The sequence below is a fragment of the Kitasatospora sp. NPDC023120 genome (assembly GCF_055560835.1).
This window is the reverse complement of record NZ_JBVHHY010000018.1, coordinates 1-111329: the sequence shown is the minus strand read 5'-3', so window position 1 is coordinate 111329 and position 111329 is coordinate 1. Positions and strand designations below refer to the sequence as shown.

The 111329-nt window shown below is 72.0% G+C and carries 107 protein-coding genes and 3 pseudogenes (1 of these 110 running past the window's edge); 52 read left to right on the top strand and 58 right to left on the bottom strand.

Translation table 11 applies throughout. From position 1 onward, the window contains the following. Nucleotides 1-57: the 5' end (the start) of a hypothetical protein gene (locus ACZ3TI_RS25790; protein ID WP_465730050.1), read on the bottom strand. Its footprint begins 99 nt before the window's first position; only the first 57 of its 156 coding nucleotides appear in the window; it begins with the start codon at nt 55-57; its stop codon lies beyond the left edge, outside the window. Between ACZ3TI_RS25790 and ACZ3TI_RS25785 the strand changes: the two genes are divergently transcribed. After that, a complete protein-coding gene (locus ACZ3TI_RS25785) occupies nt 56-412 on the top strand; it encodes a DUF6879 family protein (protein WP_465730048.1) in 357 nt (118 codons plus the stop codon). The two genes, ACZ3TI_RS25790 and ACZ3TI_RS25785, sit on opposite strands and share 2 nt — an antisense overlap. Nucleotides 413-444: 32 nt before the next feature. On the opposite strand, the pseudogene ACZ3TI_RS25780 reads toward ACZ3TI_RS25785, so the two are convergent. Continuing rightward, nucleotides 445-818, bottom strand: a pseudogene (locus tag ACZ3TI_RS25780) (protein kinase family protein); the annotation flags it as partial. A gap of 585 nt (nt 819-1403) precedes the next feature. Here ACZ3TI_RS25780 and ACZ3TI_RS25775 point away from each other — a divergent pair. From ACZ3TI_RS25775 to metG, 3 genes are all read left to right on the top strand, one after another. Next, entirely contained in the window at nt 1404-2249 is an 846-nt protein-coding gene (locus ACZ3TI_RS25775) for a helix-turn-helix domain-containing protein (protein WP_465730046.1), read from the top strand. Further along, the gene (locus ACZ3TI_RS25770) at nt 2246-2446 is read left to right on the top strand and encodes a DUF397 domain-containing protein (RefSeq protein WP_465730044.1); all 201 of its coding nucleotides are present in this window, start codon (nt 2246-2248) and stop codon (nt 2444-2446) included. Before ACZ3TI_RS25775 ends, ACZ3TI_RS25770 begins: the two co-directional genes overlap by 4 nt. A gap of 159 nt (nt 2447-2605) precedes the next feature. Next, a complete protein-coding gene (gene metG / locus ACZ3TI_RS25765) occupies nt 2606-4339 on the top strand; it encodes a methionine--tRNA ligase (RefSeq protein WP_465730042.1) in 1734 nt (577 codons plus the stop codon). 65 nt (nt 4340-4404) lie between these two features. On the opposite strand, the pseudogene cutA reads toward metG, so the two are convergent. The 5 genes and pseudogenes from cutA to ACZ3TI_RS25740 form a co-directional block, all read right to left on the bottom strand. Then, nucleotides 4405-4704: pseudogene (gene cutA / locus ACZ3TI_RS25760) on the bottom strand (divalent-cation tolerance protein CutA); the annotation flags it as partial. Between the two features lie 77 nt (nt 4705-4781). Continuing rightward, nucleotides 4782-5675 (bottom strand): class I SAM-dependent methyltransferase, encoded by an 894-nt coding sequence (locus ACZ3TI_RS25755; RefSeq protein ID WP_465730040.1) that lies wholly within the window; start codon nt 5673-5675, stop codon nt 4782-4784. A 190-nt stretch (nt 5676-5865) separates the two neighbouring features. Further along, complete coding sequence (locus ACZ3TI_RS25750) at nt 5866-6837, bottom strand: hypothetical protein (RefSeq protein WP_465730038.1); 972 nt, start codon at nt 6835-6837, stop codon at nt 5866-5868. 129 nt (nt 6838-6966) lie between these two features. Then, nucleotides 6967-7536, bottom strand: a complete 570-nt coding sequence (locus ACZ3TI_RS25745; protein ID WP_465730036.1) for a GNAT family N-acetyltransferase — start codon at nt 7534-7536, stop codon at nt 6967-6969. Between the two features lie 23 nt (nt 7537-7559). After that, nucleotides 7560-8459 (bottom strand): NAD(P)-dependent oxidoreductase, encoded by a 900-nt coding sequence (locus ACZ3TI_RS25740; protein WP_465730034.1) that lies wholly within the window; start codon nt 8457-8459, stop codon nt 7560-7562. 106 nt (nt 8460-8565) lie between these two features. Between ACZ3TI_RS25740 and ACZ3TI_RS25735 the strand changes: the two genes are divergently transcribed. After that, complete coding sequence (locus ACZ3TI_RS25735) at nt 8566-8913, top strand: winged helix-turn-helix transcriptional regulator (protein WP_465730032.1); 348 nt, start codon at nt 8566-8568, stop codon at nt 8911-8913. A gap of 23 nt (nt 8914-8936) precedes the next feature. Here ACZ3TI_RS25735 and ACZ3TI_RS25730 read toward each other — a convergent pair. Together ACZ3TI_RS25730 and ACZ3TI_RS25725 are read right to left on the bottom strand one after the other, a co-directional pair. Then, nucleotides 8937-9128, bottom strand: a pseudogene (locus ACZ3TI_RS25730) (DUF350 domain-containing protein); the annotation flags it as partial. Nucleotides 9129-9163: 35 nt separating this feature from the next. Beyond that, nucleotides 9164-9652, bottom strand: coding sequence for an LURP-one-related/scramblase family protein (locus tag ACZ3TI_RS25725; RefSeq protein ID WP_465730030.1), 489 nt, complete (start codon nt 9650-9652; stop codon nt 9164-9166). Between the two features lie 130 nt (nt 9653-9782). Between ACZ3TI_RS25725 and ACZ3TI_RS25720 the strand changes: the two genes are divergently transcribed. The 14 genes from ACZ3TI_RS25720 (at nt 9783) to ACZ3TI_RS25655 (ending at nt 20966) form a co-directional block, all read left to right on the top strand. Then, entirely contained in the window at nt 9783-10319 is a 537-nt protein-coding gene (locus ACZ3TI_RS25720; RefSeq protein ID WP_465730028.1) for a GNAT family N-acetyltransferase, read from the top strand. Nucleotides 10320-10367: 48 nt separating this feature from the next. Next, entirely contained in the window at nt 10368-10499 is a 132-nt protein-coding gene (locus tag ACZ3TI_RS25715) for a hypothetical protein (protein ID WP_465730217.1), read from the top strand. A 33-nt stretch (nt 10500-10532) separates the two neighbouring features. Continuing rightward, nucleotides 10533-12071: a recombinase family protein gene (locus tag ACZ3TI_RS25710; RefSeq protein ID WP_465730026.1), complete on the top strand. Its 1539-nt coding sequence runs from the start codon at nt 10533-10535 to the stop codon at nt 12069-12071. Nucleotides 12072-12987: 916 nt separating this feature from the next. Further along, nucleotides 12988-13365, top strand: coding sequence for a hypothetical protein (locus tag ACZ3TI_RS25705; RefSeq protein WP_465730024.1), 378 nt, complete (start codon nt 12988-12990; stop codon nt 13363-13365). 212 nt (nt 13366-13577) lie between these two features. Then, nucleotides 13578-14339 (top strand): hypothetical protein, encoded by a 762-nt coding sequence (locus tag ACZ3TI_RS25700; RefSeq protein ID WP_465730022.1) that lies wholly within the window; start codon nt 13578-13580, stop codon nt 14337-14339. A gap of 1089 nt (nt 14340-15428) precedes the next feature. Further along, a complete protein-coding gene (locus ACZ3TI_RS25695; protein WP_465730020.1) occupies nt 15429-15686 on the top strand; it encodes an FDXHR family putative zinc-binding protein in 258 nt (85 codons plus the stop codon). A 194-nt stretch (nt 15687-15880) separates the two neighbouring features. Beyond that, entirely contained in the window at nt 15881-16102 is a 222-nt protein-coding gene (locus ACZ3TI_RS25690; RefSeq protein WP_465730018.1) for a hypothetical protein, read from the top strand. Continuing rightward, entirely contained in the window at nt 16086-16607 is a 522-nt protein-coding gene (locus tag ACZ3TI_RS25685; RefSeq protein ID WP_465730016.1) for a DUF6879 family protein, read from the top strand. Before ACZ3TI_RS25690 ends, ACZ3TI_RS25685 begins: the two co-directional genes overlap by 17 nt. Then, nucleotides 16597-17436: a helix-turn-helix domain-containing protein gene (locus tag ACZ3TI_RS25680; RefSeq protein WP_465730014.1), complete on the top strand. Its 840-nt coding sequence runs from the start codon at nt 16597-16599 to the stop codon at nt 17434-17436. Before ACZ3TI_RS25685 ends, ACZ3TI_RS25680 begins: the two co-directional genes overlap by 11 nt. A gap of 89 nt (nt 17437-17525) precedes the next feature. Beyond that, nucleotides 17526-17882: a hypothetical protein gene (locus ACZ3TI_RS25675; protein ID WP_465730012.1), complete on the top strand. Its 357-nt coding sequence runs from the start codon at nt 17526-17528 to the stop codon at nt 17880-17882. Then, a complete protein-coding gene (locus ACZ3TI_RS25670) occupies nt 17879-18040 on the top strand; it encodes a hypothetical protein (protein WP_465730010.1) in 162 nt (53 codons plus the stop codon). The genes ACZ3TI_RS25675 and ACZ3TI_RS25670 overlap by 4 nt, the downstream gene beginning before the upstream one ends. A gap of 202 nt (nt 18041-18242) precedes the next feature. After that, entirely contained in the window at nt 18243-18476 is a 234-nt protein-coding gene (locus ACZ3TI_RS25665) for a DUF397 domain-containing protein (protein ID WP_465730008.1), read from the top strand. A 78-nt stretch (nt 18477-18554) separates the two neighbouring features. Continuing rightward, nucleotides 18555-19004, top strand: coding sequence for a hypothetical protein (locus ACZ3TI_RS25660; RefSeq protein WP_465730006.1), 450 nt, complete (start codon nt 18555-18557; stop codon nt 19002-19004). Nucleotides 19005-19151: 147 nt separating this feature from the next. Beyond that, complete coding sequence (locus tag ACZ3TI_RS25655) at nt 19152-20966, top strand: NHL domain-containing thioredoxin family protein (protein WP_465730004.1); 1815 nt, start codon at nt 19152-19154, stop codon at nt 20964-20966. Between the two features lie 82 nt (nt 20967-21048). Here the strand turns inward: ACZ3TI_RS25655 and ACZ3TI_RS25650 are convergent, their stop codons facing one another. Together ACZ3TI_RS25650 and ACZ3TI_RS25645 are read right to left on the bottom strand one after the other, a co-directional pair. Next, the gene (locus ACZ3TI_RS25650) at nt 21049-22356 is read right to left on the bottom strand and encodes a M18 family aminopeptidase (RefSeq protein WP_465730002.1); all 1308 of its coding nucleotides are present in this window, start codon (nt 22354-22356) and stop codon (nt 21049-21051) included. A gap of 262 nt (nt 22357-22618) precedes the next feature. Continuing rightward, nucleotides 22619-24448: an acyl-CoA dehydrogenase gene (locus ACZ3TI_RS25645; RefSeq protein WP_465730000.1), complete on the bottom strand. Its 1830-nt coding sequence runs from the start codon at nt 24446-24448 to the stop codon at nt 22619-22621. Nucleotides 24449-24661: 213 nt separating this feature from the next. Here ACZ3TI_RS25645 and ACZ3TI_RS25640 point away from each other — a divergent pair, with 213 nt between their 5' ends. Next, the gene (locus tag ACZ3TI_RS25640; RefSeq protein ID WP_373313668.1) at nt 24662-25165 is read left to right on the top strand and encodes an SseB family protein; all 504 of its coding nucleotides are present in this window, start codon (nt 24662-24664) and stop codon (nt 25163-25165) included. 133 nt (nt 25166-25298) lie between these two features. Beyond that, nucleotides 25299-26258 carry a pirin family protein gene (locus ACZ3TI_RS25635; RefSeq protein ID WP_465729997.1) on the top strand — a complete coding sequence of 320 codons (960 nt, stop codon included), beginning with the start codon at nt 25299-25301 and terminating at the stop codon, nt 26256-26258. 75 nt (nt 26259-26333) lie between these two features. Here ACZ3TI_RS25635 and ACZ3TI_RS25630 read toward each other — a convergent pair whose 3' ends face one another. The 4 genes from ACZ3TI_RS25630 to ACZ3TI_RS25615 all read right to left on the bottom strand — a co-directional run bounded on the left by ACZ3TI_RS25630 (nt 26334) and on the right by ACZ3TI_RS25615 (nt 29969). Then, nucleotides 26334-27155 (bottom strand): protein phosphatase 2C domain-containing protein, encoded by an 822-nt coding sequence (locus tag ACZ3TI_RS25630; protein ID WP_465729995.1) that lies wholly within the window; start codon nt 27153-27155, stop codon nt 26334-26336. Between the two features lie 542 nt (nt 27156-27697). After that, nucleotides 27698-29005: an amidase family protein gene (locus tag ACZ3TI_RS25625; RefSeq protein ID WP_465729993.1), complete on the bottom strand. Its 1308-nt coding sequence runs from the start codon at nt 29003-29005 to the stop codon at nt 27698-27700. A gap of 21 nt (nt 29006-29026) precedes the next feature. After that, the gene (locus tag ACZ3TI_RS25620; RefSeq protein ID WP_465729991.1) at nt 29027-29257 is read right to left on the bottom strand and encodes a hypothetical protein; all 231 of its coding nucleotides are present in this window, start codon (nt 29255-29257) and stop codon (nt 29027-29029) included. A 73-nt stretch (nt 29258-29330) separates the two neighbouring features. Continuing rightward, nucleotides 29331-29969: an ATP-binding protein gene (locus tag ACZ3TI_RS25615; RefSeq protein WP_465729989.1), complete on the bottom strand. Its 639-nt coding sequence runs from the start codon at nt 29967-29969 to the stop codon at nt 29331-29333. A 230-nt stretch (nt 29970-30199) separates the two neighbouring features. Between ACZ3TI_RS25615 and ACZ3TI_RS25610 the strand changes: the two genes are divergently transcribed. From ACZ3TI_RS25610 to ACZ3TI_RS25560, 11 genes are all read left to right on the top strand, one after another. Continuing rightward, on the top strand, nt 30200-31027 hold the full coding sequence (locus tag ACZ3TI_RS25610) for a hypothetical protein (protein ID WP_465729987.1): 828 nt from the start codon (nt 30200-30202) through the stop codon (nt 31025-31027). A 204-nt stretch (nt 31028-31231) separates the two neighbouring features. Then, nucleotides 31232-31996, top strand: a complete 765-nt coding sequence (locus ACZ3TI_RS25605) for a YcnI family copper-binding membrane protein (protein ID WP_465729985.1) — start codon at nt 31232-31234, stop codon at nt 31994-31996. Nucleotides 31997-32071: 75 nt separating this feature from the next. Further along, on the top strand, nt 32072-32740 hold the full coding sequence (locus ACZ3TI_RS25600; protein ID WP_465729983.1) for an SCO family protein: 669 nt from the start codon (nt 32072-32074) through the stop codon (nt 32738-32740). After that, nucleotides 32737-33243, top strand: coding sequence for a copper chaperone PCu(A)C (locus ACZ3TI_RS25595; protein ID WP_465729981.1), 507 nt, complete (start codon nt 32737-32739; stop codon nt 33241-33243). Before ACZ3TI_RS25600 ends, ACZ3TI_RS25595 begins: the two co-directional genes overlap by 4 nt. 13 nt (nt 33244-33256) lie before the next feature. After that, entirely contained in the window at nt 33257-35272 is a 2016-nt protein-coding gene (locus ACZ3TI_RS25590; RefSeq protein ID WP_465729979.1) for a copper resistance CopC/CopD family protein, read from the top strand. A 29-nt stretch (nt 35273-35301) separates the two neighbouring features. Beyond that, nucleotides 35302-36603, top strand: a complete 1302-nt coding sequence (gene efeB / locus ACZ3TI_RS25585; protein ID WP_465730205.1) for an iron uptake transporter deferrochelatase/peroxidase subunit — start codon at nt 35302-35304, stop codon at nt 36601-36603. A 185-nt stretch (nt 36604-36788) separates the two neighbouring features. After that, nucleotides 36789-37724 carry a prephenate dehydratase gene (gene pheA, locus ACZ3TI_RS25580; protein ID WP_465729977.1) on the top strand — a complete coding sequence of 312 codons (936 nt, stop codon included), beginning with the start codon at nt 36789-36791 and terminating at the stop codon, nt 37722-37724. A 508-nt stretch (nt 37725-38232) separates the two neighbouring features. Next, a complete protein-coding gene (gene serS, locus ACZ3TI_RS25575; RefSeq protein WP_465729975.1) occupies nt 38233-39507 on the top strand; it encodes a serine--tRNA ligase in 1275 nt (424 codons plus the stop codon). 87 nt (nt 39508-39594) lie between these two features. After that, a complete protein-coding gene (locus tag ACZ3TI_RS25570; protein WP_465729973.1) occupies nt 39595-40452 on the top strand; it encodes an HAD family hydrolase in 858 nt (285 codons plus the stop codon). 182 nt (nt 40453-40634) lie between these two features. Continuing rightward, nucleotides 40635-41366, top strand: a complete 732-nt coding sequence (locus ACZ3TI_RS25565; protein ID WP_465729971.1) for a FadR/GntR family transcriptional regulator — start codon at nt 40635-40637, stop codon at nt 41364-41366. Between the two features lie 64 nt (nt 41367-41430). Beyond that, entirely contained in the window at nt 41431-42669 is a 1239-nt protein-coding gene (locus ACZ3TI_RS25560; protein WP_465729969.1) for a CynX/NimT family MFS transporter, read from the top strand. 127 nt (nt 42670-42796) lie between these two features. Here ACZ3TI_RS25560 and ACZ3TI_RS25555 read toward each other — a convergent pair whose 3' ends face one another. The 6 genes from ACZ3TI_RS25555 to ACZ3TI_RS25530 all read right to left on the bottom strand — a co-directional run bounded on the left by ACZ3TI_RS25555 (nt 42797) and on the right by ACZ3TI_RS25530 (nt 48258). Continuing rightward, nucleotides 42797-43513, bottom strand: a complete 717-nt coding sequence (locus ACZ3TI_RS25555) for an ABC transporter permease (RefSeq protein WP_465729966.1) — start codon at nt 43511-43513, stop codon at nt 42797-42799. A 115-nt stretch (nt 43514-43628) separates the two neighbouring features. Further along, the gene (locus ACZ3TI_RS25550) at nt 43629-44546 is read right to left on the bottom strand and encodes an ABC transporter ATP-binding protein (RefSeq protein ID WP_465729964.1); all 918 of its coding nucleotides are present in this window, start codon (nt 44544-44546) and stop codon (nt 43629-43631) included. An 11-nt stretch (nt 44547-44557) separates the two neighbouring features. Further along, nucleotides 44558-45457, bottom strand: coding sequence for an ABC transporter permease (locus ACZ3TI_RS25545; RefSeq protein ID WP_465729962.1), 900 nt, complete (start codon nt 45455-45457; stop codon nt 44558-44560). After that, a complete protein-coding gene (locus ACZ3TI_RS25540) occupies nt 45441-46469 on the bottom strand; it encodes an ABC transporter ATP-binding protein (protein WP_465729960.1) in 1029 nt (342 codons plus the stop codon). The genes ACZ3TI_RS25545 and ACZ3TI_RS25540 overlap by 17 nt, the downstream gene beginning before the upstream one ends. Before the next feature lie 133 nt (nt 46470-46602). Beyond that, nucleotides 46603-47235, bottom strand: a complete 633-nt coding sequence (locus ACZ3TI_RS25535) for a hypothetical protein (RefSeq protein WP_465729958.1) — start codon at nt 47233-47235, stop codon at nt 46603-46605. Nucleotides 47236-47370: 135 nt separating this feature from the next. Then, a complete protein-coding gene (locus ACZ3TI_RS25530) occupies nt 47371-48258 on the bottom strand; it encodes an LLM class flavin-dependent oxidoreductase (protein WP_465729956.1) in 888 nt (295 codons plus the stop codon). Between the two features lie 86 nt (nt 48259-48344). On the opposite strand from ACZ3TI_RS25530, the gene ACZ3TI_RS25525 reads away from it, so the two are divergent. Beyond that, nucleotides 48345-48656 carry a hypothetical protein gene (locus ACZ3TI_RS25525; protein WP_465729954.1) on the top strand — a complete coding sequence of 104 codons (312 nt, stop codon included), beginning with the start codon at nt 48345-48347 and terminating at the stop codon, nt 48654-48656. Nucleotides 48657-48694: 38 nt separating this feature from the next. After that, nucleotides 48695-49966 (top strand): hypothetical protein, encoded by a 1272-nt coding sequence (locus ACZ3TI_RS25520; RefSeq protein ID WP_465729952.1) that lies wholly within the window; start codon nt 48695-48697, stop codon nt 49964-49966. Between the two features lie 287 nt (nt 49967-50253). Here ACZ3TI_RS25520 and ACZ3TI_RS25515 read toward each other — a convergent pair whose 3' ends face one another. Further along, nucleotides 50254-51177 carry a serine/threonine-protein kinase gene (locus ACZ3TI_RS25515; protein ID WP_465729950.1) on the bottom strand — a complete coding sequence of 308 codons (924 nt, stop codon included), beginning with the start codon at nt 51175-51177 and terminating at the stop codon, nt 50254-50256. 88 nt (nt 51178-51265) lie between these two features. Here ACZ3TI_RS25515 and ACZ3TI_RS25510 point away from each other — a divergent pair, with 88 nt between their 5' ends. The 4 genes from ACZ3TI_RS25510 (at nt 51266) to ACZ3TI_RS25495 (ending at nt 56284) form a co-directional block, all read left to right on the top strand. Then, nucleotides 51266-51811, top strand: a complete 546-nt coding sequence (locus tag ACZ3TI_RS25510) for an RNA polymerase sigma factor (RefSeq protein ID WP_465729948.1) — start codon at nt 51266-51268, stop codon at nt 51809-51811. Further along, entirely contained in the window at nt 51808-52587 is a 780-nt protein-coding gene (locus ACZ3TI_RS25505; protein WP_465729946.1) for a hypothetical protein, read from the top strand. The genes ACZ3TI_RS25510 and ACZ3TI_RS25505 overlap by 4 nt, the downstream gene beginning before the upstream one ends. A gap of 94 nt (nt 52588-52681) precedes the next feature. Further along, entirely contained in the window at nt 52682-53344 is a 663-nt protein-coding gene (locus ACZ3TI_RS25500) for a hypothetical protein (RefSeq protein ID WP_465729944.1), read from the top strand. A gap of 276 nt (nt 53345-53620) precedes the next feature. Further along, on the top strand, nt 53621-56284 hold the full coding sequence (locus ACZ3TI_RS25495) for a protease pro-enzyme activation domain-containing protein (protein ID WP_465729942.1): 2664 nt from the start codon (nt 53621-53623) through the stop codon (nt 56282-56284). A gap of 103 nt (nt 56285-56387) precedes the next feature. Here ACZ3TI_RS25495 and ACZ3TI_RS25490 read toward each other — a convergent pair whose 3' ends face one another. Continuing rightward, nucleotides 56388-56576, bottom strand: a complete 189-nt coding sequence (locus tag ACZ3TI_RS25490) for a hypothetical protein (protein WP_465729940.1) — start codon at nt 56574-56576, stop codon at nt 56388-56390. Between the two features lie 177 nt (nt 56577-56753). Between ACZ3TI_RS25490 and ACZ3TI_RS25485 the strand changes: the two genes are divergently transcribed. Further along, entirely contained in the window at nt 56754-57599 is an 846-nt protein-coding gene (locus ACZ3TI_RS25485) for an HAD family hydrolase (protein ID WP_465729938.1), read from the top strand. 14 nt (nt 57600-57613) lie between these two features. On the opposite strand, the gene ACZ3TI_RS25480 is transcribed toward ACZ3TI_RS25485, so the two are convergent. From ACZ3TI_RS25480 to sigJ, 8 genes are all read right to left on the bottom strand, one after another. Next, on the bottom strand, nt 57614-58027 hold the full coding sequence (locus tag ACZ3TI_RS25480) for a YegP family protein (RefSeq protein ID WP_465729936.1): 414 nt from the start codon (nt 58025-58027) through the stop codon (nt 57614-57616). A 178-nt stretch (nt 58028-58205) separates the two neighbouring features. Next, complete coding sequence (locus ACZ3TI_RS25475) at nt 58206-60005, bottom strand: sensor histidine kinase (protein WP_465730203.1); 1800 nt, start codon at nt 60003-60005, stop codon at nt 58206-58208. A 123-nt stretch (nt 60006-60128) separates the two neighbouring features. Further along, nucleotides 60129-63614, bottom strand: coding sequence for a thiol reductant ABC exporter subunit CydD (cydD, locus tag ACZ3TI_RS25470; RefSeq protein WP_465729934.1), 3486 nt, complete (start codon nt 63612-63614; stop codon nt 60129-60131). Between the two features lie 4 nt (nt 63615-63618). Continuing rightward, a complete protein-coding gene (cydB, locus tag ACZ3TI_RS25465) occupies nt 63619-64665 on the bottom strand; it encodes a cytochrome d ubiquinol oxidase subunit II (RefSeq protein WP_465729932.1) in 1047 nt (348 codons plus the stop codon). 42 nt (nt 64666-64707) lie between these two features. Next, nucleotides 64708-66252 (bottom strand): cytochrome ubiquinol oxidase subunit I, encoded by a 1545-nt coding sequence (locus ACZ3TI_RS25460; RefSeq protein ID WP_465729930.1) that lies wholly within the window; start codon nt 66250-66252, stop codon nt 64708-64710. 539 nt (nt 66253-66791) lie between these two features. Continuing rightward, a complete protein-coding gene (locus ACZ3TI_RS25455; protein WP_465729928.1) occupies nt 66792-68363 on the bottom strand; it encodes a sensor histidine kinase in 1572 nt (523 codons plus the stop codon). A gap of 15 nt (nt 68364-68378) precedes the next feature. Next, nucleotides 68379-69206 carry a response regulator transcription factor gene (locus ACZ3TI_RS25450; RefSeq protein ID WP_465729926.1) on the bottom strand — a complete coding sequence of 276 codons (828 nt, stop codon included), beginning with the start codon at nt 69204-69206 and terminating at the stop codon, nt 68379-68381. 219 nt (nt 69207-69425) lie between these two features. Next, nucleotides 69426-70340: an RNA polymerase sigma factor SigJ gene (gene sigJ, locus ACZ3TI_RS25445; RefSeq protein WP_465729924.1), complete on the bottom strand. Its 915-nt coding sequence runs from the start codon at nt 70338-70340 to the stop codon at nt 69426-69428. Between the two features lie 210 nt (nt 70341-70550). On the opposite strand from sigJ, the gene ACZ3TI_RS25440 reads away from it, so the two are divergent. Then, nucleotides 70551-71606: an LUD domain-containing protein gene (locus tag ACZ3TI_RS25440; protein ID WP_465729922.1), complete on the top strand. Its 1056-nt coding sequence runs from the start codon at nt 70551-70553 to the stop codon at nt 71604-71606. A gap of 153 nt (nt 71607-71759) precedes the next feature. Here the strand turns inward: ACZ3TI_RS25440 and aspS are convergent, their stop codons facing one another. Next, the gene (gene aspS / locus ACZ3TI_RS25435) at nt 71760-73067 is read right to left on the bottom strand and encodes an aspartate--tRNA(Asn) ligase (RefSeq protein WP_465729920.1); all 1308 of its coding nucleotides are present in this window, start codon (nt 73065-73067) and stop codon (nt 71760-71762) included. A 128-nt stretch (nt 73068-73195) separates the two neighbouring features. Continuing rightward, nucleotides 73196-73903, bottom strand: a complete 708-nt coding sequence (locus ACZ3TI_RS25430; RefSeq protein ID WP_465729917.1) for a TetR/AcrR family transcriptional regulator — start codon at nt 73901-73903, stop codon at nt 73196-73198. A gap of 115 nt (nt 73904-74018) precedes the next feature. On the opposite strand from ACZ3TI_RS25430, the gene ACZ3TI_RS25425 reads away from it, so the two are divergent. Further along, nucleotides 74019-74690, top strand: coding sequence for a DUF4386 domain-containing protein (locus ACZ3TI_RS25425; protein ID WP_465729915.1), 672 nt, complete (start codon nt 74019-74021; stop codon nt 74688-74690). 278 nt (nt 74691-74968) lie between these two features. On the opposite strand, the gene ACZ3TI_RS25420 is transcribed toward ACZ3TI_RS25425, so the two are convergent. The 6 genes from ACZ3TI_RS25420 to ACZ3TI_RS25395 all read right to left on the bottom strand — a co-directional run bounded on the left by ACZ3TI_RS25420 (nt 74969) and on the right by ACZ3TI_RS25395 (nt 80222). Next, the gene (locus ACZ3TI_RS25420) at nt 74969-75502 is read right to left on the bottom strand and encodes a hypothetical protein (protein WP_465729913.1); all 534 of its coding nucleotides are present in this window, start codon (nt 75500-75502) and stop codon (nt 74969-74971) included. Between the two features lie 56 nt (nt 75503-75558). Further along, entirely contained in the window at nt 75559-77175 is a 1617-nt protein-coding gene (locus ACZ3TI_RS25415; protein WP_465729911.1) for a hypothetical protein, read from the bottom strand. 49 nt (nt 77176-77224) lie between these two features. Next, nucleotides 77225-77581, bottom strand: coding sequence for a hypothetical protein (locus ACZ3TI_RS25410; protein WP_465729909.1), 357 nt, complete (start codon nt 77579-77581; stop codon nt 77225-77227). 165 nt (nt 77582-77746) lie between these two features. Further along, nucleotides 77747-78142: a hypothetical protein gene (locus ACZ3TI_RS25405; protein WP_465729907.1), complete on the bottom strand. Its 396-nt coding sequence runs from the start codon at nt 78140-78142 to the stop codon at nt 77747-77749. A gap of 280 nt (nt 78143-78422) precedes the next feature. Further along, a complete protein-coding gene (locus ACZ3TI_RS25400; RefSeq protein ID WP_465729905.1) occupies nt 78423-79493 on the bottom strand; it encodes a serine hydrolase domain-containing protein in 1071 nt (356 codons plus the stop codon). Between the two features lie 57 nt (nt 79494-79550). Next, nucleotides 79551-80222 (bottom strand): DUF4097 family beta strand repeat-containing protein, encoded by a 672-nt coding sequence (locus ACZ3TI_RS25395; RefSeq protein ID WP_465729903.1) that lies wholly within the window; start codon nt 80220-80222, stop codon nt 79551-79553. A gap of 243 nt (nt 80223-80465) precedes the next feature. On the opposite strand from ACZ3TI_RS25395, the gene ACZ3TI_RS25390 reads away from it, so the two are divergent. Further along, complete coding sequence (locus ACZ3TI_RS25390) at nt 80466-81200, top strand: GbsR/MarR family transcriptional regulator (RefSeq protein WP_465729901.1); 735 nt, start codon at nt 80466-80468, stop codon at nt 81198-81200. A gap of 221 nt (nt 81201-81421) precedes the next feature. Here the strand turns inward: ACZ3TI_RS25390 and ACZ3TI_RS25385 are convergent, their stop codons facing one another. The 5 genes from ACZ3TI_RS25385 to hisC form a co-directional block, all read right to left on the bottom strand. Beyond that, the gene (locus ACZ3TI_RS25385; protein WP_465729899.1) at nt 81422-82030 is read right to left on the bottom strand and encodes a hypothetical protein; all 609 of its coding nucleotides are present in this window, start codon (nt 82028-82030) and stop codon (nt 81422-81424) included. An 11-nt stretch (nt 82031-82041) separates the two neighbouring features. After that, the gene (locus tag ACZ3TI_RS25380; protein ID WP_465729897.1) at nt 82042-83256 is read right to left on the bottom strand and encodes an ABC transporter permease; all 1215 of its coding nucleotides are present in this window, start codon (nt 83254-83256) and stop codon (nt 82042-82044) included. After that, nucleotides 83253-84056 (bottom strand): ABC transporter ATP-binding protein, encoded by an 804-nt coding sequence (locus ACZ3TI_RS25375; protein ID WP_465729895.1) that lies wholly within the window; start codon nt 84054-84056, stop codon nt 83253-83255. Before ACZ3TI_RS25375 ends, ACZ3TI_RS25380 begins: the two co-directional genes overlap by 4 nt. A 2-nt stretch (nt 84057-84058) precedes the next feature. After that, nucleotides 84059-85495, bottom strand: coding sequence for an efflux RND transporter periplasmic adaptor subunit (locus ACZ3TI_RS25370; protein WP_465729893.1), 1437 nt, complete (start codon nt 85493-85495; stop codon nt 84059-84061). A 300-nt stretch (nt 85496-85795) separates the two neighbouring features. Further along, nucleotides 85796-86875, bottom strand: a complete 1080-nt coding sequence (gene hisC, locus ACZ3TI_RS25365) for a histidinol-phosphate transaminase (RefSeq protein ID WP_465729891.1) — start codon at nt 86873-86875, stop codon at nt 85796-85798. 345 nt (nt 86876-87220) lie between these two features. Between hisC and ACZ3TI_RS25360 the strand changes: the two genes are divergently transcribed. The 4 genes from ACZ3TI_RS25360 (at nt 87221) to ACZ3TI_RS25345 (ending at nt 91957) form a co-directional block, all read left to right on the top strand. Then, a complete protein-coding gene (locus tag ACZ3TI_RS25360; RefSeq protein WP_465729889.1) occupies nt 87221-88378 on the top strand; it encodes a LacI family DNA-binding transcriptional regulator in 1158 nt (385 codons plus the stop codon). Between the two features lie 698 nt (nt 88379-89076). Then, the gene (locus ACZ3TI_RS25355; protein WP_465730201.1) at nt 89077-90024 is read left to right on the top strand and encodes a metallophosphoesterase; all 948 of its coding nucleotides are present in this window, start codon (nt 89077-89079) and stop codon (nt 90022-90024) included. 228 nt (nt 90025-90252) lie between these two features. Next, entirely contained in the window at nt 90253-91137 is an 885-nt protein-coding gene (locus ACZ3TI_RS25350; protein WP_465729887.1) for a hypothetical protein, read from the top strand. Nucleotides 91138-91300: 163 nt separating this feature from the next. After that, nucleotides 91301-91957, top strand: a complete 657-nt coding sequence (locus ACZ3TI_RS25345) for a hypothetical protein (protein ID WP_465729885.1) — start codon at nt 91301-91303, stop codon at nt 91955-91957. 49 nt (nt 91958-92006) lie between these two features. Here ACZ3TI_RS25345 and ACZ3TI_RS25340 read toward each other — a convergent pair whose 3' ends face one another. Next, nucleotides 92007-92492: a hypothetical protein gene (locus tag ACZ3TI_RS25340; protein WP_465729883.1), complete on the bottom strand. Its 486-nt coding sequence runs from the start codon at nt 92490-92492 to the stop codon at nt 92007-92009. A gap of 263 nt (nt 92493-92755) precedes the next feature. Here ACZ3TI_RS25340 and ACZ3TI_RS25335 point away from each other — a divergent pair, with 263 nt between their 5' ends. Then, nucleotides 92756-93331 (top strand): hypothetical protein, encoded by a 576-nt coding sequence (locus ACZ3TI_RS25335; RefSeq protein WP_465729881.1) that lies wholly within the window; start codon nt 92756-92758, stop codon nt 93329-93331. Here ACZ3TI_RS25335 and ACZ3TI_RS25330 read toward each other — a convergent pair. Continuing rightward, the gene (locus tag ACZ3TI_RS25330; RefSeq protein ID WP_465729879.1) at nt 93294-94244 is read right to left on the bottom strand and encodes a LysR family transcriptional regulator; all 951 of its coding nucleotides are present in this window, start codon (nt 94242-94244) and stop codon (nt 93294-93296) included. The genes ACZ3TI_RS25335 and ACZ3TI_RS25330 overlap by 38 nt on opposite strands. Before the next feature lie 131 nt (nt 94245-94375). On the opposite strand from ACZ3TI_RS25330, the gene ACZ3TI_RS25325 reads away from it, so the two are divergent. After that, nucleotides 94376-94762 (top strand): VOC family protein, encoded by a 387-nt coding sequence (locus ACZ3TI_RS25325; protein ID WP_465729877.1) that lies wholly within the window; start codon nt 94376-94378, stop codon nt 94760-94762. Between the two features lie 175 nt (nt 94763-94937). On the opposite strand, the gene ACZ3TI_RS25320 is transcribed toward ACZ3TI_RS25325, so the two are convergent. Then, nucleotides 94938-95699: a DUF2637 domain-containing protein gene (locus ACZ3TI_RS25320; RefSeq protein ID WP_465729875.1), complete on the bottom strand. Its 762-nt coding sequence runs from the start codon at nt 95697-95699 to the stop codon at nt 94938-94940. Between the two features lie 82 nt (nt 95700-95781). After that, nucleotides 95782-96039 (bottom strand): hypothetical protein, encoded by a 258-nt coding sequence (locus ACZ3TI_RS25315; protein WP_465729873.1) that lies wholly within the window; start codon nt 96037-96039, stop codon nt 95782-95784. Between the two features lie 240 nt (nt 96040-96279). Between ACZ3TI_RS25315 and ACZ3TI_RS25310 the strand changes: the two genes are divergently transcribed. Beyond that, nucleotides 96280-97725, top strand: coding sequence for a Mu transposase domain-containing protein (locus ACZ3TI_RS25310; protein ID WP_465729871.1), 1446 nt, complete (start codon nt 96280-96282; stop codon nt 97723-97725). 15 nt (nt 97726-97740) lie between these two features. On the opposite strand, the gene ACZ3TI_RS25305 is transcribed toward ACZ3TI_RS25310, so the two are convergent. From ACZ3TI_RS25305 to ACZ3TI_RS25290, 4 genes are all read right to left on the bottom strand, one after another. After that, nucleotides 97741-97878, bottom strand: a complete 138-nt coding sequence (locus tag ACZ3TI_RS25305) for a hypothetical protein (RefSeq protein WP_465729869.1) — start codon at nt 97876-97878, stop codon at nt 97741-97743. 279 nt (nt 97879-98157) lie between these two features. Further along, nucleotides 98158-99807 carry an ice-binding family protein gene (locus ACZ3TI_RS25300; protein WP_465730199.1) on the bottom strand — a complete coding sequence of 550 codons (1650 nt, stop codon included), beginning with the start codon at nt 99805-99807 and terminating at the stop codon, nt 98158-98160. A gap of 733 nt (nt 99808-100540) precedes the next feature. After that, on the bottom strand, nt 100541-100693 hold the full coding sequence (locus ACZ3TI_RS25295; protein ID WP_465729867.1) for a thiamine biosynthesis protein ThiC: 153 nt from the start codon (nt 100691-100693) through the stop codon (nt 100541-100543). Nucleotides 100694-100704: 11 nt separating this feature from the next. Then, nucleotides 100705-101715: an ArsR/SmtB family transcription factor gene (locus ACZ3TI_RS25290; RefSeq protein WP_465729865.1), complete on the bottom strand. Its 1011-nt coding sequence runs from the start codon at nt 101713-101715 to the stop codon at nt 100705-100707. A gap of 102 nt (nt 101716-101817) precedes the next feature. Here ACZ3TI_RS25290 and ACZ3TI_RS25285 point away from each other — a divergent pair, with 102 nt between their 5' ends. Then, complete coding sequence (locus ACZ3TI_RS25285; RefSeq protein WP_465729863.1) at nt 101818-103110, top strand: MFS transporter; 1293 nt, start codon at nt 101818-101820, stop codon at nt 103108-103110. A gap of 70 nt (nt 103111-103180) precedes the next feature. Here the strand turns inward: ACZ3TI_RS25285 and thiC are convergent, their stop codons facing one another. The 3 genes from thiC to tenA all read right to left on the bottom strand — a co-directional run bounded on the left by thiC (nt 103181) and on the right by tenA (nt 106399). Continuing rightward, nucleotides 103181-104989: a phosphomethylpyrimidine synthase ThiC gene (gene thiC / locus ACZ3TI_RS25280; RefSeq protein WP_465729861.1), complete on the bottom strand. Its 1809-nt coding sequence runs from the start codon at nt 104987-104989 to the stop codon at nt 103181-103183. A 326-nt stretch (nt 104990-105315) separates the two neighbouring features. After that, nucleotides 105316-105516 (bottom strand): DUF5326 family protein, encoded by a 201-nt coding sequence (locus tag ACZ3TI_RS25275; RefSeq protein ID WP_465729859.1) that lies wholly within the window; start codon nt 105514-105516, stop codon nt 105316-105318. 214 nt (nt 105517-105730) lie between these two features. Then, nucleotides 105731-106399: a thiaminase II gene (gene tenA, locus ACZ3TI_RS25270; protein WP_465729857.1), complete on the bottom strand. Its 669-nt coding sequence runs from the start codon at nt 106397-106399 to the stop codon at nt 105731-105733. A gap of 170 nt (nt 106400-106569) precedes the next feature. On the opposite strand from tenA, the gene ACZ3TI_RS25265 reads away from it, so the two are divergent. Then, nucleotides 106570-106950: a phage holin family protein gene (locus tag ACZ3TI_RS25265; protein ID WP_465729855.1), complete on the top strand. Its 381-nt coding sequence runs from the start codon at nt 106570-106572 to the stop codon at nt 106948-106950. Nucleotides 106951-107037: 87 nt separating this feature from the next. Here ACZ3TI_RS25265 and ACZ3TI_RS25260 read toward each other — a convergent pair whose 3' ends face one another. After that, entirely contained in the window at nt 107038-107430 is a 393-nt protein-coding gene (locus ACZ3TI_RS25260) for an SsgA family sporulation/cell division regulator (protein ID WP_465730197.1), read from the bottom strand. Between the two features lie 163 nt (nt 107431-107593). Here ACZ3TI_RS25260 and ACZ3TI_RS25255 point away from each other — a divergent pair, with 163 nt between their 5' ends. Further along, nucleotides 107594-108136: an NUDIX domain-containing protein gene (locus tag ACZ3TI_RS25255; RefSeq protein WP_465729853.1), complete on the top strand. Its 543-nt coding sequence runs from the start codon at nt 107594-107596 to the stop codon at nt 108134-108136. On the opposite strand, the gene ACZ3TI_RS25250 is transcribed toward ACZ3TI_RS25255, so the two are convergent. Continuing rightward, complete coding sequence (locus ACZ3TI_RS25250) at nt 108137-109837, bottom strand: globin domain-containing protein (protein WP_465729851.1); 1701 nt, start codon at nt 109835-109837, stop codon at nt 108137-108139. Nucleotides 109838-110069: 232 nt separating this feature from the next. After that, nucleotides 110070-111329, bottom strand: a 1260-nt coding sequence (locus ACZ3TI_RS25245) for a dihydrolipoamide acetyltransferase family protein (RefSeq protein WP_465729849.1), incomplete at its 5' end; no start/stop codon positions are given.

Sequence of the window (111329 nt, the reverse complement as noted above, 5' to 3'; positions counted from 1 at the left end):
GAGCCGGAACTCGGAGGCAAGGGCGTCCCTTGCGGGACGGAACGACGGAACGCACATGACCGTCTCCAGCCCTGAGTTGAGTGGAATACACCTGCGAGAGAAGAGGGTTCATATCCTTCACTCTCCCGTTTCGGACTACCTTCGCTTCGAGCTCGGATGGGGTTACGTCGGCAACGTCCGCGCAGGCGAGGATATCCGCATTCTCGACTTGGCCGACCAGGACGTTCCCGACCTCCCCGATCACGACTTCTGGCTGATGGACGACTCAATCGTCTATCGCATGGACGACAACGACCATGCCGAGTTCCTGGGGGCCGAGCGCCTGCCTGACGAGGCTCTGGCGCAGTATCGCGCCTATCGGGATACGGCCGTGGCGCACGCGATGCCTTACACCGAATACTGGAAAGCTTGACGCAGGACGCCAGAGACCTAGGGAAAGCCCTCCAGCGCCTCGGCCGGCCGGGCGCCGAGCGCGCGCACCGAGGTTTCCGGCAGCGGACCGTGGTCCCGGACCGCCTGGGCCGGCGGGCTGCCGAGGACGTACGCGGTGGCGAGCCAGGGCAGCGGTCCGTCCGGGTCCGCGTCGGTCACGGGTGCGGTGTAGGCGCCGTCGACGGCGCGGGCGGCGGCCACCTCGCGGGCGAAGCGGACGCGGAACCCGCGGTCATGGGCGAGTTCGGGCCGGACCACCTTGACCGCACCGTCCGCCCGCCCGCCGAGCGGGCGAGGAACACCTGGCCCATGCCGCCGGCACCGAGCCGGGCGATCAGCCGGTACGGCCCTATGCCGTCCGGGTCGGTGCTGTGCAACGGCTCCATCTGTTCCCGCCGGCTGGTCTCCCGGCGGACGCGCCGGTCGGCATTGCCGGTGATCGTGCGGCAGCGGAATGCCGCAGCGCGGGGGCGGGGCTGGCCGGGCGGAGCGCGACCGCTATTTCCGGTCGCCGGTGACGGAATGGCCGGTCGCGATGCCGCGCTTCGCCGGTCGGGGTTCACGGGGTTGGAGGGTGACCAGCCAGACCAACCAGCCGACGAAAAGGACGGCGAGGAGGAGTACGGACAATGCGGCGACGAGGAGCGCATTCACCGGGATACGGAAATGCGACGGGAAGGACGGGGAAGGCGGAGAGGCGGGGGAAGGGGCATGGCTGTCTCCGGTCGGTGATGTCGGGGCGCCGTGACCATGCATCTGGTGTGTAATTACGGCTGATTGACGACTGTTTAGGCGACAACAAGTCAGCGAGTGACACGGACGACCATAGGGTCAGGGTGCCAGAGTTGCTACCGAGCGGGAGAACGTTCACTCCATCGTGGGGTATCCCCCATTTCAGTAGCTAGCGCCCGGTATGCGCGGCACACTTCACCGGAAGCATCGACCGAAACCGCGATCCGGAGAAGAGAGTCATGCCACCCCGCTTGTCGCCGACCGTGCGCCAGCAGCGCCTCGGGATCGAGTTGCGCAGGATGCGCGAACGCGTGGGCGTGACGCCCAAGACCCTGGCCGCCACCATCGGCACCGACCTGCCCAAGATCTCCCAGATGGAGAACGGGAAGTCGGGCATCAGCGCGGAGCGGCTGCGGATCTGGGCGCGCACCTGCGGCTGCGAGGACGGACCGTACCTCGACGCGCTGCTTTCGATGACGCAGGACCGGCGCAAGTACTGGTGGGACAGCTACCGGGGCCGGCTGCCGAACCCGATCATCGACATCGCGGAGATGGAGCACCACGCCACGTCGCTGTCCATCCTGAACAGCACCTTCATCCCCGGCCTGCTGCAGACACCGGCGTACGCCACCGCGGTGTTCGAGCGCCTCCCCCCGCAGTACCAGCAGGAGGCGGAGGCCCGGAAGGCATTCCGGATTCAGCGCCAGCAGATCCTCGGCGGCCCGAAGCCGTACCGAGCATTCCTGCACGAGTCCGCGCTGCGCATGCAGTTCGGTGGTCCGGAAGTGCTGCGGGAGCAGTTGGGGAACCTGCTGGAGAATTCCGAGCGGCCCGGGGTGGAGATCCGGGTGATCCCGTTCAGCGTCCCCACCTACACGGGTTCCGGGGAGAGCCTCTACCTCGCCCGCGGGCCCGTCCCGGACCTCGACACCGTCCAGATCGACCTCTCCCACGGGCCGACGTTCGTGCACTCCGAAGAGGAATTGGACTCCTACCGCCGGATCAAGGAGAGGACCGCGGCGATCTCGCTCGGGCCGGACGAGTCCCGGGACTTCATCCGGACCTTACGGAAAGACTTCTCATGAGCAGATGGCGCAAGTCGTCGGCCAGCGGCGAGAGCGCCGACTGCGTCGAGGTCAGGGCGGCGGGCGGTCTCGTGGAGATCCGCGAGTCGGACCAGCCCGAGGTGGTCGTGCGGACCACGCCGCGCAAGTGGGCCGCCTTCGTCCGCGGGGTGAAGGCCGGGGAGTTCGACCGGTACGGCAAACCCACCCGGGCGTGACGGCAAGCCCACCCGGGCGTGACGGCAAGCCCACCCGGGCGTAACGGCGGCTGCCGCGGTCCCCGGCGGCGGTAGGCTTGGCAGCCCACAGTGGACCCCTGCGCCTGGCACAGCACTCCGGGTGGGGTGCGCGTGCGGGAGAAATCGGAGCATCCGAGGATGGCTCGGCACCTGATCACCAGCGCCCTTCCGTACATCAACGGGATCAAGCACCTGGGCAACATGGTCGGGTCCATGCTCCCGGCGGACGTCTACTCCCGCTACCTGCGGCAGCGCGGCCATGAGGTCCTGTACATCTGCGCCACCGACGAGCACGGCACCCCCGCCGAACTGGCCGCCCAGGAAGCCGGGCTGCCGGTCGCCGAGTTCTGCGCCCGGGCGCACGACGCGCAGAAGGCGGTGTACGACGGCTTCGCGCTCTCCTTCGACCACTTCGGCCGCAGCTCCTCGCCGCAGAACCGGGAGATCACCCAGGAGATCGCCCGCGAGCTGCAGCGCAACGGCTTCATCGAGGAGCGCGCGATCCGCCAGGTGTACTCCAACGCCGACGGCCGCTTCCTGCCGGACCGCTACATCGTCGGCACCTGCCCGCACTGCAGCTACGACAAGGCGCGCGGCGACCAGTGCGAGAACTGCACCCGGGTGCTGGACCCGACCGACCTGCTGGAGCCGCGCTCCGCGATCAGCGGCAGCTCCGACCTGGAGGTCCGGGAGACCAGGCACCTGTTCCTGCTCCAGTCGAAGCTGACCGAGGAGGTCGAGGACTGGATCGCCGCCCACGGCGACTCCTGGCCGGTGCTGGCCTCCTCGATCGCCCGCAAGTGGCTGACCGAGGGCCTGCAGGACCGCTCGATCACCCGCGACCTGGAGTGGGGCGTCCCGGTGCCGGCCGACGTCTGGCCCGAACTGGCCGCCGAGGGCAAGGTGTTCTACGTCTGGTTCGACGCCCCGATCGAGTACATCGGCGCCACCAAGGAATGGGCGGACGCGGCCCCGGCCGGGCAGCTGCGGGACTGGAAGTCCTGGTGGTACGAGGCCGACGCGACCGTCCGCTACACCGAGTTCATGGCCAAGGACAACGTCCCGTTCCACACCGTGATGTTCCCGGCGACGATCCTCGGCTCGCGCCGCCCATGGAAGAAGGTCGACTACGTCAAGGCCTTCAACTGGCTGACGTACTACGGCGGGAAGTTCTCCACCAGCCAGAAGCGCGGCATCTTCACCGACGTCGCGCTGGAGCTGCTGCCCGCCGACTACTGGCGCTACTTCCTGATGGCGCACGCGCCCGAGTCGGACGACTCCAGCTTCACCTGGGACCTCTTCGCCTCGGTGGTCAACAAGGACCTCGCCGACACCCTCGGCAACTTCGTCAACCGGGTGCTGTCCTTCAGCCGCAAGCGCTTCGGCGACGACGTCCCCGGCGGCCACCCGGCGGGCGAGGCCGAGCAGCGCCTCGGCGAGCAGGTCGCCGGGCTGCTCGCCGAGTACGAGGCCCAGCTGGACGCGCTCAACTTCCGCAAGGCCGCCCAGGCCCTGCGCGCGCTGTGGAGCGCGGGCAACGCGTACCTCGACGAGAAGGCGCCCTGGCTGCAGGTGAAGACCGACCCGGACGCGGCGGCGCTGACCCTGCGCACGGCGATGAACCTGATCCACCTGTACGCGGTGGTCTCCGAGCCGTTCATCCCGACCGCGGCGGCGGCGATGCGCGGAGCCTTCGCCCTGCCCGAGGACTCCCCGGCGGCCACCCGCAGCTGGGTGGACCCGCAGCAGGCCCGGGCACTGGACCTGGTCCCGGCCGGCACGGCGTTCACGGTGCCGCCGGTCCTGTTCGCCAAGATCACCGACGATGACCTGGCAGCCTGGACCGCCCGCTTCGGCGGCTCGGAGGGCTGAGCCGGCCGACCTGGCCGAACCGGGAGCGGCACCCTAGCGGGTGCCGTCTCCCCGGCCACCCAGTCCAGGTAGCCGGGGCTGCCGGCCACCACCGGTACGGCGATCACCTCGGGCGTCTCGTAGGAGTGCCGCTCGGCGACGAACGCGCCCAGCCGGTCGGCGAGTTCGGCCCGGGTCTTGAGGTCGATCCGCCACTCCTCGGCGTCCTGCACCTCGCCCTCCCACCAGTACACCGACCGTACGGGGTACACCTGGGCGCAGGCCGCCAGCCGCTCCCGCACCACGGCGGACGCCAGGGTCCGGGCCTGTTCCTCGCTCTCGTGGGTGGTGGTCACCACGACGAAGCGCTGCTCGCTCGCTGTCATGCGCCGACGCTACCCCGCCACCGCCACCGCCACCCCGAGCCCGGCCCCGGCCCCTGCCCCGGCCCCGGCCCCGGTGCTCAGGCCTTGCGGGCCGTGTGGACGGTCATCGCGGAGAGGTAGAAGGCGTCCGGGCGGTGCAGGATGCCGGTGGGCGCGTCCCGGTCGAGGAGGGCTTCGAGGGTGGTGCGGTCCTCCGGGAGGAGGGTGTCGGCGAGCTGGTCGTGCAGGCGGGTGAGCTGGGTGTGCAGGTACTCGCGGGTGGGGCGGTCGAGCGGGGCCGGGCGGTCGACCAGGAAGGTTCGGGTGCCGCTCGGGGTCAGCCCGGCGCGCTCCAGCATGGCCGGCCAGTCCTCGATCTCCTCGGTGCTGCCCGGCAGTTCGGCCCGCATGGTGCTGAAGCCGTCCTCGTGGGCGGCGTCCAGCCGGGCCTGGAAGCCGGGCCGGCCGAGGCCGAAGTCGCGGGGCAGGTAGCGCGCGGCCAGTCCGCGTTCGGCGACGGCGAGCAGACCGCCCGGGCGCAGCACCCCGGCGAGCGAGGTGAGGGCGGCCTGCTGGTCGCCCAGGTGGTGGATCGCGTTGCCGGACCAGATCAGGTCGGCCTCGCCGAGCTTGTCGAACTCGGCGGGCAGGTCGGCCTGTCGGGTGCCGAGCCAGCCGCCGGAGCGGGTCCGGGCGCGTTCCAGCAGGGCGGCCGACTGGTCGACGGCGACCACCTCGGCCGCCGGGAAGGCGTCCGCCAGCAGTCCGGCGATCACCCCGGGGCCGCTGCCGACGTCGAGGACCCTCCGTACGGCGGCGTCCGCCGTCCCGTCCGTCCCGTCGCCGTACAGGCCGGAGAGCCACTGCGCGGCCTCGGTGACCGCGCCGGCGCGCAGGTCGGCCTCGTGCTCCAGGTGCGCGGCGAGCGCGTCCCAGTCGAAGTCGGCGGCGGGAACATGCCCGTGACCGTGATGGTGGTGGTGCGAGCCCATGTCGTGTTTCTCCGTTCGTGGTCGGCGAAAGCTTTCCCCGCTCACGCGGGTACCGCGGCGCCGGACGCGCGGTGTGCCGCGCCCGCCCGTCCGAGATCCTCCACCGCCAGGCTGCGACCGCCCCCGGTCCGACGGCAAGCTTTGTTGCCACCTCAGCAAAACGGCCCGCTCACGCGCCGAGGAGGCCCGCTCACGCGCCGGTCCGCCGCCAGTACGAGCGGGCGGCCACCGCCAGCGCGACCCCGTACCCGGCGAACGAGCACATCCCGACCCAGGAGATCTCCAGCGTCTGCTCGGCCGTGGCGAACGCGCCCAACCGGATCTGCGTCACCCCGGCCGTGCACAGCACCAGGTAGCCGATCCCGAACAGCCCGTACGGCGCCAGCGTGGCCGTGCCGATCAGCGCCGGGGTGAGCGGCAGCCAGCGCGGGACGCGGCGGCCGCGCAGCGGCAGGGTCCAGCGCGGGAAGACCTGCCCCCAGGGCCGGACCAGCCCCCACAGCAGGAACACCCCGACCGCCGCGAGCAGCACCGTGCCGTCCAGACCCCAGCGTTCCAGGGCGAGCCAGAGCCCGGAGGAGCCGTTGCGCACGTAGTCGGCGTACATCTGGTCCCCGCTGATCCCGGCGAAGCTGCCGCCGAGCGCCCAGGTCATCTTCATCACCACATACGGCACGAAGGCCAGGGTCCCTGCCCAGGCGGCGAGTTGGACGGTGGCAGGAGCTGCCGAGGGGGCCGGCGCAGGGCCCGCCGGGGCAGCCGTCTCCGCCCTGTCCGCGACCGGCCTCCGGGCCCGGGCGGCACCGGCCAGCAGCACCGCACCGACCGCCGAGAGCGCACGGTGCACCGCATCGGGGACGCTGTCCACCCGCTGCCCGAACAGCAGCGTCACCACGTCCATCAGCAGGCCCCAGGCCGCCACCGCGGTCAGTCCGCACAACAGCCACAACACCCGCCCGAGCACCACCGACGCGCCCGGCCGCACCGACGCCCACCCGGCGCCGGCCGCCGCCAGCCCCACCCCGGCGACCACCCACCCCAGCCAGGAGGTGCCGAGCAGCGCCGTCCCGCTCAGCGCGTACCCCAGCCCTGACCCGGCGTAGCCGACACCCCACCCGGCCACTGCCCGACCGTCCCGCAACCACCCGTGCTTCTTCTCCATGGCCCCAGGCTCGCCCCCGCCCCCGGGCCCCGGCCTCCGCCCCCACGACGATCCGACTCCCCCGCCCGAGGGATCCGGAGGCCCGCCCTGACCGGCCACCGGGGGCAGGCGGGCGGGCCGGGGCGGGGACTATCCCCTCGGGGCGGCGAAGCAGTGGACGGTGACGGTGCGGCCGGAGGGCCAGTGCTGGTCGGCGCTGCCGAGGTGGGTCCAGCCGAGGCGGCGGTAGAGGGCGAGGGCCGCGGTGTCGGTGGCCAGGACGTCGAGGACGGGGTGCAGGCCGAGCGCCCGCGCGTGCGCCACGGCGCAGGTGAGGAGGCGGGCGCCGATGCGCCGCCCGCGCGCCCCGGGGGCGACGTAGAGGCGGCCGATCACCGCGGTGAGTTCCGGGCGCCCGCCGGTGCGGTGGCTCCACCGGGCGGGGGCGAGGTCGTCCGAGGTGCTACGGGCGATGCCGACGTGCCCGGCGAGCCGGCCGTCCGACTCGGCGATCCAGGCGGCGAGCAGGCCGTCCGGGGTGAGCCAGGCGGCGGGGCGGTCGGGCCAGTCGGCGGGATAGCCGTCGGCGCTGTGGACGTCGCCCAGCATCCGGACGCAGTCGGCGAGGTCGTCACCGCGGCGCGGTCTGACCAGCACTCCCACCAGGGCCTGCCGAGATCCGGACGCGACGACGTTGGCGCGTTCTTCGAGGTCTGCCATGCCGGTACGTTACCGGCCGGCCCTCACCGTCGCAGCAGGTCGACCACCCCGGTCAGGTCCTCCTCGCCGCTGCCGATCTCCAGTCGACGCTCCATCAGCCGGAAGTAGGGCTCCAGCAGTTCGGCGCTCACCCCCTGCTCCTCGGCGGTGCGCAGCAGCGTGCCCTTGCCGGCCACCTGCATCGCCAGGTTGGACACCACGCCCTTGGTGTAGTCGCCGCTCTCCAACTGCTCCGCGGTGCCGGCGATGGTCCGGGTCATCGCGGTGACGTAGTCGGCGAGCAGTGGCGCGAGGTCGCCCGGCGCGACGGCCTCGCCGCGGACCAGCGCGAAGGCGTGCGCGACCCCGGCGAGCATGCCGTACATCGCGCTGAGCAGCGCCACGTCGTGCAGGGCCGCGTACCCGGCGTCCTCGCCGACGTACCGGGTGCCGGCCGGCGCGGCGAGGGCCGCCCGGTGCTCCTCGAACAGCTCGGTGGAGCCGCTGTAGAAGACGTACGGGCCGGCGGCCGGGACGCCGATCATCGTCGGGACGGCCATGATCCCGCCGTCCAGGTAGCGGGCGCCGCGCGCTTCGGCCCAGGCGGCGCGGGCGCGGGCCTGCGCGGGGGTGCTGGTGACCAGGTTGACCAGGTCCTTGCCGGCCAGGTCGACGTCGGCGAGCGCCTCGTCCACGGAGTTGTCGTCCAGCAGGCAGACGACGACCAGGCGGTTCGCCGCGATGGCTTCGGCGGCGGTCGGGGCGACGGCGGCACCGCGGACGGCGAGCGCGTCGGCACGGGCGGCGGTGCGGTTCCAGACGGTCAGCGGGTGCCCGGCGGTGAGCCAGGCCTCGGCCAGCGCGGTGCCCATGGCACCGAGGCCGAGCAGGGTGAGCGGGGTGGGCGGGTTCTCGGCTGCGTTCTCAACGGGGTTGTGTGTCACGGGAACCAGCCTCCGCGCCGGCCCCGGAAACGATCAAGTACGCACTTCGGAGTGGGTGGTTACCCTGGGGTCAGTATCCAGGTCGGAGGGGCCGGAAGGGGTGGGCATGGCGACCGTGCCGAGGCCGGGGGCGTACGTCTGCGGGATCGACGCCGCGATGGACGTGATCGGCGGCAAGTGGAAGGTGCTGATCCTCTGGGCACTGGACCACCACGGGAGCCGCCGCTTCGGCGAACTACGCCGTCTGGTGCCGGGGATCACCGAGAAGGTGCTGGCCGCGCACCTGCGCGAGCTGGAGACGGACGGCATCGTGCACCGGGAGGCGTACGACGAGGTGCCGCCCCGGGTCGAGTACACGCTGACCGCGGCGGAGCGGCGCCTCAACGCGGCGCTGGAGCCGCTGGGCGCGTGGGGCCGCGAGCACGTCCTGGACGCCGCGCCCCACCCGGCGTGACGCCCGCTCGAACCGGACAGGCGCTACGCGATCGCGGCCGAGACCACCGCCGCCACCGCGATGTTGCAGCTGGCCGAGACCCACACCGCCGGGTGCGGCTCCGGCTCGACCAGGATCGCGCCGAGCTTGCCGGGCGTCAGCAGGTCCACCAGGCCGACGCCGAGGAGCAGCAGCACCACCCCGAGGACACCGTAGGCCGCTGCCGCGCCGAGCCCTGTTGGCCCCTACTCAGCCCTGCCCCTGCCCCTGCTCAGTCCTCCTCCTGCGCCAGGTGGTCGACGCAGGCCGCGACGGCCAGGAGCAGGCCGGTGTCCGCGCCGTCGGCGATCTCCACCCCGTAGGTGTCCCGGATCCGGAACCACTTGCGGCTGATCCGCGCCAGCTCGTCGCCGTGGTCGTTCTCGATCCGGTAGTCCTTGTCGATCAGGTTGCCGTGGATCTTCAGCTCGCCGCCGGAGGCCAGGTCCACCAGGTACTTGTCGCGGAACGGGGTGAACAGCTTCTCCCGGACGGTCGCGATCACCTCGCCGTCGGCGTCCTCGATCTTCATCGCGTCGCGGACGGTGAGCATCTTCTCCTTCACCACCGCGACCACCCGGTCGTCCGCGTCCCGCAGTTCGAAGGTGTGCCGCAGCCGCAGCACCTTGCCGTCCACCAGGTAGGCCTTGTAGCCCCGGTCGTCCTCGATCCAGTAGTCGTCGCCGATCGCGAACAGCTTCTCCCTGACCAGATACCGCACCGCGGGACCTCCTCCGTGTTGACGTCGACCCCCATTCGAACCCGGCCCCCCGCCCGCCGAAAAGCACCGCCACGAAGCACCCGCGGAAAAGCCCGTCGCACGGCCGCGTCCGGTGGCGTTCAATACCACCATGCGCCCCGACCCCACCGCCGCCCCGCTGCGCAGCGAACGCCTCGATCTGCTGCCGCTCGCCCCCGGACACGCCGAGGAGCTGGCGGCCGCGCTCGCCGACCCGGCCCTGCACGCCTTCACCGGCGGCCGCCCGGCCACCCCGGAGGAGATGAGCGCCCGCTGCGCCCGGCTCGCCGCGGGCTCCCCCGACCCGGCCGAGCACTGGGGCAACTGGGTGCTGCGGCTGCGCGCCGACGGCGCCCTGACCGGCTACGTGCAGGCCACCGTCCGCGCCGACGAGACCGAGCTCGCCTGGGTGGTCGGCACCCCCTGGCAGCGCCGCGGCCTGGCCGTCGAGGCCGGCCGCGCCCTGCTCGCCCACCTGACCGCCGCCGGCGTCACCACGGCCGTCGCCCACATCCACCCGGACCACCGCGCCTCCGCCCGGGTCGCCACCGCCCTCGGCCTGCGCCCGACCGCCCGCACCCGGGACGGCGAGACCCGCTGGCAGGCCGACCCCGTCGAACCGAGCGCCGCCCGCCGTCCGCAGCCCTGAACCCGGTGCCCCGGAATGCGGGCGCCGGGCGTGCGGTTTCATTGGGGCATGGCATCTCGTGCACGCGTACGCGCCCCCGAGCTGGTCGGGGCAGGCGGTTGGCTGAACACCGGCGGCAAGGAGCTCACCCTTGCCGACTTCCGGGGCAAGATCACCATCCTGGACTTCTGGATGTCCTGAACCATTGAGGTAACTCCAGATAGGGTGTATCGCGTGCACCACCACACCATCGCTGACCTGTACCTTCGCCTGTCCCTGGACAGGGACGGCAAGACGGCGATCGACCGCCAGGAAGCCGACTGCCGCGCATGGGCGGAGCGCAACGGGCTGACCGTCCGCAAGGTCCACATCGACCGAGGGCGCAGCGGGTACAAGGACGTCAGCCGCAAGGGCTTCGATGCCGCACTCACCGCCGTCACGTCCGGCGTGGTCGGTGTCCTGGTCGTTTGGAAGCTGGATCGCCTTTCTCGCAAGGGAATCGGCGAAGTCGGCTCCGCACTCGACGCCATCGGGCGCGTTGGTGGCCGTCTCGTCTCCGTGATGGATGGTCTCGACACGGCCAACGACAGCGCTCGGGTCACGATTGCCCTGCTCGCTGAGCTTGCCCGATCGGAGTCGCGCAACATCGGTACCCGCGTGAGCAACGCAAAGCGGTACCTGCGCCAGAAGGGCCAGTGGATCGGCGGTCAGCCGCCCTACGGGCTCGCCGTGGACCCGGAGACCAAGAAGCTGGTGCACGACGCGGACACCGCCGTCTATGCCCGGATGATCGCGGACGAGGCGCTGAGCGGCAAGGCGCTGGTGCACATCGCCCGCTTTCTGAACGAGCACGAGATCGAATCCCCGCGTGGCGGTAAGTGGAGTTCTTCCAGCGTCATGCAGTTGCTCCGCGCCCCGGCGTTCGCTGGCCTCATGCCTCAGACGGAGTACACGGAGGCAGCGGACGGAACGCGGAAGTACGGCAGCCGAGTCGTGCCCTATCGGGACCCCGAGACGCTGGACACGATCAGCATCGGCGAGGGCATCATCACTCCCGGCGAGCGGGAGCTGATCATCCGGCAGCTGGAGTCCCGAACGTTCCCGCATGCGGGCAAGCGCCACGGCCACAAGCAGGGCACGGCGCTTCTCACTGGTCTTGCCCGCTGCGCCCTGTGCGAGTCGCCGATGAGTCAGTCGGGGACTTCCTACGTCTGTGCCAACAAACGCATGGGTCGGGGATGTTCGGGTGTCACAGCGCGAGTCGAGAGCCTTGACCGCCACGTGACCGATGCGTTCCTCAGCCGTCTTCCGGCGCTGGAACCGGGAGACCCGCTGTTGTCCGCCATCGCAGCCCGGTGGGTTCAGCGGCAGGACCCCGAGGTATTTGCGAAGCGGGACGCGATAGAAGCGGAGATCAGCGAAGAGAGCGCCCGTCTGGCCGACCTCGAAGACGCTCGCTACGTGCGCGGCGAATTCTCGGGGGCCAACGCGATCGAGCGGTACAACCGTCTCGCTGGCCGCTTGCGCGGCCGGATCGACGGCCTGCACGCCAACTTGGCTGCAATGCCGACCCCGGCAGTCGACATCTCCCCGCTGTTGGACGGTGAGCTTCTGCGGGAAGCGTGGGAGGGGGACGTCGTCGCAGGCCAGCGCGACCGGCTGAGGCTCGCCATTGACCGCGTGACCGTCAGCCGGGGCGAACGAGGCAAGCGCTTTGCGGGCCATGATCGATGCGTCATCGCATGGGCCGACATAACGCCTGAGGACGCATAGCCGCCCCATGGTGGCCACTCACAACCCCGTCCGGCCTTCCTGGCTGGGCGGGGTTCTTCGCGCCCCCCACCAGGCGGCGCAGGGCCGCTGACAGCGCCCCCAGCCGTCCGGATCGCCTCAACCCGGACTCAGCCACCCGGGCCCGCTGCAAGCCTGCACCCACCTCTTGTGCAGTCCCTCCGAGCCGGCGAGGGGGCGCGGTCCTTGGCGCGCTTGAGCGTCCAAGCCATGACGCTGTGGGCTCCCCACAACAGCCCGAACGCTCAGCGTGCGGCTCCAGCTCAGCGAGCCTGGCGCTCAGCCAGCGTCGGGCGCGTGCCGAACCTACACAGCGCATGAGCCGCAAACACCCAGGTAAAACCGCATTCGTTACGTTTCTTAGAGGGGTTGTTACGTATTGAGAACCACAGTAAGTACTTCTCATCTGCCTCTATAAGGGAACTACGGGAACCGTAACGACTCCACGCAGATTCGTAACACGCCCAGAGGGGCCCTCGCCGGGCCGCACGGACGAGGCATTAACCACTCCGGGTAAACATAGGTGAGACAGGGCAGTGTTAACGGCCCGCCGTAACTCCCCCTGGAGACCGGCTGACGTTAACCCTCCCCGGTCAATACATGTGTCGGGAATCCCATCCCGAGCACCAGGCCGGACAGGCGCTGAGTTAGCCCAGCGAACCAACGGTCCGGGAGCGTAGCCGATGCGCCCCAACAATTGATCAACTGAATAGTAAGCCCCGGCATGGCGACACGCAGTCGTCTTGCCGGACCCTCGCCGACAGGGTTTCCTCTCTCTGTCGGTAGGCCCCGTGTTGCGGGTGCTGCTTTCCCAACGGTCAGGTCGGAGACCGCTGGATGTGCAGCGCCCGTGATGCGGGGCCATTTTTTGTACCCAAATCCGACTAGGAGCCGACTAATGGACCGACGGTCTGAAATCGCCAAGCACATCAACAACGCTCGCGCCGAGGTTGACACGGAGGATTCCACCAGTGCGCTGAAGCGAGGAAACGAGCCCCAGCAGCCGGCTGCCGACCTTCCCGCAATGCGGCAGCAGATCGGCGCAAAGTTCTCGATTCCCGAGGCACTGCGCGACCGGCTGAATGGATCGAACGTCGAGGAAATCACGGCGGACGCCCAGAAGATTGCAGGGCACCTTCGCCCAAACCTCCAGACCATGCCCAACGCATTTGTGAAGGGTGGCGGTGCCGCCGAGTACGACCCCGGCAACGGCGAGATAGACCCCATGCGGCTGGCGGCGGCCATTCTCAAGCGCCGGTACGGCGGACATAACTGAAGGGCTGAGCATGAGCGAGGCACCCAACGGAACGCCGCTGAACCCGAATCTAACGGTCCGCATTTTCAACCCGCAGGGCGGCGCTCAGAGTAACCCCGGCTTCGGGTGGCATTACGGACCGACAGAACAGCCCCCGAGCCTCACCGACGACGAATCCACTACGCGCTGACCTTCAGAGCGCAGTAGTACTCCCACCGACAGGAGCCAACAAAATGACTGACTCGACTTCCGACGCCCGCGCAAAGCGCCTCTCCTGGCTGTACGACCAGGCATCCCGCTCTGTCCCGAGCTACACCTACACCTGCACGCCGGAGAGCGTTAAGGGGGCGCTTGCGCGCCTTGACGAGATGCTGGACAAGCGCGCTGACGCAGATGATGCTGTGGCCCTCGCTGAGAACGAGATTGCCACTGCCGAGGCCAAGGACCAGCGGGCCGTAAAGGTCGCCCTGGCGGAGGGAAAGCCGCTCCCCAAGCCAACCAGCCGGGGCCCGCTGGAGACCCGGCTTGCGGACGCTCAGCGGGTCCAGATGGCGGCTTACGAGCTCACTGCTGAGGCCGCTGCCGCTGTCCGTGCTGCGGCCATCTCTGTTCGCGCTGAGTGGCGTTCCGACGTGACCGGCCTGGCTGAGGAGAAGCGTGTTGCCGCTCTGACCGCAGCAACGCAACTGGCTTGCCTTCTCGACGAATTGGCGACTCTGGCGGACACCGTGGAGGAGCTTGACGCCGACCTTGGAAACCCTTGGACCGGCAACGAGCGGCAGTGGCGGAACATGGCCCCGCGCGGGGGTATCAACTGGCGGATGGATCGTGACGCCCTGGACCGCATTGTCACTGACCGGCTGGAATACAGCGGGACCTATTACGGCGGACTTCCCGGCCGCCTGGACCCGAATGCCGATCCTGAAACTGTTTTCGACCCGGCGGCCGGCCCGTCCTCTCCGGTGAATGACATGGAGCCCTGGAACAACCGATGAGCGATTCGCTGACCGACCGCGAGATTGCCCTGCGGGCACTCAGCGGCGTTGCCCGGGACAACGAAACCGGATGCCTGATCTCCTCGAAGCTGGATCGGAAAGGACGGGCTACTGTCCGATACCAGGCTCACGGCCACACAAAGCGGGAGCTTGCGCACCGTGCAATCTATCGGGTCCTTTACCGGCCGCTGACTGCCGATGAGGAACTGCGGCGGACGTGCCATGACACCAGGTGCGTAGAGCCCGCGCACTTCTCGCTAGCTTCCGTGTAGCGCTGGCATGTTGACGGGGGCCTGGTCGATGGACTGGGCCCCCTCACCGTTCCAAAATTCAGAACAGAACTGAAAAAGGAGAGAGTGTCATGATTATTCTCAACACATGGAGCGCGCTTAGTGCTTACCATTGGCCACGCCTGCAATCGGTGCGACAAGCCCCTCACGGGTTCCAGTCATAAGAAGTATTGCAACAGCGCTTGCCGACAGGCCGCATACCGGGATTCGAGGAAACCTCGAAAGCGCGAGGTCACGTCTTCGTGCGTGCGCTGCGGGGATAAGAATCCCGAGCTCCGGAATCAGCACGGCGCGTACTGCGAGGAATGCATAGACGCCAAAGCTGAGCAGAACTCGGAGATGGAAGACGCACGCTGGGATGCGCAATGCAAGCTGATCGGCTGCGAAAGCAATGCCGGTTGGGATGGCAGAGGGCGGGCCCGTTCGTATTGCTCGGATGCCCACAAGGTGAAAGCGTATCGACTTCGCCAAAAGGCCGTGTCGGCTGCCGCGTAGTAAGCCCATAACCCTGGGGTATGACCCCCTCCCCGGGGCTTGGGTACCGCAGCGTCTTAGCAGGAATCGGCCTATGTACGGGTCTGGGACTTTCGGGCAAAGCTGCCTTCTCCATGAAATTCCCAGTCAGGTCCCATCCTGCTGCCTAGAAACAGCGGGCGCATCGCGCGGGTGCACATATGGGTGCACGTAGGCGCGCGCACGCGAGGGAGACCGACCGGCAGAACACCCTCAAATCGCTGCCACGGCGGACCGTGGGCAGCTTTTCGGGCGGGGGCCAGGCAGATGGGGCCAGCCCCACGATTTGAAGCCCTCAAATTTCAGTTTCGCAATCCGACGAAAGGCACCCTTGAAGATCCTCCACCCGCCATGCGGCCGGGAGTGGTCCGGCCTCCGTGCCGAACACTGCCCGGCCTGTCACGAGACCTTCGCCAGCACCCGCGCCGGTGACGCGCACCGCACCGGCCCACACAACGCACGCAGCTGCCTCCCACCGGCCACAGCCGGACTCCGGCAGGACGAGCGGGGCATTTGGCACCGAGCCCCCTATCGGGACCGCTGAGCGGCCCCTTGCCCTTGCCTGGCCCTTCGAGGGCCGGGCGGGGGCCCTCTTTGCGTTGTGGTGGTCCAGCTTGCCAGTGGAGATCGTTTATTCGTGGACAGGAATATTTCCGCGTCTCCATGGACCGGACCGCTTAACGTGCGTAGCGTCGATCGAGACCGGCCCAACCAGGGCCACGCACAAGGGGGTTCACCATGGCGGACAAGCCGGGGCTCACTCGACTCACGGGCACAGGTAACGGCAGTGGTTCGGGGGAGTGCGGCCAGAACGACTGCCCCAACGTCTATGCCACGGACCGAGGGTCGTTCGTGGTGCAGGGGGACGTGTTCGACGGCTTCACCCCGCCGGAAGGTGAGGGACTGGTTGAAATCCCTGAGAGCGTGCTGCGGGAGGCCATCCGTGTTCTTGGATGGTGAGGAGTGGCAAGCCAAATTCCGCGATTTCCGTTCGGAGGCATGGCGGCTTGAGACCCTGCCCGAGTACCGAATGCCGCAAGAAGCCGAGGAATTTCAGCGGTTCCTTTCTGGCGAGCGGTTCGCTGGCCCATTTGAGGACTACTGGACGGGGCTGATTCGCGGACACCGGGAGAGCGGCAGGACGCTCGGGCGAGTTCATATCGTTTCCCGCCCTTTGTCCGACTACCTGCGGTTCGAATTTCAGCGCTACTACGCGCACAGCGCCCGAGCAGGCGAAGACATTCGCATTCTCGATGTAACGGGCCGAGAGAATCCGCTCGACGGGGTTCAGGACTATTGGTTCTTTGACCGAGAGACCGTGGTTCTGATGAACTATGAGTTGGACGGGCGGCAGATCAGTCGAGAGGTCTACGAGGGCGACCCCGCGCCGTTCATCGAATACCAGCGAATTGCAGTCGCCGAATCGGTTCCGTTCTTGGAGTACGTGAGCGGGCTTGACATTTGAGCCAGAGGATCTAGGTCAGAGTAAGACGGACCTGGCAGAGACATTGCGAACATTGCGGAGGCGGGCCGGTCTAAGTGGTGACCGGCTCGCTCAGCGCTGTGGCATGTCGCAATCGAAGATTAGCAAGATCGAGACCGGCAAGGTAACGCCCTCGCTGGTGGACGTTGAGCGCATCCTGCGGGCGCTGGACGCGCCGTCGTCGCTGGTGGCCGAGATCGCAGCCCTGGCGAGGATCGCAAATACCGAATGGCAAGATGCCCGGAACCTTCGCCGAAAGGGACTGGACAAGAAACAGGCCGAGCTGGCAGACCTTGAGAAGTCGTCACGTGAGTTCAGATTCTTTCTACTCTCGATGATCACGGGTCTTCTCTCGACTCCCGACTACATTAAGGCCACGCTGGCTCACATTCCCGGCGATCATAGCAAAGCCATTGCCAGGAAGCTGGATCGACAGGCAGTTCTCTACGACGAATCGAAGATGTTCACGTTCATCCTGACGGAACAGGCTGCGAGGTGGCCAATCCTTCGGCCGGCTGCCATGGCCATTCAGATTGATCACCTTGTGTCGCTAAGTCACCTGCCAAGTGTCAGGCTCGGCGTGATTCCGATAGGCGAGTACCTTCCCAGCTGTCCACTGAACACTTTCACGGTTTATGACGACAGGATGGCTACAGTGGAGGTTTCGACTGGAGCCATGGTCTTCCGGGATTCGCGAGATGTGCAGAGCTACCTAGATGAGTTCGCCGGTTACGAGCGCTGTGCACTATTTGATGATGATGCAAGAGATAGGCTGTCCGAGTGGTCGGCGATCTGCCGTAGAGATCTTTAGTCGCAGACGGGAATATCGTTGATTCCCCTGCTGGAATTCCCATAGCCTGGCTGCAATTCGGAATAGTCGATCAGGCGAGGTGGGCGCGCATGACGGAGGTTGAGCGGGAGACGGACCGGCTCCGGCACTTCCGCGCGGAGGCGGAGGAAGCGGCGGAGGCTCTGGAGACGGCCATCAAGGTTGCGGGCCTGCCGCCGCTGATCAGCCTCTCGCCGGTCTACGCGGCCAGCGGCCTGCCCGACGGCGCTCACGTCCACATCGGCGGCTGTAGCGCCCACACGGCCCGCGCGCTGGCCGACGCGCTCACGGAATACGCCCGCCTGACCGGCCGACTCCTTGGCGGCGATTCCCGGCAGTTCATGGCCCGCGTGCTCACCGAATCCGGCGTGCAGCCGGCGCTGCCAAGCGATGGACTCTACGTCGTACGTAGAGAGTTGACCGCATGAGCACCCGCGCGCTGGCCGAGCCGGCCGAGGCTCCGGAGGAGCGTCCCCTATTGCCCCCGGACGACCACACCGACCAGCCGCTGACGCCGGGCGAGTATCGGCGCCGGGCGGCCCTGCTGGCCCGAGTGAGGGATGCCAACCGCCGGTATCGGCGCTGAGGCCCCTGTCACTCCGGTGGACTCGTGGCAAGCCAGCAGTGCGCCCGTGGCGACCTACTCCCATCTGGTTGCCCCTGTTGGCGTAGAGCGGCCCGTACGGGCCTCCACAGACCCCCGTCTCGGCCGTCAGCGACTCCGGCCGGTGCGGGTGCATCACCGCGCGGGGACGGCTTCCCCGCTGGATCGAACAGGAGGCACCACCGTGAGCGACCTGTACGAGATCGAGATCCCGCCGGAGCTGACCGCCTACAAGGCGTGCGGCGGTAACCAGCAGTCGGAGCACGAGACGTGCCCGACGCTGAAGGAGGTGCCCGGCGTGGCGGGCGGTCTGTGGGTCATGGGCGACACCAAGCGCCCCGGCCTGGAGTTGAGGTTCAGCACGGCCGAGTTGGAGAACGCGGGCATCGACCCGGCCCGCTTCGACACGGCTGTCTGACGCACACAGCAGACAGGCGGACCCTCGTTCTCATTGCAGCTGAGAGCGAGGGCCCGCCCCTGACCAGGGTAGGCACGCATGGATCACTGGGTAAGGCCCGGACTGCACTGGCACGGCTACACATGGACGGGCAGCAAGCGCCCCGACGACAAGGAGCGGCGGCCCCCCGAGGCGCAGAACGGCATGCGGCCGGTGTGGACAAGTCCCGTTCCACCGCTTGAAGTTATGCACTGGCTTGCCAAATCGGCGGAACAGATCAAGGTCACGACCGACGACCCGATCGAAGTGCTGGAGTGGTTGGGCAAGCAGCTCGCCGACGCTCCCGCGCTGGAGACCGACCTTGACCCGGCCGTCCGGCTGGACCACGCCCGGACCTTTCTCGACACCTTCCCGCATGACGTGATCTGGACCTACTGGACCCCGGGCAAGCAGCTCCGATCCGTGGCCGCTGTGTCGTGTCCCCGGACCTTCAGCGCCACCAGCGAGACGCCCCCGCCGTGCCCCTTGCAGCGGCGCCGACCTCCCTGAGACCGGCCCCCGTTCGTGCGTCGCCCCCGTGGCGCATGGACGGGACTCCGCTTGTGCCGCACATCCGGCGGCAATCACCCGCTGCCGCCCTGCCACAACGGCCAGACGCCCGGAATGCGGACACCCGAGGTGGGGTTTGATTGGGGCATGGCTTCTCGTGCACGTGTCCGCGCCCCTGAACTGGTCGGCGCCGGTGGATGGCTCAACACCGGCGGCAAGAATCTGACCCTTGCCGACCTCCGAGGTCGCATTTTGGTACTAGACTTCTGGACCTTCTGCTGCATCAACTGTCTGCACGTCCTGGACGAGCTGCGGGAGCTGGAGGAGAAGCACCGCGACACCGTGGTGATCGTCGGCGTGCACTCGCCGAAGTTCGTCCACGAGGCCGACCACCAGGCCGTGGTGGACGCGGTCGCCCGCTACGAGGTGCACCACCCGGTGCTGGACGACCCGGCGCTGGCCACCTGGAAGCAGTACGCCGTCCGGGCCTGGCCGACGCTGGTGGTGATCGACCCGGAGGGCTACGTGGTCGCCCAGCACGCCGGTGAGGGCCACGCCCACGCGATCGCCCGGCTGGTCGAGGAGCTGGAGGCCCAGCACGCCGCGAAGGGCACGCTGCGCCGCGGCGACGGCCCGTACGTGGCGCCGGAGCCGACCGCCGGGGACCTCAAGTTCCCCGGCAAGGCCGTCCGGCTGCCGAACGGCAACTTCCTGGTCGCCGACTCCGGCCACCACTCGCTGGTCGAACTGGCCGAGGACGGCGACACGGTGGTGCGCCGGATCGGCGACGGGCAGCGCGGCCTGGTGGACGGCACCAGCCCCCGGTTCAGCGAGCCGCAGGGCCTCGCGCTGCTCCCCGAGGGCTCGGCGTACGACGTGGTCGTCGCCGACACCGTCAACCACGCCCTGCGCGGCCTGCGGCTGGCCGACGGCAGCGTGACCACGCTGGCCGGCACCGGCCGCCAGTGGTGGCAGGGCTCGGCCACCGAGGGCCCGGCCCGCGAGGTGGACCTCTCCTCGCCGTGGGACGTCGCCTGGTTCGACGGCCGGGTGTGGATCGCGATGGCGGGCGTGCACCAGCTGTGGGCGTACGACCCGGCGGCCGGCACGGTCGGCGTCGCGGCCGGCACCACCAACGAGGGCCTGGTGGACGGGCCCGCCGCCGAGGCCTGGTTCGCCCAGCCGTCCGGCCTCGCGGTCTCCGCGGACGGCGAGCGGCTCTGGGTCGCCGACTCCGAGACCTCGGCGCTGCGTTGGGTTTCACGTGAAACAGGGACGGTCGAAACCGCCGTCGGCACCGGCCTGTTCGACTTCGGCCACCGCGACGGCGCGGCCGACCAGGCGCTGCTCCAGCACGCGCTGGGCGTCACCGTGCTGCCGGACGGCTCGGTGGCCGTCAGCGACACCTACAACCACGCGCTGCGCCGCTACGACCCGGCGACCGGCGAGGTCAGCACGCTGGCCACCGACCTGCGCGAGCCCTCCGGCGCGGTGCTGGTGGACGGCGACATCGTGGTGGTCGAGTCGGCCCGGCACCGGCTGACCAGGCTGCGGCTGCCGGAGGAGGCGGTGCGGGTCGAGTCGGTGGCGCACCGCACCCAGCGCGCGGCCACCGAGGTCGCGCCGGGCGCCTTCCGGCTGGACGTGGTCTTCTCCGCGCCGAGCGGCCAGAAGCTGGACGAGCGCTACGGCCCGTCCACCCGGCTGCTGGTCAGCGCGACCCCGCCCGAGCTGCTGGTCTCCGGCGCGGGCGCGGACAGCGACCTCTCCCGCGAGCTGGTGCTCTCCGACGGGATCGCCGAGGGCGTGCTGCACGTCTCCGCGATGGCGGCCTCCTGCGACGACGACCCGGAGATCGAGTACCCGGCCTGCCACGTGCACCAGCAGGACTGGGGCGTCCCGGTGAAGCTGGTCGCCGACGGCGCCCGCCGCCTCCCGCTGGTCCTGGCCGGCATGGAGTAGCCCTCGCGGCAGCCCTTCCGATGCGACGGGGCCCGGCGGACGACCGATCGTGTCCGCCGGGCCCCGTCGTGTCGGAGCTTGATCAGCCCTCCAGGAACGCCTTGATCGCGCTCGCCAGCAGGTACGGGTCCTCCGCGCCGCACAGCTCGCGCGCCGAGTGCATGGACAGCGCCGCGATGCCGCAGTCCACCGTCCTGATGCCCAGTCGCGCCGCCGTGATCGGGCCGATCGTCGTACCGCAGGGCATCGCGTTGTTGGAGACGAAGGTCTGCCACGGCACGCCCGCCTTCTCGCAGGCGGCCGCGAACACGGCCCGGCCGAGGCCGTCCGTCGCGTAGCGGTTGTTGACGTTGACCTTGAGGATCGGGCCGCCGTTCGGCACCGGGCGGTGGCCGGGCTCGTGCCGCTCGGTGTAGTTGGGGTGGACGGCGTGGCCCATGTCCGAGGAGAGGCAGACGGTGCCGGCGAGCGCCCGTGCACGGTCCTCCGGGTTGCCGCCGCGCGCGTGGATCGTGCGGTCCAGGACGTTGCCGAGCAGCGGGCTCTGCGCACCGGTGTCGGACTCGCTGCCGGTCTCCTCGTGGTCGAAGGCGGCCAGCACCGGGATGTACGGCAGCTCGGCGGCACCCTCGGCCGAGGCGACGGCGGCGAGCGCGGCGGTGGCCGCGTGCACCGAGAGCAGGTTGTCCAGGCGCGGGCCGGCCAGCAGCTCGCGGTCCCGGCCCAGGTAGGAGGCGGGCTGGACGTCGTGCGTCATGAGGTCCCAGCCGACCACGTCGGCGGCGTCCAGGCCGGCCCGCTCGGCGACGTAGGAGATCAGCCCGCCCTCGTCGACCGGGCCGAGGCCCCAGATCGGGGTGAGGTGGCGCTGCTTGTCGAGCTTCATGCCGTCGTTGACCTGGCGGTCCAGGTGGATGGCGAGCTGCGGCACGCGCAGCAGCGGCTCGTCCAGCTGGACCAGCCGGGCGGTGCCGTCCTTGAGCGCGAGTCTGCCGGAGATGCCGAGGTCCCGGTCCAGCCAAGTATTCAGCGGGACACCGCCGTAGATCTCCACCGCGACCTGCCGCCAGCCGGCCGAGCCGGTGTCCGGCAGCGGCTTGACCCGCAGGTTGGGCGAGTCGGTGTGGGTGCCGACGATCCGGAACGGGGTCTCGGGGCCCGCGCCCTCCGGCAGGTACCAGGCGATCAGCGCGCCGCCCCGGATCAGGTACCGCCCGCCGGCGGCGCCGTCCCAGGCGTCCGTCTCGGCGACCTGCCGGAAGCCCGCCTTCTCCAGCCGCTCCGCGGCGCTCGCGACCGCGTGGTACGGGGACGGCGAGGTACCGAGGAACGCGATCAGGTCGTCGCTGTGCGTCCGGTCGAAGAAAGCCTGGCGGGCGGCGGTCGACATACTGCTCCTGGGTCGAGGGAGGGCCGAAGCCGGATGGGGAGTCGGCTTCGCACCTTGAGCATATGCCCGTACACGGACAGGGCATTCGGAACCTCTCGCCCCGGACACGGCCGTGGACCGGCCGCGACAGACGGAGGAAACACCGAAGGGCCCGGTGGCAGCCGGGCCCTTCGGTGTGAGGGTTTCGTCAGGCAGTCAAAGAGGTGTCACGCGCAGCGCGCCCCAGGAAGGGTGGCGGTGGGTGACGGGCGGGCGGGAGGGCCTAGAAGGCCTCCTCCGCCAGCTCCATGATCTCGTTGTCGATGCCCTCGGCGATCACGCGCTGCGGCGTGACGGTCGGGAGGATGTTCTTGGCGAAGAAGCGGGCCGCCGCGACCTTGCCCTGGTAGAAGGGGACGTCCTTCTCCGAGGCGCCGGCCTCGAGCTTGGCCAGGGCCACCGCGGCCTGACGCAGCAGCAGCCAGCCGACCACGACGTCGCCGGAGACCATCAGCAGGCGGGTGGTGTTGAGACCCACCTTGTACATGTTCTTGACGTCCTGCTCGACCGAGGTCAGGTCGGCGATCAGCTTGCCGACGATGGCCTCGAGGTCGCCCGCGGCCTTGGCGAGCAGGTCGCGCTCGGCGGCCAGGGCGTCGCCGCCGGCGGCGGAGCCGATGAACTTCTGGATCTGCTCGTTCAGCGCGGTGAGCGCCTGGCCGCCGTCCTTGACGATCTTGCGGAAGAAGAAGTCCTGGCCCTGGATGGCGGTGGTGCCCTCGTACAGGGTGTCGATCTTGGCGTCGCGGATGTACTGCTCGATCGGGTACTCCTGCAGGTAGCCGGAGCCACCGAAGGTCTGCAGGGACTGGGCGAGCTGCTCGTAGGACTTCTCCGAGCCGTAGCCCTTGACGATCGGCAGGAGCAGGTCGTTCAGGCGCTCGGCGGCCTCGTCGTGCTCGCCGCGCAGCTTGGCGGCCATCATGTCGTCCTGGGTGGACGCGGTGAACAGGACCAGCGCGCGCATGCCCTCGGCGTAGGCCTTCTGGGTCAGCAGCGAGCGGCGCACGTCCGGGTGGTGGGTGATGGTGACGCGCGGGGCGGTCTTGTCCAGGAACTGCGAGATGTCGGCGCCCTGCACGCGCTCCTTGGCGTACTCCAGGGCGTTCAGGTAGCCGGTGGAGAGGGTGGCGATGGCCTTCGTGCCGACCATCATGCGGGCGAACTCGATGATCTTGAACATCTGGCGGATGCCGTCGACCTTCTCGCCGAGCAGCCAGCCCTTGGCCGGGTGCTTGGCGCCGAAGGTCATCTCGCAGGTGTTCGAGGCCTTGAGGCCCATCTTGTGCTCGACGTTGGTGGCGTAGACGCCGTTGCGCTCGCCGAGCTCGCCGGTCTCCCAGTCGAAGTCGAACTTCGGGACGATGAAGAGGCCCAGGCCCTTGGTGCCCGGCTTACCGCCCTCGGGGCGGGCCAGCACCATGTGGATGATGTTCTCGGACATGTCGTGCTCGCCCGAGGTGATGAAGCGCTTCACACCCTCGATGTGCCAGGAGCCGTCCTCCTGCTGGATCGCCTTGGTGCGGCCGGCGCCCACGTCGGAGCCCGCGTCGGGCTCGGTGAGGACCATGGTGGAGCCCCACAGGCGGTCGGTCATCCGCTTGGCGACCTCGAGCTGCGCCTCGGTGCCCTCCTCGGCGATGACGCCGGCGAAGGCCGGGCCGGAGGAGTACATCCAGATGGCGGGGTTCGAGCCCAGGATCTGCTCGGCGAAGGCCCAGATCAGCGAGTTCGGGGTGACCTGGCCGCCGATCGACTCCGGGATGCCCAGACGCCACCACTCGGCATCCATGAAGGTCTGGTAGCTCTTCTTGAAGGAGGCCGGGATCGGCGCGGTGTTGGTCTCCGGGTCGAAGACCGGCGGGTTGCGGTCGGTGTCGGCGAAGGAGGCGGCAAGGTCGTTCTCGGCCAGACGCGCGATCTCGCTGAGGATGTTCTTCGCGGTCTCGACGTCCATGTCCGCGAACGGTCCGGTGCCGTAGACCTGCTCGCGACCGAACACCTCGAAGAGGTTGAACTCCACGTCCCGCAGGTTGGACTTGTAGTGACCCATGGCCGTTTTCTCCGGTTCGTCGCTTCCGGGAGACCGCCGCGTTCGGGCGTCCCGTACCCACCAGTAGGCATCATGATGCTACCCAGCGGTAACTTGGGCAAGCCCTCGACCGGGAATCCGCTATGAACGTGGTCACGTCCCACAGTCCGGGCCACCACTCCTTGTCAGGATCGATGCCAGCGCGGGCGGGTGCGCTCCCGCTAGCCTGTCCGTGTGTACGGATATGACCAGAACGCATACCCGGGCGACCCCTACCAGCAGCAGGCGGGACCGCAGCCGGGCATGAACGGCATGCCCGGACCCGACGCCTACGGCGCGCAGTCGCAGGCGAACCAGCAGTCGCTCTATCCCGAGCCCTCCCCGCCCTCGCTGGCGGACGCCGTGCGCGCCTTCACCACCGGCTCGATGGCGGTCGAGGACTTCCAGGCCATCTTCATCACCTCGAAGGTGCACTGCCCGCGCGGCGAGCGCCCCGGCTTCCTGGCGCTGCACAACACCCCGACGCCGGTGATCCCGATGTTCAGCTCGCTGAAGGAGCTGCGCCGCTACGCCGGCAAGGACTCCAAGCACTTCACCGTCACCGGCGCCGAGGTCCTGGACCTGCTGCCGACCGGCTACGGCTTCGCGCTGGACATGGAGGGCGAGCACCGGATGGTGTTCGACGCCAAGGCGGTCGAGCAGATGGTCGACTTCACCATGCGCCGCATGTACGGCTGACGACCGACCCACCGGGGAGGGAGGAGCGCCGCTCCTCCGTCACCATATAGTTCAATTTTCAACTTGCCTGTTGTTGAGAATTGAACTATCCTCGTGGACGTAGGCCGAAGAACCCCCCTCGAAGGAGGCCGACATGCCCGCCGTGACCGTCGACAACCCGCTGACCCTCCCGCGCGTCACCACGCCGGACGCCGCCGTCACGAGCGCCCGCCCGGTCCTCACCGTGGTCACCGCCCCCGAGGGCTACGAGGGCGAGGGCTTCCCCGTCCGCCGCGCCTTCGCCAAGATCGACACCAAGCACCTCGACCCGTTCATCATGATGGACCAGATGGGCGAGGTGGACTACGCGGCCGGCGAGCCCAAGGGGACCCCCTGGCACCCGCACCGCGGCTTCGAGACCGTCACCTACATCATCGACGGAACGTTCGTCCACCAGGACTCGCACGGCGGCGGTGGCGTCATCACCGACGGCGACACCCAGTGGATGACGGCCGGCTCGGGCCTGCTGCACATCGAGACCCCGCCGGAGTCGCTGGTGATGTCCGGCGGCCTCTTCCACGGCCTCCAGCTGTGGGTGAACCTGCCCGCCTCGGACAAGATGATCGCCCCGAAGTACCAGGACATCCGCGGCGGCAGCGTCAAGCTCCTCAGCACCGAGGACGGCGGCGCCCTGCTGCGGGTGATCGCCGGCGAGATCGACGGCCACCAGGGTCCCGGTGCCACCCACACCCCGATCACCATGATCCACGCGTCGATCAACCCGGGCGCCCAGGTCACCCTGCCCTGGCGCCCCGACTTCAACGCCCTCGCGTACGGTCTGGCGGGCAAGGGCTCGGCCGGCCAGGAGCGCCGCCCGTTCGGCATGGGCCAGGCGGTCCTGTTCGGCGACGGCGACTCGATCACCATCCGCGCCGACGAGAACCAGGACTCCCGCAGCACCAACTTCGAAATCGTGCTGCTCGGCGGACTGCCGATCCGCGAGCCGGTCGCCTGGTACGGGCCGTTCGTGATGAACAGCCACCGCGAGCTCCAGCAGGCCATGGAGGACTTCCAGGCCGGCCGCCTGGGCACCGTCCCGGCCTCCGGCAAGTAGGTCCGGACCCCGACAGCGGCGGGGGCGGCCGGCAGGTCCCGCCTGCCGACCGCCCCCGCCGCCGTACGCCCGCCGCTACAGCAGCGCGTACACCGCCGAGGCGTCGTCGTGCGCCTTGCCGCGCGGCCAGCGCTCGCAGGCGGCGTCCGTCCGCTCAACCGCGCGGACCTGGGCGATCAGCTCGCCCGGGCCCGACTCGGCGAGCAGCCGCAGCACGTCGCCCCAACTACCCAGCCCGAAGCGCTCGGTGAAGCGCGAGGCGCCGTCGGTGAGGGCGGCCAGCGCGTGCAGCCGGTCGAGCCGGACGAAGCCGGTCTCGGCGTGCTCGGCCGCGCGCGGGCTGGCGGCCGCGATCCACGGGCCGTTGCCCCGGTTGCGGGCGGCACGGACGGCCAGCGCGTACTCCAGGTGCAGCGCCGCCCGCTCGGCCGAGCCGGGGACGGTCGACCAGACCTGGCGGCGCAGCCCCTCGCCGCCGGGGAAGCGCTGGTTGTCCCCGATCACCTTCGGCGGGCCGTCCTTGAACTCCAGCACCAGCAGCGAGTCGCCGAGCACCAGGTACTCCAGCGCCTCGCCGTGCCGCCGGGCGGCGACCACCATCGCGGCGGGCGTGTTGGGATGGGCCAGGTCGCACCGGCCGCCGTGCAGCGCGGCCGTCTCCACGATGGCGTCGGCCAGGCACTCGGCGATCGAGCGGTCCGCCCGGTCGGTGAGCCGGGCGAGCAGGTGCACGCCCAGTCTGCGCACGTACCAGGCCGTTCCGTGCCGGCACCCGGAGTCCAGGCCGGCCGGCGAACTCGCGCCGTCCAGCAGGACCAGCGCCTCCGGCGAGGCCGCCACGAAGTCCTCGCTCTCCCGGTCGGGCCGTCGTGCTTCCCCTGCGAGCTGTAGCTGCATCCCGACAGTGTGGCCGCCGCCCCGGGCCCGCGCCCAGACCCCTGCGCCGGTGTGGCGCGGGCCGGGGCCCGGCGCCCGGTGGCAGCCGGGGCGATTCGGCCATACCGTCGGACAGTGACCGGACAATTCGGCCAATCGGGGCGGGCCAGGTTTGGGATCACCTTCGGGTGTCCGGACGGCCCGCGACTGACGAGGAGCGGAAGATGTTCTGGCAGTTCATCGTGGTGGTGGCCGCCTCGATCGGCTTTCCGATCGCCGCGCTGTTCTACATGATCGGCGGACCGCGTTTCCCCGACGAGCAGCGCGACCGGTCCTGAGCCCGCGGTCACCCCTTCCAGGCGGGATCGCGGCCGAGCAGCGCCAGGACGCGCTCGAACCGGCCCGTACCGTCACCGGGCGGGCAGGCCCGGGCGGAATGCGCTGCCCGGCGCCCGGGCCTGCGGGGTGTCCGGGACCGCCTCGGTCACCGCGACCAGGACAGCCGCGGCCGGCCGCCTCCGGCTGCGCCTGCTGCGCGCCGAGGCCATCGACCGGGCACTCGCCTAACGTTCCGTCGACTCCCGCTCCAGCACGGCGGCTTGGGCCAGCAGCCGTTCGTCGCCGCCCTCCGCGCCGACCACCTGGAGGCCCAGCGGCAGCCCGTCCTGGGTCCGCCCGGCCGGCAAGCTCAGGGCCGGGCGCCCGAGGAAGCTCCACGGCAGCGACATCACCGCGTCCCCGGTGCTGTGCAGGCCCTCCGGCGCACCGCCGGTCGCCGAAGGCGCCAGCCACAGGTCCACCCCGGCCGCCGCGCCCGCCTCGGCCACCCGCTCGCGCAGCCGCTCCCGGAACCGCAGCGCGGCCGACCGGTCCTCGGGGGCGATGCCCTGGCCGACCCGGATGCTCGCCACCGTCTCCGGCCGGTAGAGGCCGCCGAACCGGGCGAACCAGTCGGCGTGGCTGCGGGCCAGCTCGAAGCGGTTGACGGTCTGCAACTGTCGTCTGACCTCGGCGAAGTCGGGGAACAGCTCGACCCGGCGCACCGTCAGCCCGGCCCTCGCCAGCCGCTCCAGCTGCTCCTCGTAGGCGCGCAGCGCGGCCGGCCCGGCATGCCGCAGGTACGTCCCGTCCGGCACGCCGAGCACGGGCGCGGGGGCCTGCGGCACCGGACGCCAGTCGTCGCAGAGCAGCGGGGCCGCCAGCGCGGCGCCCGCCAGGTCGGCGGTGAACACCCCGAGGGTGTCGAAGCTCGGCGCGTTCGGGATCACGCCGTCGAACGGGATCCGCCCGTACGTAGGCCGGAAGCCCACCACCCCGCAGTACGCGGCCGGGCGGACCACCGAGCCGACCGTCTGGGTGCCGACCGACAGCGACACCAGCCCCGCCGCGACCGCCGCCGCCGAACCGCTGCTGGAGCCGCCCGGGGTGTGCCCCGGGTGGTGCGGATTGCGGGTCGGGCCCGGGGCGCTCGCGGCGAACTCGGCGGTCACCGTCTTGCCCGCGACCAGCGCCCCCGCCGCGCGCAGCCGGTCCACCACCGCGGCCTGCGGCCCGGCCAGCACCCCGGGCGGCAGCGCCGACCCGCCGTGCGTGGGCAGCCCGTCCACGTGCACGATGTCCTTGACCCCGACCATCACCCCGTACAGCGGCGGCCGCCCGTCCGGCTCCGGGTACCGCGCGGCCGACTCCCGTGCCGCCGCCCGCAGCCGGTCGTGCCGACCGGGCTCCGGCACGAACGCGTGGATCAGCGGGTCCACCCGCTCGACCAGCGCGCAGAAGCGGTCCACGTGCTCGGGCAGCCCCGGCTCCCCGGCCCGCAGTCCGGCGGCCTCGCGGGTCAACGACCGCGGCCGGAGGAGAGGTTCATCCATGCCGAGCACCGTAGCCCGGGCTTACGGGTGCTCGGCCGCCAGGTACGGCGCCTCGCGCAGGAAGTACGCCCCGCAGGTGTGGCAGCACAGTTCCGGGGTCTTCCCCCAGTCCACCGCCGACCGCACCGGCGACTGCGGATCGAGCTCCCGCCCGCACATCGCCACGTTCGCCTCCCCCCGGACCACGTGCCACAGCCGCACCCCCTCGGCCGCGCCGCCGGCGCCGTACTCGGCTCGCATCTGGTGCATCATGCCCCCCATCGTCCGACCCGCCCCCACCCCCGGCAACCGGAGCGGATCCCGGGCGGAGAGGCCCCACTCCGCCTCAGGACGCGGCGCGCAGGAGGGCGCCGTCCTGCCACTTGAGGATCTTGTCGAAGCTCACGATCGCCCCGCGCAGGGGGTGGTTGCGGAGCTGGACGTGGTCGGTGAGGGCGTGGATGAGGAAGAGGCCGCGGCCGGATTCGGCGGTGAGGTCGGGAAGGGTGTCGAGGTCGACCGGGCGGAGGGTGGGTGCCGTGGGGCGACAGGGGAGGACGTGGGTGTCGTACGGGTGGTCGTCGCGGCGGGGGCGGTGGGCGGTGAGGACGCGGGCCGGGACGGTGGCGCGGCCGCGGCGGGAGCGGCGGGGCCCCCGGCCGGCCGGTGCCTGACGGGTCGGGGTGGCGGCGGCCGGGCGCCGGACCGGCGGGGCGGTGGGGGCGGGCAGGCCCGGGCCGGAGTCGGTGACCTCGATCCGCAGCCGGTCGCCGCTGATCGACGCGGACACCTGGAAGCCGTCGTCGGGCCGCCCGGTGGCGCCGTGCTCGACGGCGTTGGCGCAGGCCTCGCTCAGGGCGACGCCGAGGTCGTCGGCGATCTGCGGGTCGACGCCCGCGGTCGCCATGGCGCCGAGCAGGATGCGCCGGGCCAGCGGGACGCTGGCCGGGTCGCGCTTGAGGTGCAGAGTCCACCAGATGTCCACGGGAGGTCCCTCCTGGCTGCGGCTCCACATACAACTAGGTATCTCCGGGCGATTCGGCGGTGAACCGTGCCCGGGGGCCGCTACCGCCCGTTCGGCGGATGGACTGGGGGACGGGGTCTGTGCCGGGCGGCGCGCACCCGGTGGTGCACGCCGCCGCCGAAAGGGGCATTCGTAGGGATTTCCCACCCTGCCCGTGTCGGCCGCGTACGCAATGAGAGGATGGCCCGGCCATGACTGCCCTCACCGCCGCCCCGATCCCGGGCGCCCCAGGACCGGCCCAGCCGGTGCGGGCCGCCGCCTGGGACCTGCGGCTTGCCCGGGCCGTCCCGTTCGCGCTGGTCTGCACGCTGATAGCGGCCGCCGGGCACGCGCTGGCCGGTGGCGGGACGGTGGCGCCGACCGCGCTGGCGGCGGGATTCCTCGCGGTGCTGGCGCTCGCGGCGGCCGGCGGTGGACGGGAGCGTTCGCTGGCGGGCATCGCCGGGGCACTGGGCGCCGGGCAGCTCGGACTGCACTGCCTCTTCCACAGCTTCAACGGCCACGGCCCGGGTGCCATGGCCGGCATGCACCACGGCGGCTCCGGTCCGCTGACCCTGCCGCAGGTGGCCGGTCGGCTGATCTGCAACGAGGCCCGCCCGGGCACGCTGATCGGCCTGCCCGGCCACCCGTCCGCGGAGCAGCTGGTCTCCTCGGCGGGCCTGGACCCGAACGCGTACGCCGTCGCGCCCTGGTGGCAGGGCGGCGTGTTCGGGATGACGCCGTCGATGCTGGCCGGGCACCTGGCCGCCGCGCTGGTGGCGGGCTGGTGGCTGCGGCGCGGCGAGGCGGCGCTGTGGCGGCTGCTGCGGGTGGCCGCGTCGGCGGCCCGGGAGCACTGGGCGGCGCCGCTGCGGTCGGCGTTCGCGCTGGTGGCGGCGGTGCTGCGCGGTCTGTTCGGCGTGGCCGGCCCGGTCCGCCGGTTCGGTGCCAGGGGCGGGGAGAGTCCGCTCCCGGCGGGTGCGGTGCTGCGGCACAGCGTGGTGCGGCGCGGGCCGCCGCGCGGGGCCTTCGCGTACTGATCCGCGTCCCCTGACGGCCTGCGGGCCGTACCCGGGCGCGGGTGTGCGCACCGTCCGGGCCGTTCCCCGACCACCGGGTCCGGCTCCGAGGCCCTGCCCCCACACGTCCCCACGCGCGGCACCACCGAGGCACCACCGAGGCGCGGCTCGAATCCCGCTGCCCGGTCCCGGCCTGCCGCCGACTCCGATCGGAGACCCCTCATCATGCGTTCCCTTCCCGCCCGCCGTCTCGCCGCCGTCGCCCTGACCGCCGCCGCCTCCGTGGTGGCGCTGGCCGGCCCCGCCTTCGCGCACGTCACCGTGAACCCGGGTGCGGCCCCGCAGGGCGGTTACACGGCCGTCGACTTCCGGGTGCCGAACGAGAGCGACGCCGCGAGCACGGTGAAGCTGGAGGTCAACCTCCCGCTGGACCACCCGCTGGCCTCGGTCCGGACCCTGCCGCTGCCGGGCTGGACCGCCACCGTCGAGAAGTCGAAGCTGGACAAGCCGATCAAGGTGCACGGCAACGACGTCAACGAGGCCGTCTCCAAGATCACCTGGACCGCCGACGCCGGCACCAAGATCGCCCCCGGCCAGTTCCAGGAGTTCCGGGTCTCGCTCGGCCCGCTGCCGACCGACGCGGACAGCCTGGTCTTCAAGGCGCTGCAGACCTACGACAACGGCGACGTCGTCCGCTGGATCGACGAGTCCAAGGAGGGCCAGCCCGAGCCGGCCAAGCCCGCGCCCGTCCTGAAGCTCACCAAGGCCGAGGGCGGCGACGGACACGGCGACAGCCACGGCGTCTCCGCCTCCCCGGCCGCCGACGCCCACGGGGACAGCTCGGACCACGCCGCCTCCTCCGACGGCGGCAGCAAGGCGAGCGACTCCACCGCCCGCACCCTCGGCGTGGTCGGCATCGTGGTCGGCGTGATCGGCACCGCCGTCGGCGTGCTCGGCCTGCGCCGCAAGAACACCGGCTCCGCCTCCTGACCCCAGCGCCGGCGGTCCGTACCCGAGCCACGGGTACGGACCGCCGGCGGTCCACCGCGCACGATCGGATCCCGCATGTCCCGCACCGCCCGCACCACCCGCCTGGCCGGCGCGGCCGCCCTCGCGCTGGCCGCCGCCCTGACGCTGTCCGCCTGCGGCTCCTCCGGCGGGGGCTCCACCGCCGCGAAGGTCACCCAGCAGAAGGAGAACACCCCGTACCAGGGCACCAAGCTGGCCAAGAACTTCGAGAAGCCGGACCTCCAGCTGACCGACACCTCCGGGCAGCCGTACGACCTGCGGCAGCAGACCAACGGCAAGGCCACCCTGCTGTTCTTCGGCTACACCAGCTGCCCGGACGTCTGCCCGACCACCATGGGCGACATCGGCGTCGCGATGAAGGCGCTCTCCCCGGAGGACCGGCAGAAGATCAACGTCGTCTTCGTCTCCACCGACCCGCAGCGCGACACCCCCAAGGTGCTGCGCACCTGGCTGGACTCGATGGGCAGCGACTTCATAGGCCTCACCGGCGACCTGGCCAAGGTGAAGACCGCCGCCAAGTCGCTCGGCATCATGATCGAGGACCCGGTGGTCAACGCGGACGGCACGGTCACCTCCACCCACGGCGCGCAGGTGCTGGCCTTCCTCCCCTCGGACGACAAGGCACACGTGCTCTACATGAGCGGCACCGAGGAGAAGACCTACGAGCACGACCTCCCGTTGCTCGCCAAGGGGGTCGCGGCGTGACCGGGACCGGGACCGTGACCGGGACCCGCTTCCGCCGTACCGCCCTGCTCGGAGCCGTCGTCGCGACCGCGCTGGGCGGCGGCGCCATCCTGGCCGCCTGCGGGGCGGACGGCCAGGACGGCGCCGCCGGCGGGCCGGCCAGGCTCAGCGTCGCCGACTCCTACATCCCGCTGCCCCCGGCCGGCGGCATGGCGGCCGGCTACCTGACCGTCCGCAACGACGGCGGGCAGGACCAGCTGGTCAAGGTCACCAGCCCGGGCGCCGAGTCGGTCACCATGCACCGCTCGACCCCGTCGAGCATGGAGCAGGTCGACGCCCTGGACGTGCCCGCGCACGGCGCGCTGCAGTTCGCGCGCGGCGGCACCCACCTGATGATCATGGGCTGGCAGAAGGCCCCCGCCCTCGGGGACGAGCTGGAGCTGGACCTCACCTTCGCCAAGTCCGGCACCATTGCGGTCAAGGTGCCGGTCAAGGAGCTCACCTACCGCCCCGGCCAGAGTTAAGGGGACCGCCACCATGCAGTCGGCCGGCCTGGAGAAGGCCTCGCACCGCCGGATCGCCGGGGTGCTCGGAGTGCTCGGCGCGCTGCTCGCGCTGATGCTCGCGGGCGCCGGACCGGCCTCCGCCCACGCCACCCTGGATTCCACCGACCCGCGGCAGAACTCGGTGGTCGCCACCGCCCCGCAGGCGGTGACGCTGACCTTCAGCGAGTCCGTCTCGCTCTCCCCGGACTCCGTCCGGGTGCTCGACCCGGCCGGCAAGGCCGTCGACACCGGCGACCCGGGGCACGCCGACGGCAAGGGCAACACCGCCAGGGTCGGGCTGAAGGGCGGACTCGCCAACGGCACCTACACCGTCGCCTGGCGGGCCGTCTCGGACGACTCCCACCCGGTCGGCGGGGCGTTCACCTTCTCCATCGGCGCGCCCTCGGACACCTCGGTGTCGGCCACCGCACTGCAGGGCGCCAAGGCCGACGGCCTGGTCGCCGCCCTCTACGGCACCGGGCGCACCGTCGCGTACGCGGCGTTCGCGCTGCTGGCCGGCGTCGCCGCCTTCGTACTGATCTGCTGGCCGGCCGGAACCGCCCGGCGCCCGGTGCAGCGGCTGCTGATGACCGGCTGGACGGCGCTGCTGGTCTCGACCGTCGCGGTGCTGATGCTGCGCGGCCCGTACGAGCGCGGCTCGGGGGTCGGGCAGGCCTTCGACCTGTCGCTGGTGCGCGCCACGCTGGACGAGCGGATCGGCACCGCGCTGGCCGCGCGGCTGCTGCTGCTCGCGGCGGGCGGGGTGTTCCTGTCGCTGCTGGTCGGGCAGCTGGGGCAGCCGCCCCGGCCGCTCCCGGCGAAGCCCGCCGGGGACGGCGGCGACGGCGACGGCGCCGAGGGTGAGGACGCCGAGGCCGCCGAGCTGCGCGCGCTGGAGCAGCGGGCCGCCGAGCGGCCGCAGCGGGACGCCCGGCTCGGCCTCGGCGTGGCCGGGCTGGTGCTGGCGGTCGCCCTCGCGGCGACCTGGGTCGGCGCCGACCACGCCTCGGTGGGCATCCAGGTCTGGCTGGCGCTGCCGCTCGGCATCCTGCACCTGATCGCGATGGCGCTCTGGCTGGGCGGGCTGGCCGCGCTGCTGGTCGGGCTGCGCGAGGGCGTCGGCGCCGAGGTGGTGGACCGCTTCTCCAGGATCGCCTTCGGCTCGGTGGCCGTGCTGGCCGCGACCGGGGTCTACCAGTCCTGGCGGGGCCTGGGCAGCTGGGGCGCGCTCACCGGCACCGAGTACGGGCGACTGCTGCTGGTGAAGAGCGGCTGCGTGGTCGTGATGCTCGGCGTCGCCTGGATCTCCCGCTCCTGGCTGGCCCGGCTGCGTTCCGCCCCGGCCGAGGCGGCGGAGGTCGAGCGGGCCGAGGTGCCGGAGCCGGTCGGCGTCGCGGCGCACAGCGAGGACCCGGTCCGCCAGGCCCAGCTGGCCCGGCAGCGGGCCGCCCGGGAGAGCGCCGGACGCGAGCGCGGGCTCACCCCGACCCGGGCCGGACTGCGCCGCTCGGTGCTGGTCGAGGTGCTGGTCGCGGTGGCGGTGCTGGTGGTCACCACGATGCTCACCAACTCCCCGCCCGGGCGGGTGGCGAGCGAGGTCACGGCCGGGACGGCCGCGCCGGCCGCCGGCGGGGCCGCGGTGGCGCCGCAGACCGAGCCGGGCCGCACCGTCGAGCTCAAGCTTCCGTACGACACCAAGGGCCGGACGCCGAACGCCAAGGGCACCGCGACCGTCACCCTCAACCCGGCCCGGACCGGTCCGAACGAGGTGAAGCTCGCGCTGGACGGCACGGACGGACAGCCGGTGGACGTCCCCGAGGTGCAGCTCGCCTTCACCCTGCCGGACCGCGACCTCGGCCCGCTGCCGGTCGCGCTCACCGCGGCGGGCACCGGCCGCTGGAGCGGCACCGCGCAGCTGCCGCTGGCGGGCAACTGGGTGGTGTCGGTGCAGGTCCGCTCCTCCGACATCGACCAGACCACGCCGACCCAGCAGTTCAAGATCGGCTGACGGCGGTGGACGACGTGACGACGGACGACATGAGGACGACGGACGGTAGGACGACGGACGGTAGGACGACGGACGCGGTCGTGCCGGAGGAGCGCTCCGGGGGCTTCACCCGGCGGGCGCTGCTGGGCACCGCTGGCGCCGGGCTGCTGGTCGGCGCCGGGGCGGGTGTCGCCGGGGCGGTCGCCCTGGACCGCACCGGCGGTGCGGCGGCCGACGCGGGCGGCGCGCTCGGCACCGCCCGGGTGCCGTTCCGCGGCGAGCACCAGGCCGGGATCCTCGAACCGCAGCAGGCGCGGGTCCAGCTGGCCGCCTTCGACCTGGCCAAAGGCATCGGCCGGGACGGGCTGCGCGCCCTGCTGCAGCGCTGGACGAAGGCGGCCGAGCGGCTGACCGCCGGGGAGCCGGCCGAGGAGTTCGACAACCAGGTCGCGCTGGACGCCGGGCCCTGCTCGCTCACCCTCACCGTCGGCTTCGGCGCCGCGCTCTTCGACAGGGCCGGGCTCGCCGACCGCCGCCCGCCCGGGCTCGAACCGCTGCCCGCCTTCCCCGGCGACGCGCTCGACCCGGCCCGCGGCGACGGCGACCTGTTCGTCCAGGTCGGCGCCGACGACGCGCTGGTGGCGGTGCACGCCCTGCGGGTGCTGCAGCGGCTGGCCACCGGCACGGCGGCGCTGCGCTGGCAGTCGGCCGGCTTCGCCCGTACCCCCGGAGCCGCCGCGCGGCCGGTGACCGGCCGCAACCTGATGGGTCAGATCGACGGCACCAACAACCCCAAGCCGGGCGAGGAGGGCTTCGCCGCCAAGGTGTTCTGCGCCGCCGGCGGCGACCAGCCGGCCTGGCTGGCCGGCGGCTCGTACCTGGTGTTCCGGCGGATCCGGATGCTGCTGGACCACTGGGAGGCGCTCCCGGTGGACCGGCAGGAGCGGGTGGTCGGACGGCGCAAGGCGGACGGCGCCCCGCTCGGCGCGCCCGCCGGGGCCGGCGAGCACACCCCGGTCGACCTCTCCGCGCAGGGCCCGGACGGCGCACTGGCGATCCCCGCCGACGCGCACATCCGGGTCGCCGCCCCGGCCGCCAACGGCGGGGCGGCCATGCTGCGGCGCGGCTTCTCGTACCACGACGGGCTGCTGCCGGACGGCTCGCCGGACGCCGGACTGCTCTTCCTCGCCTTCCAGGCCGACCCGCGCCAGGGCTTCACCCCGGTGCAGCGCAAGCTCTCCCGGGGCGACGGGCTCTCCCGCTTCCTGCGGCACGAGGCGAGCGGCGTGTACGCGCTGCCGCCGAGCGCCCCGGCCGGCGGCTACCTCGGGCAGCAGCTGCTGGAGGGGTAGCCGCCGGCGGCCGAAAGCTCGGCAGGGGGACGCTCGGCGGAGGCGTTCGACAACGGCGTCCAGCAGGGCGGTTCCGGCAGGTGGAAAGCTTTCCTGCCGGGAGCGCGGAATCGTTAGGGTGACTGCTCGGCACCATCCCGTCCACACCGTCCGTTCCAGGCAGCACCGAGTCCCACGGAGGCGTCATGTCGGCCACCCGCTACACCTACCTCGGCCCGGCCGGCACCTTCACCGAGGCGGCGCTGCACACCCTGCCCGAGGCGGCGACCCGGGAGCTGGTGCCGCTGTCCTCGGTGGCGCTCGCGCTGGACGCGGTGCGCAGCGGGGAGGCGGCCGGGGCGTTCGTGCCGATCGAGAACTCGGTGGAGGGCGCGGTCACCGCGACCAACGACGAACTGGCCTCCGGCACCCCGCTGATGATCTACCGCGAGGTGCTGCTGCCGATCGCCTTCGCCCTGCTGGTGCGGCCCGGCACCGAGCTGTCCGAGGTCAAGACGGTGACCAGCCACCCGGTGGCCCAGCCGCAGGTGCGCCGCTGGCTGGCCGCCAACCTGCCGGACGCGACCTGGGAGTCGGCGGCCTCCAACGCGGACGGCGCCCGGCTGGTCGCCGAGGGCCGCTACGACGGGGCGTTCGCGGGCGAGTTCGCGGCACCGATCTACGGGCTGGACCCGCTGGTCAAGGACATCGCGGACGCCAAGAGCGCGGCGACCCGGTTCGTCCTGGTGGGCCGCCCGGGCCGGATCTCCTCGCCGACCGGCGCGGACAAGACCTCGATGGTGGTCTGGCTGCCGGACGACCACCCGGGCGCGCTGCTGGAGCTGCTGCAGGAGTTCGCCGTGCGCGGGATCAACCTGATGCGGATCGAGTCCCGGCCGACCGGCGAAGGCCTGGGCAACTACTGCTTCCTGATCGACTGCGAGGGCCACCTGTCCGAGCGCCGGGTGGGCGAGGCGATGATGGGGCTCAAGCGGATCTGCCCGCAGGTGCGCTACCTCGGCTCCTATCCGCGCGCCGACAAGCAGGAGTCCACCCACCGGCGCCCGGGGACCTCGGACGAGGATTTCACCTCGGCGGCGGACTGGCTCTCCCGCGCGCTCGACGGGCGCGGGGACATCTGAGCGACATCTGCCGTCTTTCTGACCTTTTCCGACCGTTTTGGACCGGGCCGATCGAACGGGGGCGGGCGACCGCACCCGTCGTCCACAGGGGCGCCCGGAGCCGGGATCCGCTGTCCACAGGCATCCCCGCTGTCCACAGCCGGGAGTTATCCACAGGCCTGGGGATGAGTCGACAAACCGGTATAGCCATTGCCCAGAACTGGTCGGATCATCGGTTTGCGTCGCAGAGATGACTAATCGGACCAGAGTCACCCGGTTGCCAGCAAATCACCCGTCCGAGTGCTTCAATCCCTCACTCGAGAAGGTCGAATGAGGTTTGAAACATCAATTCCCTGGTTCGGTCGCACGGAGGGTGATCTTCCCCTTCGATCCACAGCCCCGGCCTCAGGCCTGTGGATAACCCGCCGCGGGAGAGTTCCCCACAGAAGTTATCCACAGGATCGGGGCAGTTATCCCCAGGGGAAAACCGGTACCGGTGGAGGAACGACCGCCCGGTACGCTTGGGCCTGTGATTGACCTTCGCCTGCTCCGTGAGGACCCTGACCGAGTGCGCGCCTCGCAGCGCGTCCGTGGCGAGGACGTCGACCTGGTCGACGCCCTCCTCTCCGCCGACGAGCGGCGCCGGTCCTCGGGCAGCCGCTTCGACGAACTGCGCAACGAGCAGCGGGTGCTCGGCAAGCAGGTCGCCCAGGCCAAGGGCGACGAGAAGGCCGCCCTGCTGCAGCGCACCAAGGAACTGGCCGCCGAGGTCAAGGCCGCGGACGCCGAGCAGAGCGCCGCCAAGGAGGAGGCCGACCGCCTGCTCCGCTCGCTGGCGAACCTCATCGACCCGGCCGCCCCGGTCGGCGGCGAGGAGGACTTCGTCACCCTCGAGGAGATCGGCACCCCGCGCGACTTCGCCGCCGAGGGCTTCGAGCCCCGCGACCACGTCGAGCTCGGCCAGATCCTCGGCGCGATCGACACCGAGCGCGGCGCCAAGGTCGCCGGTGCCCGCTCCTACTACCTGACCGGCGTCGGCGCGCTGCTGGAGCTCGCCCTGGTCAACATGGCGATCGCCCAGGCCACCGCGGCCGGTTTCACCCCGATGATCACCCCGACCCTGGTCCGCCCGGCCGCCATGGACGGCACCGGTTTCCTCGGTCAGGCCGCCGAGAACGTGTACCACCTCGCCGAGGACGACCGGTACCTCGTCGGCACCAGCGAGGTCCCGCTCGCGGCGTACCACATGGACGAGATCCTCGACGCCGACAAGCTGCCGATGCGCTACGCCGGCTACTCGTCCTGCTTCCGCCGCGAGGCCGGCACCTACGGCAAGGACACCCGCGGCATCATCCGCGTCCACCAGTTCGAGAAGGTGGAGATGTTCGTCTTCACCACCCCCGAGGACGCGGAGAACGAGCACCGCCGCCTGCTCCAGTGGGAGAAGGACTTCCTCAACGCGCTGGAGCTGCCGTACCGGGTCATCGACGTCGCCTCCGGCGACCTCGGCGCCTCGGCCGCACGCAAGTTCGACATCGAGGCGTGGATCCCCACCCAGGGCAAGTACCGCGAGGTCACCTCGACCTCCAACACCACCGAGTACCAGGCCCGCCGACTGTCGATCCGGATGCGCGAGGAGGGCAAGACCCGCCCGCTCGCCACCCTGAACGGCACCCTGGTCGCCGTCCCGCGCACCATCGTGGCGATCCTCGAGAACCACCAGCAGGCCGACGGCTCGGTCGTCGTCCCCGAGGCGCTGCGGCCGTTCCTCGGCGGGCGGAGCGTCCTCCCGCCGGTCAAGTAGCACCGGTTCGTCGTCGCTTCGACCTCGTACCGCCTGCACGACCCGTACGACCCGCACCACCCGCAACTCCCGGGAGACGTCCGGCCCATGAGCACCACCAGCCCCAGCCCCGTCTCCCCGGAAAGCAACCGGGTCGGTGGCGACCTGCCCTACCGGCTGGTCGCCACCGACCTCGACGGCACCCTGCTCACCAGCGAGGAGACCGTCTCCGAGCGCACCCGCGCCGCCCTGGCCACGGCCACCGGCGCGGGCGCGGTGCACATCATCGTCACCGGCCGCTCGGCCGTCTGGGCCCGCCCGGTCTTCGACGAGATCGGCTACACCGGGATAGCCGTCTGCGGTCAGGGCGCCCAGGTCTACGACGCCGGCGCGCACAAGCTGCTCACCTCGCTCACCCTGGACCGCCGGCTCGCCGCACTCGCCGTCGAGAAGATCGAGGCCGAGACCGGTCCGCTGGCCGTCGCCGCCAACCAGGACGGCCTCGACGGCCAGGTGCTGGCCGGCCCCGGCTACGAACTGCTGATCGGCTCCGACCTGCCCGTCGTCCGGGTCGACCGCGGGGAGCTCCTCGGCTCGCCCGTCAGCAAGCTCTACATCCAGCACCACGCGCTGACCGACGACGCCCTCGCCGAAGCCGCCCGCCGCGCCGCCGGCGACCTGGTCGGCGTCGTGATGGCCGGCCCCGGCGTGGTCGAACTGCTCCCGCTGGGCCTGTCCAAGGCCACCGGGCTCGCCGTCGCCGCCCGCCGCCTGGGCCTGCGCGCCGCCGACACCATCGCCTTCGGCGACATGCCCAACGACGTCCCGATGTTCGGCTGGGCCGCCCACGGCGTCGCCATGGCCAACGCCCACGAGGAACTCCTCGCCGTCGCCGACGCCGTCACCGCCGGCAACGACGAGGACGGCGTCGCGCTCGTGCTGGAGCAGCTCTACCCGCCCCGCTGACCGGGCCTCGGCGGCCCGGGGTGGGGGCGCGGGGCCACGCTCGAGCCGACGATGCGGGCCATTCACCGTGGTCGGGTGTTCACGTACTGTTTTTCGAGCCAGTTGTAGGATGACCGGGCAAGGGTTGTAGGATGACCTACGACTGGTGATGGCGCGTGCGGGGTGGCAGAGGGAGGTCCGGAATGAGCGGCGACGGCAGCAACCTGCAGGCGGCCGGGCGGCGATCCCTGGTGGACACCGCGATCGACCAGCTGCGGGAGCAGTTGGCCGGTGGGGTGTGGCCCGTGGGGTCGCGCATCCCCACCGAGCACGAGCTGGCCGAGCGGCTGCAGGTCGGGCGGAACACCGTGCGGGAGGCGATCCGGGTGCTGGTGCACGCCGGAATGCTGGTCTCCCGGCAGGGCGAGGGGACGTTCGTCCGCTCCACCAGCGACCCGGCCGCCGTGCTGCGCGGCGTCCAGCGCTCCGGCATCCGGGACGTCCTGGAGGTCCGCGCCGCGCTGGAGACCGAGGGCGCCCGGCTGGCCGCGCTGCGGCACACCCCCGAGGACGTCCGGCGGATGCGGGCCGCGCTGGCCCGTGAGGCCGAGGTGTTCGCGGCGCACCCCGAGCGGGCGAGCCGCGAGGCCACCGTCGAGCACGACCTGGAGTTCCACACCGCCGTCGTCGAGGCTGCGCACAACCCCGCGCTGACCGAGGTGTACCGCTACTTCGGCGCCTCCGTGCGCGAGTCGATGACGTCCGCCTTCGGCGACCACGACATGCCCGAGGCGGTCGTGGCCACCCACGAGGCGCTGGTCGACGCGATCGAGAGCGGTGACCCGGACCGGGCCGAGGCGGCGTGTCGTGCGCTGCTCGCCGGCCCGACCGCGGCCGTCGAGCAGCTGCTCGCGGCCATCGCGGCCCGGAAGTAGGACGGCGCGAGCCTCCGCCTTCCCGCCCGCATCCACGCACATTCAGGAAAGAAACAGCACACCCATGGCCGTCACCCGTGCCCAGCAGCCGGTTGTCACCACTTCTGCCCCGCTCCCCGTCCGCGCCCGGCTGGCCCATCCGCTCCTGCTGCTGACCGGCATCGTGCTGGTCGCGCTGAACATGCGCGCCTGCCTGGCCGCGGTCTCCCCGATGGTCGGCGAGATCCAGCGGACCTTCGGCCTCTCCGCGACCGCGAGCGGCCTGATCACCACCGTGCCGGTGCTGTTCCAGGGCGTCGGCGCCCCGCTCACCCCCCGGCTGACCCGCCGGTTCGGCGCCGAGCGGGTCGTCCTGGGCGCGGTGCTGGTGCTGGGCGCGGGCGTGCTGCTGCGGGTGCTGCCCTCGGTGGCGGCGCTGTACGGGGGCTGCGTGGTGATCGGCGTGGCCATCGCGGTGCTGAACGTGTCGATGCCGGGCCTGGTCAAGCGGGAGTTCCCGGACCGCGCGGCGACCATGACCGGCGTCTACTCGACCACCATGCTGGTCGGCGCGACCCTCGCCGCCGGTACCTCCGTCCCGCTGGAGCACGCGCTCGGCGGCGGCTGGCAGGCCTCGCTCGGCGCCTGGTCGCTGCTCGCGCTGGTCGCGGCGGCGGCCTGGCTGCCGCAGGTGCTGCGCAACCGTCAGCAGCGGGGCGCGTCGGCCGCGGCGGCGGTGCCGGGCAAGCCGATCGAGGGCATCTGGAAGTCCCCGCTGGCCTGGCAGATCAGCCTCTTCATGGGCGTCTCGTCGCTGCTGGTGTACACCCTGGTGGCCTGGATGCCGACGATCCTGGCTGACCACGGCATGGACCGCGGGCGGGCCGGCCTGGTCTTCGCCTTCTCCAACCTGGTGCAGGTGGCCGGCGCCTTCCTGGTGCCGCTGATGGCCGGTCGGATGACCAGCCAGCGCGCGCTGGCGGTGACCATGGCCGCCCTCAACGGGCTCGGCATCGCGATGCTGCTGGTCGCGCCGGTCTCCGCCGCGTGGGCCTCGGCGGCCGTCCTCGGCGTGGCCCAGGGCGGTTCGCTCGGCCTGGGTCTGGCGTTCATCGTGCTGCGCACCGGCAGTGCGGCCGGCGCCGCCCAGCTGGGCGGGATGTCGCAGGCGATCGGCTACCTGGTCGCGGCGGCCGGCCCGGTCGGCGCCGGTGCGCTGCACCAGCTGACCGGCGGCTGGGAGACCACCCTGGCGCTGATGCTGGTGCTGGTCCTGGTGGTCGGCGTGGCCGGCTGGGGCGCGGGCCGCAACCGGACGCTCTGAGGCTCTTCGGAGCCGGAACCGCAACGGCGCCCCGGACCACCCGACGGTGGACCGGGGCGCCGTTCGGTTCACCGCCGTTGCGTTCGCCGCCGTTGCGTTCGCTGCCGCACGTTCGCCGCCCTACGGCTCACTCCTCGCCGGCCAGGGTCAGCCCGGCGAGCTTCACCGAGGCCAGCACCGTCGCCCCGACGGTGACCCCCAGCAGCAGCGGGACGGCCGCCCCGAGGGAGACGTCGGCGCCGATCGCGGTGTCCCCGGCGACCGCCTCGGCCACGGCCCGGCCCCACTGCTGGACGCTCAGGGTGCGGGCGCCCTCGACGAAGTTGCCGACCACCGACTCCCAGATCAGGGCGTACCCGAGGCCCGCCACCACCGCGTGCCGGGTGGCCACGCCGAGCAGCAGGAACAGCGCGCTGTACGCGGCCCCGGCGACCAGCACCGCCACCGTGTAGCCGAGCACCACGCCGTCCCGGGTGCCGTACAGCAGCAGCCCGGACAGCAGGGTCGGGACGACCGAGAACAGCCAGGTGACGCCGATCGCGACGGCCAGCTTGGTGGTGATGATCCGCCACCGCGGGAGCGGCTTGGCGAGCAGGTAGACGATCGAGCCGTCGTCGATCTCGGTGGCGATGACCCCGGTGCCGACTACTAGGCCGAGGATCGGGACGAGGGTGCCGAGGCCGAGCTGGCCGAGGATCTTGACGGTCAGGCCGTGCGCGTCGGCGGTCGACCCGCTCGCGATGGCGGAGACGACCAGCAGCAGGGCGGGGACCACCAGCAGCGCGAGGCCGCGACGGCGGCCCAGCAGCCCGCGCAGGGTCAGCCTGGCGACGGTGGGGTTCATGGTCGGACGGCCCCTTCCTGGGCAGCTTCCTGGGCAACTTCGTGGGCGACGGCGGTCACGGCGACGGTCGCGGTCACAGTCACGGCGACGGTCGCGGTCACGGTCGCGGTCGCGGTCACGCGGAGACCAGGTACGAGAAGACGCTCTCCAGCGACTCGTCGGCCGGGGAGACGGTGTACAGCCGGATGCCGGCCTCCCGGGCGACCCTGGGCAGCAGGGTGGTGAAGCCCTGGAAGTCGACCGCCTCGATCCGCAGCGCCCGTTCCCGCCCGTCCACCTCGATGCCGGTGGTGGAGCCGTCGGCGATCAGCGCGGCGGCGAGCCGGCGGTCGTCGCTGGAGCGGACCAGGTAGCGGTGCGGGCGGTCGGTCATCAGCCGCCGGATCCTGCGGAAGTCGCCCGAGGCGGCGTGCCGTCCTGCCACCACGACCTCGATGTGCCGGGCCAGTTGCTCGACCTCCTCCAGGATGTGGGAGGAGAACAGCACCGTGCGGCCGTCCGCGCCGAAGCGGCGCAGCAGGTCCATCAGCTGGAGCCGCTGACGCGGGTCCATGCCGTTGAAGGGCTCGTCCAGCAGCAGCACGGCCGGGTCGTGGACCAGCGCGGAGGCCATCTTGACCCGCTGCTTCATGCCCTTGGAGTACGTCCCGGTGCGCCGGTCCTTGGCGTAGGCCATCTCCACCAGGTCCAGGGCCCGGCGGGCTGCGGCGCCCGGCTGGGGCAGGCCGTGCAGTTCGGCGTTGGCGAGGACGAACTCCCAGCCGGTCAGGTAGTCGTACATCGACTCCCGCTCGGGGACCAGGCCGATCTGCCGGTACACCTGCTGGTTGCGCCAGATCGGCACGCCGTCCAGGGTGACCGAGCCGCCCGAGGGGGCGAGGAACCCGCTCATCATGTGGATGAGGGTGGACTTGCCCGCGCCGTTGGGCCCGAGCAGACCGGTGATGCCGGGGCCGACGGCCATGGTGATGTCGTTGACCGCGACCACGTTCCCGAACCAGCGGGAGACCTTGTCGATGCTGATGGTGGCCATGCCGCCCTCTCTCAAACCTTCTTGTAGCGGCTCAGCAGCAGCCGGTACGAGCCGGCCACCAGGGCCACGGCCACGAGTGCGAACACCGCGATGCCGAGCCCGCCCGGGGCGTGTCGGCGGTCGAGGCCGGTGCCGAGGTCGAACACCTCGTTGACCAGGGACTCCACCAGGTCGGTGGGCGAGATCAGCGAGGTCCACTGCACGCGGTCGGAGCCGGTCGTGCTCGGGTTGCCGATGCCGACCGCGACGGCTGCCACCGCGGCGCTGATCGCCAGGTAGCCCATGATGGCGGCCACCCCGAAGCCGCGGCGCGGGGTGGTGGCCGCGATCACCAGCGCCACCGAGGTCGGCACCAGGGCGTACAGGACGGCTGCGGCGAGGCCGTACAGGAAGTGCCCGGTGTTGTACGAGAAGTCCATCCCGCCGAGCAGCGCGCCCAGGTACAGCACCAGCAACGGTGCCGCCATCAGCAGCAGTTGGGCGCAGACCATGGCGGCGAACTTGGCCCGCACGTAGTCGGTGCGGGTGATCGGGCGGGAGAAGTAGAGCGACACGGTCTGGTAGCGCAGGTCCCGGGAGAGCAGCACCGGCGCCTGGGCGGCGAGGAAGACCGAGACCACCAGGCCGAGGTTGGCGAGGTAGCCCGCGTACTCGACCGGCAGCTCCTCGCGCTTCAGGGTGATCGCGATCGCCACGAAGACCACGGCGGGCACGGTCACCACGCCCAGCACCAGCATCGGCAGCACCTTGGACCTGCCGGAGCGGCCGAGGCCGTAGGCGGCGCGCAGGCTCTGGGTGAAGAGCGAGCGGGTCGCGTAGCCGCGGCCGAGCCGGGGGCCCTGGTAGCCGCGGTAGCCGATGTCGTGGATGACGCCGGTATCGGCGGACCTGGTGTCAGGAGGCAGCGACATGGTCCGAACCTCCCTTGCTGCTCTGGTCGTTGTGGCCCTCCGAGGAGGGCCGGCCCGGGCTCCCCTCCTCGGTGAAGAGTTCGGCGACCCGGTGCCGGCGCTGCTCCAACCTGACCAGGCCGAGGCCCAGTTCGGCGACGGTGTCGCGGATGGTGTCGTACGTCGACTCGTCCGCGAGCCGGACCAGCAGCAGGTGCGAACCCTCGGGCTGGGCGTCGACGCCGGCCGCGGCGAGGCGCTCGCGGACGGCCGCACCCGGTTCGGAGCCGTGGCGCTCCGGGACGCGGCCGCGCTCCTCCGGGAAGTCGGTCACCTCGACCGCGAGGACGGCCGTCGCCTCGGTGAAGGAGGCGGTGGAGGAGGAGCGCAGCAGCTTGCCGCCGTCGATGACGACCAGGTGGTCGCAGGTGCGCTCCAGCTCGCCGAGCAGGTGGGTGGTGACCAGCACCGAGATGCCGAACTCGGTGTGCACGCGGCGGATCAGGCCCAGCATCTCGTCCCGGCCGGCCGGGTCGAGGCCGTTGGTGGGCTCGTCCAGCAGCACCAGCTTCGGGTCGTGCACCAGTGCCTGGGCGAGCTTGACCCGCTGCTTCATGCCGGTCGAGTACCCGCCCATCGGCCGGTACCGCTCCTCGTACAGGCCGACGTGCCGCAGGGTGTCCGCGGTGCGCTCACGGGCGGCGGTGGCGGGCAGGCCCGCCATCCGGGCCATGTGCACGACGAACTCGGTGGCGGAGACGTCCGGCGGCAGGCAGTCGTGCTCGGGCATGTAGCCGACCCGCTCACGGATCCGGGAGCCCTGGGTGGCGATGTCCAGGCCGAGGACCTCGCCCCGGCCGGAGGTCGCCGGGGCGAGCCCGAGCAGGATCTTGATCAGTGTGGACTTGCCCGCCCCGTTGGACCCGACCAGCCCGACCACCCCCGGCTGCACCTCGACGGTGAGCTGGTCGAGGGCGGTGACCCGGGGGAACCTCTTGGTGAGGCCGTCCGTCTTGATGACAGCTGTGGACACGCCGACAAACGTAACCGTCTTCTCCGGTAAGGACCATGAGCTGGAATGACGATGCCGTCTGCTGCTGCGGTATGACGCCGGGACCGCTCCCCCCTAGGGGTTGTGGGCAGCCCGGCGCCCTTCGTTCCGCGGCTCAGGAGTGCGCGCGCTCCCACAGCTCGGTGACCTTGCCGGAGGCGTCGATCGCCACCTTGTAGTCGCCGGCCGAGCAGGGGTACGAGCCCTTCTCGCTGTACGGGGTCGCGAGGCACTCGTTGATGTGCTTCACCAGGTCGGCCAGGTTGACGTCCTTCGGCGCGGCCAGCACCGAGCTGAGGTGGCCCTTGGCGGTCGGCGCGAAGGCGGCGGTCTTGTCGGCGCCCACCGGCTCGAAGCCGACGTCGTTGACGCCGCAGACGTCCTTGGTGTCCTTGTACACCAGGTTCGTGGCGGTGGTGCCCTTCCCCGGGTAGATCCACTTCTGGCCGGCCGGCAGCGGCTCGTGGGTGCAGAAGCCCTCGGGCTCTCCGGAGGCGCCCGGGGTGCCCGTCGGCGCGGGCTTCGCGGAGCCGCCCGGGACGACCGGCCTGCTGCTGCCGCCCGGGACGGCGGTGGCCGGAGCCGTGGCGGTCGGGACGGCGGTCGGGACGGCGGTCGGGGCGGCGGTCGCGGTGTTCGACCCGCTTCCGGCGCCCTGGTCCGACGAGTTGTCCGGGCCGCAGGCCGCGAGACCGAACGCGGCGGCGGCGACCAGAGCGGTGGCGAGCAGTCTCCTGGAAGCGGGCATGTCTGCAGGCATGACGAAGGAACCCCCGTTGTGACGCATGATCAGGTGAAAGGTGCGGCGGACAGACTAGCGCCTCGCCCCGACGTCACCGAGAGGGCCGGAGCGCCCGGCGGGCGGGCACTCCGGCGTCGAGCGTCAACCCAGCTGGGCCAGGCCCTCGGTGGCGATCCGCTCGAAGACGGCGAGGTCGTTCTCGAAGATCGAGTCCGGCACCGGCCAGTGGATCACCAGCTCGGTGATGCCCAGCTCCCGGTACTTCCCGGCCCAGTCGACGAAGGCGTCCACCGACTCCAGCGGCTTCTCCGCCGTCGAGCCCTGGAGCAGCACCTTCTCCAGCGTGGCGACGTCCCGGCCCTGCGCCTCGCAGGCCGCCGTCAGCTTCTCGATCTGCTTCGCGATCACCTCGGGCGCCTGCTCCACCGGCACGTCCGCCGGGCCGCGCGGGTCCCCGTACGTCACCCAGCCCTGCCCGTACTCGGCCGCCAGCTTCAGCCCGCGCGGGCCGGTCGCGGCGACGTAGAACGGCACCCGCGGGGTCTGCACGCAGCCGGGGATGTTCCGGGCCTCGACCGCGGAGTAGTAGGTGCCCTCGCGGGTGGTGGCCTCGGTGGTCAGCAGCTCGTCCAGCAGCGGCAGGAACTCGCCGAACCGGGACGCCCGCTCCTTGGGCGACCACGCCTCCTGCCCCATCGCCGTCGCGTCGAAGCCCGTACCGCCGGCCCCGATGCCCAGCGTGAGCCGCCCGCCGGACACGTCGTCCAGCGTGATCAGCTCCTTCGCGAGCGTCACCGGGTGACGGAAGTTCGGCGAGGTGACGAGCGTGCCGAGCCGGATCCGCTCGGTGGCCGTCGCGGCGGCGGTCAGCGTGGGGACCGCCCCGAACCAGGGCTCGTCCCGGAACGATCGCCACGACAGGTGGTCGTAGGTGTACGCGGCGTGGAACCCGAGTTCCTCGGCCCGCCGCCAGATCTTCTGCCCCTCGCCCCACCGGTGGATGGGAAGGATCACTGTGCTCAGTCGCATGGCATCGACCCTACGCGTCCGCTCCGGTGGGTGAGGTTTTGAGCAACCCGCGATGACGACACCCGCGCTCCCGCTAACGTGGCGCCATGGGTGCACAGGGCAAGGCCGAGCTTGAGGCCATGATCGATGAAGCCACGGTCGACGCCTACGGCGAGGACGAGGAGCTGACGGGCCTGTTCACCATGATCGAGGAGCACCTCGCGGTGCCGTTCAGCACGACGGTCCTCGGAGTAGAGGTGACCGTGCGCCGCATCGACCTCACGTTGGACGGCCGGATCGTCGCAGTGTGCTCCCGCGGCCCCGTCCGACAGCAGATCGGGATCCTGGAGCTGCCGATGCCGACACCTGCCCCGGACGGCGCCGAGTGGGTCGAGGCCTACCGCCACTGGGCCGGCTGACACCAAGCAGCTCACACACCACTTCGGCACTGGCTTGTATGGAAGGGCAGGACGTGGCGATCGCCATGCAGGACGCGAATCGTGGCATCGATGAGCGCTCGCTCAGCGATCTCATCGAACGCAGCGCCGAGTTGAAGGGGGAGCTGGTCGCCTTCGCGCAGGGCGCACGCTTCGACCGGTGGTTGACTCCCCTCCTGCTGGAGGCGGCAGGCCCTGAGCGGCGGCTGGACGAGGGCGAGGCGATCCGGATCATTGACAACTTCATCCTGCGGTACCGCCTGCCGGATGATTCGACCGTAGTGGACCGGTTCGTCGCCGGGCGGCGGGACCTGACCGAAGTCGACCGGGAGATGCTGCTCGGCTGGCGTGACCCGGTCGAGGGCATCTTCGAGATCCGGCGCAAGGACGGGGACGCCGTCGTCCTGCTGAACCTGATCGACGACCTGGAGTACCGCACGTACTCGAACGTCGGGCGGGCGGCCTTCCGCGGAGTGTCCAAGGGAGAATTCCTGCACACCTGCCTGGTGCCCGTCCATTCGGCCGACGGCGCGTGGCTGATCTCAGGCGCGATGTCGCACTACCCGAAGTCCAGCGCCACCGAGATCGCCCGGGCCGCACTCCAACTGGCCACTAGCCACCCCGAACTGGTCTTCCGCAACCCAGAGAAGATCGAGCAGGGATGGGAGTCGATGAGGGAAGACCGGGCCGCGTTTGTCGCGTTCTGCGGCGGCGACGAACTGGTCCTTCCCCCTGCCGAAGCCGAGGAGCGGCTCAACGCCTACTACCGGCACCGGCAGGAGGCCGCCGTGGCCGAGCATCCCGACCGAGCCCGGGGCAGGCGGCTCCCCGGCCTGGCCTTCCCGGCCTTCGAACTACCGCGAGGACTCGCGGAATCGGACACAGTCGGCATCGTCTACGACGAAGTCGACGGGCTCAACTTCTACGCGGACTACGGGATGCTGCGGGACCTCTTCGCGGACCCGGCCCTCGCGGGCCGCCGGCGGCACCAGGACCTGCTGCGCACGTACCTGCGCGAGGAGTCGATCGCGCCACTGCCGATCCGCCGACTGACCGCCGCCTACCCGGAGACAGTCGACGCGGTCTTCCGGAAGCTGCTGCGGAAGCCCGGGTTCACCTGGGCCGAGCACGGCGAGGAGCTGCTGCGCCGACGCAAGCCCTGGTACTACGAGCAGGAGCCCCGTCCCGGCGTCTCCGTGATCGGCCAACGCCTCAGCGAGCTCGCCACCGGCAGCCGGCGACCGAAGTTCACCAGAGCACGGCGCGTGCCGCGCGCCTCCAATCACCCATAGGGGCGAAATAGCGGCTCATCAGGGGTTACTTGCATAAGACGCAAGTTACTCTGCGGCTCCTCTGCCGCACTGGGTGCGCTTCCTCGCGCAGCGGGCGAACATCCCCGACACTGCGGCCGCTGCCGCCCTCGAGACGCCGGCCACCGTGTCGGGGGGCGGCCGGCGGGCCGCCGAACACTGCCGCGACGTCCACTGATGCCGCTGCCGACACAGGGCGGGTCGAGCCGATCTGACGCCTTCATCGCCTCGCCCTCGTCCAGCCGCCGCTCACCCGGTTCCTGCCGGATTCAACGCTGCAGCCAGCTCAGCAGGGTCGCCGCCGTGAACACCGCGCCCGACGCCAGACAGACCGCGCGCGGGGTCAACCACCCGGGGCCTTCCCGGACGGGGACCGGGGGCTGGGACGGCGGGACCGGAGCCAGCAGCGCGTCCGCGAAGGCCTGGGCGGTCGGCGGTCGGTCCGCCGGCTCGACGGACATCGCGGCCCGCAGCAGCAGGACGACGTTCGGTGGGAGCTCCGTTCCGGCCGGGAGCGCCGGCAGCGTCGAGGCGGTCGGCTGGTCGGTCATCAGGGCCGTGGCGCGTCCGCCCGGGCCGAACGGCTTCTGCCCGGTCAGCAGCTCGTAGGCCACGACGGCCAGCGCGTACACGTCGGCCCTGCCGTCGAACCCGCCGGTCTGGAAGGCCTGTTCCGGCGCCATGTACGCGGGCGTGCCCGTGGTCACCGTCAGCCCGGACGCGTCGGCCAGTAGCTTCGCGCTGCCCAGATCCGCCACCAGCACCGCGGCGGGCGTGGGGCCGCTGGCGAGCAGCAGGTTGGACGGCTTGACGTCGCGGTGCACCACGCCCGCCTCGTGCAGGACCTGGACCGCGTAGCCCGCCTCCGCGGCCAGCCGCAGCGCCTCCGCCGGGTCGCACTGCCCGACCCGGTCCGCCAGGGTGCCGCCGCGTACGTAGTCCATGACGAAGTAGGGCCGGTCCTCCTGCACCCCGACGTCGTGCACCCGGACCACCCGCGGGCTGGCGATCCGGCGCAGCAGCCTCGCCTCCGCCAGGAACCGCTCGCGCACATCGGCGTTCGCGGCCCAGTTCTCGGCCAGCACCTTCACCGCGACCTCGGTGTCGAGCTCCGGATCGTAGGCCTTCCAGACCGTCGCGAAGGAGCCGGCTCCGAGCCGCTCCAGGAGGAGGTAACGGCCGAGCTTGCGCATGTGGCAGCATTCTGCCGGAGCCGGGGAGAAGTCCGGAACTCCCGTTCGACGAGCGGGATGCCCGGCGGGACGAAACGGGGGGATCCGGGTGTTCGAGGAAGGCGAGCTGGAACGGCTCGTAGCTGCTGCTCAGGCGGGGGACCCCGGGTCGATGGAGCACCTGCTGGCCAAGCTGCGGCCGTTGGTGCTGCGTCGCTGCTCGCGCTTCCTGCCCCACCACGCCGACGCGGAGGAGGCCGCGCAGGACGCGCTCCTGTCCATCAGCACGCACCTGGGCGAGTACGGCGGCCGCGGCTCCTTCCTGGGCTGGGTGACGGTGATCGCCTCGAACGCCGCCCGGTCCACCTACCGCTCGATGCGCCGGCGCGCCGAGGACAGCCACGCCGACCTCCCCGAGTCCGTCGACCCGCGCACCACCAGCGTCATCGCCGGGACCCGGCTCGACCTGATGGAGGCGCTGGCCGGGCTGGAGCAGCAGCACCCCGCCCTGGTGGAGGCCTTCGTGCTGCGCGACCTGGGCGACCTGACCTACGTCCAGGTGGCCGAGGTACTGGATGCCCCGATGAGCACGGTCAAGGACCGTATCCACCGGGCCCGCCACTTCATGCGCGAGCGCCTGGCCAGCGGTCTGTGAACGGCGGTCCCACGACGGGCGGCGGCCGCGTCGCCGTCCGGCCCCGGTCCGCCGTCGTCGCCCTGGTGGCAGCCGCCGCGCTCGGGCTGGCGGCCGGCCGGTTCGTCCTGCCACCGCCCCCCGGCGCCACCGCGCACCCGACACCCGCGTCCTCGGCCTCCGGCTCCGCCGCGCCGACCGGTGCGACCGGGGCGACCGGGCCGGTGACGACCGCGAACCTTCTGGAACCGGCGGCGTTCGGCCCGGACCTCGACACCGGGCGGATCCACGTCACCGACCGGTACGGCGACGGGTCTTACGCCAACGCGGCCTGCGCCGGTGAGAAGACCCTCAGTCAGACCCTGGGCGGGCGCGGTGCCCACTTCCGCGGACTGATGACCAGCCCCCGCACCAGCCCGGACGACCCCACAGTGGCCGGCGACAGCGGCGGCCAGGTCGCCCGCGAGGTCGCCGCCGACGCCCGGAGCCCCTCCCTGGCGCAGAACTTCAGCGAACGCCTGCTGCTGGAGGAGGTGCCCTGCCAGGAGGAAACGCCAGGGCACTGGGTCTACGGAAAGACCACGACGGTGCAGCTCGCCCCGGACGTCACCGCGCGCTGGATGGGTGCCTACCAGGGATCGCTCAACACCACCGGCAGTGCGCCCGAGGGCAAGGAGCCCTGCGGCGGCATCGCCGTGCTGCGCAGCGGCAACCACTACGGAGTGCTGGAGGTCGAGGCCTGCCTGGGCACGGCCGCGATGGACCGCGTCGTCAGGACCGCTCTGTCACAGCTGTGAAACAGCGGGTCAGGGCTCCAACTTTCCCTCCCTGGGCGGCATCTCCCCGGTTGTACGAGGACGCAGCAGGCGTCCCGACCAGCAGGGGGACCAGATGACCGAGAACCAGACCGTCCAGAAGTCCGTTCGCCGCAACCGGGTCGCCGCCGCGGCCTGCTTCGCCGCCGCGCTGATCACGGCCAGCGTCGTCGGCACCCAGTCGGCCACCGCCGACGCGGCCGCGCACAACGCCGCCCGCCCGGCCGCGGTCGCGGCGCCCGGACTCGGCTCCGCCCACCTCGTCCAGAGCGAGGACTTCCAGAAGGGCATGAACCCGGTCGGCGCGACCATTGGGCTGACCGGACGCGACGCGCTGTCCGCGTGCTCCGGCGAGCAGACGATGCGCGACCTGACCAAGGGCCAGGCCACCGCGTACGCGTCCGTGAACTGGACCTTCGACAACCACGGCATGCTGACGGAGTCGGCCGCGGGCGCCCCCACCGGGGCCGCGGCCGACTCCTGGGAGAAGCAGCTCGTCACGCTCGTTCAGGACTGCCAGAACGAGCCCGCCGGCCACTGGCACTACGGCGCGGCCCACACCCTGACCGTCGCCGGCGGCACCGCCCGCTGGTACCCGGCCTACAACGGCGACGGCGCCGCCACCGGCGGGGTCGCGGTCCTGCGCAGCGGCACCAAGGTCGCCATCGTCGAGGTCACCGGCCAGGCCGGCTCCGTCGAAGGCACCGCCACCGCAGCACTGAACCGCCTCTCCTCCTGAACGGCAGCCGGCTCCGCCCGCGCCGCCGGGCGGAGCCGGCCCGAACACGGGGAGGAAGTCCGGAGCGTCGAAGGAGGCCCTGCGAAGGCGGCATCGGTGGACGGAGGGTCAGCCATGGTCAGTCGCATGCCAACGACCCTTCGGGGGACGGCTCCGCGGACCCCACGCGGAGTCAACCCGGTAATCCCTTGTGAAGGTGTCCGCACGGCCTGATAGAAATCCCGTCGGACTCTCGTTCGAGAAGACCATCGGATCATCAAATTGGGGGGAGCGCGGATGTCCCATCCGACGCCACACGCCCGGCCGACGCGGATCACCAATCCGCTGTCGCGCGCGGCCACCCTGGCCATAGCCACCGCGGCTCTGGTCACCTACGCCGGCCTCCCGGTCGCGCACGCCGACGCGCCGACGACGCAGCGCGTCGGCAGCGTGCCGACCGCCCCTAGCGACGCGACCAAGACCGCCGCTCCGGCCGACGACACCCAGGTGCAGCTGAGCGTGCACCTGAAGTCCCGCGACGAGGCCGGCGCCAACGCGCTCGCCTCGGCGGTGAGCGACAAGTCGTCGCCGTTCTACCACCAGTTCCTGAAGACCGGTGAGTTCGCGCAGCGCTTCGGCGCCGACCCGGCCACCGTCGCCAAGGTCAAGCAGGCCCTCACCGCGCAGGGCCTGACTCCCGGTGCTCTCGCGTCCGACGGTCTGACCATCCCGGTCACCACCACCGTCGCCCAGGCCAAGAAGGCCTTCGACGTGGACCTGGCCGGCTACCAGACGTCCGACGGCCGGACCGGCTTCCTGAACACCGCGGCCCCCGCGGTGCGTTCGGACGTGGCCGGCTCGATCACCGGCGTCGTCGGCCTGAACACGCTGGCCCAGGCGCACAGCAACCACGTCGTCGGGTCCAAGGGCCAGGGCGGCGCGGGGCTCGCGCACTCGGCCGCGACGCCCGCCGCGACCGGCGGCTACCCGGCCCTGTGCGCCGGCGTGGCCAACCAGTTCCCGGGCAAGGCGGACGGCAAGGACTACTTCAGCCCCTCCGCGCTCGCCTCGGCCTACGGGCTGAACGGCATGACCGACGGCGGCTACGGCACCACCGTCGCCATCTTCGCGCTCGAGGAGTACTCGGACGCCGCCGTGAACACCTTCCAGTCCTGCTACGGCACCAGCGCCTCGGTGCAGCGGGTCAAGGTCAACGCCGGTTACCAGGCCCCGCCGACCAACGACGGCGTCGGCGTCGAGACCGCTCTGGACATCGACACCGTCATCGGCCTCGCGCCCAAGTCGAAGGTGCTGGTCTACCAGGGCCCGGACGCCTCGCGCGCCACCCAGGCGGACATCCAGAACACCTACCGCCAGATCGTCTCGGACAACTTCGCCCAGGTGATCAGCACCAGCTGGGGCGTCTGCGACCAGGTGATGTCGGGCAGCGACCTGTCCGCCGAGCGCGACATCTTCCTCCAGGCCGCGCTGCAGGGCCAGACCGTGGTCGCCGCCTCGGGTGACGACGGCTCCAGCGGCTGCAACTACCTGAAGAACATGGGCGCTCCGGCGAACATCACCAACCAGCTGAGCACCTCCGACCCGGCGAGCCAGCCGTTCGTCACCGGTGTCGGCGGCACCACGCTGACCGTGAACGGCGGCTCCGTCTCCGAGACGGTGTGGAACCACAACGGCGGCGCGACCGGTGGTGGCGTCTCCCGCTGGTCCCTCACCAACGGCGGCTACCAGGCCGGCTTCGCCGGACCGGGCTACGCCAACCGCTGCCAGGGCGCGGCCGGCACCGCCTGCCGCCAGGTCCCCGACGTGGCCGCCAACGCCGACCCGTCGACCGGTTACATGGTCGCCACCGGCGCCGGCTACTGGATGATCATCGGCGGCACCAGCGGCGCCGCTCCGCTGTGGGCCGCCATCTCGGCGCACCAGAACAACGCGGGCTGCACCGGCCGCGTGGGCTTCATCGCCCCGGCGTTCTACTGGAGCGCGAAGAAGGGTCTCGGCACCCTGCGCGACGTCACCTACGGCAACAACGACATCGGCATCCAGGGCGGCCTGTACTGGGCCGGCGCGGGCTACGACATGGCCACCGGTCTGGGCACCCCGGACGCCGACAAGGTCATGAAGCTGGTCTGCAACCCGGACGCCGGCTACGACCGGACGGTCGAGGTCGTGGAGAACGGCCAGCTGCACGAGGTCTACACCGACACCACCGGCTGGCACGACGGCACCGTCCCGGGCGTCTCCGGCGTCACCGCGCTGAGCTTCACCTACAACGCCAACGGCAACCGGGTGATCGAGGCCATCGAGAACGGTGAGCTGCACGAGATCTACACCGACACCACCGGCTGGCACGACGGTGTGATCCCGGGCCTGTCCGGCATCACCGCGATGAGCTTCAGCTTCAGCCCCTCGGGCGCCCGCGTGATCGAGGCCATCAAGGACGGCGAGCTGCACGAGGTGTACAGCGCCGACGACGGCTGGCACGACGGTGTGATCCCGGGCCTGTCCGGCATCACCGCGATGAGCTTCAGCTACAGCCCCTCGGGCGCCCGCGTGATCGAGGCCATCAAGGACGGCGAGCTGCACGAGGTCTACAGCGCCTCCGACGGCTGGCACGACGGCGTCATCCCCGGCCTGTCCGGCATCAAGGCGCTGAGCTTCAACTACAACAAGTCCGGTGTCCGCGTGATCGAGGCCATCAAGGACAACCAGCTGCACGAGGTCTACAGCGCCTCCGACGGCTGGCACGACGGCGTCATCCCCGGCATCACCGGCAACATCACCGCCCTGTCGGGCAAGATCACCCCGGGTAACAACCGCGTGATCGAGGCCATCGAGGACGGCAAGCTGTACGAGGTCCACAGCGCCGACGGCGTCTGGTTCCACGCACCGGTGCCGGTCGACAACTCCAACGTGACGGCCCTGTCGCTGGCGCTCCGCTAAGGACGCCGTGGAGTACCCGTGAAAGGGGCCTCCCGGGAGCTCGCGACGCGAGCTGCCGGGAGGCCCTCGGCGTTTCCGGGACCCGCCACGGGTGCGGGCGGCGCTACGGGTGCGGCCGGGTGCGCTGGGCCGGGAGGCTGGGGGCCGCGGCGCGGCGGGCGAGGTCCGCGAGGGTGTGGAAGAGGACGTCGCCGAGCAGGACCGGGTCCCGCGAGGTGTCGGTCGCGTCCGGGCCGGAGGAGTCGGGGCTGACGGTCGGGGGCGGCTGGTCACGGAGCTGGCGTGTGGGCATGGCTCTTCCTGCCGACGGGGTGGCCGTGGGCAGTCCTGCCCGCCGTGCGGCGCCGGGACACGCCGGGCCGGGGCGGATCGGCCGGAAACGGCGTACGAAGGGCCGGATCGAGCCTCGTCCGACCCCCGGATCGCCCTTGGGGCGGGCCCCGACCGCGCCGGTGACCGGGCGGCGCCGATGGGCGAAGATGGACCGGTGACCGAACCCCGTACCGCTCCCCGCCTCATCGCCACCGACCTGGACGGCACCCTGCTCTGCTCCGGCGGCACCGTCACCGACCGCACCGCCGCGGCGCTGGCCGCGGCCGAGGCCGCCGGGGTGCAGGTGGTGTTCGTGACCGGACGGCCGCCGCGCTGGATGCAGCAGGTGAGCGAGCACATCGGCGGCCACGGGGTGGCGATCTGCTCCAACGGCGGTGTGGTGGTGGACATGCGGCGCGGCGAGCTGCTGGAGTCGTTCCCGCTGCCGGTGGAGACCACGCTCGCGGTGGTCGAGGTACTGCGGGCCAAGCTGCCCGGCACCGCCTTCGCCTTCGAGTACCCGGACGGCTGGGCCCGCGAGGCCGAGTACGCGGTGCCGATGTGGGGCGACGAGCTGGAGCACGCGGTCGGCTCGGCGGAGGAGCTGCTGGGGGCCGGCGGTCCGGTCCGGGGCCTGTTCAAGCTGCTGGCCAAGCACCCGGAGCTCGACCCGGACACCTTCCTCATCGAGGCCCGGGCGGCTGCCGGGCACCTGGCCGAGATCACCCGCTCCGCGGCGATCCCGCTGCTGGAGATCGGCGCGCCCGGCGTCACCAAGGCCAGCACGCTGGCCCGCTGGTGCGCCGAGCACGGGATCGACCGCGGCGAGGTGGTGGCCTTCGGCGACATGCCGAACGACCTGGAGATGCTGGCCTGGGCCGGCACCGCGTACGCCGTCGCCAACGCCCACCCGCAGGTGCTGGCGGCGGTGTCGCTGCACACGGTGAGCAACGAGCAGGACGGCGTCGCGGCGGTGCTGGAGCAGCTGCTCGGGCTCGCCTAGCCGGACCGCGCCGCTCAGCGGCCATTGGTGCGTCTCGACTGCGCCGTGTGCCCGGGCAGTTCGCGCGGCGACTGCTTGGAGAGTAGCACCACGAACCGCCGGAAGGCGTTCTGGCAGGTCGCGTACCGCTCATACGCGCGGCTGGACCGCACCTCGGGGAGGCTGCGCGAACCGGGGACGACCCAGACCCAGCCGATGCCGTCCCGGACGTGGGTGATGCGGGCGGTCAGTCCGACCGCCCCGGCCCGCAGGCCGTCGAAGGCGCGTTCGGCCTCGCCCGCCGTCTCGAACGCGGCCGGGGTGATCGCGACCACCCGTCCGTTGGGCGCCTTCAGTTGCCAGCGGTAGCGCCCGTCCGCGGCCCGTTCGGCGCGGAACCCCCCTCGACGTGCCCCTGCTGCGGTGTGACCGCGGCCGGAAGCGTCCACTGCCCCCTCCGTCCGGTTACCTTCCGGATTCCCCTCCGAGCGAAGCAAAGCTATGTGTGCACACAGAGCCGACGAAAGCCGAGAACGTTCACAACTTGCGCTGTTGGTTGGGAAGTTCTCCCCCGTTTAACTTTCACTTGCCTTTGCCCGGAGGGCTGTCGGAGGGCTGCCGGACGGCTCAGAGCCGGGCCGTCCAGCGCACCATGGTGCCCTTCCGGTAGGGCCCGCTCTCGTGCCAGGCGTCGCCGCCGAGCGCCTCGGCGCGCCGGGCGAGGTTGAGCAGTCCGCTGCGCCGGCCGCCCGCCGGGATGCCCACGCCGTCGTCGGTCACGGTGAGCAGCACGCCGGGCCGACCGCCGCGGTCCAGCGACTCGGGGTCGCCGCCGACCGGCCTGCCGTCCTCGCCCAGGTGGACGGTGGCGTCGACCTCGACGCCGACCCGGGAGGCCCGCGCGTGCCGCGCCGTGTTGGAGAGCATCTCCCGTAGTGCGGCGAGCAGTTGTCGCCCGGTCTGCTCGCCGACCAGGCTCTCCACCGGACCGACGAAGCTCACCGAGGGCTTGAAGCCGAGTGCCGCCGCGGCCTGGCTGGCCTCCCGCAGCACCCGGGTGCGCAGGGTGTCCGGCGCGTCGCCGTGATTGTCGTGCTGCAGGGCGTAGATGGTGGTGCGGACCTCCTGGATGGTGGCGTCCAGTTCGTCGACCGCATTGCCGATGCCGACCTTCACCTCGGGGACGAGGGCCCGCCGGGCCGCGCTCTCCAGCATCATCCCGGTGGCGAACAGCCGTTGGATCACCAGGTCGTGCAGGTCGCGGGCGATCCGGTCGCGGTCCTGGAAGACGGCGAGGCGCTGCTGGTCGCGCTGGCCCTCGGCGAGCCGCAGGGCGAGCGCGGCCTGCGAGGCGAAGGTCTCGGCGAGCTGCTTCTCGCTGTCGGTGAACGGCAGTGCCCCGCACGGGCGCCAGACGCAGAGCCCGCCGAGCACCCGCCCGGCGGCGACCATCGGGACCGCCATGGACGGGCCGAAGCGGCGGGCGAGGCGCATCACCACGGTCGGGTCGCTGGACATGTCGTCCAGGTAGACGCTCTCCCCCGCCAGCAGCCGGGCCGCGAAGCTCTCCTCGGGCAGCAGCTCGCCGCGGACGAACTCGGCCACCTCGCCGGAGGCGTGGGCGACCCGCATCTGCCCGTCCCCCTCCCCCTCCGGGCCGGTCGGCAGCAGGATCATGCCGAGCGCGGCGTCCGCCAACTCCCGTACCTGCTCGGCCGCGACGGTCAGCGCCGTCTCGGCCTGCTCGGCGGAGAGCAGCGCGGTGGTGACGGCAGCGGCGCCGGCGATCCAGCGCTCGCGGCGGCGGCCCTCCTCGTACAGCCGGGAGTTCTCGATCGCCACGCCGGCCGCGGCGGCGAGCGCGTGCACCACCTGCTCGTCCTCCGGGGTGAAGGCGCCGCCGCCCTTCTTCTCGGTGAGGTAGAGGTTGCCGAACACCTCCTCGCGGACCCGGATCGGCACGCCCAGGAAGGTCTTCATCTGCGGGTGGTACGGCGGGAACCCGGAGGAGCGCGGGTCGGCGCCGAGGTCGACCAGCCGCAGCGGCTCGGGACGGTCGATCAGCGCGCCGAGGATGCCGCGCCCGGTCGGCAGTTCGCCGATCCCGGCGGCGATGTCGTCGTCCACGCCGACGTGGATGAAGTCGGCCAGGCCGGTGCCGCCGGGGGCGATCACACCGAGCGCGGCGTAGCGGGCGTCGACCAGCTCGGCGGCGCCGAGGGCGATCCGGTGCAGGGTGGCGTGCAGGTCCAGGCCGGCGCCGATGGAGACCACCGCCTCCAGCAGCCGCTGCATCCGGTCGGTGACGGCGGCGGCCGACTGCAGGCGCTCGGCGACCTCGGTGACCAGGGTGTCCAGGCCGAGCGAGGCGATCTCGGGCACCCGATGGGGTGTCGGCTCGGGGGCGGCCTCGGGGAGGTCCGGCATGGGGTCCATGAAGAAAGCCTAGTTTGTACGCTTTTCAGACGAAGGGCGGCGGGACTGGCAGGGGCCGGTGGCGCGACCGGCGGCGCGACCGGCGCGCGACCGCCGGCCGGGCGGTCGGCCGGATCAGCCCGCCACCGGCTCCAGCAGCCCGTCCGCCTCCCGCTCCCGATCCCACATCGCGTGCAGCCGCCCGTCCGGGTCCCCGACCAGCTCCGACCAGCGGCCCCGCTCGGCCACCCGCCCGCCGTCCAGCACCAGCACCTCGTCCACCGTGGCGTCGTCCAGCCCGGCCAGCCGGTGGGTGATCAGCACGGTGGTGCGGCCCTCGGTGGCGGCCAGCAGGTCGGCGGTCAGGGCGTCGGCGGTGGGCAGGTCGAGGTGCTCGGCGGGCTCGTCCAGGATCAGCACGGGGAAGTCGGCCAGCAGCGCCCTGGCGAGCGCCAGCCGTTGGCGCTGGCCGCCGGAGAGCCGGGCGCCGTGCTCGCCGACCATGGTGTCCAGGCCGTCCGGCAGGCCCTCCGTCCAGTCCAGCAGCCGGGCGGCGGCCAGTGCGGCGCGCAGCTCGTCCTCCCCCGCGCCGGGCCGGGCGAGGCGCAGGTTCTCCCGCAGCGAGCTGTCGAACACGTGCGCGTCCTGCGCGCAGAGCCCGATCACCCGGCGGACGTCCTCGCCCGCGAGCGCGCGGCTGTCCACAGCCTGTGGACGACCGTCGGCGAAGGTGACGGCGCCGGCGCTCGGCTCCAGGAAGCGCAGCAGCGCCTGGGCGAGGGTGGTCTTGCCCGAGCCGGACGGACCGACCACGGCGATCCGACGGCCGGCGGCGAGGTCAAGGTCCACCCCGGCGAGCGCGTCCACCGCCTGCCCGGGGTGCCGTGCGGTCAGCCCGCGCACCGCGACGGGCAGCGGCTGTCCGGGCAGCTCCACGGGTTCGGAGGGTTCCGTGACCGGCGCCGGGGCGTTCAGCAGCTCGTCCAGCCGGGCCTGCGCGGCGCGGCTGCGCTGGCGGGCCTGGACGGCGAGCGGCATCCCGGTGACCGCCTCGAACGCGGCCAGCGGGGTCAGCACCACCACGGCCAGGCAGACCGGCGCCAGCACCCCGTCGCGCACCCCCTGGACGCCGACGGCCGCCGCGGCGGTCACGGTCAGCCCGGTGAGCAGCGCGATCAGCCCGGTGCCGAGCGCCGTGGTGGTGGCCGAGCGGGCGGCCAATCCGGTCAGCGCGGCGTCGGCGGTGCGGACGGCGGCCAGTCGGGCGGGCAGCGCGCCGGCCACGGTGAGCTCGGCGGTGCCGGTGAAGGCGTCCACCACGGCGGTGGCCAGGCGCCCGCGCGCCGGGGCCTGCCGCCGCTCGGCGCCGGCCGACCACCGGGCGGCCAGCGCGGGCACCAGCGCGCCCGCGAGCAGCAGCCCGAGGCCGAGCACCGCCCCGGCGGCGGGCAGGAAGGCTCCCAGCGCCACCGTCGAGGCCAGCGCGACCACGCCCGCCACGGCGGCGGGCAGCCGCCAGCGCAGGTAGTGGTCCTGGATCGCGTCCACGTCGGCGACCAGCCGGGAGAGCAGGTCGCCGCGCCGGAACGCGGGCAGCCCGGCCGGGGCGAGCGCGCTCAGCCGCCGGTAGACGGCGGCTCGCAGGGTGCCGAGGGTGCGCAGCACCGCGTCGTGCGAGACCAGTCGTTCGGCGTAGCGGAAGACGCTGCGGCCGATGCCGAAGGCCCGCACCGAGGTGACGGCCATCATCAGGTGGAGCACCGGCGGCATCTGGGAGGCGCGGGAGATGAGGTAGCCGGAAGTCGCCATCAGCGCGACGGCGCAGCCGAGGGCGAGCGCGCCGAGCAGGATGGACAGGGCCAGCCGGGGCGTGCTGCCGGTCCCGGGCACGAGCTCCTCGGGTACGGCGGGGGCGGGGGTCGGCCGACCGCTGTGGGCGAGCGGAGCGACCGGAGCAGCGACGACGGGCCGGGGCGGGGCCAACCGGACCCGCTCGTCCGCGACCGCCAGCAGCGCCGGTCGGTGCGCGACGATCAGCACGGTGCGCGCCGGGTCCTCGGCGAGGGCCCGGACGGCGTCCACGACAGCCGCTTCGGAGGCGCCGTCCAGGTTGGCGGTCGGCTCGTCCAGCAGCACCAGCGGCCGGTCGTCGGCGAGCAGCACCCGGGCGAGCGCGAGGCGCTGGCGCTGCCCGGCGGAGAGCCCGGCGCCGTCCTCGCCGAGTCCGGCGGCCAGGTCGGTGACGAAGTCGAGGGCTCCGGCGGCCCCCAGCGCCGTCCACAGCTGTTCGTCGGTGGCCTCGGGCCGGTAGAGCCGCAGGTTCTCGGCGACCGTCCCGGCGAACAGGTACGGGTGCTGCGGCACCCAGGCGATCTGCCGCCGCCAGCTCTCCGGCTCCAGGTCGGCCAGGTCGTACGAGCGGCCGTCCGCGGCGGTGATCCGGACGGTGCCGGTCTCGGGGGCGGTGAGGCCGAGCAGGACGGAGAGCAGGGTGGACTTGCCGGCCCCGCTCGGGCCGGTGAGCGCCGTGCCGGAGCCCGGACGCAGGGTCAGCGAGGCGCCGTCCAGGGCGGGCTCGGTGCGTCCGGGGTGCCGTACGGTCAGGCCCTCGGCGGTGATCAGGGCGCCGGTCAGGGCGGGGGCGGGTACGGTCCCGGCGGCGGGCAGCGGGGTCTCCAGCACCCGGAACAGCTCGTCGGCGGCGGTCAGTCCCTCGACGCTGGAGTGGTAGAGCGCGCCGACCTGGCGGATCGGGAAGTACACCTCGGGGGCGAGGACCAGGACCAGCAGCCCGGTCTCCAGGTCGAGGGTGCCGTCCACCAGCCGGAAGCCGACGGTGACCGCGACCAGCGCGACGGACAGGGTGGAGAGCAGTTCCAGGGTGAAGGAGGAGATGAAGGCGATCCGCAGGGTGCGCAGGGTGGCCCGGCGGTAGTCGGCGGTGATCCGGGCGATGGTGGCGGCCTGGGAGCGGGCCCGGTTGAACACCTTGAGGGTGGGCAGCCCGGCGACCACGTCGAGGAAGTGGTGCGAGAGCCGGGCCAGGGTGTTCCACTGCCGGTCCATCCGGGCCTGGGTGGCCATCCCGATCAGCACCATGAACAGCGGGATCAGCGGCAGCGTCCCGGCGATGATCGCGGCCGAGGTGAAGTCGGCGCCGACGATCCGCAGCAGCACGATCACCGGGACGACCACGGCCAGCGCCAGCTGCGGCAGGTACCGGGCGAAGTAGTCGTCCAGCGCGTCGATGCCGCGGGTGGCGAGGGTGGTGAGCTCGCCGGTGCGCCGGCCCGCCAGGTAGGACGGGCCGAGCGCGGTGGCGTGGTCGAGCAGCCGGCGCCGCAGGGTGGACTTCACCCGGGCGACGGACCGGTGCGCGGTGAGTTCGGTGAGCCAGCCGACCAGCCCTCGCCCGACGGCCGTCAGGGCGAGCAGCAGCAGCGGCGTGGTCAGCTCGCCGAGCGTCGCCCCGCGCTGGAAGGCGCGGACGACGATCTCGGCGATCAGACTCGCCTGGGCGACCACCAGGGCCGCGCCGACCGCGCCGAGGAGCACGGATCCGGCGAGGAAGGCCCTGGTGGTGCGGGCGTACCCGAGGAGTCGGGGGTCGACCGGCTTCATCGCGTCAGGCCCGGTCGAGCGGGGCGGCGGGAGCGGCCGGGGCGGCGGGGGCGTGGTTCCCGGGGATGTGCTGGACGCCGATCCGCTTGCGGAACACCCAGTACGTCCAGCCCTGGTAGAGCAGCACCAGCGGGGTGAACACCGCCGCCACGACGGTCATCAGCTTGAGCGTGTACGGCGAGGAGGCCGCGTTGCCGACGGTCAGGCTCCAACCCTCGTTCAGGGTGGACGGCATGACGTTCGGGAAGAGCGCCAGGAAGAGCATCGCGACCGCGGCCACGACGGTCGCCCCGGAGAGGACGAACGCCCAGCCCTCGCGGCCCAGCCGGTTGGCGACCAGGGCGCCGACCAGGGCGAGCACGGCCACCACCAGGGCGACCAGGCTGCGGCCGTTGCCGCTGTGGCCCTGCGTCCAGACCAGGAAGACGGACGCGAGCACGGCGGTGGCCAGCCCGGCCCGCAGCGCGGCCCGGCGGGCCCGCTCGCGGATCTCGCCGACCGTCTTGAGCGCGGCGAACACCGAGCCGTGGAAGGTGAACAGGGCGAGCGTCACCAGGCCGCCGAGCAGCGCGTACGGGTTCAGCAGGTCCCAGACGGTGCCGACGTAGTTCTTCTGCGCGTCGATGTCCACGCCGCGCACGATGTCGGCGAAGACCACGCCCCAGAGGAAGGCCGGCAGGAGCGAGGACCAGAAGATGGCCTCCTCCCAGTTCCGCTGCCAGCGGGCGCCGTCCCGCTTGGCCCGGTACTCGAAGGCCACGCCGCGGACGATCAGGCAGACCAGGATCACCAGCAGCGGGAGGTAGAAGCCGCTGAAGAGCGTCGCGTACCAGTCCGGGAAGGCGGCGAAGGTGGCGCCGGCGGCGGTCAGCAGCCAGACCTCGTTGCCGTCCCAGACCGGGCCGATGGTGTTGATCAGCACCCGCCGCTCGGCGGTGTTGCGGGCCAGCGGCTTGGTCAGGATGCCGATCCCGAAGTCGAAGCCCTCCAGGAAGAAGTAGCCGATCCACAGGACCGCGATCAGCACGAACCAGACGTCGTGGAGTTGCATGTCAGATCCTCAGTTCCCCAGTGATCCTCGGTTCGGCCGTGGTCAGTACGCGAAGGCGAGCGGCTTGTCGGCGTCCTCGTCCGAGGACGGTCCGCGCAGCGAGGGGTCCTCGGTGGGCGGCTGCTCGGTCACCACGGGGCCGGCCTTGGCGTACTTGACCAGCAGCCGGACCTCGACGACCGCGAGGATCGCGTACAGCGTGGTGAAGGTGGCCAGCGCGCCGATCTGGGTGCCGACACCGACGTTCGGGGAGACCGCGCTGGAGGTGGTCATCAGCCCGAAGACCGCCCAGGGCTGACGGCCCATCTCGGTGAAGATCCAGCCGAAGCTGTTGGCGATCAGCGGGAAGACCATGGTCAGGATGCCGATCCGCCAGCTCCACCTGGTCAGCAGCGGGCTGAGCTCGCGCTTGGGGGTGAGCATCAGCCGGGGCACCTCGGTGTCGCCGGTGCGGAACTCGGGGCGCAGGAAGAGCTTCTTCCGGGTGGTCCAGAGTCCGATCAGGCCGGCCAGGAAGGAGGTCATCCCGAAGCCGATCATGAGGCGGAAGCCCCAGTAGGTGACGAAGATGCTCGGGATGTAGTCCTTGGGGTCGCCGCCGTGCAGCGCGGCCTCGGCGGCGGCGGTGTCGTTGATGCCGGGCACGGAGGAGCTGAAGTCGCTGTGGGCGAGGAAGGAGAGTATTCCGGGGACCTCCAGCGCGACCGAGTTGTGGCCCTTGCCGACGTCGCCGACCGCGAAGACCGAGAACGGCGCGGGCGCCTGGGTGTCCCACAGCGCCTCGGCGGCGGCCATCTTCATCGGCTGCTGCTCGAACATGACCTTGCCCAGCTCGTCGCCGCTGAGCGCGGTGCCGGCGCCGAAGACCACGGCGAGCACCAGGCCGAGCCGCAGCGAGGTGCGCATCGAGGCGGTCTTCCTGGGGTCGGCGGTCTCCGGCTTGCGCTTGGTCTTCCAGAGGTGGAAGGAGGAGATGCCGACCATGAACGCGGCGCCGGTGAGGAAGGCGGCGGTCAGGGTGTGGGCGACGACGGTGAGGGTGGTGTTCTGGAACAGCACCTTGGCGATGTCGGTCAGCTGCGCCTTGCCGGTCACCGGGTCGATCGAGTAGCCGACCGGGTGCTGCATCCAGGAGTTGGCGGCCAGGATGAAGTAGGAGGAGAGCACGGTGCCCAGCGCGACCATCCACATGCAGGCGCAGTGGATCTTCCTCGGCAGCTTGTCCCAGCCGAAGATCCACAGGCCGATGAAGGTGGACTCGAAGAAGAAGGCGATCAGCGCCTCCATCGCGAGCGGGGCGCCGAAGACGTCGCCGACGAAGCGGGAGTAGTCGGACCAGTTCATGCCGAACTGGAACTCCTGGACGATGCCGGTGACCACGCCCATCGCGATGTTGATGAGGAAGAGCTTTCCCCAGAACTTGGTCGCGTGGAAGTACTTCTCCTTGTTCGTCCGCACCCAGGCGGTCTCCAGCCCGGCCACGACGGCGGCCAGGCTGATCGTGAGCGGAACGAAGAGGAAGTGGTACACGGTGGTGATGCCGAATTGCCATCGCGCGATGGTCTCGTGAGCGATTGCCAGTTCCACGTCGCTCTCTCCCAACCTGCCCGTGTGCTGACGGGCGCATTCCGGACAGACTTCTTCTCTAGCCGTAGACCGCTGCCGAACCGCACAAGCTTGTCCGCTTGTGAACGTGAACACGTTCACAAGGCCCAGTATCTCCCATCCTTACGGCGGAACTGCAGGTGGGGTGGGGTTGACAGCCCTGTGCGATGCGTCACGGTTTGCGGCGCGGTCCGCACAGTCTGCGGATCCGCCGGAGCCGGGGCAACGAACGACCGGGCGGATGCCACGCGGCTCTTGGCCGAACCGGCGCTTGACAGGCCGACGCCCCGCTCGCGGAGGCGGGCGGGGCGTGCTACGAGCCGGTGCTCCGTGGTCGTACCGAGCGTCCCTGCGCGCGGCCGAGGATCCGGGTGCCCGCGGTGGAGACGAGCGCGCCCCGTGCGGGCTCGCACGAGCAACGGCTGCACGGTCGCGCACGACCGAGGGGCCTACCGGGTAAACGGCTTCCGGTTCACCCGATGGACGGGTTCGGGACGGGAAACGCCGGAACCGCAGAGGTCTCAGGAATCCCGGTCGGTGTGGCCCGGGAGTTCGACGCGGAAGGTCGCGCCCGCGCCCGGGGCGGTCTCCAGGCTGAGGGTTCCGCCGTGGGCGCGGGTGAGGGCGGTGGCGATGGCGAGCCCGAGTCCGGCGCCGCCGCCGTTGTCGCGGCTCCGGGAGGCGTCGACCCGGAAGAAGCGGTCGAAGACCCGCTGCGCCTGCTCCTCGGTGAGGCCCGGGCCGGCGTCGGCGACCTCCAGCAGGCAGACCCCGTCGGCTGCCGCGCCCACCCCGATCCGCACCGGGGTGCCGGCCGGGGTGTGCTTGACCGCGTTGCCGACCAGGTTGGTCACCACCTGCCGCAGGCGCGCCTCGTCTCCGAGGACGGGCGCCGCGCCGGGTGCGCCCGTGCCGGCGGGGCCGGTGAGCGCGACCGGGCGGCTCGGGTCGAGGGCGGTGAGGTCGTGCAGCGCGTCGGCGGCGAGGGTGCGCAGGTCCATCGGGGCGAGGTCGAGCGGGCGCTCCTCGTCGAGCCGGGCGAGCACCAGCAGGTCCTCGACCAGGGCGCCCATCCGAACGGCCTCGCTCTCGATCCGGGTCATGGTGCGCTTGACGTCCGCCTCGGTGGGCAGCGCGCCCATCCGGTAGAGCTCGGCGAAGCCGCGGATCCCGGCCAGCGGGGTGCGCAGCTCGTGCGAGGCGTCGGCGACGAACCGCCGCATCCGGGCCTCGGATTCGGCGCGCGCCGCGAAGGCCGCCTCGATCTGGGTGAGCATCCCGTTGAGCGCGTTCGACAGCCGTCCGACCTCGGTGCCCGGGGAGAGTTCGGGCATCCGGTGCGACAGTTCGCCGGCCGCGATCCGCTCGGCGCCCGCCTCGATCCGCCGCAGCGGCCGCAGCCCGGCCCGTACCGCGAAGAAGCCGAGCGCGGCGATCAGCACCAGCACCGCTCCGCCGATGGCGAGGAAGGAGGTGCTCAGCTTGCCGAGGGTGGCGTCGATGTCCTCGCGGGACACGGCCACCATGACGTGGGTCGGGGTGGCCGACGGGGAGGCGAACGCGCTGGAGGCGGTGGCGGGCGCGCGGGGTGCCTGGAGCGGCAGCACCAGCACCCGCCAGGCGTGGTTGCCGCGCTGGTCGGGCAGGTCGAAGGGGACGTCGGGGGCGGTCCGGGCCGGGTCCAGCCCGGCGAGCTGCGGCGCCGGGTCGCTGTCGGCGACGGGCTGGCGCATGACCGCCTGGACCTTGCCGTCCGAGGACAGGTACTGCACCAGGTACTGGCTGGGCAGGCTGATCCGCCGCCCGGTGACGGCGGGCCGGCCCGGGTCGGGCGTGGCCAGCCGGGCGGGAGGCTTGCGGGACAGCGGCAGCCCGTACCGCTGGAGCTGTTCGTCGAGCTGCTCCACCAGCTGCGCCCGTACGGTGGCGAGCACGAAGGTGTCGCTGACCGCGAGCCCGGTGGTGACCAGGACCAGCGCGAGCACCAGCAGCCGGGCGCGCAGCGACAGCCGTCGCAGCGACAGCCGTGGCAGCGTCGGTCTCGGCGGGGACGGTCGGCGCAGCGGCAGTCGGGAGGAGAAGCGGGCGAACACGCGTGTCGGTACCGGTCAGCCCTGCGGGGGGCGGCGCAGGGCGTAGCCGATGCCGCGCACGGTGTGGATCAGCTTGGGGCCGTGCGCCGGGCCGGAGTCGAGCTTGCGGCGCAGGTAGGAGATGTACGACTCCACGATGGAGAGGTCGCCGCCGAAGTCGTAGGCCCAGACGTGGTCGAGGATCTGCGCCTTGGAGACCACCCGGCCGACGTTGGCCATCAGGTAGTGCAGCAGCTTGAACTCGGTCGGGGAGAGCGCGACGGGGACGCCGCCGCGGGTGACCTCGTGGGCGACGGGGTCGAGGCTGAGGTCGGCGACGACCAGTCGGCCGTCCTCGGCGGGCCCGCCGGCCCGGCGCAGGATGGCGCGGATCCGGGCGATCAGCTCCTCCAGGCTGAACGGCTTGGTGACGTAGTCGTCCGCGCCCGCGGCGAGGCCCTGCACCTTGTCGCCGACGCCGTCCTTGGCCGTGAGGAAGAGCACCGGCAGGTGGTCGCCGGGGTGCCCGTGGGCGGGCCCGGCTATCTGACCGCGGCTGGTGCGCTCGCGGAGCTTCTCGACGACGGTGAAGCCGTCGAGGTCGGGGAGCATCACGTCGAGCACGACCAGGTCGGGGCGCTCGGCGGCGATCAGTTCGAGCGCCTCGGTGCCGCTGGCGGCGGAGGCGACCCGGAAGCCGGAGAAGCGCAGCGAGGCGGAGAGCAGTTCGCGGATGTTGGGCTCGTCGTCCACGACGAGCAGGAACGCCTCGCCCTGGCCCCCGGCCACCGCGGAGCCGCCTGGTGTGGTGACAGTGCCTTGCACGGGGGTTTCGCCTCCCGGTCGGACGATGGCGTTCAGCATGAGGCTAGCCGTCGGAGGCTATGCGGCATGGATGAATGTTGGATTAACACCTTATCGGTCGGTTTGGCCGCGACAAGCCCTCAGACGGGCGCTCGGTGGTGTGCGTACGGGCGTGAACGCACCCGGCACGCCCCCGGGAGACTCTGCCCGCCCGCGCGCGACGGCCGGTATGACGCACCTCACTCCCGCACGGGCTCACTCCGGAACGCCCGCACGGGCTCAGTCCGACCGGGCCGGGACTCCGCCCGCCGGCTCCGGGTCCGTCCACGGGCGCAGCTTCTCCGGGTTGCGCACCGCCCAGATGTGGGTGATCCGGCCGTCGGCGATCCGGAACGAGATCACCGTGACGGTGACGCCGTCCTGCTGGGCGACCAGTCCGGGCTGGCCGTTGACGGTGCGCTCCAGCAGCGTCGTGGCGGGCGCGATGCGGGCGAACTCCAGGTAGGCACGGGCGATCCGCTCGTTCCCCGAGAGCGGCCGCAGCAGCGCACCCACCAGGCCCCCGCCGTCCGCGACCACGGTGGCCCCGGGGTCGAGCACGTCCATCAGCGACTTCAGGTCCCGCGCCTCCCAGGCCCGCTTGAACTCCCGCACCACGCCCGCCTGCGCGCTCGTCGGCGCCGCCGGGGCCTGGGCGGTACGGATCCGGCGGCGGGCGGAGGAGGCCAGCTGCCGGCAGGCCGCCGGCGACCGGCCGACGATCGCGGCCACCTCGACGAAGGGGTACCGGAAGACGTCGTGGAGGATGAAGGCGACGCGTTCGGCCGGCGTCATGGCCTCCAGGACGACGAGGAAGGCCATGTTGACCGACTCGTCCAGGGTGATCCGGTCCGCCGGGTCCGCCGCCCCGGCCGTCGCCGTCGCGGAGGACGTCCACTCCCGCCGCTCGGGCAGCGGCTCGGGGATCCACTCGCCCACGTAGCGCTCCCGCCGCGCCCGGGCCGAGCCAAGGACGTTGAGGCAGATCCGGCTCGCGACCGTCGTCAGCCAGCCGCCGGGCGAGGCGATCGCCTCCCGCTCCCGCCGGGGCATCGCGTACCAGCGGGCGTACGTCTCCTGCACCACGTCCTCGGCATCGGCCAGCGAGCCGAGCAGCCGGTACGCCAGATTGATCAACCGGCGGCGCTCGCTCATGATCGCGCCCGGTCCCTCGCCTCGCACCCGTCCCCACCCACCCCTTCGTCGCGCCTGCGTCGTGCCTTCGTCGTGCCTTCGTCGTGTCGGACTCCTTACTCATATGACATGACGATGCTCCGGAATGTGACGTCCTCACCGCAGCCTCACATTCCGGACCGCTGATTTGTCATACCGGGCAGAGCGAAACAACGGAGACGGAGGAACCCGATGAACGACTTCCAGGCGACCGCCGACCGGGTCGAGATCCAGGCCCTGCAGAGCGAGTTCACCGACGCGGTGATGATGCGCGACCGTTCCCGCCTCTCGCGGCTGTTCACCCCGGACGGCGCGCTGCGGATGCCCAACGTGCCCATCGAGCTGGTCGGCATGGAGCAGATCCGCATCGGCGGCGAGAAGCTCCAGGAACAGTGGGACTTCTTCATCCAGACCACCCACCCCGGCGCGATCCTGATCGACGGCGACACCGCGACCGGCCGCGCCTACATGCACGAGGTCGTGCGCCTGAAGAACGGCATCCAGGGGCTCAACTACGCCGTCTACCACGACCGTTACCGGCGCACCGAGGACGGCTGGCGGATCGCCGAGCGGGTCTACGAGGTGCGCTACCTCGACACCACCCCGCTGACGGGCTCCGCGCCGCAGTCCACCGCACCCGTCGGCTTCGCCGACCCGGCACCCGCCGCCCGCCTGGAGCGGGCGGCCGCCGCACTGACGGCGAACGGCTTCACCGTCGAGGTCCTGGACGACGCCGCCGCCGCGCGTGCCCGGGTCGAGGAGCTGATCCCGGAGGGGGCGAGCGTCTTCACCGGCGCCAGCGAGACCCTCCGGCTGTCCGGCATCGACGGCGACATCAACGCCGGTGATCGCTACCGGTCCGTCAAGGTCCGTGCGCTGAGCATGGACCGGGCCGCCGAGGCGGACGACCTGCGACGGATCGTCGCCACCCCGGAGGTCGTCGTCGGCAGCGTCGCCGCCGTCACCGAGACCGGTTCACTCGTCGTCGCCTCCGGCACCGGCAGCCAACTGCCCTCGTACGTCGGCGGCGCCGGCCGGGCGATCTGGATCGTCGGCGCGCAGAAGGTGGTCCCCGACCTGCCCACCGCCCTGCGCCGCGTGGAGACGCACGCGCTCCCGCTCGAATCCGCCCGCGCCCAGGCCGCCTACGGACAGCCCAGCGCGATCAACCAGCTCCTGGTGCTCAACGCCCCGACCCGGATGACCCCGGGCACCGTCCTCCTGCTGCGCGAGGCCGTCGGGTACTGAGCAGCGGCTCAGGTCAGACGGCCTGTACGCCGGGTTCTGCCTCCTCAACCAAGGCTTCGGCACAGGAAGTCGGTCCGGCCGACTTCCTGTGCCGAGCCGCCCGAAAAACCACGACCCCTACGGTTCCCACGGCCCCTACGCCGCCCACGGCTGCTACGGCTCCAGGCGGTGCGGCCCCCGGAAGAGGAAGGTCGCCTCGCGGATCGAGGGCAGGCCGAGGGCGAGCATGAGCAGCCGGCCGAGCCCGAGTCCGAAGCCGCCGTGCGGCGGGGTGCCGTAGCGGAAGCAGTCCAGGTAGCCGGAGAGCGGGCCGGTGTCCATGCCCTTCTCGCGGGCCTGGGCGACCAGCCGGTCGTACCGGTGCTCACGCTGGGCGCCGGTGGTGATCTCCACGCCCTTCCAGAGCAGGTCGAAGGACTCGGTGACGGTCGGGTCGCCGTCCGGCCGTAGGTGGTAGAACGGCCGTACGCCGGCCGGGAATCGGGTGACGAAGACGAACTCGTGCCCGGTCTCCTCGGCGATCAGGGCGCACAGCGCGCGCTCGCCCTCGGGGTCGAGGTCGTCCTTCACCCCTTCCGGGTCCCAGCCGGCGGCCCGGAGCCTGGCCAGGGCGTCGGCCATCGTGATGCGGGGGAACGGCAGTTCGGGCACTGTCACCGGGGTGCCGAAGTGCTCGGCGATCGCCTCGCCGTGGCGCGCGGCCACGGCGGTGAGCACGCGGTGCAGCATCCGCTCCTCGAAGGCCATCACGTCCTCGACGCCGTCGACCCAGGCGATCTCGACGTCGACGCCGGTGAACTCGGTGGCGTGCCGGGAGGTGAAGGAGGGCTCGGCCCGGAACACCGGTCCGATCTCGAAGACCTTGTCGATGCCGCCGGCGATCGCCATCTGCTTGTAGAACTGCGGGGATTGGGCGAGGTAGGCGGTGCGCCCGAAGTACCCGACCTCGAACACCTCGGCGCCCGACTCGGAGGCCGTGCCCATCAGCTTCGGCGTGTGCAGTTCGGTGAACCCCTCCTCGGCGACCACCTCGCGCATCGCCTGCTCGACGGTGGTCTGGACGTCGAAGACCAGGTGCTGGGCGGGGCGCCGGATGTCGAGGAACCGCCAGTCCAGGCGCTGGTCGATGCCGGTCCGCTCGCCGATCGGCAGCTTCGGCTCGGCGAGCGAGACGATCTCCACACTGGTCGGGACGATCTCCAGGCCGCCCAGCTTCACCTGCGGGTCGGCGACCACCCTGCCGGTGATCTTCACGGCGGACTCGACTGTCACCCGCTCGAAGGCGGCCTCGATGACGTCGCCCTCCCCACCGCGCCGGTGGGTGACCTGGACGATTCCGGTGTGGTCCCGGACCAGCACGAACTGGATGCGCCGCTGCAGCCGCAGCGTGTTCACCCAGCCGTAGACGGTGACCGTCCGCTCGAGGCACGACTGGAGGTCTGCGACAAGGGTGCGCGTCATGGCGGGCAACTCCCTGGGTTGCGGGCGCGTTGGTCGCGCCGACGACGGGCGGTAAACGGCCGCCCGGGGGACGCGCTCACCCTAGGCGATCGGGCTCGCCGGAGTCGTCGGCATTTCCGTCCGCCCGCTCACCCGCCGTGCGAGGTCCAGCCGCGCTCGTGGAGTCGCGCGAACCCGTCGAGGAGCAGGTCGAGGGCGAACTCGAACTCGAACTGGTCGTCGCAGCCGTCACCGACGACGGACGCACCGTCGTGGGCCCGGGCGGCCGTGGCGATCTCGGCGATGTGCGGGTACCGCGCCGCCATACCCTCCAGCGCGGCAGGCTGCTCCCCGTCATCGACGCGCGGGGACGCACTCGGGGAGGCCGGGAACAGCTCCTGGGTGAAGCCCCAGACCCGGCTGCCCAGCGCGTGCATCGCGTGGTGGGTGAGGTCGACGGACAGTCCGCCCCTCCTGAACGTGCCGATCACGGAGTCCAGGTAGCCGAGCACGGCGGGCGTCGGGGTGCCGCGGGACTCGATGACGCGCAGGGCCCACGGGTGCCGCAGCAGCGCCAGCCGGGCCGACAGGACGCGCTCGCGGACCGCCCCCCGCCAGTCGGGGCCCTCGGACGGGGCGTCGATCTCCCCGACGACCAGCTCGACCATGCCGTCGAGCAGCTGCTCCTTGTTGGCCACGTGCTTGTAGAGCGCCATCGGCACGACCTGCAGCTCCTGGGCGAGGCTGCGCATGCTCAGCGCCTCGATCCCGGACCGGTCGGCGCGCGCGACGGCCGCGCGCAGCACGCGGTCCCGGTTGAGCGGCTTCCGGCGCTCGGTGTCTGCCTGTGGGGCCATGATCCCGCCGATCTCCCGTGATCTCCCTTGACAAGTGTACGGGGTACACCTTAGCGTCCAAGCCGAGGTGTACGGCGTACACCTGCGACCCTTCCCCTCGCCGAAGGAGCCCCCAGTGGCCTCACCGAGAACGCTCGCCAGAGGTGCAGGAACGTTCTTCCTCGCCACCCACATCACCTCGATCGGCGGGCTCGTCCTGTACGGGCCCGTCCTGAAGACCGCCGACTACGTGACCGGCACCGGCCCGGACACCCGGGTACTCCTGGGCGCCCTGTTCGAGGTGCTCCTCACCATCGCCATCGTCGGGACCGCGTTCACGCTGTACCCCGTCACCCGACGCCACGACGAAGGCCTCGCCGCCGGCTACCTCGCCCTCCGCACCCTGGAAGCCGCCGTCATCGCGGTGGGCATCGTCAGCCTGCTCGCGGTCGTGACGCTCCGCCAACACCCGCCGACCGGAGCCGACCCGGCGTCGCTCCTCACCACCGGCAGGGCCCTGGTCGCCGTCCACGACTGGACCTTCCTGCTCGGCCCCGACTTCATCTGCGGAGCCAACACGGCGGTCCTCGCCCTGCTGCTGTACCGCGCACGGCTCGTCCCGCGCTCCATGGCGGCCCTCGGACTCGTCGGTGGCACGCTGATCTTCGCCTCCGCGGCCGCCGTCCTCTTCGGCGCCTACGACCAGGTCTCCGGATTCGGGATGCTCGCCGCCGTCCCGGTCTTCGCCTGGGAACTCTGGCTCGCCGTCCGCCTGATCACCAAGGGTTTCACCCCGCCGGCCACCTGACGGTCGTGGTGTCAGTCCGTACCGAAGTGATCGTGGAGCGGGCCGCCGGATCGGCGTCCATCAGTGCGCGAGGGGCCGCACGGGCAGGTGGTTCGTAGGCCTGCGCAGGAAGTCGGGCGGGCCGACTTCCTGCACGGGGTGGGGCTTCAGTTCTTGGGGAAGGCGGCCCTCAGGATTGCGGTGGGTCTGTCCACACGGCCGGGTGGGTCCAGACCCACTCCTGGACGACATGCCGGCGGCCCCTTGCCGTGGAGCAAGGGGCCGCCGGGACGGGGAGGCTAGCGCGCGGCTTCCGAGCGGCCGGCCAGCAGGACCGAGCCGAGCAGGAGTGCGCCGGGGACGATGCCGGCGACCACCGCGATGACGGGGGCGGAGGCGCCGCAGGCGGCGAGGACCAGGCCGGCGACGCCGCAGACGGCCATCGAGGCGGCCAGGACGTGCAGTGCGGGCCGCTTCCAGACGACCGCGAGGCCGAAGAAGTGCACGCCGACCACGAAGGCGATCCAGGCGACACTCGCGCGCGGGGTGTGCAGCACGTTGCTGATCACGAACAGGCCGGCCCCGAGGCCGACTACCTCGGCTGCCACCACGTACCAGTAGCCGCGTCCGAAGCCCGGGCCGCTCGGCGGTCTGTTGTCGGCGGTCGTGGGTGCGGCGGCGCGTCGACCGGCGAGCACGATCCGGAGGAACGCGAGGATGGCGAGCACGCGCAGCGGGGCGGCGACGGCGGTCGGCAAGGTCCCGGCGTTCATCTGGACGAAGGCGAGCCCGAAGCCGCCGCCGATGAGCCTGCTGACCTGATCTTTTGTCATGATCGTCAGATCTACAGCATGGAGATCATCCAACAAAACGACTTCGGTCCCCGGCCTCAGGGACGAACCGGGACGGGCGGGACGAGCGAGGGAGGCGAACAGCCCGGACTCGTGGCGCAGACGGCGAGCGTCCGAACACCCGCCCCCTCCGCAACCCGGACCTGCCACAGGGACGCATAGCTCTGGCCACAGATCGCACAGGCTCCGTGGGACGACGCGGGCGTCTCCCAGGACGGCGGAGGCGGCCCGAACGCCCCTGTCACCCGCCCGACCGCCGAGGTCACACCCGTCCTCGGCGCCGACGACGGCTCAGCCGGAGCCGACGGAGGAACAGCCGGAACAGCGGGCGGGGCGACGGGAACAGCGGGCGGAGCCGCAGGAACAGGCGGGGTAGCGGGCTCCGGACCGGACAGCGGCATCGGGGGAAGCGAGGGCGCCGGCGGCGACGCGGGGACCGGAGGCACCGCGGGCATCGCGGGCATCGCGGGGACCGGAGGCACCGCGGGCATCGCCGGAACCACCGGCACCTCCCGCCAGATCGCCACGCCCCGCACCGGATCCCGGTAGTCGTACTCGCACTTCGCACAGGTGAGCAGGACGGAGTCGCTGCACATCTCACCGCACTTCGGGCAGAAGGTCACCGGCCGCTCGTCCGCGCTGGTGCTCTCGCACCTCCCGCAGACGAAGTCCGGCTCCAGCTTGGCCTGCCGGAAGATCGTCCCGAAGACCGTGAACGGATTGGGCTCGCCGTGTCCGGACAGGCTGACCAGGGAGGCCAGGAGCTTGAGGTTCCGGTTCTTCTTCCGCAGCCGTTGCAGGTCCAGGTTCACCACCTTGGGGTGCAGGCAGTCGCTGCACACGCACAAGGTCCGCACCGGCAGTTGCGACCGGATGCCGAACTGCTGGTAGAGGAACTCGAAGGTCTTGCGGCGCCCCTCCGGCACGTCGATCTGCAGGCTTCCCCGGCCGCCCCCGCCGAGCCGGACCTCCACCGAAGCCGCGAACTCCTGGACCTGGGCGGCCAGTGGCGCCGGAAGCCGGCCCGGACGGGCGCCGATCATCACCGGAATGGTCAGCAGGGCCCGGACGGAGCCCATGTCCAGGACGGCGATGCCGCCCGGCGCAGCGAACACCACGTGCTCGTAACCGCTCCACCCGGCGGGCGCGGTGGACTGCGGCCTGCCGGACAGCCGACCGGAGATCAACGCGGCCGCACCGCCGACGATGCGCTGCCCCGCGGCGTGGCCCCGCTCGACGGCCTCGGAATTCGGCCCGCGGAACCACCAGCGGGGCACCGGGAATCCCGTCGCGGCCGCCTGCGGATCGAGCCCGCCGAGCGCCCGGTCCAGCTCCGCCAACAGCGTCTCGAACGCCACCCGGTAGGGCTCCTGCACCCCGACCACGACCATCGACACCGCCCGGTCGGCCACGTGCAGGGCGAGGACACAACCGCCGCCCGCCTCGACCGCGAGGTCGATCCGCACCGCCACCGGCACCTCGTCCGGCAGCAGCATGACCGAGCGCACCGCCGATCCGCGTTGGGCCTCCACCACGGTGGCCCACTCCGCGGTGACGCGGAACCCCTGCCGCCGCAACACCTCGACGGCGACCGCGCGCACGCGTGCCGAGTCGACCCCGACGCGCCGTTCCGCGTCCAGGATGATCGAGGGCATCACACCTCCACGAAGCGCCCGGCGGGGCGTGGTTCCGCGCGGACGGGCTTCAGTACGAGCCGTCCCCGTACGAGTCGCCGAAGGAATCGCTGTACGAGTCGCTGTACGAGTCGCTGTGCGTGTCGTCGTCGGAGACCAGCTCGAGGGCGGCCTCCTGCCCGTCCGCCTCCAGTTCGGCCCCGATGGCGGACGCGTACAGGGCCTCCTCCGCGTCGGCCGCGTCGCTCACGACGAAGGAGTCGAAGTCGCCGTACTGCGCCTCCTCCAGGGCCAGTTCCGCCTCGATGAGTTCCATCGCGGCCTCCTGCACGGCGAGTTCCTCGTCGCTCGTGTCACCCCCGAGGCCCGCCGGGTCGTCGCCCGACCCGTCGTCGCTCGACGCGAGGAAGTCGTCCCAACCGCTCATCGTCCCCCCAGAGAGGTCATCACCCAGCCCCGCGATCACCCCCGGGCGCTGATCGCGTCCAGGCTAGTGGTTCGCCGCCCCCCGGTGGAGGGTTTGTGGCGATGACGGTGCCACAACGTGCCTGCGCAGGAAGTCGGATGGGCCGACTTCCTGCGCGGGGTGCCCTCAGGACCGCTTGGGGAAGGCCGAGGTGCGGGTGAGGACGGCGACCGCGAGCAGGGCGAGGGCGGAGAGGCCCTGGAGGACGGCGTACCAGGCGGGGCAGAGGCCGGGGATCAGGTCGACGCCGATGAGAGCGATCGGCATGATCGTGCACACGGTGCGGAGCCGGTCGAAGTCCCGGTAGGACCCCTCGGCGGCGCGAGTGGCCATCCGGAGCAGCAGCGGGGTGACCGCGAGGAGGATCGCCCCGCGGAACCACATGAACGAGGTCGCCTCGTGCCCGGTGAACGCCATCACGGCGACGGTGGCGAGGACGATCGCGCTGATCGCACCGAAGAGTGCGATGCACTTCCGCACCGTGGTGAAGCGGTCCTGGGCCCGGTCGGTCGTGGTCGCCATGGTTCTTTTCCCTCCGTGTCGTTGTGGATACGACGCTACGGAGCGAACGCCCGCCCCCATACGGGTCCAGCCGTACGGAGGGGTGGGTCCAGCCCCACCCGTGCTCCGGGGCGGCACGGCCTGGACCGGGATCAGCCGGCTGTCGGCCATCAGGGTCCAAGGGCCGCCTCGCCCTGCCCACCCGCTGGCGTGCCTGGCGAAGCGGCCGAGCCCGCTCAGGCGCACCCCGGTCGGTCCGGACGCCACGTGCCCGGCCTGTGAGCCTCCCGGTGCCGGGCGGTCAGCAGAAGACGGCCTTGATGAGGGCGTCCAGCGCCTGGGGGATGGTCTCGGCCGGGTTGGTGGCGGCGTCGCCGGTGGTGAGTCCGGCGGTGAGGGTCTTGCTGCCGTCGGGGGTGCTGATCATCAGTGCGCCGTAGCCGCCGGGGGCGCCACCGTTGTGGTGGACGATGGTGATGCCGCCACTGTCGGGGCCGAGGTCCTGGATGAACAGGCCGAGGCCGTAGCCGAGCATGCCGTGGGGGGTGCGCATCTCGTCGAGCAGGGCGGCGGGCAGGAGCCTGCCGCCGAGCAGTGCGGAGAAGAAGGTGTGGAGGTCCCGGGTGGTCGAGATCATGTCGCCGGAGCCGATGAGGAGGGAGCTGTTCTGGCGGGTGACGTCGACGACCTTCCACTGGTCGCCGTCCTGGTAGCGGTAGTAGCCGTGGGCGTGCGGCGCGGGGAGCTCGGGTGAGTCGCCCGGCACGAAGGTGTCCCGCATGCCGAGGGGTGCCAGGATCCGGCGCTGCATCTCCTCGGCGTAGGAGTGGCCGGCGACCTGCTCGATCAGGAGCACGGCGAGGGTGTAGTTGGTGTTGGAGTAGCTCTGGTCGGCGCCCGGCTCGAAGCGGGCGGGCTTGGCGAGGGCGAAGCGGACGAGTTCCTCCGGCCGGTAGGTGTGGAAGCGGTTGTCCACCCAGTCCTTGCCGATCGAGGGGATGCCCGGGACGAAGGTGCCGTCGGGGTCGAGCTCACCGGTGCAGTTGTAGACACCGCTGGTGTGCTGGAGCAGCATCCGCACGGTGATCCGCCGGTCGAGCCCGAACTGGGGCAGGTGGTCGGCGACCGGAGTGTCGAGTGTGATGGCGCCCTCGGCGACCAGGTGCAGGACCAGGGCGGCGACGAAGGTCTTGGTGCTGCTGCCGATCCAGAACCGGCCGTCGGTCCGGGGCTTGGCCGTCTCGCCGAGCTTGCGGATCCCGGCGCTGCCGGTCCATTCGCCGTGCTCGTCGTTCACGCGCATCTGTATCCCGGCGAAGCCGGCGTCGACGAAGGACTGGATGGCGTTCTGCAGTTCGGGGCGGTCGTTCACGGTCGGTTCCTCGTCTTCGCGGGAGCTTGGCTGGTGAGCGGCTGGGTTGATGGGGGGTCAGAGGCTGCGGGCGGTGATGTCGCCGTAGGCGGTGGTGGCGTGGATGGCCAGCTCGGCGTCGGGGCCGGCGCTGTTGTTGAGGCTGTTGTGGATGCGGCCGTAGGTGGTGCCGGCTTCGACGGTCGCGGAGGTGCCGCGGGCAGCGCCTACGGTGATGTCGCCGTGCTCGGTGCGCAGGGTGACGATGCCGCGCACGGCCTCGGCGATCTGGAGGTCGCCCTTGCGGGTGGCGAGGTGGGCGGGGCCGCCGAGGCGGCCGACGGTGATGGCGCCGTCCTGGAGGGTGAGACGGGCGCTCGCGGTCTCGTCGAGCTTGACCGTGCCCTGTGCGCCCTCGAAGGTCACGTCGCCGAGTCGTCCGACACCGCGGAGGTCGGCGCTCGCGGCCTTGGCCTCGATGCGGGAGCCGGCGGGCAGCTGGACGGTCACCTCGGCGAAGCCGGAGTTGCCGAGGATCCGGTTGGCCGCGGCCGGGGTCTCGATCCGCAGGACACCGTCGGTGTAGGCGACCTCGACCCGCTCCGCGGCCTTCACGTCGCGGCTCTTCGAGGAGTCCACGGGGAGGACCTCGACCGTGGTGTCCGCCCGGTCGGCGGCGATGAACCGGATGCGCCCGGCGGGGACGTCGAGGACAACGGCGATCGGGGCGGGGGTGTTGAACGTGTGCATCGTGCTGCTCCTTGTTCCGCGGTGCGGGCCCCTTCGGCCCGGCGTTTCCGACATGAGAAACGCTACGTTGCATTCAAGGTTCAGGCAATGACGCCGTTGCGAGAAAACATCATAAGTGCAGGTGAAAGCGAGGAAATCGTTGCACTGGCCCTGAAGAGAATGCAACAATCCCACTCAGTCCGTTGCAATGGAATGAAGATGAACGCTATCCTGGGGTCACCACGGACCACGAAGGAGGCCACGATGCCGGGAGGCAGGCTCACCCAGCAGGAACGTCAGCAGATCGCGCTGGGACTGGCCGACGGCCTCGCCTACGCGGAGATCGCCCGACGCCTCGACCGCCCGACCTCGACGATCACGCGCGAGGTGATGCGCAACGGCGGTCCGACCTCCTACCGCGCCGACCTCGCCCACCGCGCAACCGAGCACCGCGCCCAGCGCCGCAGGCAGGCCGCGCCCCGAGGAGTGGAGGCGCCCCCGCAGGCCCACGGGCGGGACGCCGAGGCGGTACGGGCGTACGAGGAGGTGTTCACCACCGTTCTCATGGCGTCGGGAATGCCCAAGATGACGGCCCGGGTGATGGCCTGCCTCACCCTCACCGACTCGGGCAGCCTGACCGCGTCCGAACTCGCCCAGCGCCTCCAGGTCAGCCCGGCGTCCGTCTCCAAGGCGGTCGCGTTCCTCGACAGCCAGGGCCTCGTCCGCAGGGAACGCGACGAACGCCGCCGCGACCGGTATGTCGTCGACGACGACGTCTGGTACCAGTCGATGATGGCCAGCGCCCGCTCCACCGCCCAACTCGTCGGAACCGCACGGCAGGGCGTCGGTGTCCTCGGCGCCCGGACCCCGGCCGGCGCCCGCATGGAGAACATCGCCCGCTTCCTCGACTTCGTCTCCGAGAGCATCGCCCGCGCGGCCGAACAGGCCCGCGAGATCCTCCACACCAAGGCCGAAGAGGCTTCGGACAGCGCGACCTGACTCACGTTCACCGGCGGCCCCTTGCGGGGAGCAAGGGGGCGCCGGACGACTCGCTAGGCGGTGGCAGTGAGGTGGTCGAACTCGCCCGCCTTCGCACTCTGGAGGAAGCCGGCGAACTTGAGGCCGGGACCGGGACGAGGCCTGGGAGCGGAGCTGAGCACACGCGGAGGCCCTCACCCGAGGATCGGGCGAGGGCCTCGCGGGCGTCCGGCGGGTCCGGGTCAGCCGCCGGACGGGTTCCGGTTTCCGCCTCCTCCGCCGAAACCACCCCCGCCGAAGCCGCCTCCTGCGGCGCCTTCGACGAGCTGGCTGGCGGCGTAGCCACCGTTGGCGTCGGGGGTGCCGACGACGGTCACGCTCTGGCCGGGCTGCAGGTCGCTGACCTTGCCCTCCTTGTTGAGCTGGACCTTCGTCGCGTCGCCGGTGGTGACCTTGACGGTGTTGCCATTCGAGTCTGTCAGGTACACGACGTTGCCGTCCACGGCTTTTACGGTGCCGCGCGCGAAACCGGGCTGTCCGCCCTGCCCCTGCCCACCACCCTGACCGCCCTGCCCCTGCCCGCCCCGGCGGCCGCCCTGCCCGTACCCGGGCTGAGCCGCGCCGGCACCACCAGCGGCAGCAGCAGGCCGGGACGACTTGCCGCCCGACGACGACCCGTGGTTCTGCTGGAACCACACACCCCCCGCGAACGCCCCCGTGGCGATCACACCGCCCGCCAGCACCAGGCTGAGCCAGGGGAGCTTGCGCCGGGGCGGCGCGGCCAGCTCACCGCTCACATCACGCGCGTCCGGCGCGGTGGCGAGCAGGGCGATCCGTTCGTCCTGGTCCATCGGGTGATCTCCTACTCGTGCCGGAGGGCGTCGATCGGCCGCAGCGAGGCGGCCCGGTTGGCGGGGTAGCTGCCGAAGAAGAGCCCGATGGCGACGGCGATGCCGAACGCGCCGAGCACCGATTCGGGGATCACCACCGGCTTGATGCCGACGATGCTGAAGTGCGAGCCGGCGATCCCGGCGGCCACGCCCAACCCCGCGCCGATCACCGACAGCAGCGTCGACTCGGTCAGGAACTGCCCGAGGATGACCGCGCGCGGCGCGCCGAGCGCCTTGCGGATGCCGATCTCCCTGGTCCGCTCCGTCACCGTCACCAGCATGATGTTGGTGATCCCGATGCCGCCGACCAGCAGTGAGATCGCGGCCACCGCGCCGAGCAGCACCGTGAAGGTCTTGGTGGTGCTCTCCCGCGCCGTGAGCAGGGAGGCCTGGTTGGTGATCCGGAAGTCGGCCTTGGTCGGGTCGGCGATCGCGTGGGTGCCGAGCAGCACCCGGGTGATCTCGGACTGCGCCGCCGTCGTGGTGTCCGCCGAGGCGGCCTGCACCAGGATCTGGTTGACCGGGCCGAAGCCGGTGAACGCGTTCTGCACGGTCGGCAGCGGGGCGATCACCACGTCGTCCGGGTCGGTGAAGCCGCTGCCGCCCTTGGCCTGCAGCACGCCGACCACGGTGAACGGGGTGCCGCCGAGCACGATCTGCTTGCCGACCGGGTCCTCGGTGTCGAACAGCTGCTTCGCCGTGGTGGCGCCGAGCACCGCGACCTTGCGCGAGCCGAGCACGTCGTCGTTGGTGAAGTACTCGCCGTGCGCGACCTTCTGGTTGGCGGTCTCGAAGTACGCCGGGTAGGTGCCGACGATGGAGCCCGGGCTGTACGAGATGTTCCCGTACAGCGCCGTGCCGCTGGTCGTGACGACCGGTGCGACCGACTTGATCGCGGACGCGGCGTCGGCGTCGCCCGCCAGCGCCTTGGCGTCCGCCACCGTGAGCTTCTTCACCGAGGAGGCGGCCCGGGCACCGCCGGCCGCCGAACCGGAGCTGACGGTCAGCGAGTTGGTGCCGAGCGAGGTGATCGAGTCCTTGACCGCGACCGACGAGCCGTTGCCGACCGCCAGCAGCAGGATCACCGAGGCGACGCCGATCAGCACGCCGAGCATGGTGAGCGCCGAGCGCACCTTGTTGGCGGCGAGGCCGCCGACCGCGAAGCGGAGCGTCTGCCAGAGGATCATGCCGACACCTCCAGGTCGCACAGGGAAGGCGGCGGCCCGTCCACCGGGGCCTGCCGGACGTCGCTCACGATCTGCCCGTCGACCAGCCGCAGCACCCGCTTGGCGTGCCGGGCGACCTCGTCCTCGTGGGTGATCAGCACGACCGTGCGGCCGGTGGCGTTGAGCCCGTCGATCAGGGCCAGCACCTCCTCCGTCGAACGGCTGTCGAGGTTGCCGGTCGGCTCGTCGGCGAGCAGCATCGCGGGTGCGGTGACCAGCGCCCGCGCCACCGCGACGCGCTGCTGCTGGCCGCCGGACAGCTCGTTGGGCTTGTGGCCGGCCCGCGCGTCGAGGCCGACGAGCGACAGCGCGGCCAGTGCCCGGCGGCGCCGCTCGGCGGCCCGGACGCCCGCGTAGGCGAGCGGCAGCTCGACCTGGGCGAGGGCGGTGGTGCGCGGGATCAGGTTGAAGGACTGGAAGACGAAGCCGATCTTGCGGTTGCGCACCAGCGAGAGCTGCTGCTCGTCCAGGTGGCCGACGTCGACGCCGTCCAGCAGGTAGCGGCCGGAGGTCGGGACGTCGAGGCAGCCGAGGATGTTCATCAGGGTGGACTTGCCGGAGCCCGAACTGCCCATCACGGCGACGTAGTCGCCCTCCTCGATGTCCAGACTGACGCCCTGCGGCTCGCCGGTCTGCGGGTCGTCCGGGCCGCGCAGCGCGTGCACGGTGGCGTCGCCGTGCCCGTACGACTTGGTGAGCCGGCGGATCCGGATCACCGGCACGGGAGCTGCGGCGACACGCTTGTCGATGACGTGACGCATGCTCAGCCCCGACCGCCCCGGCCGCTGCCCCCGGCACCGCCCGCACCACCGGCGCCACCACCACCGCCATTGCCGCCGGCGCCCGGGAAGACCCCGGCGCCGCCGCCGTTGCCGCCCCGGCCGTTGCCGCCGGCGCCCGGGAAGGAGCCGTTCGGGAAGCCGTTGCTGCCGCTGGTGGTGGGAAGTTCGACCTTGTCGCCCTCCTTCAGTCCGGAGACCACCTGCACCGTGCTGTCGCCCTCGACGCCGACCCCGACGGTGACCCGCTCGGTGCTGCCGTCCTCGTGCACCACGGTCGCGGTGCGGGAGGTACCGGTGCCGGACAGGGCGGAGGTGGGCAGCGAGAGCGCGTTGTCGGCCTCGCCGGTGATCACCTGGACGGTGGCGCTGAGACCGGTGCGCAGCGTGCTGGTGTCGCCGCTCAGCTGCAGGGTGGCCGCGTACTGGACGGCGGAGGAGCCGGCCGCGCCGCCGGATCCGCTGCCGCTGGGCAGCGAACTGATCGACAGGACGGTGGCGTTGAGCTTGGTGTCGGACTTCGCGTTCAGCGTGACGGTGGCCGCCTCGCCCTTCTTCAGCTTGAGCGAGTCGAGCTCGGAGAAGTTCGCGGTGACCTGCATGCCGGTCGGGTTGGTGAGCACGATGAAGCCGCTCGGCGTGCCCGAACTCGCGCCCGCACCGGTGGACTTGGCCGAGGCGGAGGAGGACGAGCCGCCCGAGGCGCTCGCCCCGACGGTGTCGCCGACCTTGCCCGAGATCGAGGCGACCGTGCCGTCCACGGTGGCGGTCAGCGTCGTCCCGGCCAGCGCCGCCTGGGCGTTGGAGAGGTTGGTCTGCGCGGTGGCGACCTGCTGCTGGGCCTGGGCCACGGCCGCGTCGTCGACCTTGGTGGTGGTGATGGTGGTGGTCTGCGGGGCGGGCGTACTGCTCCCGCCCGCCCCGCGTCCGCCACCGCCGTTGGCGGACCCGCCGCCGGTGACGCTGCCGGACCCGCTGCCGGACCCCCCGGCCGTCGGTGCCGGCAGCGGCTCGATGGTCGTGGTGGTGACCCCGGCCTGCGCCTTGGTGAGGTTGGCCTGGGCCGTGGTGAGGGCCGTCCGGGCCGCGTCCACCTGCTGCTGGGCCGCCGTGGTGTCGACGGTGGCGAGCACCTGGCCCTTCTTGACGGCGTCCCCGACCGCGACCTTGACCGCGGTGAGCTTGCCGCCGGTGGTGAAGTCCTGGGCCGCGTCGGTGGGGGACACCAGGGTGCCGGTTCCGGACACGGTGGCCAGGACGGTGCCCTTGGCGACCGTCGCCGTCCGGGCGGCGGGCTTGGCCGAGGCCGGGCCGGAGCTACCGCTGACCGTGGAGTACACCAGCGCCGCACCGCCCAGCAGGGCCACGCCGAGCGCGGAGTTGACGAGGACGGCACCGCGCCGCCGTGGGAGCACCTTCATGGCGGACAGCTTCCCGGGGTGCTCTTGCGGAGTCCTGGGCACCGGCTGGGAGAAGACTGACCGGCCGGATCCGGGCATTCCGGACAGACCCGCCGCTCTGCGCGGCCCGCTTGGCCGCCCCGTGGTCGGCCGTTGGCCGAACTCCCAGCAGGCTCCCAGCAACCCACAGCCATCCGGGAGCCGGCCGAGGACGAGCCGGGGCGCGCCGGTGGAGCGCAGGAGCACGAGGCGAGCGCGGGAACGCCGCAGGGGCGCGCCGTCCGACGGCGCGCCCCTGCGACTACGAGCAGCTCGGAGAGGTCAGAGCGACTTGCGGAAGGCCTCCGCCACCGACAGGAAGATCGAGTTGCCCTCGGCCTCCCCGATCGACACGCGGACACCCTCCGGGAACGGCCGCACGATCACGCCCGCCTCGGCGCAGGCCGCGGCGAACTCCGCCGAGCGCTCACCGAGCCAGAGCCAGACGAAGTTGGCCTGCGAGTCCGGGATCTCCCAGCCCTGGGCGCGCAGCCCGGCCACCACCCGGTTGCGCTCCTCGACCAGCGCGTCCACCCGCACCAGCAGCGCGTCCTCGGCGCGGAGCGAGGCCACGGCGGCGTTCTGGGCGAGCTGGCTGACGCCGAACGGGACGGCGGTCTTGCGCAGCGCGTTCGCCACCGGCTCGTGCGCGATCGCGAAGCCGACCCGCAGGCCCGCCAGGCCGTACGCCTTGGAGAAGGTGCGCAGCACGCAGACGTTCGGGCGGTCACGGTAGAGGTCGATGCCGTTGGGCACCTCGGCGTCGCGGATGAACTCGATGTACGCCTCGTCCACGACGACCAGGACCTCGCTCGGCACGGCGTCCAGGAAGCGCTCCAGCTCGGCGCGGTGGATCACGTTGCCGGTGGGGTTGTTGGGGTTGCAGACGAAGACCAGCCGGGTGTTCGGGGTGATCGCGGCGAGCATCGCGTCCAGGTCGTGGTCGCCGTTCGCGGTGAGCGGCACCGGGACGGGCGTGGCGCCGGCGACCTGGGTGATGATCGGGTAGGCCTCGAAGGAACGCCAGGCGAAGACCACCTCGTCGCCCGGGCCGGCCGTGGCGAGGATCAGCGACTGGGCGACGCCGACCGAGCCGGTGCCGGTGGCAATGTGCCCGGCGGGCACATCGAAGCGCTCGGCGAGCACCTCGGTCAGCTCGCTGACGCCCATGTCGGGGTAGCGGTTGAACGAGCCGGCCGCCGTGACCGCCGCCTCCAGCACGCCGGGCAGCGGGTCGTACGGGTTCTCGTTCGAGGACAGCTTGTAGGCGTCGGCGCCGGCCGGCTTGCCGGGCTTGTAGGTGGGGATGCCGTCCAGGGTCGGCCGCAGCCGCGGACCCTGCGCTGACGTACCACTGCTCACGGTCGTACTCCGTTTCCAGAACTTGCACAACTGTCCGGTGCCGCTCACCCGCCACGGGCGGGTCGCCCCCGTGCCCAGGATCTCCTGCCGCGCCCGGACCACCCCGGTCGGGTGCCTTGCACGATACCGACAGCCCTCACCCGTAGGAGTGAGATGCCCGGTCGGGTCACCGGCGCAGATCAGCCATTCTGCCGGGTTCCTTTGGCACATGTCAGAGGTAAGAAGCCTGGTTTCAGGCTGGTATCGAAGGGGCGCACCCAGGCTCACTCGTGGAGAAACGTATCTCCGAAGGCTCCCGATGCGCCGGTCACAGACCCTTGTCAGGAGCCATACGATCGGTCCGCCATGACAGCAGCAGCCAACCAGAGCGGTCGGCGCCCCACCACCTCACGGCGCCTGGAGCGGGCCGGCATCCGGGATGTGGCGGCAGCCGCCGGAGTGTCGATCACCACCGTCTCCGACGCGCTGAACGGTAAGGGCCGCCTGCCCGACGAGACCCGCAGCCGGGTGCGCGAAGTCGCCGAGCGCCTCGGCTACCGCCCCTCGGCGGCGGCCCGCACCCTGCGCACCGGACGATCCGGCCTGATCGGGCTGACCGTCACGACCTACGGTGAAGAACCGTTCACCTTCACCGAGTTCGCGTACTTCGCCGAGATGGCCCGGGCCGCCACCAGCGCCGCGCTCGGCCGCGGCTACGCGCTGGTGGTGCTGCCCGCCTCCTCGCGCCACGACGTCTGGGGCAACATCGCCCTGGACGGCACCGTGGTGATCGACCCGCCCGACCAGGACCCGCTGGTCAGCGAGCTGTACCGGTCCGGCGTCCCGGTGGTCAGCGACGGCAAGCCGGGCAACTGCCCGGTCACCGCCTGGGTCGACAACGACCACGAGGCCGCCGTGCTCGGCATCCTCGACCACCTCTCCGAAGCCGGCGCCCGCCGGATCGGCCTGCTCACCGGGACCAGCACCGACACCTACACCCGGCTCTCCACCGAGGCCTACCTCGGCTGGTGCACCAAGGTCGGGCAGGAACCGGTGTACGAGGCCTACCCGGCGCACGACCCGGCGGCCGGCGCGGTCGCCGCCGACCGGCTGCTCGCCCGCCCCGACCGGCCGGACGCCGTCTACGGACTGTTCGACCCCAACGGGACCGACCTGCTCGCCGCCGCCCGCCGCTACGGCCTGCGGGTGCCGGACGACCTGCTGCTGGTCTGCTGCAGCGAGAGCGACGTCTACGCGACCACCGAGCCGCCGATCACCACGCTCTCGCTCAAGCCGCGCAAGATCGGCACCACCGTGGTCAACCTGCTCATCGACGCGATCGAGGGCGTGGACTCCGGGACGGGCGTCGACATCGCCCGGCTCTTCCCGCCCCGGTTCCGCACCGCCGGCACCGGACCGCCGCCGGGCACCCTGATGCCGACCGAACTGATCGTCCGCGCGTCCTCCCAGCGCCGGAGTCCGCGCACCACCGTCAGCCCGCCCCGGCCCCCGGGTGAGGTCTAGACCGTCGACGTCGATCGGCGTCGACGGGGTGCCGGCCGGAGCCCCGCCCGGGACGCCGGTCGGCCCCCGATCGAGCGCCGGCCGGACACCGACCGGAGCCGGGCGAGCACGAAAGCAGCCCGGCCAGAGCTGACGAGACCATACCGAGCCGGGACAAAACGGACCTAGAGGACCGGCCCGGCTGACGCTCCGGAGGATTGGATGCCCACCAGGTGACGACGCCGGGAGAGTGGTCTTCCTATGATGGGCGAATGACACCCGAGGACCGCTTCCCCGGGCCCGAGCACCCCCACTCGGGCCCCCGCCACCAGCCGGACCTCGATGTGCTGCCGTACGGCACCTATTACGAACCCGAGCCCGCCCAGGGCTACCCGGCCGCCCCGTACGACGCCGAGACCTACAGCGGCTACGGCGGCGCCCGCTACCTGGAGCAGCACTGGACCGCCGACAGGCAGGGCCACACCGTGCACGCCCAGGGCCAGACGGTCGGCCAGGACCCGGCGTTCTCCCACCGGGACCACCCCGGCTACGACGACCGGCCCGGGTACGAGGAGCAGCGCCCGGGCTACGAGGAGCGCGCCGCGTACGAGGGCCAGGACCAGGCGGCCTACGAGGAGCGCGCGGCGTACGACGGCCAGGAGCACGCCGGGTACGAGGACAACAGCGGCTACGACGACCGCGCCGGCTACGAGCCGACCCTGCCCGACCAGCCCTCCCCGGCCCTCCACTTCGACGGCCGCGACGGCCGGGACGACCCGCCGACCATCGAACTCGGCCCGCCGCTGCCCGACCCCTCCGCCCCGACCTACCCGTACCCGGCCCCCGGCCCCGGCGAGCCCCCCGGCCCGGTCTACGTCGTCGGCGACGTGCACGGCTACCTCGAGGAGCTGCGCGCCGAACTGCACCACCAGGGCCTGATCGACGCCGACGGCCACTGGTCGGCCGGCCGCGCCCGGATCTGGTTCCTCGGCGACTTCACCGACCGCGGCCCCGACGGCATCGGCGTCATCGACCTGGTCATGCAGCTCGCCGCCGAGGCCGCCGCGGCCGGCGGCTACTGCCGCGCCCTGATGGGCAATCACGAACTGCTCTTCCTCGGCGCCGCCAAGTACGGCGACGAGCCGGTCCAGTCCACCGCCGGCACCGCCTCCTTCCTGGCCGCCTGGCGGCTCAACGGCGGCCAGCAGAACGACCTGGACCGCCTGGAGGCGCACCACATCAGCTGGCTGTCCCGGCTCCCCGCCATCGCGCTGGAGGACGGCCACCTGCTGCTGCACTCCGACACCACCGCGTACCTGGAGTACGGCGAGTCCATCCCCGACGTCAACGACGCCGTGCACGCCCTGCTCGCCGACGCCGGCGTGGACGAGTGGTGGGACTGCTTCCGCCGCTTCACCAAGCGCTTCGCCTTCCGCGGCGACGCCGGCCCGACGGCCGTCCACGAGCTGCTGGACACCTACGGCGGCAACCGGATCGTGCACGGGCACAGCCCGATCCCGTACCTCACCGGCGCGGTGCACGCGGACGACGGCCAGCCGCCGCACATCCCCGGACCGTACGTGTACGCGGACGACCTCGCGGTGGCGATGGACGGCGGCGTCACCATGGAAGGGCGACTGCTGGTCGCCCGACTGCCCATCAACTGACACCCTCCACCGAACAGTTGTTCCCGGCGCCCGGGCCGTCGCACGCGCGCGGCCCGGGGCGCGAAATTCCGGAAACCGACTGTCAGCCCGGGCACACCCACCCCTACCATGAGGCACACCACACCCGGCCGCCCGTCCGGCGGCCCGCCTCCGCGCCCGTTTCGGCGTCCTGAGGGCGCCCGCGCCCCCGGGGCGGAGCGAACCGGGGTCCGCACGAACGGGGTCCCCATGTCCAACCCCCCGCCGCTGCTCGCCGAGGACCGCCCGGAGTACGAGCGCCTCCTCGCCGAAGCCCTGCGCGACCGCACCGTCCTCACCGCCCTGCGCGCCCCCGGCGCGCTCACCACCCCCGAGCTGCGCATCCGCGCGCTGCGCGAGGCCGACGGCATCAACGCCGCGGCCGCCACCGAGTACGCCCACTACACCCGGCTGCGCGAGAGCCTGCGCACCACGCCCCCACCCCCGCCCGGCGTCGAGCCCACCGCCCCCGGCCTGCTCACCCAGCTGCGCTCCGCGAACGGCGGCGCCGGACTGTTCCCCGTCCTCACCGTGCTCACCCCGATCCTGGCCTGGGCCGCCGCCGTCTTCCTGCTGCTCATCGGCTACCTGCTGCGCGCCACCGACCCGGACCTCGTCCTCGGCCGCTCCTTGGTCACGGCCGGCTGGGTGGCGCTCGCCGCCGGTGTCGCCGCGATGGCCATCGGCATCGTCGGGCTCCTCCTCACCGCCATACGTGACGGCACCGCCGCCGCCCCGGCCGGCACCGACCCGGAGCTCGCCGCCGAACTCGCCGACGCCCGCACCGAATGGCGCACCGCCCTGCGCGACCGCGGCCTGCTGCCCTACCTGCACGCCGCACTTCCACCGGTGCCCGGGCCCGACTCCGGCGCCGTCCCCGGCCCTGACTCCGGCGCCGTCCCCGAGCCCCGCACTGCCGAGGGTCCCGACTTCAGCAGCCCCGGGTACACCTCCCCCGCCTTCACCAGCCCCGGCCCCGACGGCCTGACCGACCCCGAGGGCCGCACACCCCGCCCCGGCGCGTTCACCCCGCCCGACTTCACCGGCCCCGGCTACACCCCGCCCGCGTTCACCGGCCCCGACGAGGTCGGCTGAGCCACCGGGCGCCCGAACAGGCGCCCGACTCCCCCGGGCAGAGGCAGAGTTCGGCACCCGGGGGGATATCCCCACCCCCGGTCCGGGTCCTACCACCATCGCCCGCGCGCCGCCGCCCCGCCAGGCTGGAAGCACAAGGGAACAGCCCCGGGGGAGGCCGACGATGAGGACCGGCAGGACCAGACCACCGCAGGACGGACCGCTCGCCCTGCTGGTCACCGCCATGCTCCCGGCCCCGCTGGCGGTGCTGCTCGGCCTGCTCCCCACCGCGGAGCCGGCGAACGCCACACCCGCCACGACCGCCGCAGTCGAGCCGGTGGCCACCCGGCTCGACTTCTCCGGCGTCGGCGGCACCCGCAGCCACGCGCTCGCCCCGCTGCCGTGGTACCGCTCCGCCTGGTTCGAGGCCGTCGCCACCCTGCTCTGCCTGACCGTCTTCGCGGGCTACGTGCTGACCGGCGCCGTCCGCCGGATCCGCCGCCGTCCACGCCCCGACGCCCTGCCCCGCGCCGCCCGCTGGGCAGCCGCCACCGGCACCGCCGCGCTGCTGGGCGGGCTCGGTTACCTGCTCTTCCTGGTGGTCACGGCGGCGATGTTCCCCGGCCCGGTGCTGTTCGGCCGCCCGGTGGTCTGGCTGGCGGTGCAGCTGCTCGCCGCGCTCGCCGTGGGTTCCGCCGCCGTCGCCGTCGTCGGCGCGCTGCGGCGACGGGCCGCGCTCGCCGCCGCCCGCGGCTTCGACCGGGCCCGGCTCGGCGCGCTCTTGCCGGCCGCGGCGGCCTTCGTCCCCTGGGCGCTGTCCTGGGGGCTCCTGCTGCCCTGACCACCCTCGGGGTCCGGGGCCCCGGTGTCGCTCGCACGGTGGGCGCCGGTCACACCGCCGGCGCCGGCACCGCCCGGGCAGCCGGGGCCGACGCCCCGCCCAGCAGCCGTACGGTCAGCGCCCGCTGGCCCCGCGCGATCCACCGCACCGGCCAGCGCAGCAGCAGGTACAGGCAGAGGCCCCAGCCCGCCGCGTGCACGGCCCAGACACCGGCCATGGTCGGCCCGCCCCAGGCCTGGTGGTAGTCGGTGCCCAGGTACCAGACCGGGTAGCCGAAGTTCCGCACCGAGTTGAACAGCGCGTACCCCGTGACCAGCAGCGCCAGTGCGTCCAGGGGCAGCCCGAGCACCGCCCGGGCCAGCACCCGGCTGCCGGTCCAGCCCCGGCCGCCCGAGACCCGCCCCTGCCACCGGGCGGCCCGCCCGGGCTGCCCGGCCAGCACCAGCACGGCACCCGCCAGCCCGGCCGGCAACGCGAGGCCCGCCCGGGCCGCGGCACGGGTGGCGGTGCTGATCCGACGGTGGTTCGCGAACATCTCCGAGCTCCCTCAGCCTCGTTCGGTCGATGCCCTCACCCTCCCGCGCCGGCGCCGTCCCGATCGTCACACCGGGGAGCCCGATCCGGTGTCATACCTGGGTAGCACCTGAGCCTTCGCCACCGCCCGCACGGGCGCCCGGTCGGCTCCCCCTGCCAGGGGAGCCGGTTCGCCCCGGGTGAGGACGCCCCCGCACCGGTCCTCCGGGATCGTCGGAGCAGCGGCGGGCGGCGGGCGTCCGTCGACGGACCGGAGGCGGAACCATGGGCGCACGGACGACGGCATCACCCCGACTGGCGGAACGACTGCACGGCGCACCCGCGCCGGGCGTCCCGCGCTGGGCGGTCCGGACCGCGTACGCGATCACGCTGGTCGTGCTGCCCTCCTGCCTCTGGCGGATCGCCGGCTTCATCGTCGGCCTGCCCCTGCTCGACCACGGCCCGACGCCCCCGGAGCAGGATCCGACCTCCTTCGACGGCGGCTGGGCGTACATCCTCACCCTCAGCGTGGTCAGCGAGGCCCTGGCCTTCCTCTGCTTCGGCCTGGTCGCGCGCTGGGGCGAGGTGTGGCCGCGCTGGATCCCCGTCCTCGGCGGCCGCCCGGTGCCGGTGCTGGCCGCCGTCGTCCCGGCCGGGCTGGGCTCCGCGGTCCTGATGGTCTTCCCGTACGCGATGGTGATGTTCTCGCTCGGCCTGACCATCCGGGGCGACCGGGACGGGATCATCACCCACGGCTGGCAGACCCTGGTGTTCTGGGTCAGCTACCTCCCGCTGGCCGCCTGGGGCCCGCTGCTCGCGGTGCTCACCGTGCACTACTACCGGCGGCGCAGGGCGAGTTGAGGCTCAGCCCCGCTGTCGGCGCCACGGAGCCCGCGGCAACGGAGTCCGCCGCCGCCCGGACGAAGGCCAGCACGCGCGCCGTACTGTTCCCCTCCCGCCAGATCGGTCCGCGTTCGATCGGGGGCGTGTCGCGGATGGGCACGTACGCGACGTCCGGGCGGGGGTAGTAGCGGCGGGTGTGCTCGCCCACCGGGAGGACGCCGCGCCCCATCGCGACCAGGCTGAGCATCTCGGAGAAGGTGCCGCCGGACGGCCCCTTGGGCACCGGGCGGCCGGACGGGGTGTGGTCGGGGGTGCGGTCCCGCTTGAAGCTCGCCGAGGTGACGGACGGGTACTGCACCACCGGGTGGTCGGCGAGCACCTCGATCGACACCGACCGTTCCGCGGCCAGCGGGTGCCCGGCAGCCACCGCCAGCACCCGCTGCTCGGTCAGCAGCACCGGACCGCGCGCCATGCCGTCGAACGGGTAGGAGGCCACCAGCACGTCCACCGAGCCGTCCTCCAGGCTCGACCGGGAGTTGGAGAGCTGGACCTCGCGGACGTCCACCCGGCAGTCGGGGTACCGCTCGCCGAACAGCGCGACCGCCCTGAGCAGCACCGGCGCCGTCCACTCCCCGAGGAACGCCACCCGCAGCTCCCCGGTCAACCCCCGGCTGGCGTCCTCCGCCCGCCGCACCGCCGCCGCCATCGCCTCCACCACCGGGGCCAGGTCATCCGCCAACTGCCGCCCCACGGCGGTGAGTCGGACCGACCGACTGGTGCGCTCGAACAGCGGACCGCCGATCCGGCGCTCCAGCTTCCGCACCACCTGGCTGACCCGCCCGGTGGTCAGGTGCAGGCGCTCGGCCGTCCGGCCGAAGTGCAGCTCCTCCGCGAGCGCGAGGAAGACCTCGGTCTCCAGCCGCTCCAGCATGCCGCCCCCACCCCTCGATCGTTGAATTCGGCTAAACAATCATAGAGAGATCGACTGTTGATGGCCCGCGCCGTCCGGAGGATCGTGGAACCCGTCCCCAGCGGTCCCACCCGGAAGCGGAGCCGATCACCATGCGCGTCGTAGCCTTCGACCACCTCGTCCTCAACGTCTCCGACGTCGAGCGCTCGCTGGCCTTCTACTCCGGCCTGCTCGGCCTGGAGCCCGTCCGGGTCGACGAATGGCGCGCCGGCAAGGTGTCCTTCCCCTCCGTCCGCGTCACCGCCGACACCATCATCGACCTGACCAGCCGCCCCCGGCAGGAGTCCAACGTCGACCACATCTGCCTCACCGTCGAACCCCTCGACTGGCAGGAGGTCATCGACTCCGGCACCTTCACCGTCCTCGAAGGCCCCGTCCCCCGCTACGGCGCCCGCGGCACCGCCACCTCCGTCTACGTCCGCGACCCCGACGGCAACACCGTCGAACTCCGCTGGTACCCCGAGGACGCCGCGAGCTGACCGCCCACCCCCGCATCCGGGGGCGCTGTCCCGGCCCCACGGGGGTGGACCGGGACGGCGCCCCCGGGCCGCCGTCCCGGACGCGTCGGAGACGTCGGACACGGCGGCGGGACCCCGGCGGACGGTCGGCCCCGGCCCCGGTCCCCGGCACCGACCTGCCACCGGTCGCCGCCGTTCACCGGCGCGTCCCGCGCCCGGCCCGACGGTCGGGCCGTTGGCCCGCCCCGCGGGCGGGGGTCAGCTGACGCACCAGTTGGTGGAGCGCGATGACACCGGTGAGTGGAGGCAGTCCGGCGACGACGACGGCGGACGGCGTCCACGGGACGTCGGCGATGCACAGCGCGGCCGCGAGGCCGGAGAAGAGCACGACCACGACCCAGGAGTGGAACGGCTGACGTCCGTGCTGGACGGCTCGCAGCACCGACAGGCAACCCGCGAGCCACGGTCCGTAGACGACCACCGGCCACAGCGGCGAGAGGCCGCACGGCACGCGTGAGAACGCCAGCTCCTGCAAGGGGCCGTAGGAGAACACCCAACCCACCGCCCAGGCCACGACGACCGTCACCGCCGTCAGCGCGCCGAACACGGAGCTGATCACGTGCGGCCAGGACGGACGGGGGAAGGGTGACCGTCGGCGGTGCCGGGAGGTCGCCGGGCCGGTCGGCCGGCCGGACCCGGTCGCGCCGGGCGGTTCGACCGGCACCCGCGGTGGCGGGACGAACGGTGTCTCGTTCCCCCAGCCCCCGGCCGAGGCCACGAGGGCGCTGAACGCCTGCGCGTCGCTGTACGCGACGCCGGGGTCATGGGAAAAACCGTCGTCGTACCAGTCGCCCGCCGGGCGGACCGCCTCGCGGATGCCGTCACCGGGGCCGGGCCACGCCTCGCCGTAGCCGGGGTCCCCGTACCCGCCGAGGAGGTCGGTCACACGGTCGTACACGGGTTGCTCCCTCCGCGGTGGCCGGCCTGCGGCTCGGTCTGGGTCCGGGACCGAGCCGCAGCCCTCCGGACGACCGGCGGCGTCATGACACGTCCTGGAAGAGCAGGGCACCGATCCGCGTGGCGAAGTCGCTCTCCACCTGACGGATCCGGCGCACGAGGTCGGCCAACGGACGCGAGGTGTGCGCGAGGACGACACGCTCGCCGTTGCGCGAGAGGTAGCCGGTGGACACGTCGCCCACGGCGTTCCGGCGATCGGGGACGAAGAGCCACGCTCCGAGCGGGACGACCGGCTCCCGGCCGGGGGACGGCGAGGCGTCGGGCAGACATGGTGAGATCACGGATTCATCAACGAGAAGTGGCGGGACCGGTTTTACGACATTCGGGCGTCCTTCCATATTCGATATCGGAGATGCTCTGCAAAATTACCCAGGAAATGGCCGATCGGGGTCAATATTCGCCCGCCATGGCCGCGCCCGCCCACGCGGCCGGGAAAGTAATTCTATGCTCACCGCCACCGCCGCTCGATAAAAATCCCCACGTAAAAGAATCGCAAGAGAAACGTTTCACCATCCTCCGCGATGCTATGTTTCCCCCTTGCCATCGACATATGCGTCGTCTTCGACGGCCCGACTTCGACTCTGGGAGGTTTCTTGCTCAGCTGGCGGGAATATCGGGAAGCCGTTGTTCTTGATCGTCAAGGATGGTCGATAATCAGGATCTCCCGACACCTCGGCCGTGATCGAAAAACGGTGAGGTCCTACCTGCGCGGTGAGCGGACTCCGGGCCTCAGAATTTCTCCCCAGGACGGTTTCCTCCGGTTCCTGCCGTACTGCCGCCAGCGGCTCGAGGACGACCCCCACCTCGCGGCGACCGCCCTCTTCGACGAGGTCGTCGACCTCGGCTACGAGGGTGGCTACTCGACCTTCACCAGGGCCCTGCGCAGGCACCGGGCCCGGCCTCGCTGCCGACAGTGCGAGGAGACGACCACGGACCTGCCCAGCCGACCCGCTACGGACCGGAGCGCGGTGGCCGTGGAGTTCGACTGGCTGCGGCTCCCCGAACCCCCGACGAGCTGGGGCTACGGCTCCCGGGCGCGCCTGCTCGTGGGCTCGCTCGCCGGCCCCGGCAGCGGCGCCGGCCGCGCCATCGGTCGCTGGGCGGTCGCGCTGGCGGAGGAGCAGGAGCTGCCCCACCTCGTGGAAGCCGTCGACCTCGTGCTGAGGCGCCTCGGTGGCACCCCCGGATGCTGGCGGTTCGGCCGGACCCCGACCGTCTGGTGCGCGAAGACCGACCGGGTGGCGTCGGCGTTCGGGGACGTGGCCCGACACTACGGCGTGCGCGTCGAGTGTCGCCTGCCCACCGACCTCCGCTCCTCCACGCGCCGGGCCCTGGACGAGGCCCTCCGCTCCTGGTCCCGCACGCTGACGAACGACACCACCCTCCAGGAGGCCCGGCACGACCTGAACCGGCTGGCCGCGCGCCTGGAAGCCCGGGGCAGGAGCACGGGCGGTGCCCACCCCGCGGTCGGCGACCCGCGCACGGACGACGCCCTCCGGGGGCTTCCGGCCGCGCCCTACCCGGCCCGGGTCCGCGCCCTCCGCACCGTCACCGACCACGGGCTGGTGCCCTTCCGGGGCAACTTCTACGCCGTGCCGGACCACCTGGTCGGCGCTCCGGTGGAGGTCCGCCAGTGGCTCGACCGGCCCCACGTGTCCATCGCCACACCCGCCGGAGCCGTCATCGTCCGCTACCCGCTCGCCCCCTCCGGTGCCGGGCTCACGGTCGTCGAGCACGACAGCGCCGTCACCGTCCTGGAGCGGCACCCCGCGCCGGCGCCCACCGACGCCCCGCCCTGCCGCCGGGGCACACCGCGCCCGCCATCCCGGAAGGCACTGGCCGAAGCCGCCGCACTGCGTGCCCGGTTCGACGTTCCGCCCCGCCGTCGCCCCGACGCGCAGCGGGACACCACAATGCCGTGGGTTCCCGCTCAACGGGACAACCAGGGTGACAGAGACGGGAGTTGAGTGCCCGTCGGGTGATCAGCTCGCCGACGCCACACCGGGGGCGCGGCCCGGCCCCGCGCGGGCCGAGCCGCGTCGCCGGCCGGGGGCGTAGTCGGAGGCCCAGGCCGGCGCACCGTCGCCGTGCTCGTAGCGGATCTTCTGGGAGATCTTCATCGAGCAGAACATTGGCGAAGACACCACTGGCAAGACCGCTTCTCGCGAAGGGCGGCGTTCACCAGGTTCTCCTTGCGCCTCTGAGAAACGCCGGACCCTCGCAAGGGCGTCCTCGCCGAGTGAATACGGCAGTGGGCCGATCAGGCTCGGCACGGAAAGCCGTTGGGTGCTGCTCCCGAAGGTCGTAGGCCTCGGGTAGCAGCACCCGTCAGTCAATGCGTCAGCCCGTCGGCGGGAAGTGGACCCGCTCCGGACGCTCGCCACCCATCACGGCGAGGGCTAGTGCCGACGGCGAGCTGCGAGCCGTCCGCTGCGCCTCACGAGGATGAGGATCGAGCCTCCCAGCACGACGGCGGCCGCCGAGCCGACCGCCATGACGATCGACATGCCGGAGCCGGTGGCAGCGAGTGCTTGCCCCGACTCGTGCGGACGCACGGCCGGCACACCCTGTTCGTGACCGCCCTTGCCGTTGCCGTGGTCGGCCGGAACGTTGCCGTGATCACCTTGTTCATGGCCGCCGTGACCCTGACCGCCGTGATCACCCGGAGCCTGGGGCGGTCCGGCAGGACCAGCCGGACCGGCAGGCCCTGCTGGGCCGGCCGGACCAGGAGGCCCGGCAGGGCCGGGCGAACCGTTAGCGCCGGGCGATCCATTGGCGCCGGGCGAACCGTTAGCGCCGGGCGATCCATTGGCGCCGGGCGAACCGTTGGCGCCCGGCGATCCATTGGCGCCGGGCGAACCGTTGGCGCCCGGCGAACCGTTGGCACCGGGAGCGCCATTGGGGCCGGGAGCGCCGGGAGCGCCGGGAGCACCGTTGGGGCCAGGAGCACCGGGCGAACCGTTGGCACCGGGAGCGCCGTTGGGGCCAGGAGCGCCGGGAGCGCCGTTGGGGCCAGGAGCACCCGGAGCACCGGGCGAACCGTTGGCACCGGGAGCACCGTTGGGGCCGGGAGCACCCGGAGCACCGGGGGCACCGGGAGCACCGTTGGGGCCAGGAGCACCCGGAGCACCGGGCGAACCGTTGGCACCGGGAGCGCCATTGGGGCCAGGAGCACCCGGAGCGCCCGGGGAGCCCGCCACGCCCGGAGCACCGTTAGGTCCAGGTGCACCCGGGGGGCCGGCGGGCCCACTCGGACCGGGGGGCCCACTCGGACCGGGGGGGCCACTCGGACCGGGGGGGCCGACGGTGCAGGCCGCCCTCGTGATGGTGTTGTCGTCCAGAGTGACGGCGCCGTTGCGCGCCAGGGCGCGGCCTTCGATCACCGAGGCGTGGTTCACGCTGATGGACGTGAGGGCCAGGATGTTGCCCTTGAAGAAGGAGTCGACGTCGATGGTGGCGGAGCTACCGACCTGCCAGAACACATTGCAGGGCTGTGCTCCGTTGACCAGGCTGACGACGCTCGACGGAGCCGTGATGAGGGTGGAGCCGATCTGGAAGATGAAGACGGCGTTCGGGTCGCCCATCGCGTCGAGGGTGACGGTCCCGGTGAGGTTCAGCGACGAACTCGCCTTGTAGACGCCGGGCGTCAGCGTCAGCCCTCCGATGTCGCCGGGCGAGGTCAGGATGGCCGTGGGGGCCCGGCCGGCGGCATCGTTGTAGGCGATGACGAGGTCGGACTGGGCCTGCGCCGCCTGCGCGTCGTTGACGTGCTGAACCCCGTTCACGGTTCCAGGGGGGAAGCCCGTCACGCTGGTGCCCGGGAAGAGCCCCAGGTCGCCGTTGATGACGCTGGGGCCGGTGTTGGTGACGGTTGAGCCGGCCAGGATCGCATAGCTGGTGTCAGTCCCCAGCCCCACCGGTGCCGTTGCGGCGTGCGCGGGGCTGGCGACCAGGCCGGCCGTCGCGAGCAACGTCAGTCCGGACAGCAGGACGGACGCCCCCGCGAGTCGAGCGCGTCTACGCCCTCGTCCCGGTGGAGCGGACAACATGGCATCGACTGCCATAGGACAGGACCTTTCTTGTCGCCGTTGAACTCCGTCACCCGAAGAGGGCATTCGGAGAGCTGCTGGTGGCTTCCGGTCAGGCCTCAGGCCCTCGCACTCGCGCCGGAGGGCTTTCGAGGAGCGGAAGCCGACCGGGACAGGTGATGAAGGGTCACCAACCAACTACACCGTGCAACAACAACATGAAAGGAAGAGACTGATAAAGATGCAACGGAGTGACACACCAGCGCCGATCGGGGGTGATCCCCCCCACCCCGGCCCGTCCCCGGCGTGTCGTTCGCCTGCGGCCGGGTGGCGGGGCCATACTCCGCGTCCGCTGCCCAGGTCGCCACCGGCGCCATAGCAGTACCGTTTTTCCTCTTGGCCGCGTCCGGGCCGGTGAATCACGCATCGCCCCGTGATCCCAATCATTGGCCTGATCATGAACGACCTAACGAATCCGCAGGAAGAGGCGCTCACTACCGGTTTGCGCTGCCAGGTCATTGATGCCGTCCAGCTCCCGACGGCTCCGACGTCCCCACAGTCCTGAACGGCCTGCTCACCGGCCGTCCCCAGGATCTCTCCCCGGAGCGCAAGCTCGGCCTCGTTCGCGAAATCGTCGGGCTCTGAGCCACACCCGAGAATCCGCCGACCTGATTCCGCCTGCGCAGCCGAACGTTCGCGGCGCTGCGCCGGACACCCCTTCCGGGATCCCAGCGCAGCGCCTCGGCACCTGCGCTCAGTCCGCCATCGGCAGGTAGACCTTGTTGCTGTGGGCCTTGAACTCCTCGGACATGGCCTGCATGCCGGCCAGCGCCTCGGCGTCGAACTCGGTGCCGACGGCCATCGCGCCGTCGCCGTGCTCGTCGCGGATCTTCTGGGAGATCTTCATCGAGGAGGACTTCAGCCCGGAACCAGCACATCAGCCTCGTCACGCTGTGCATCCGCAGCAGCCAGCAGGACTTCCGCCGCCTCGGTGCGGACGTAGAGCACGTATCGGCCGCTGCGGTGTGCGTCGACCAGGCCGGCGGAGCGGAGAGCGGTCAGGTGTTGGGAGACTCCGCCGGGGGTGATCCCGGTGCGGCGGGCCAGGTCGGTCGTCGAGGTGGGTGTGTCGAGTTCTGCCAGCAGGCGGGCCCTGGACCGGCCGACCACCGCTGCCAGGGCCTGTGGGAGGGCGGACCGCCGTTCCCAGAGCGTGGCCACACCGCGCGGCGGATAGCGCAAGGTGGGTTGCCAGTTCGGGCTGATGACGGAGAAGACCCTGGGCCAGACGAACACCGACGGAACGAGCAGCAGCCCGCGCCCGCCGAGTTGTCGACTGCCACGAGCGTAGTGGTGCCCGACGTACAGGGTGTCGTCGTCCCAGGTGACGCTGGACGCCAGGTCGCCCAGCAATTGGTCCGCTCCGTGCTCGGCGAGCAGTCTGGCCCGGTGCAGCACGTCACCCTCCAGGAGGGAGCGCATCCGGGGCCAGTAGGGCGCGAGGGCGATCTCCCAGTACGACTCCACGATGTCGGCGAGTTCGGCGAGACCGCGGCGTGGCTCGCCGCGCAGCCGGTCGATCCGCTCGGAACGCGGCGCGCGTGGACCGCTGAGGCCGGAGCGGACCTGCTCGGGTGGCGTCGCGCGCAGAACGGCAAGCTCAAGTCCAAGATCGGCGACCGAGGTTGTCGGTGGCGGCGCGATGAAGACCGGTATAGCGCCAGGCGGTTCCGGGACCAGATCGGCGAGCAGGCGCCAGTCCAACCCCGAGACGGCCAACCGGCGGCCGACCTCGTCGCTCCACGGGCGGTGCAGCGGGTGCTCTGCCGGGCGCTTCAGCATCCTGACACTGGCCACCACCTCCCACAGCGGCGACAGGGCGAACCTCGTGCGGGCCAGATCGCGGACGGAGAACGCCAGGTCCAGCACGGTGCATCCCTTCTGCGGCGGAAGACCCTGCGGCCGACGGGTCAGGATTCAGTACAGCCTAAATTCCTCGCCCTCCGGGCGGCGCCACAGGAACCTCGCTCCATGACCAGCACTGATCTCGCCCGCGGGCCGGACACGGCCACTCCCACGCCCGATCCGCATCCCTCGGTCCTCCGAAACCCGGACTTTCGCCTGCTCATCGGCGCCGCCACGGTGAGCAAGCTCGGCACCGCGGTGAGTTCCTTGGCGATACCGCTGACCGCCGTCCTGGCCCTGCACAGCTCGGCCGGACAGATCGGCCTGCTGGCGATGCTGAGCACCCTCGCCTTCCTGCTGATCGGCCTGCCGGCCGGAGCCTGGGTGGACCGGATCCGCAGGCGGCCCGCGATGATCGCCGCCGACCTGGTCAGGGCCGCGCTCTTCGGGTCGGTGCCGGCCGCCTGGCTGCTCGGTTGCCTGACGATCCAACAGCTCTACCTGGTGGTCCTGCTGGCGGGCGCGGCCACGGTCTTCTTCGACGTGGCCACGCTGAGCCAACTGCCCGAACTGGTGGGTCGGGACCAGCTCACCCAGGCCAACGCACACCTGGTGACGGTGGACGCCCTCACCCTGGTCGGCGGGCGGAGCGCGGGCGGCTTCCTGGTGGCGCTGCTGTCCGCCCCGACAGCGGTCGTGGTCGACGCGGCCAGTTACCTATGGTCGGCAGTCCTCCTGCTGCGCATCCGCCGGCCGGAGCCGCAGCCGCAGCACCGGCGCGACACCCGCCTCAGCGGCGAGATCCGGGAGGGTCTGCGCTTCGTGTTCGGCCACCCGACCCTTCGGGCCATCGCGCTCGCCGGCGCCTGCACCAACCTGTCCATCCAGCTCTGCCAGACCATGTTGCCGGTGCTGTTCGTCCGTGAACTCGGCCTCTCCGACAGCATCATCGGCCTGTTCTTCGCGGCGGGTGGTGTCGGCGTGTTCATCGGTTCGCAGTCGGCCCGCCGGCTCGCCCGCCGACTCGGCGCGGGTCGGGTGCTGTGGCTGATGGGCCTAACCGTCGCGCCGTTCGGCGTCCTGCTGGCGCTGGCCGACCGCGGGCCAGCGCTCTGGCTCGCCGGCGTGGCCTGGCTGATCACCACGTGCAAGGTCGGGATCGACAACGTGATCAAGGTCAGCTTCCGCCAGAGCGTGACGCCGGACCACTTGCTCGGCCGGATGAACGCCACCATGCGGGTCCTGCTGACCGGCTCACTCGCGGTCGGAGCGGCCCTGGCCGGCCTACTGGGCGAACTCGCCTCCGTCCGAACCGCCCTCTGGGTCGGCGCGGCCGGGCTCGCAATCGTCTGGGTCCCGATCTTCTTCTCACCTCTGCGCACCCAGCGCGACCTGCCCGGCCCCGGCACCCTGCGGTGAACGGGTGGACCATGGCGCAGCGCCGCCCCGAGAACCGAAAGCTCTCGGGGCGGCGCTCGGGTGTGGTGTGTCAGTCCGCCATCGGCAGGTAGACCTTGTTGCCCTGGGCCTTGAACTCCTCGGACATCGCCTTCATGCCCTCGACAGCGGTCTCGTCATACTCCGGCGAGGACTGGCCGTTGCCGAACTGCTCATTGATGCTTTTGCTGATCTTCATCGAGCAGAACTTCGGGCCGCACATGGAGCAGAAGTGGGCCGTCTTGGCGGGTTCGGCGGGGAGGGTCTCGTCGTGGAAGTCACGGGCGGTCTCCGGGTCGAGGGCCAGGTTGAACTGGTCCTCCCAGCGGAACTCGAAGCGGGCGTCGGAGAGGGCGTCGTCCCACTCCTGGGCACCGGGGTGGCCCTTGGCGAGGTCGGCGGCGTGGGCGGCGATCTTGTAGGTGATCACGCCGGTCTTGACGTCGTCCCGGTTGGGCAGGCCCAGGTGCTCCTTGGGGGTGACGTAGCAGAGCATCGCGGTGCCCCACCAGGCGATCATCGCGGCGCCGATGCCCGAGGTGATGTGGTCGTAGCCGGGGGCGACGTCGGTGGTGAGCGGGCCGAGGGTGTAGAACGGCGCCTCGTCGCAGATCTCCTTCTGGAGATCCATGTTCTCCTTGATCTTGTGCATCGGGACGTGGCCCGGGCCCTCGATCATCACCTGGACGTCGCGCTCGCGGGCGATCCGGCCGAGCTCGCCGAGGGTCTGCAGCTCAGCGAACTGCGCCTCGTCGTTGGCGTCCGCGATCGAGCCGGGGCGCAGGCCGTCACCGAGCGAGAAGGTGACGTCGTAGGCGGCGAGGATGTCGCAGAGTTCCTCGAAGTTGGTGTAGAGGAAGTTCTCCCGGTGGTGCGCGAGGCACCAGGCCGCCATGATCGAGCCGCCGCGGGAGACGATGCCGGTCTTGCGGCGCGCGGTCAGCGGGACGTAGCGCAGCAGCACGCCGGCGTGGACGGTCATGTAGTCGACGCCCTGCTCGCACTGCTCGATGACGGTGTCCCGGTAGACCTCCCAGCTCAGCTCCTCGGCCTTGCCGTCGACCTTCTCCAGGGCCTGGTAGAGCGGCACGGTACCGATCGGCACGGGGGAGTTGCGCAGGATCCACTCGCGGGTGGTGTGGATGTTGCGGCCGGTGGAGAGGTCCATGACGGTGTCGGCGCCCCAGCGGGTGGCCCAGGTCATCTTCTCCACCTCCTCCTCGATCGAGGAGGTGACGGCGGAGTTGCCGATGTTGGCGTTGATCTTCACCAGGAAGTTGGTGCCGATGATGGCCGGCTCCACCTCCGGGTGGTTCACGTTGACCGGGATGACGGCCCGGCCGCGAGCCACCTCGGCGCGCACGAACTCGGGCGCCAGGCCCTCGCGCAGCGCCACGAACTCCATCTCCGGGGTCACCACGCCCCGCTTGGCGTAGGCGAGTTGGGTGACGGCGGCACCACCGCGGCCGCGCAGCGGGCGGCGCGGGCGGCCGGGGAAGACGGCGTCCAGGTTGCGCAGGTTGCCGCCGCGCGGAGCGGTGTGCTTGATCCCGTCGTCCTCGGGGCGCGGCTCGCGGCCGTCGTACTCCTCGACGTCGCCGCGCTGGCGGATCCACGGGTCGCGCAGGGCCGGCAGGCCGCGCCGCACGTCGGGCTCGTACGCCGGGTCGGTGTACGGGCCGGAGGTGTCGTACAGCGGGACGGACTTGCCGTTGGTGAGCCGCACCTCGCGGTACGGGACGCGCAGGTCGGGGCGGGATCCCTCGCGGTAGGCCTTGCTCCAGGCCGGGGTCGGGTAGCCGGTGCGCTCGCTGCTGGGGGCGCTCTGGGCAGACTGCGGCTGTGCTTCGAACGTGGTCATCTGACCTCTACTCCCTACGCCGGCATTACCCGGTCCAGGTTCCTGCGGTCGACGCAGCCGTCGGTCCGTCCGTCGACGTCCCGGTCAGCGCCCTCTCAGCCCGGTGCTCCGAGCTCCCGCGTCGCAGGCGGTGTTGCCTGCACATGACGCCCAACACCGTAGCGAGCCGATTGCCGCAGGTCCAGACGGTCCGCTGGACGAGAAGGCGCGCGGACCGCGGGAGCGGCGGCAACGGTGGCGGCGAACGGGAAGGGCGGCAACGGCCGAGGCCCGGCTCCCCGTGCGACGGGGAGCCGGGCCTCAGGGCGGCGGTCGGGGGGAGGGGGTCAGCCCTTGGCGGCCTTCTTCACCAGGACCACCACGGCGGCCGCGATGCCCACCACCACCAGCAGCTTGATCGCGATCCACACCAGTGCCCCGACCACGCCGAAGACGAAGGCCACGATGTTCCAGGCCAGCACCAGGACCAGCACCGGGATGACGATGTTGCGCACCCAGGAGGGCAGCGACTTCCAGAGCTCAGCCATGTCGGTTCCTCTTCTCCCCTCGGGTCGGCCGCCGTCCGGTGCCGCATCCCGCTTGCTTTCGGTACCTCGATCGTAAGGGCGCCCGAGTGCCGGAACGAGGGCCAACGGCCCGGAGAGAACCCCGAGATCACCCCGAGCCCGACCCCCGGGGAGACCCTCCCCCGACCTCGGGGAAGATCCCCCGGGAGCCCCGCGGAACCGGCTCACCGGCAGGTCAGACGGGCCAGCGCTCACCGCGCCAGGCGGCGTCCCAGAACATCCACTCGTAGCGCGAGGTGGTCACGAAGTGCTCCACCACCTTGCGGCGTTCGGTCGGGGAGAGCTCCGCGCCGATCCGGTCGGTGAGCGCCAGCACCCGGCGGACCACCGACTGGAACGCCTCGTCGCCGTAGGTCGCGATCCACTTCGCGTAGAGCGGGTCGGGGGAGCCCTGGGCGAGCAGCGCCTCGCCGACCCGGGCGTAGATCCAGTAGCAGGGCAGCACCGCGCCGACCGCCTCCGCGAAGGAGCCGCCGTAGACGGTGGCCAGCAGGTAGCTGGTGTAGGCCCGGGTGGTCGGCAGCACCGGCTCGGCGGCGGCCTGTTCGGCGGTGCCGCCGAAGGCGGTCAGGAACTCGGCGTGCATGCCCTGCTCGGCGGCCAGCGCGCCGACCGCGTCGTCCGCGAAGGCCCGGACGTCCTCCTCGCCGGGCGCCTTGGCGGCACAGACGGCGAGGGCGCGGGCGTAGTCGCGCAGGTAGTGCGAGTCCTGGACGACGAAGTGACGGAAGGCCTCGCGCGGCAGGGTGCCGTCGGTGAGGCCGGCCAGGAAGGGGTGGGCGAGGATCTCGGCGTAGACCGGCTCGATGGCGGCCCAGAGTTCTTCGGTGAGGCTGCGGGTCATGCGAACGACCCTAGCCCTGGGCGCTGTCTCGGCGTCCGGTTCGTCCAACCGGAACAGCTTCACCGCCGACGCCCTTCTCCGTCGTCCACCTCAGGGACCACGGGCATTCAGCACCAACCCGCCGCGTGGTGGTTCCCCCGGGCCGGGGGTGCCTGCCAGGCTTGGGCGGTATGAAGGGTTTCGTCATCAAGACACTGATCAACGCGGTGGCCATCTGGGTCGCCGCCTGGATCGTCAGCGGCATACAGCTCGCCCAGGGCAACGCCGACTGGCAGCACAAGGCGCTCACGGTGCTCGGCGTCGCCGTCGTGTTCGGCATCGTCAACTGGCTGATCAAGCCGGTGGTCAAGCTGTTCTCGTTCCCGCTGTTCATCCTCACGCTGGGTCTGATCACCTTCGTGATCAACGCCCTGATGCTGATGCTGACCTCGTGGGCGTCCGGGAAGCTGGAGCTGGACTTCCACGTGACCGGCTTCGGGGCCGCGCTGATCGGTTCGCTGATCATCAGCCTGGTGGCCTGGGGCCTGCACCTGGCCCTGGACGACGACTGACCGCCGTCGTGCCCGCACGCGCGAGGGGCTCGTACCCGGTCGACCACCCGGGTACGGGCCCCTCGTCGTCGTCGGAGCCGGAGCCGCTCACCCCGCGTTCTCACACCCCCTGAGGATGTCCGCGAGCTTCGCGTCCAGCTCCCGCCCGGTGGGCTCCTGCCCCATCGGCACCAGCCGGTCGGTGCTCGCCAGGAAGGCGACCAGCGGCGCAGAGGAGGTCCGCAGCACGGCCTCGCCGGCGGGGGAGCGCAGCGCGACGCGGACCTCCGAGCGCTCCTCGCCGACCGGGTGGATGTGCACGTCGCCCTCGCCCGCCGGGCCGCTGATCCCGTCGAGCAGCAACTCCCGCGCGAAGAACCAGGTGACCGGCGCGTCTCCGGGCAGGTGGAAGGTGAACCGGACGGCGTACGGGTCGTCCGCCTCGTACGCCACGTCCGCCGGGATGCGGAAGGAGAGCTCGGGCGAGACCACGAGGTCCATCGCCAGGTGGCCCCGGACTGTGCTGTGCGGCATGGCGCCAGTACCTCTCGTTCTGCCCGGCCGGGCGCACCCGCCTGGCTCCGCGTTTCGGTCCATTTCCCGGGTTTCGACGCATTCCCGGCGCGGGAGACTCCCGCACAACGCTCCAGCCCCGGAGGTGGCCATGGGCCCCCAGAAACGAATCCCGCCACCGCGCCCGGTCGTGAAGCGCACCGCGCGGGCGATCCTGCTGGAGCTGGACCCGGACGATCCGTACGGCCCGGCCTCGATCGTGCTGATCCGGCGGGTCCGGCCGGGCTCGCCGCACCCGTACTGGATCACGCCCGGCGGCGGCGTCGAGCGCGGGGACCGCACGGTGGTCGAGGCGCTGCACCGCGAGGTGGACGAGGAGCTCGGCGGCAAGGTCGTGGACGTGGTGCCCGCCTTCGTCGACACCATCAGCCACACGCACCACGACGACGGCACGCTGCTGCACCCGCACGGGGTCAAGGTGCAGCACTTCTTCGTCTGCCGGCTCGCCTCGATGGACCTCAGCCGGCGGCACGGGCCGGAGGTGACGGAACCGAACGGCGAGTACGAGGTGGTCCGGCTGCCGTTCACGCGCGAGGGGGTCACCTCGGTCAACGTCGTCCCGCCCCGGCTGCGGGCGTACCTGGCGGCCAACATCGAGGGCATCCGCGCGCTGCTCGCGCCCGACCTCGGCTGATCACCCGGCGGCCAGGTCGCCGACCAGATCGTGCCGGATCCGCTCGGCCGGCATCCCGGACCGCAGCAGCACCCCGACGCCCCGGCGCACCATCGCGGGCGGACCGCTGAGCACCGCCTCGCGGTCCGCCCACGGACCGAACCGGCCGACCACCTCGGGCAGTTCACCGGTCAGCGCGCCCTCCGCCGGGCCGGTACCGGACAGCACCGGGTGCACCGTCAGCCAGGGGTGGACTCGGGCCAGCTCGCGCAGCCCGTCCAGTTCGTACAGCTCGGCGGAGCGGCGGGCGCCGTAGAACACCTCGACCCGGCGGCCGGGCGCACCGTGCGCGGCGGCCTCCTCGACCAGCGCGCGGATCGGCGCGATGCCGGTGCCGCCGCCGAGGCAGAGCAGGTCCGCGCCGCCGGTGTGGTCGACGGTCATCGAGCCGGACGCCGGACCGAGCCGCAGGACGTCCCCGGGTGCGGCCCGGTGGACCAGCGCGTTGCTCACCCAGCCCGCCTGGACGGCCTTGACGTGGAAGGTCAGCAGCCCGTCCGGGCGCGGGGCGGTGGCGAAGGAGTAGTGCCGCCAGACCCGCGGCCACCAGGGCGTCTCCAGGCTGGTGTACTGGCCGGCGCGGAACGGGTACGCCTGGTCCGGGCGGACGGTGATCACCGCGACGTCCCGGGTGCGGCGCTCGTGCCGGACCACCTCGCCCTGCCACCACGGCGGCGAGGTGCGGGCGGCCTCCTCGGCTGCCTCGATCATGATCGAGGAGATCAGCCGGTAGGCGCGGCGCCAGGCCAGTTCGGTGTCGGCGTCCCAGCGGCCGCCCGCGTAGCGGGCCAGCGCCTGCACCAGGCACTCACCCACCGGGGCGTAGTGGCCGGTCAGCGTGCCGTACCGGCGGTGGCCGCGGCCGAGTCCGCCCAGCCGGGCCCGCAGGGCCACCGGGTCCTCGGCGCCGCGCGCGGCGTCCAGCAGGGCGCGGAACAGCCGGTCGCGCTGGACGTCCATGGCGGCGGGGAAGAGCGAGCGGACCTCGGGGTGCTGCAGGAAGAGCAGCGCGTAGAAGTGCGCGGTGGCCCGGTCGGCGACCGGCTCGACGAGGGCGAGGCTGGCCCGGATCAGCCCGATGTCCCGGACGGTGAGCGGCAGCTCGACGGCGGGGACGACCGGCCCGGGGACGACCGGGCCGGGGACGACCGGCCCGGGGACGACCGGGCCGGGGACGGCGGGCGCGACGGTGGGAGGTGCGGCCGGACGGTGCCCGGCGGGCTCCTGCCCTGCCCAGGCGTCGCTCCAACTGTCCCCGGGTCCGGTCCAGTTGAGCCCGGGAGCGTCGGCGAACAGCGGACGGAAGGCGGGCGAGGTACCGGTGGCCGAGACCGCCTCCGGGTAGCTCGACTCAGGGTGGCTCGGCGCCGGGACGACCGGAGGCTCGGACGGCATGACCGGGATCCCCGGGATCTCCGACATCCCCGACATCTCCGGGAACGCCGGGCCGACCGGGCCGACGGCTGCGAACCCGGGGGTGTCCACCACCGGCGGCAGGTCCGGCGGGTCCAGCGGCATCGGCGGCCGTACGGTCGCCTCCCGCGGCGGCGCCTCCGACGCCACCGCCGCCTGCTCGGGCGGGAGCTCCGGCAGGCCCGGGACGGAGGCGACCCCCGCCGAGCCGTGCCCGGTGCGGACCAGAAGTGTTCTGCGGGACTTCACCGCGACATTTCGAGTACCCAAGAGAATCGTTTCGCCTCCGGCCGGCCTGCGCCACCACCTGGCTTGTCTCTGCTGACGCCTAGGCAGCGTGGCACGCCCGAACTGCTCATCCGACAAATCACGCGAAGCCCGGACACCCGGCCCGGGAACGCGCTACTCTCACTCGATCGCAGCTGCCCTGGGTGACCCCCCGTCCACCCAGGGCAACTGCAGCCTGCTCGCGGCGCCGCCCTCAGAGCTGCCGCAGCAGCATCCCGGGCTGCTCCACGCAGTCCGCGACGAACCGCAGGAAGCCGCCCGCCGTGCCGCCGTCGCAGACCCGGTGGTCGAAGGTGAACGACAGCTGCGTCACCTCGCGCACCGCCAACTCCCCACCGTGGACCCAGGGTTTGGCGACGATCCGGCCGACTCCGAGCATCGCCGCCTCGGGGTGGTTGAGGATCGGGGTGGAGCCGTCCACGCCGAAGACCCCGTAGTTGTTCAACGTGAAGGTGCCGCCGGTCAGCTCGGCCGGGGTGAGCGCACCGCTGCGCGCCGCCTCGGTCAACCGGCCCAGCTCCTCGCCGAGTTGCTCGGTACTGCGCTCCTGCGCGTCCCGCACCACCGGGACGACCAGGCCGCGCTCGCCCTGCGCGGCGAAGCCCAGGTGCACCGCCGAGTGCCGGACGATGCCCGAACCGTCCTCCGTCACCGAGGAGTTGAGTTCCGGGAAGCGGGCCAGCGCGACGGTGCAGATCCGCGCCAGCAGCGCCAGCACGCTCACCTTCGGCCCCGGGGTGGCGTTCAACTGCCGCCGCAGCGCCATCAGTTCGGTGGCATCGGCGTCCACCCAGCAGGTCGCGGCCGGGATCTCCCGGTGGCTGCGGCTGAGCTTCTCGGCCACCGCCTTGCGCAGCCCGCGCAGCGGGACCACACCCTCCTGCACGACGGACGCGCCGGACGCGCCGGACGCGCCGGACGCAGCGGGCCGGGCGACGACCGGAGCAGCCACCTTGGCGGCGACCGCCCGTTCGACGTCCGCCCGCATGATCAGCCCGTCCGGCCCGCTGCCGGTGATCGCGGCCAGCTCGACCCCCTGTTCCCGGGCCAGTCGCCGCACCAGCGGCGAGATCACCGGCACCACGACCGGACCGGCGGGCACCGCCGGGGCGGCAGTGGCCACCGGGGCAACGGGAGCGGCCACCGGAGCGGCGGGAGCGGCCGCCCCCACCCGGCGCCGCCGTCCGCCCTTGCCGGTCTCCGCGACCCCGTACCCGACCAGCGGGCGCTCCACCTCGGCGGAGGCCGCGGGCGCCGGCCCGCCGGAGGGCTCGGCCGGCGCCGCCACCGCGACCGTCACCAGCGGCGCGCCGACGGCGATCTCCTCGCCCTCCGCGCCGTACCGCGCGGTGACCACCCCGCCGTACGGGCAGGGCACCTCCACCACGGCCTTGGCCGTCTCCACCTCCACCACCGGCTGGTCGACCGCGATCACCTCGCCGACCTCGACCAT

What these genes read in the sequence shown, in the direction of transcription:
- ACZ3TI_RS25785 (WP_465730048.1), top strand. Translation starts at nt 56, where the DNA reads ATGACCGTCTCCAGCCCTGAGTTGAGTGGAATACACCTGCGAGAGAAG.
- ACZ3TI_RS25775 (WP_465730046.1), top strand. Translation starts at nt 1,404, where the DNA reads ATGCCACCCCGCTTGTCGCCGACCGTGCGCCAGCAGCGCCTCGGGATC.
- ACZ3TI_RS25770 (WP_465730044.1), top strand. Translation starts at nt 2,246, where the DNA reads ATGAGCAGATGGCGCAAGTCGTCGGCCAGCGGCGAGAGCGCCGACTGC.
- metG (WP_465730042.1), top strand. Translation starts at nt 2,606, where the DNA reads ATGGCTCGGCACCTGATCACCAGCGCCCTTCCGTACATCAACGGGATC.
- ACZ3TI_RS25755 (WP_465730040.1), bottom strand. Translation starts at nt 5,675, where the DNA reads ATGGGCTCGCACCACCACCATCACGGTCACGGGCATGTTCCCGCCGCC.
- ACZ3TI_RS25750 (WP_465730038.1), bottom strand. Translation starts at nt 6,837, where the DNA reads ATGGAGAAGAAGCACGGGTGGTTGCGGGACGGTCGGGCAGTGGCCGGG.
- ACZ3TI_RS25745 (WP_465730036.1), bottom strand. Translation starts at nt 7,536, where the DNA reads ATGGCAGACCTCGAAGAACGCGCCAACGTCGTCGCGTCCGGATCTCGG.
- ACZ3TI_RS25735 (WP_465730032.1), top strand. Translation starts at nt 8,566, where the DNA reads ATGGCGACCGTGCCGAGGCCGGGGGCGTACGTCTGCGGGATCGACGCC.
- ACZ3TI_RS25720 (WP_465730028.1), top strand. Translation starts at nt 9,783, where the DNA reads ATGCGCCCCGACCCCACCGCCGCCCCGCTGCGCAGCGAACGCCTCGAT.
- ACZ3TI_RS25715 (WP_465730217.1), top strand. Translation starts at nt 10,368, where the DNA reads ATGGCATCTCGTGCACGCGTACGCGCCCCCGAGCTGGTCGGGGCAGGC.
- ACZ3TI_RS25705 (WP_465730024.1), top strand. Translation starts at nt 12,988, where the DNA reads ATGGACCGACGGTCTGAAATCGCCAAGCACATCAACAACGCTCGCGCC.
- ACZ3TI_RS25700 (WP_465730022.1), top strand. Translation starts at nt 13,578, where the DNA reads ATGACTGACTCGACTTCCGACGCCCGCGCAAAGCGCCTCTCCTGGCTG.
- ACZ3TI_RS25690 (WP_465730018.1), top strand. Translation starts at nt 15,881, where the DNA reads ATGGCGGACAAGCCGGGGCTCACTCGACTCACGGGCACAGGTAACGGC.
- ACZ3TI_RS25675 (WP_465730012.1), top strand. Translation starts at nt 17,526, where the DNA reads ATGACGGAGGTTGAGCGGGAGACGGACCGGCTCCGGCACTTCCGCGCG.
- ACZ3TI_RS25670 (WP_465730010.1), top strand. Translation starts at nt 17,879, where the DNA reads ATGAGCACCCGCGCGCTGGCCGAGCCGGCCGAGGCTCCGGAGGAGCGT.
- ACZ3TI_RS25660 (WP_465730006.1), top strand. Translation starts at nt 18,555, where the DNA reads ATGGATCACTGGGTAAGGCCCGGACTGCACTGGCACGGCTACACATGG.
- ACZ3TI_RS25655 (WP_465730004.1), top strand. Translation starts at nt 19,152, where the DNA reads ATGGCTTCTCGTGCACGTGTCCGCGCCCCTGAACTGGTCGGCGCCGGT.
- ACZ3TI_RS25650 (WP_465730002.1), bottom strand. Translation starts at nt 22,356, where the DNA reads ATGTCGACCGCCGCCCGCCAGGCTTTCTTCGACCGGACGCACAGCGAC.
- ACZ3TI_RS25645 (WP_465730000.1), bottom strand. Translation starts at nt 24,448, where the DNA reads ATGGGTCACTACAAGTCCAACCTGCGGGACGTGGAGTTCAACCTCTTC.
- ACZ3TI_RS25635 (WP_465729997.1), top strand. Translation starts at nt 25,299, where the DNA reads ATGCCCGCCGTGACCGTCGACAACCCGCTGACCCTCCCGCGCGTCACC.
- ACZ3TI_RS25630 (WP_465729995.1), bottom strand. Translation starts at nt 27,155, where the DNA reads ATGCAGCTACAGCTCGCAGGGGAAGCACGACGGCCCGACCGGGAGAGC.
- ACZ3TI_RS25625 (WP_465729993.1), bottom strand. Translation starts at nt 29,005, where the DNA reads ATGGATGAACCTCTCCTCCGGCCGCGGTCGTTGACCCGCGAGGCCGCC.
- ACZ3TI_RS25620 (WP_465729991.1), bottom strand. Translation starts at nt 29,257, where the DNA reads ATGATGCACCAGATGCGAGCCGAGTACGGCGCCGGCGGCGCGGCCGAG.
- ACZ3TI_RS25610 (WP_465729987.1), top strand. Translation starts at nt 30,200, where the DNA reads ATGACTGCCCTCACCGCCGCCCCGATCCCGGGCGCCCCAGGACCGGCC.
- ACZ3TI_RS25605 (WP_465729985.1), top strand. Translation starts at nt 31,232, where the DNA reads ATGCGTTCCCTTCCCGCCCGCCGTCTCGCCGCCGTCGCCCTGACCGCC.
- ACZ3TI_RS25600 (WP_465729983.1), top strand. Translation starts at nt 32,072, where the DNA reads ATGTCCCGCACCGCCCGCACCACCCGCCTGGCCGGCGCGGCCGCCCTC.
- ACZ3TI_RS25590 (WP_465729979.1), top strand. Translation starts at nt 33,257, where the DNA reads ATGCAGTCGGCCGGCCTGGAGAAGGCCTCGCACCGCCGGATCGCCGGG.
- efeB (WP_465730205.1), top strand. Translation starts at nt 35,302, where the DNA reads ATGAGGACGACGGACGGTAGGACGACGGACGGTAGGACGACGGACGCG.
- pheA (WP_465729977.1), top strand. Translation starts at nt 36,789, where the DNA reads ATGTCGGCCACCCGCTACACCTACCTCGGCCCGGCCGGCACCTTCACC.
- ACZ3TI_RS25570 (WP_465729973.1), top strand. Translation starts at nt 39,595, where the DNA reads ATGAGCACCACCAGCCCCAGCCCCGTCTCCCCGGAAAGCAACCGGGTC.
- ACZ3TI_RS25565 (WP_465729971.1), top strand. Translation starts at nt 40,635, where the DNA reads ATGAGCGGCGACGGCAGCAACCTGCAGGCGGCCGGGCGGCGATCCCTG.
- ACZ3TI_RS25560 (WP_465729969.1), top strand. Translation starts at nt 41,431, where the DNA reads ATGGCCGTCACCCGTGCCCAGCAGCCGGTTGTCACCACTTCTGCCCCG.
- ACZ3TI_RS25555 (WP_465729966.1), bottom strand. Translation starts at nt 43,513, where the DNA reads ATGAACCCCACCGTCGCCAGGCTGACCCTGCGCGGGCTGCTGGGCCGC.
- ACZ3TI_RS25550 (WP_465729964.1), bottom strand. Translation starts at nt 44,546, where the DNA reads ATGGCCACCATCAGCATCGACAAGGTCTCCCGCTGGTTCGGGAACGTG.
- ACZ3TI_RS25545 (WP_465729962.1), bottom strand. Translation starts at nt 45,457, where the DNA reads ATGTCGCTGCCTCCTGACACCAGGTCCGCCGATACCGGCGTCATCCAC.
- ACZ3TI_RS25535 (WP_465729958.1), bottom strand. Translation starts at nt 47,235, where the DNA reads ATGCCCGCTTCCAGGAGACTGCTCGCCACCGCTCTGGTCGCCGCCGCC.
- ACZ3TI_RS25530 (WP_465729956.1), bottom strand. Translation starts at nt 48,258, where the DNA reads ATGCGACTGAGCACAGTGATCCTTCCCATCCACCGGTGGGGCGAGGGG.
- ACZ3TI_RS25525 (WP_465729954.1), top strand. Translation starts at nt 48,345, where the DNA reads ATGGGTGCACAGGGCAAGGCCGAGCTTGAGGCCATGATCGATGAAGCC.
- ACZ3TI_RS25520 (WP_465729952.1), top strand. Translation starts at nt 48,695, where the DNA reads ATGGAAGGGCAGGACGTGGCGATCGCCATGCAGGACGCGAATCGTGGC.
- ACZ3TI_RS25515 (WP_465729950.1), bottom strand. Translation starts at nt 51,177, where the DNA reads ATGCGCAAGCTCGGCCGTTACCTCCTCCTGGAGCGGCTCGGAGCCGGC.
- ACZ3TI_RS25500 (WP_465729944.1), top strand. Translation starts at nt 52,682, where the DNA reads ATGACCGAGAACCAGACCGTCCAGAAGTCCGTTCGCCGCAACCGGGTC.
- ACZ3TI_RS25495 (WP_465729942.1), top strand. Translation starts at nt 53,621, where the DNA reads ATGTCCCATCCGACGCCACACGCCCGGCCGACGCGGATCACCAATCCG.
- ACZ3TI_RS25490 (WP_465729940.1), bottom strand. Translation starts at nt 56,576, where the DNA reads ATGCCCACACGCCAGCTCCGTGACCAGCCGCCCCCGACCGTCAGCCCC.
- ACZ3TI_RS25485 (WP_465729938.1), top strand. Translation starts at nt 56,754, where the DNA reads ATGGGCGAAGATGGACCGGTGACCGAACCCCGTACCGCTCCCCGCCTC.
- ACZ3TI_RS25475 (WP_465730203.1), bottom strand. Translation starts at nt 60,005, where the DNA reads ATGCCGGACCTCCCCGAGGCCGCCCCCGAGCCGACACCCCATCGGGTG.
- cydD (WP_465729934.1), bottom strand. Translation starts at nt 63,614, where the DNA reads ATGAAGCCGGTCGACCCCCGACTCCTCGGGTACGCCCGCACCACCAGG.
- cydB (WP_465729932.1), bottom strand. Translation starts at nt 64,665, where the DNA reads ATGCAACTCCACGACGTCTGGTTCGTGCTGATCGCGGTCCTGTGGATC.
- ACZ3TI_RS25450 (WP_465729926.1), bottom strand. Translation starts at nt 69,206, where the DNA reads ATGCTGAACGCCATCGTCCGACCGGGAGGCGAAACCCCCGTGCAAGGC.
- sigJ (WP_465729924.1), bottom strand. Translation starts at nt 70,340, where the DNA reads ATGAGCGAGCGCCGCCGGTTGATCAATCTGGCGTACCGGCTGCTCGGC.
- ACZ3TI_RS25440 (WP_465729922.1), top strand. Translation starts at nt 70,551, where the DNA reads ATGAACGACTTCCAGGCGACCGCCGACCGGGTCGAGATCCAGGCCCTG.
- aspS (WP_465729920.1), bottom strand. Translation starts at nt 73,067, where the DNA reads ATGACGCGCACCCTTGTCGCAGACCTCCAGTCGTGCCTCGAGCGGACG.
- ACZ3TI_RS25430 (WP_465729917.1), bottom strand. Translation starts at nt 73,903, where the DNA reads ATGGCCCCACAGGCAGACACCGAGCGCCGGAAGCCGCTCAACCGGGAC.
- ACZ3TI_RS25420 (WP_465729913.1), bottom strand. Translation starts at nt 75,502, where the DNA reads ATGACAAAAGATCAGGTCAGCAGGCTCATCGGCGGCGGCTTCGGGCTC.
- ACZ3TI_RS25415 (WP_465729911.1), bottom strand. Translation starts at nt 77,175, where the DNA reads ATGCCCTCGATCATCCTGGACGCGGAACGGCGCGTCGGGGTCGACTCG.
- ACZ3TI_RS25410 (WP_465729909.1), bottom strand. Translation starts at nt 77,581, where the DNA reads ATGAGCGGTTGGGACGACTTCCTCGCGTCGAGCGACGACGGGTCGGGC.
- ACZ3TI_RS25405 (WP_465729907.1), bottom strand. Translation starts at nt 78,142, where the DNA reads ATGGCGACCACGACCGACCGGGCCCAGGACCGCTTCACCACGGTGCGG.
- ACZ3TI_RS25395 (WP_465729903.1), bottom strand. Translation starts at nt 80,222, where the DNA reads ATGCACACGTTCAACACCCCCGCCCCGATCGCCGTTGTCCTCGACGTC.
- ACZ3TI_RS25390 (WP_465729901.1), top strand. Translation starts at nt 80,466, where the DNA reads ATGCCGGGAGGCAGGCTCACCCAGCAGGAACGTCAGCAGATCGCGCTG.
- ACZ3TI_RS25385 (WP_465729899.1), bottom strand. Translation starts at nt 82,030, where the DNA reads ATGGACCAGGACGAACGGATCGCCCTGCTCGCCACCGCGCCGGACGCG.
- ACZ3TI_RS25380 (WP_465729897.1), bottom strand. Translation starts at nt 83,256, where the DNA reads ATGATCCTCTGGCAGACGCTCCGCTTCGCGGTCGGCGGCCTCGCCGCC.
- ACZ3TI_RS25375 (WP_465729895.1), bottom strand. Translation starts at nt 84,056, where the DNA reads ATGCGTCACGTCATCGACAAGCGTGTCGCCGCAGCTCCCGTGCCGGTG.
- ACZ3TI_RS25370 (WP_465729893.1), bottom strand. Translation starts at nt 85,495, where the DNA reads ATGAAGGTGCTCCCACGGCGGCGCGGTGCCGTCCTCGTCAACTCCGCG.
- ACZ3TI_RS25360 (WP_465729889.1), top strand. Translation starts at nt 87,221, where the DNA reads ATGACAGCAGCAGCCAACCAGAGCGGTCGGCGCCCCACCACCTCACGG.
- ACZ3TI_RS25350 (WP_465729887.1), top strand. Translation starts at nt 90,253, where the DNA reads ATGTCCAACCCCCCGCCGCTGCTCGCCGAGGACCGCCCGGAGTACGAG.
- ACZ3TI_RS25345 (WP_465729885.1), top strand. Translation starts at nt 91,301, where the DNA reads ATGAGGACCGGCAGGACCAGACCACCGCAGGACGGACCGCTCGCCCTG.
- ACZ3TI_RS25340 (WP_465729883.1), bottom strand. Translation starts at nt 92,492, where the DNA reads ATGTTCGCGAACCACCGTCGGATCAGCACCGCCACCCGTGCCGCGGCC.
- ACZ3TI_RS25335 (WP_465729881.1), top strand. Translation starts at nt 92,756, where the DNA reads ATGGGCGCACGGACGACGGCATCACCCCGACTGGCGGAACGACTGCAC.
- ACZ3TI_RS25330 (WP_465729879.1), bottom strand. Translation starts at nt 94,244, where the DNA reads ATGCTGGAGCGGCTGGAGACCGAGGTCTTCCTCGCGCTCGCGGAGGAG.
- ACZ3TI_RS25325 (WP_465729877.1), top strand. Translation starts at nt 94,376, where the DNA reads ATGCGCGTCGTAGCCTTCGACCACCTCGTCCTCAACGTCTCCGACGTC.
- ACZ3TI_RS25310 (WP_465729871.1), top strand. Translation starts at nt 96,280, where the DNA reads ATGCTATGTTTCCCCCTTGCCATCGACATATGCGTCGTCTTCGACGGC.
- ACZ3TI_RS25305 (WP_465729869.1), bottom strand. Translation starts at nt 97,878, where the DNA reads ATGAAGATCTCCCAGAAGATCCGCTACGAGCACGGCGACGGTGCGCCG.
- ACZ3TI_RS25300 (WP_465730199.1), bottom strand. Translation starts at nt 99,807, where the DNA reads ATGTTGTCCGCTCCACCGGGACGAGGGCGTAGACGCGCTCGACTCGCG.
- ACZ3TI_RS25295 (WP_465729867.1), bottom strand. Translation starts at nt 100,693, where the DNA reads ATGAAGATCTCCCAGAAGATCCGCGACGAGCACGGCGACGGCGCGATG.
- ACZ3TI_RS25285 (WP_465729863.1), top strand. Translation starts at nt 101,818, where the DNA reads ATGACCAGCACTGATCTCGCCCGCGGGCCGGACACGGCCACTCCCACG.
- thiC (WP_465729861.1), bottom strand. Translation starts at nt 104,989, where the DNA reads ATGACCACGTTCGAAGCACAGCCGCAGTCTGCCCAGAGCGCCCCCAGC.
- ACZ3TI_RS25275 (WP_465729859.1), bottom strand. Translation starts at nt 105,516, where the DNA reads ATGGCTGAGCTCTGGAAGTCGCTGCCCTCCTGGGTGCGCAACATCGTC.
- tenA (WP_465729857.1), bottom strand. Translation starts at nt 106,399, where the DNA reads ATGACCCGCAGCCTCACCGAAGAACTCTGGGCCGCCATCGAGCCGGTC.
- ACZ3TI_RS25265 (WP_465729855.1), top strand. Translation starts at nt 106,570, where the DNA reads ATGAAGGGTTTCGTCATCAAGACACTGATCAACGCGGTGGCCATCTGG.
- ACZ3TI_RS25260 (WP_465730197.1), bottom strand. Translation starts at nt 107,430, where the DNA reads ATGGACCTCGTGGTCTCGCCCGAGCTCTCCTTCCGCATCCCGGCGGAC.
- ACZ3TI_RS25255 (WP_465729853.1), top strand. Translation starts at nt 107,594, where the DNA reads ATGGGCCCCCAGAAACGAATCCCGCCACCGCGCCCGGTCGTGAAGCGC.